This window comes from Candidatus Poriferisocius sp. (genome assembly GCF_965204015.1).
Taxonomy (GTDB): Bacteria; Actinomycetota; Acidimicrobiia; order Acidimicrobiales; family Bin134; genus Poriferisocius.
Map to the genome: position 1 here is coordinate 1,773,584 of NZ_OZ241965.1, position 114,104 is coordinate 1,887,687.

The 114,104-nt window shown below is 65.2% G+C and carries 106 protein-coding genes and 1 tRNA gene (2 of these 107 running past the window's edge); 61 read left to right on the plus strand and 46 right to left on the minus strand.

Annotated elements, in window-relative coordinates; all coding sequences use genetic code 11:
- From ACOGJC_RS07890 to ACOGJC_RS07905, 4 genes are all read right to left on the minus strand, one after another.
- Positions 1-1,187, minus strand: partial view of a GMC family oxidoreductase gene (locus ACOGJC_RS07890; RefSeq protein ID WP_419847951.1) — the 5' portion only. 853 nt of this gene lie to the left of the window's left edge; the window shows 1,187 of its 2,040 coding nt (coding positions 1-1,187); its start codon is at positions 1,185-1,187; its stop codon lies beyond the left edge, outside the window.
- 103 nt (positions 1,188-1,290) lie between these two features.
- Positions 1,291-2,205 carry an SDR family oxidoreductase gene (locus tag ACOGJC_RS07895; protein ID WP_419847952.1) on the minus strand — a complete coding sequence of 305 codons (915 nt, stop codon included), beginning with the start codon at positions 2,203-2,205 and terminating at the stop codon, positions 1,291-1,293.
- Positions 2,206-2,207: 2 nt separating this feature from the next.
- Positions 2,208-4,664 carry a glycoside hydrolase family 2 TIM barrel-domain containing protein gene (locus tag ACOGJC_RS07900; protein WP_419847953.1) on the minus strand — a complete coding sequence of 819 codons (2,457 nt, stop codon included), beginning with the start codon at positions 4,662-4,664 and terminating at the stop codon, positions 2,208-2,210.
- A 92-nt stretch (positions 4,665-4,756) separates the two neighbouring features.
- Entirely contained in the window at positions 4,757-5,617 is an 861-nt protein-coding gene (locus ACOGJC_RS07905; RefSeq protein ID WP_419847954.1) for an SMP-30/gluconolactonase/LRE family protein, read from the minus strand.
- Positions 5,618-5,710: 93 nt separating this feature from the next.
- On the opposite strand from ACOGJC_RS07905, the gene ACOGJC_RS07910 reads away from it, so the two are divergent.
- Entirely contained in the window at positions 5,711-7,450 is a 1,740-nt protein-coding gene (locus tag ACOGJC_RS07910) for an IlvD/Edd family dehydratase (protein WP_419847955.1), read from the plus strand.
- A 20-nt stretch (positions 7,451-7,470) separates the two neighbouring features.
- The gene (locus ACOGJC_RS07915) at positions 7,471-8,148 is read left to right on the plus strand and encodes an SDR family NAD(P)-dependent oxidoreductase (RefSeq protein ID WP_419847956.1); all 678 of its coding nucleotides are present in this window, start codon (positions 7,471-7,473) and stop codon (positions 8,146-8,148) included.
- A 15-nt stretch (positions 8,149-8,163) separates the two neighbouring features.
- Here ACOGJC_RS07915 and ACOGJC_RS07920 read toward each other — a convergent pair whose 3' ends face one another.
- Together ACOGJC_RS07920 and ACOGJC_RS07925 are read right to left on the minus strand one after the other, a co-directional pair.
- On the minus strand, positions 8,164-8,901 hold the full coding sequence (locus tag ACOGJC_RS07920; RefSeq protein WP_419847957.1) for an SDR family NAD(P)-dependent oxidoreductase: 738 nt from the start codon (positions 8,899-8,901) through the stop codon (positions 8,164-8,166).
- A gap of 58 nt (positions 8,902-8,959) precedes the next feature.
- Complete coding sequence (locus ACOGJC_RS07925) at positions 8,960-10,435, minus strand: ABC transporter substrate-binding protein (RefSeq protein ID WP_419847958.1); 1,476 nt, start codon at positions 10,433-10,435, stop codon at positions 8,960-8,962.
- Between the two features lie 289 nt (positions 10,436-10,724).
- Here ACOGJC_RS07925 and ACOGJC_RS07930 point away from each other — a divergent pair, with 289 nt between their 5' ends.
- The 6 genes from ACOGJC_RS07930 to ACOGJC_RS07955 all read left to right on the plus strand — a co-directional run bounded on the left by ACOGJC_RS07930 (position 10,725) and on the right by ACOGJC_RS07955 (position 18,009).
- On the plus strand, positions 10,725-12,926 hold the full coding sequence (locus ACOGJC_RS07930) for an MFS transporter (protein WP_419847959.1): 2,202 nt from the start codon (positions 10,725-10,727) through the stop codon (positions 12,924-12,926).
- The gene (locus tag ACOGJC_RS07935) at positions 12,926-15,817 is read left to right on the plus strand and encodes an ABC transporter permease subunit (RefSeq protein ID WP_419847960.1); all 2,892 of its coding nucleotides are present in this window, start codon (positions 12,926-12,928) and stop codon (positions 15,815-15,817) included. Before ACOGJC_RS07930 ends, ACOGJC_RS07935 begins: the two co-directional genes overlap by 1 nt.
- A 164-nt stretch (positions 15,818-15,981) precedes the next feature.
- Positions 15,982-16,794: an alpha/beta hydrolase gene (locus ACOGJC_RS07940; protein WP_419847961.1), complete on the plus strand. Its 813-nt coding sequence runs from the start codon at positions 15,982-15,984 to the stop codon at positions 16,792-16,794.
- A gap of 341 nt (positions 16,795-17,135) precedes the next feature.
- A complete protein-coding gene (locus ACOGJC_RS07945; protein ID WP_419847962.1) occupies positions 17,136-17,315 on the plus strand; it encodes a hypothetical protein in 180 nt (59 codons plus the stop codon).
- A complete protein-coding gene (locus ACOGJC_RS07950; RefSeq protein WP_419847963.1) occupies positions 17,312-17,572 on the plus strand; it encodes a hypothetical protein in 261 nt (86 codons plus the stop codon). The genes ACOGJC_RS07945 and ACOGJC_RS07950 overlap by 4 nt, the downstream gene beginning before the upstream one ends.
- An 11-nt stretch (positions 17,573-17,583) precedes the next feature.
- Positions 17,584-18,009, plus strand: coding sequence for a nuclear transport factor 2 family protein (locus ACOGJC_RS07955; protein ID WP_419847964.1), 426 nt, complete (start codon positions 17,584-17,586; stop codon positions 18,007-18,009).
- Positions 18,010-18,026: 17 nt separating this feature from the next.
- Here the strand turns inward: ACOGJC_RS07955 and ACOGJC_RS07960 are convergent, their stop codons facing one another.
- Positions 18,027-19,250 (minus strand): cytochrome P450, encoded by a 1,224-nt coding sequence (locus tag ACOGJC_RS07960; RefSeq protein ID WP_419847965.1) that lies wholly within the window; start codon positions 19,248-19,250, stop codon positions 18,027-18,029.
- A complete protein-coding gene (locus tag ACOGJC_RS07965; protein WP_419847966.1) occupies positions 19,247-20,038 on the minus strand; it encodes a phytanoyl-CoA dioxygenase family protein in 792 nt (263 codons plus the stop codon). Before ACOGJC_RS07965 ends, ACOGJC_RS07960 begins: the two co-directional genes overlap by 4 nt.
- Before the next feature lie 130 nt (positions 20,039-20,168).
- Here ACOGJC_RS07965 and ACOGJC_RS07970 point away from each other — a divergent pair, with 130 nt between their 5' ends.
- Positions 20,169-20,744, plus strand: coding sequence for a TetR/AcrR family transcriptional regulator (locus tag ACOGJC_RS07970; protein ID WP_419847967.1), 576 nt, complete (start codon positions 20,169-20,171; stop codon positions 20,742-20,744).
- A gap of 154 nt (positions 20,745-20,898) precedes the next feature.
- On the plus strand, positions 20,899-21,924 hold the full coding sequence (locus ACOGJC_RS07975) for a sterol methyltransferase (protein WP_419847968.1): 1,026 nt from the start codon (positions 20,899-20,901) through the stop codon (positions 21,922-21,924).
- Here ACOGJC_RS07975 and ACOGJC_RS07980 read toward each other — a convergent pair.
- Positions 21,921-22,628: a gamma-glutamyl-gamma-aminobutyrate hydrolase family protein gene (locus ACOGJC_RS07980; protein ID WP_419847969.1), complete on the minus strand. Its 708-nt coding sequence runs from the start codon at positions 22,626-22,628 to the stop codon at positions 21,921-21,923. The genes ACOGJC_RS07975 and ACOGJC_RS07980 overlap by 4 nt on opposite strands.
- A 51-nt stretch (positions 22,629-22,679) precedes the next feature.
- Here ACOGJC_RS07980 and ACOGJC_RS07985 point away from each other — a divergent pair, with 51 nt between their 5' ends.
- Together ACOGJC_RS07985 and ACOGJC_RS07990 are read left to right on the plus strand one after the other, a co-directional pair.
- A complete protein-coding gene (locus ACOGJC_RS07985) occupies positions 22,680-23,483 on the plus strand; it encodes an alpha/beta fold hydrolase (RefSeq protein WP_419847970.1) in 804 nt (267 codons plus the stop codon).
- A gap of 48 nt (positions 23,484-23,531) precedes the next feature.
- Entirely contained in the window at positions 23,532-24,845 is a 1,314-nt protein-coding gene (locus ACOGJC_RS07990; protein ID WP_419847971.1) for a glutamine synthetase family protein, read from the plus strand.
- Between the two features lie 9 nt (positions 24,846-24,854).
- Here the strand turns inward: ACOGJC_RS07990 and ACOGJC_RS07995 are convergent, their stop codons facing one another.
- From ACOGJC_RS07995 to ACOGJC_RS08010, 4 genes are read right to left on the minus strand one after another with little or no spacing between them, the layout of a single operon-like run.
- The gene (locus ACOGJC_RS07995) at positions 24,855-25,562 is read right to left on the minus strand and encodes a type 1 glutamine amidotransferase (RefSeq protein ID WP_419847972.1); all 708 of its coding nucleotides are present in this window, start codon (positions 25,560-25,562) and stop codon (positions 24,855-24,857) included.
- On the minus strand, positions 25,559-26,419 hold the full coding sequence (locus ACOGJC_RS08000; RefSeq protein WP_419847973.1) for a catechol 1,2-dioxygenase: 861 nt from the start codon (positions 26,417-26,419) through the stop codon (positions 25,559-25,561). Before ACOGJC_RS08000 ends, ACOGJC_RS07995 begins: the two co-directional genes overlap by 4 nt.
- Positions 26,419-27,690 (minus strand): cytochrome P450, encoded by a 1,272-nt coding sequence (locus ACOGJC_RS08005; protein WP_419847974.1) that lies wholly within the window; start codon positions 27,688-27,690, stop codon positions 26,419-26,421. The genes ACOGJC_RS08000 and ACOGJC_RS08005 overlap by 1 nt, the downstream gene beginning before the upstream one ends.
- Positions 27,690-28,505, minus strand: coding sequence for an acetoacetate decarboxylase family protein (locus ACOGJC_RS08010; RefSeq protein WP_419847975.1), 816 nt, complete (start codon positions 28,503-28,505; stop codon positions 27,690-27,692). The genes ACOGJC_RS08005 and ACOGJC_RS08010 overlap by 1 nt, the downstream gene beginning before the upstream one ends.
- 120 nt (positions 28,506-28,625) lie before the next feature.
- Here ACOGJC_RS08010 and ACOGJC_RS08015 point away from each other — a divergent pair, with 120 nt between their 5' ends.
- From ACOGJC_RS08015 to ACOGJC_RS08075, 13 genes are all read left to right on the plus strand, one after another.
- A complete protein-coding gene (locus ACOGJC_RS08015; protein ID WP_419847976.1) occupies positions 28,626-29,837 on the plus strand; it encodes an acyl-CoA dehydrogenase family protein in 1,212 nt (403 codons plus the stop codon).
- Between the two features lie 17 nt (positions 29,838-29,854).
- Positions 29,855-30,895, plus strand: coding sequence for a peptidase M29 (locus tag ACOGJC_RS08020; protein ID WP_419847977.1), 1,041 nt, complete (start codon positions 29,855-29,857; stop codon positions 30,893-30,895).
- 132 nt (positions 30,896-31,027) lie between these two features.
- Complete coding sequence (locus ACOGJC_RS08025) at positions 31,028-32,347, plus strand: ABC transporter substrate-binding protein (protein ID WP_419847978.1); 1,320 nt, start codon at positions 31,028-31,030, stop codon at positions 32,345-32,347.
- A 65-nt stretch (positions 32,348-32,412) separates the two neighbouring features.
- Positions 32,413-33,105 carry an ABC transporter ATP-binding protein gene (locus ACOGJC_RS08030; protein WP_419847979.1) on the plus strand — a complete coding sequence of 231 codons (693 nt, stop codon included), beginning with the start codon at positions 32,413-32,415 and terminating at the stop codon, positions 33,103-33,105.
- On the plus strand, positions 33,102-33,989 hold the full coding sequence (locus tag ACOGJC_RS08035; RefSeq protein WP_419847980.1) for a branched-chain amino acid ABC transporter permease: 888 nt from the start codon (positions 33,102-33,104) through the stop codon (positions 33,987-33,989). The genes ACOGJC_RS08030 and ACOGJC_RS08035 overlap by 4 nt, the downstream gene beginning before the upstream one ends.
- Entirely contained in the window at positions 33,989-35,881 is a 1,893-nt protein-coding gene (locus ACOGJC_RS08040; protein WP_419847981.1) for an ATP-binding cassette domain-containing protein, read from the plus strand. The genes ACOGJC_RS08035 and ACOGJC_RS08040 overlap by 1 nt, the downstream gene beginning before the upstream one ends.
- Complete coding sequence (locus tag ACOGJC_RS08045; protein WP_419847982.1) at positions 35,878-36,570, plus strand: GntR family transcriptional regulator; 693 nt, start codon at positions 35,878-35,880, stop codon at positions 36,568-36,570. The genes ACOGJC_RS08040 and ACOGJC_RS08045 overlap by 4 nt, the downstream gene beginning before the upstream one ends.
- Positions 36,571-37,737, plus strand: a complete 1,167-nt coding sequence (locus ACOGJC_RS08050) for an acyl-CoA dehydrogenase family protein (RefSeq protein ID WP_419847983.1) — start codon at positions 36,571-36,573, stop codon at positions 37,735-37,737.
- A 1-nt stretch (position 37,738) separates the two neighbouring features.
- A complete protein-coding gene (locus ACOGJC_RS08055; protein WP_419847984.1) occupies positions 37,739-38,719 on the plus strand; it encodes an alcohol dehydrogenase catalytic domain-containing protein in 981 nt (326 codons plus the stop codon).
- 23 nt (positions 38,720-38,742) lie between these two features.
- Complete coding sequence (locus ACOGJC_RS08060) at positions 38,743-40,086, plus strand: glutamine synthetase family protein (protein ID WP_419847985.1); 1,344 nt, start codon at positions 38,743-38,745, stop codon at positions 40,084-40,086.
- Between the two features lies 1 nt (position 40,087).
- The gene (locus ACOGJC_RS08065; RefSeq protein ID WP_419847986.1) at positions 40,088-41,359 is read left to right on the plus strand and encodes a cytochrome P450; all 1,272 of its coding nucleotides are present in this window, start codon (positions 40,088-40,090) and stop codon (positions 41,357-41,359) included.
- Positions 41,359-41,574, plus strand: a complete 216-nt coding sequence (locus ACOGJC_RS08070; protein ID WP_419847987.1) for a ferredoxin — start codon at positions 41,359-41,361, stop codon at positions 41,572-41,574. Before ACOGJC_RS08065 ends, ACOGJC_RS08070 begins: the two co-directional genes overlap by 1 nt.
- Positions 41,574-43,037: an aldehyde dehydrogenase gene (locus ACOGJC_RS08075; RefSeq protein WP_419847988.1), complete on the plus strand. Its 1,464-nt coding sequence runs from the start codon at positions 41,574-41,576 to the stop codon at positions 43,035-43,037. The genes ACOGJC_RS08070 and ACOGJC_RS08075 overlap by 1 nt, the downstream gene beginning before the upstream one ends.
- Before the next feature lie 2 nt (positions 43,038-43,039).
- Here ACOGJC_RS08075 and ACOGJC_RS08080 read toward each other — a convergent pair whose 3' ends face one another.
- Positions 43,040-43,546, minus strand: coding sequence for a MarR family winged helix-turn-helix transcriptional regulator (locus ACOGJC_RS08080; protein WP_419847989.1), 507 nt, complete (start codon positions 43,544-43,546; stop codon positions 43,040-43,042).
- 184 nt (positions 43,547-43,730) lie between these two features.
- Here ACOGJC_RS08080 and ACOGJC_RS08085 point away from each other — a divergent pair, with 184 nt between their 5' ends.
- Positions 43,731-44,366, plus strand: a complete 636-nt coding sequence (locus tag ACOGJC_RS08085; RefSeq protein ID WP_419847990.1) for a response regulator transcription factor — start codon at positions 43,731-43,733, stop codon at positions 44,364-44,366.
- A 60-nt stretch (positions 44,367-44,426) separates the two neighbouring features.
- Here ACOGJC_RS08085 and ACOGJC_RS08090 read toward each other — a convergent pair whose 3' ends face one another.
- Genes ACOGJC_RS08090 through ACOGJC_RS08110 form a run of 5 tightly spaced genes read right to left on the minus strand, consistent with a single transcriptional unit; the run spans position 44,427 to position 50,685 of the window.
- Entirely contained in the window at positions 44,427-45,137 is a 711-nt protein-coding gene (locus ACOGJC_RS08090) for an ABC transporter ATP-binding protein (protein ID WP_419847991.1), read from the minus strand.
- Positions 45,134-46,828, minus strand: coding sequence for an ABC transporter permease subunit (locus ACOGJC_RS08095; protein WP_419847992.1), 1,695 nt, complete (start codon positions 46,826-46,828; stop codon positions 45,134-45,136). The genes ACOGJC_RS08090 and ACOGJC_RS08095 overlap by 4 nt, the downstream gene beginning before the upstream one ends.
- A complete protein-coding gene (locus tag ACOGJC_RS08100; protein ID WP_419847993.1) occupies positions 46,815-47,672 on the minus strand; it encodes a branched-chain amino acid ABC transporter permease in 858 nt (285 codons plus the stop codon). Before ACOGJC_RS08100 ends, ACOGJC_RS08095 begins: the two co-directional genes overlap by 14 nt.
- A gap of 18 nt (positions 47,673-47,690) precedes the next feature.
- Positions 47,691-49,019 (minus strand): ABC transporter substrate-binding protein, encoded by a 1,329-nt coding sequence (locus ACOGJC_RS08105; protein ID WP_419847994.1) that lies wholly within the window; start codon positions 49,017-49,019, stop codon positions 47,691-47,693.
- Between the two features lie 52 nt (positions 49,020-49,071).
- The gene (locus tag ACOGJC_RS08110) at positions 49,072-50,685 is read right to left on the minus strand and encodes an amidohydrolase (RefSeq protein ID WP_419847995.1); all 1,614 of its coding nucleotides are present in this window, start codon (positions 50,683-50,685) and stop codon (positions 49,072-49,074) included.
- Positions 50,686-50,877: 192 nt separating this feature from the next.
- Between ACOGJC_RS08110 and ACOGJC_RS08115 the strand changes: the two genes are divergently transcribed.
- Positions 50,878-51,762, plus strand: a complete 885-nt coding sequence (locus ACOGJC_RS08115; protein WP_419847996.1) for a fumarylacetoacetate hydrolase family protein — start codon at positions 50,878-50,880, stop codon at positions 51,760-51,762.
- A 4-nt stretch (positions 51,763-51,766) separates the two neighbouring features.
- Entirely contained in the window at positions 51,767-53,218 is a 1,452-nt protein-coding gene (locus ACOGJC_RS08120; RefSeq protein WP_419847997.1) for an aldehyde dehydrogenase family protein, read from the plus strand.
- Positions 53,219-53,235: 17 nt separating this feature from the next.
- Here ACOGJC_RS08120 and ACOGJC_RS08125 read toward each other — a convergent pair whose 3' ends face one another.
- Positions 53,236-54,075 carry an acyl-CoA thioesterase gene (locus tag ACOGJC_RS08125; protein ID WP_419847998.1) on the minus strand — a complete coding sequence of 280 codons (840 nt, stop codon included), beginning with the start codon at positions 54,073-54,075 and terminating at the stop codon, positions 53,236-53,238.
- Positions 54,076-54,088: 13 nt separating this feature from the next.
- Positions 54,089-54,940: an SDR family oxidoreductase gene (locus ACOGJC_RS08130; RefSeq protein ID WP_419847999.1), complete on the minus strand. Its 852-nt coding sequence runs from the start codon at positions 54,938-54,940 to the stop codon at positions 54,089-54,091.
- A 62-nt stretch (positions 54,941-55,002) separates the two neighbouring features.
- Here ACOGJC_RS08130 and ACOGJC_RS08135 point away from each other — a divergent pair, with 62 nt between their 5' ends.
- The gene (locus ACOGJC_RS08135) at positions 55,003-56,001 is read left to right on the plus strand and encodes a hydroxyacid dehydrogenase (RefSeq protein WP_419848000.1); all 999 of its coding nucleotides are present in this window, start codon (positions 55,003-55,005) and stop codon (positions 55,999-56,001) included.
- A complete protein-coding gene (locus ACOGJC_RS08140) occupies positions 55,998-58,658 on the plus strand; it encodes a hypothetical protein (RefSeq protein ID WP_419848001.1) in 2,661 nt (886 codons plus the stop codon). Before ACOGJC_RS08135 ends, ACOGJC_RS08140 begins: the two co-directional genes overlap by 4 nt.
- Before the next feature lie 12 nt (positions 58,659-58,670).
- On the opposite strand, the gene ACOGJC_RS08145 is transcribed toward ACOGJC_RS08140, so the two are convergent.
- Positions 58,671-58,958, minus strand: a complete 288-nt coding sequence (locus tag ACOGJC_RS08145) for a hypothetical protein (RefSeq protein ID WP_419848002.1) — start codon at positions 58,956-58,958, stop codon at positions 58,671-58,673.
- A gap of 140 nt (positions 58,959-59,098) precedes the next feature.
- Between ACOGJC_RS08145 and ACOGJC_RS08150 the strand changes: the two genes are divergently transcribed.
- Both ACOGJC_RS08150 and manB read left to right on the plus strand, forming a co-directional pair.
- Positions 59,099-59,926, plus strand: a complete 828-nt coding sequence (locus ACOGJC_RS08150) for an enoyl-CoA hydratase (RefSeq protein WP_419848003.1) — start codon at positions 59,099-59,101, stop codon at positions 59,924-59,926.
- A 44-nt stretch (positions 59,927-59,970) separates the two neighbouring features.
- On the plus strand, positions 59,971-61,314 hold the full coding sequence (gene manB, locus ACOGJC_RS08155) for a phosphomannomutase/phosphoglucomutase (protein WP_419848004.1): 1,344 nt from the start codon (positions 59,971-59,973) through the stop codon (positions 61,312-61,314).
- A gap of 159 nt (positions 61,315-61,473) precedes the next feature.
- Here manB and ACOGJC_RS08160 read toward each other — a convergent pair whose 3' ends face one another.
- From ACOGJC_RS08160 to ACOGJC_RS08170, 3 genes are all read right to left on the minus strand, one after another.
- Positions 61,474-62,301, minus strand: coding sequence for an EamA family transporter (locus ACOGJC_RS08160; protein ID WP_419848005.1), 828 nt, complete (start codon positions 62,299-62,301; stop codon positions 61,474-61,476).
- A 41-nt stretch (positions 62,302-62,342) separates the two neighbouring features.
- A complete protein-coding gene (locus ACOGJC_RS08165) occupies positions 62,343-63,149 on the minus strand; it encodes a sugar phosphate isomerase/epimerase family protein (RefSeq protein ID WP_419848006.1) in 807 nt (268 codons plus the stop codon).
- 2 nt (positions 63,150-63,151) lie between these two features.
- A tRNA-Gly gene (locus tag ACOGJC_RS08170) sits at positions 63,152-63,225 on the minus strand.
- Positions 63,226-63,350: 125 nt separating this feature from the next.
- Between ACOGJC_RS08170 and ACOGJC_RS08175 the strand changes: the two genes are divergently transcribed.
- Together ACOGJC_RS08175 and ACOGJC_RS08180 are read left to right on the plus strand one after the other, a co-directional pair.
- A complete protein-coding gene (locus ACOGJC_RS08175; protein WP_419848007.1) occupies positions 63,351-64,097 on the plus strand; it encodes an arylmalonate decarboxylase in 747 nt (248 codons plus the stop codon).
- Between the two features lie 6 nt (positions 64,098-64,103).
- Positions 64,104-65,318 carry an FAD-dependent oxidoreductase gene (locus ACOGJC_RS08180; RefSeq protein ID WP_419848008.1) on the plus strand — a complete coding sequence of 405 codons (1,215 nt, stop codon included), beginning with the start codon at positions 64,104-64,106 and terminating at the stop codon, positions 65,316-65,318.
- On the opposite strand, the gene ACOGJC_RS08185 is transcribed toward ACOGJC_RS08180, so the two are convergent.
- Positions 65,305-66,600 carry an FG-GAP repeat domain-containing protein gene (locus ACOGJC_RS08185; RefSeq protein ID WP_419848009.1) on the minus strand — a complete coding sequence of 432 codons (1,296 nt, stop codon included), beginning with the start codon at positions 66,598-66,600 and terminating at the stop codon, positions 65,305-65,307. The two genes, ACOGJC_RS08180 and ACOGJC_RS08185, sit on opposite strands and share 14 nt — an antisense overlap.
- A gap of 373 nt (positions 66,601-66,973) precedes the next feature.
- Between ACOGJC_RS08185 and ACOGJC_RS08190 the strand changes: the two genes are divergently transcribed.
- The 8 genes from ACOGJC_RS08190 to ACOGJC_RS08225 all read left to right on the plus strand — a co-directional run bounded on the left by ACOGJC_RS08190 (position 66,974) and on the right by ACOGJC_RS08225 (position 78,225).
- On the plus strand, positions 66,974-67,741 hold the full coding sequence (locus tag ACOGJC_RS08190) for a hypothetical protein (RefSeq protein WP_419848010.1): 768 nt from the start codon (positions 66,974-66,976) through the stop codon (positions 67,739-67,741).
- A gap of 1 nt (position 67,742) precedes the next feature.
- Positions 67,743-69,017, plus strand: a complete 1,275-nt coding sequence (locus ACOGJC_RS08195; RefSeq protein ID WP_419848011.1) for a hypothetical protein — start codon at positions 67,743-67,745, stop codon at positions 69,015-69,017.
- Between the two features lie 9 nt (positions 69,018-69,026).
- Positions 69,027-70,322: an acyl-CoA dehydrogenase family protein gene (locus tag ACOGJC_RS08200; protein ID WP_419848012.1), complete on the plus strand. Its 1,296-nt coding sequence runs from the start codon at positions 69,027-69,029 to the stop codon at positions 70,320-70,322.
- The gene (locus ACOGJC_RS08205) at positions 70,319-70,573 is read left to right on the plus strand and encodes a hypothetical protein (RefSeq protein ID WP_419848013.1); all 255 of its coding nucleotides are present in this window, start codon (positions 70,319-70,321) and stop codon (positions 70,571-70,573) included. Before ACOGJC_RS08200 ends, ACOGJC_RS08205 begins: the two co-directional genes overlap by 4 nt.
- A gap of 28 nt (positions 70,574-70,601) precedes the next feature.
- Positions 70,602-72,026: a hypothetical protein gene (locus ACOGJC_RS08210; RefSeq protein WP_419848014.1), complete on the plus strand. Its 1,425-nt coding sequence runs from the start codon at positions 70,602-70,604 to the stop codon at positions 72,024-72,026.
- A 9-nt stretch (positions 72,027-72,035) separates the two neighbouring features.
- Complete coding sequence (locus ACOGJC_RS08215) at positions 72,036-74,030, plus strand: ATP-binding cassette domain-containing protein (RefSeq protein ID WP_419848015.1); 1,995 nt, start codon at positions 72,036-72,038, stop codon at positions 74,028-74,030.
- A complete protein-coding gene (locus ACOGJC_RS08220; RefSeq protein WP_419848016.1) occupies positions 74,030-76,798 on the plus strand; it encodes an ABC transporter permease subunit in 2,769 nt (922 codons plus the stop codon). Before ACOGJC_RS08215 ends, ACOGJC_RS08220 begins: the two co-directional genes overlap by 1 nt.
- A gap of 227 nt (positions 76,799-77,025) precedes the next feature.
- On the plus strand, positions 77,026-78,225 hold the full coding sequence (locus ACOGJC_RS08225) for an ATP-binding protein (RefSeq protein WP_419848017.1): 1,200 nt from the start codon (positions 77,026-77,028) through the stop codon (positions 78,223-78,225).
- 21 nt (positions 78,226-78,246) lie between these two features.
- Here the strand turns inward: ACOGJC_RS08225 and ACOGJC_RS08230 are convergent, their stop codons facing one another.
- The 6 genes from ACOGJC_RS08230 to ACOGJC_RS08255 form a co-directional block, all read right to left on the minus strand.
- Positions 78,247-78,414: a hypothetical protein gene (locus tag ACOGJC_RS08230; RefSeq protein ID WP_419848018.1), complete on the minus strand. Its 168-nt coding sequence runs from the start codon at positions 78,412-78,414 to the stop codon at positions 78,247-78,249.
- Positions 78,415-78,886: 472 nt separating this feature from the next.
- Positions 78,887-79,021, minus strand: coding sequence for a hypothetical protein (locus tag ACOGJC_RS08235; RefSeq protein WP_419848019.1), 135 nt, complete (start codon positions 79,019-79,021; stop codon positions 78,887-78,889).
- A gap of 160 nt (positions 79,022-79,181) precedes the next feature.
- Positions 79,182-80,129, minus strand: coding sequence for a nucleotidyl transferase AbiEii/AbiGii toxin family protein (locus tag ACOGJC_RS08240; RefSeq protein WP_419848020.1), 948 nt, complete (start codon positions 80,127-80,129; stop codon positions 79,182-79,184).
- Complete coding sequence (locus tag ACOGJC_RS08245) at positions 80,129-80,758, minus strand: type IV toxin-antitoxin system AbiEi family antitoxin domain-containing protein (protein WP_419848021.1); 630 nt, start codon at positions 80,756-80,758, stop codon at positions 80,129-80,131. The genes ACOGJC_RS08240 and ACOGJC_RS08245 overlap by 1 nt, the downstream gene beginning before the upstream one ends.
- 76 nt (positions 80,759-80,834) lie before the next feature.
- Positions 80,835-81,641 (minus strand): SDR family NAD(P)-dependent oxidoreductase, encoded by an 807-nt coding sequence (locus ACOGJC_RS08250; RefSeq protein WP_419848022.1) that lies wholly within the window; start codon positions 81,639-81,641, stop codon positions 80,835-80,837.
- Between the two features lie 19 nt (positions 81,642-81,660).
- Positions 81,661-82,620, minus strand: coding sequence for an alpha/beta hydrolase (locus ACOGJC_RS08255; RefSeq protein ID WP_419848023.1), 960 nt, complete (start codon positions 82,618-82,620; stop codon positions 81,661-81,663).
- A gap of 80 nt (positions 82,621-82,700) precedes the next feature.
- Here ACOGJC_RS08255 and ACOGJC_RS08260 point away from each other — a divergent pair, with 80 nt between their 5' ends.
- Genes ACOGJC_RS08260 through ACOGJC_RS08275 form a run of 4 tightly spaced genes read left to right on the plus strand, consistent with a single transcriptional unit; the run spans position 82,701 to position 85,526 of the window.
- Positions 82,701-83,156 carry a hypothetical protein gene (locus ACOGJC_RS08260; RefSeq protein ID WP_419848024.1) on the plus strand — a complete coding sequence of 152 codons (456 nt, stop codon included), beginning with the start codon at positions 82,701-82,703 and terminating at the stop codon, positions 83,154-83,156.
- Positions 83,153-83,971: a DUF3891 family protein gene (locus ACOGJC_RS08265; RefSeq protein ID WP_419848025.1), complete on the plus strand. Its 819-nt coding sequence runs from the start codon at positions 83,153-83,155 to the stop codon at positions 83,969-83,971. The genes ACOGJC_RS08260 and ACOGJC_RS08265 overlap by 4 nt, the downstream gene beginning before the upstream one ends.
- Positions 83,968-84,870, plus strand: a complete 903-nt coding sequence (locus ACOGJC_RS08270; protein ID WP_419848026.1) for a hypothetical protein — start codon at positions 83,968-83,970, stop codon at positions 84,868-84,870. Before ACOGJC_RS08265 ends, ACOGJC_RS08270 begins: the two co-directional genes overlap by 4 nt.
- Complete coding sequence (locus tag ACOGJC_RS08275; RefSeq protein ID WP_419848027.1) at positions 84,867-85,526, plus strand: hypothetical protein; 660 nt, start codon at positions 84,867-84,869, stop codon at positions 85,524-85,526. The genes ACOGJC_RS08270 and ACOGJC_RS08275 overlap by 4 nt, the downstream gene beginning before the upstream one ends.
- A gap of 13 nt (positions 85,527-85,539) precedes the next feature.
- Here ACOGJC_RS08275 and ACOGJC_RS08280 read toward each other — a convergent pair whose 3' ends face one another.
- From ACOGJC_RS08280 to ACOGJC_RS08295, 4 genes are read right to left on the minus strand one after another with little or no spacing between them, the layout of a single operon-like run.
- On the minus strand, positions 85,540-86,481 hold the full coding sequence (locus tag ACOGJC_RS08280; protein ID WP_419848028.1) for a hypothetical protein: 942 nt from the start codon (positions 86,479-86,481) through the stop codon (positions 85,540-85,542).
- Positions 86,482-86,491: 10 nt separating this feature from the next.
- Positions 86,492-87,226 (minus strand): hypothetical protein, encoded by a 735-nt coding sequence (locus tag ACOGJC_RS08285; protein WP_419848029.1) that lies wholly within the window; start codon positions 87,224-87,226, stop codon positions 86,492-86,494.
- Entirely contained in the window at positions 87,223-88,362 is a 1,140-nt protein-coding gene (locus tag ACOGJC_RS08290; protein WP_419848030.1) for a Rieske 2Fe-2S domain-containing protein, read from the minus strand. Before ACOGJC_RS08290 ends, ACOGJC_RS08285 begins: the two co-directional genes overlap by 4 nt.
- A gap of 53 nt (positions 88,363-88,415) precedes the next feature.
- Positions 88,416-89,228, minus strand: a complete 813-nt coding sequence (locus ACOGJC_RS08295) for an oxidoreductase (protein WP_419848031.1) — start codon at positions 89,226-89,228, stop codon at positions 88,416-88,418.
- Between the two features lie 117 nt (positions 89,229-89,345).
- On the opposite strand from ACOGJC_RS08295, the gene ACOGJC_RS08300 reads away from it, so the two are divergent.
- Positions 89,346-90,179: an HpcH/HpaI aldolase/citrate lyase family protein gene (locus tag ACOGJC_RS08300; RefSeq protein WP_419848032.1), complete on the plus strand. Its 834-nt coding sequence runs from the start codon at positions 89,346-89,348 to the stop codon at positions 90,177-90,179.
- On the opposite strand, the gene ACOGJC_RS08305 is transcribed toward ACOGJC_RS08300, so the two are convergent.
- Together ACOGJC_RS08305 and ACOGJC_RS08310 are read right to left on the minus strand one after the other, a co-directional pair.
- Positions 90,169-91,776 carry a nitrilase-related carbon-nitrogen hydrolase gene (locus ACOGJC_RS08305; RefSeq protein ID WP_419848033.1) on the minus strand — a complete coding sequence of 536 codons (1,608 nt, stop codon included), beginning with the start codon at positions 91,774-91,776 and terminating at the stop codon, positions 90,169-90,171. The genes ACOGJC_RS08300 and ACOGJC_RS08305 overlap by 11 nt on opposite strands.
- Before the next feature lie 10 nt (positions 91,777-91,786).
- Positions 91,787-92,539, minus strand: coding sequence for an IclR family transcriptional regulator (locus ACOGJC_RS08310; RefSeq protein WP_419848034.1), 753 nt, complete (start codon positions 92,537-92,539; stop codon positions 91,787-91,789).
- Between the two features lie 171 nt (positions 92,540-92,710).
- On the opposite strand from ACOGJC_RS08310, the gene ACOGJC_RS08315 reads away from it, so the two are divergent.
- Genes ACOGJC_RS08315 through ACOGJC_RS08330 form a run of 4 tightly spaced genes read left to right on the plus strand, consistent with a single transcriptional unit; the run spans position 92,711 to position 97,584 of the window.
- Positions 92,711-93,901 (plus strand): CaiB/BaiF CoA transferase family protein, encoded by a 1,191-nt coding sequence (locus ACOGJC_RS08315; RefSeq protein ID WP_419848035.1) that lies wholly within the window; start codon positions 92,711-92,713, stop codon positions 93,899-93,901.
- Positions 93,898-94,725, plus strand: coding sequence for a cyclase family protein (locus ACOGJC_RS08320; protein WP_419848036.1), 828 nt, complete (start codon positions 93,898-93,900; stop codon positions 94,723-94,725). The genes ACOGJC_RS08315 and ACOGJC_RS08320 overlap by 4 nt, the downstream gene beginning before the upstream one ends.
- Positions 94,722-96,131, plus strand: a complete 1,410-nt coding sequence (locus ACOGJC_RS08325; protein WP_419848037.1) for an MmgE/PrpD family protein — start codon at positions 94,722-94,724, stop codon at positions 96,129-96,131. The genes ACOGJC_RS08320 and ACOGJC_RS08325 overlap by 4 nt, the downstream gene beginning before the upstream one ends.
- On the plus strand, positions 96,124-97,584 hold the full coding sequence (locus ACOGJC_RS08330; protein ID WP_419848038.1) for a dihydroorotase: 1,461 nt from the start codon (positions 96,124-96,126) through the stop codon (positions 97,582-97,584). The genes ACOGJC_RS08325 and ACOGJC_RS08330 overlap by 8 nt, the downstream gene beginning before the upstream one ends.
- A 26-nt stretch (positions 97,585-97,610) precedes the next feature.
- On the opposite strand, the gene ACOGJC_RS08335 is transcribed toward ACOGJC_RS08330, so the two are convergent.
- Positions 97,611-98,513 carry a hydroxymethylglutaryl-CoA lyase gene (locus tag ACOGJC_RS08335; RefSeq protein WP_419848039.1) on the minus strand — a complete coding sequence of 301 codons (903 nt, stop codon included), beginning with the start codon at positions 98,511-98,513 and terminating at the stop codon, positions 97,611-97,613.
- Positions 98,514-98,545: 32 nt separating this feature from the next.
- Between ACOGJC_RS08335 and ACOGJC_RS08340 the strand changes: the two genes are divergently transcribed.
- Both ACOGJC_RS08340 and ACOGJC_RS08345 read left to right on the plus strand, forming a co-directional pair.
- Complete coding sequence (locus tag ACOGJC_RS08340) at positions 98,546-99,742, plus strand: CaiB/BaiF CoA transferase family protein (RefSeq protein ID WP_419848040.1); 1,197 nt, start codon at positions 98,546-98,548, stop codon at positions 99,740-99,742.
- Positions 99,743-99,755: 13 nt separating this feature from the next.
- On the plus strand, positions 99,756-100,388 hold the full coding sequence (locus tag ACOGJC_RS08345; RefSeq protein ID WP_419848041.1) for an N-carbamoylsarcosine amidohydrolase: 633 nt from the start codon (positions 99,756-99,758) through the stop codon (positions 100,386-100,388).
- Between the two features lie 52 nt (positions 100,389-100,440).
- Here ACOGJC_RS08345 and ACOGJC_RS08350 read toward each other — a convergent pair whose 3' ends face one another.
- The 3 genes from ACOGJC_RS08350 to ACOGJC_RS08360 form a co-directional block, all read right to left on the minus strand.
- On the minus strand, positions 100,441-101,472 hold the full coding sequence (locus tag ACOGJC_RS08350) for a serpin family protein (RefSeq protein WP_419848042.1): 1,032 nt from the start codon (positions 101,470-101,472) through the stop codon (positions 100,441-100,443).
- Positions 101,381-101,953: a hypothetical protein gene (locus ACOGJC_RS08355; protein ID WP_419848043.1), complete on the minus strand. Its 573-nt coding sequence runs from the start codon at positions 101,951-101,953 to the stop codon at positions 101,381-101,383. The genes ACOGJC_RS08350 and ACOGJC_RS08355 overlap by 92 nt, the downstream gene beginning before the upstream one ends.
- Positions 101,954-102,046: 93 nt before the next feature.
- The gene (locus ACOGJC_RS08360; RefSeq protein ID WP_419848044.1) at positions 102,047-102,982 is read right to left on the minus strand and encodes a zinc-binding dehydrogenase; all 936 of its coding nucleotides are present in this window, start codon (positions 102,980-102,982) and stop codon (positions 102,047-102,049) included.
- Positions 102,983-103,057: 75 nt separating this feature from the next.
- Here ACOGJC_RS08360 and ACOGJC_RS08365 point away from each other — a divergent pair, with 75 nt between their 5' ends.
- The 4 genes from ACOGJC_RS08365 (at position 103,058) to ACOGJC_RS08380 (ending at position 107,261) form a co-directional block, all read left to right on the plus strand.
- A complete protein-coding gene (locus ACOGJC_RS08365) occupies positions 103,058-103,612 on the plus strand; it encodes an HD domain-containing protein (RefSeq protein WP_419848045.1) in 555 nt (184 codons plus the stop codon).
- A 39-nt stretch (positions 103,613-103,651) separates the two neighbouring features.
- A complete protein-coding gene (gene dcd / locus ACOGJC_RS08370; protein WP_419848046.1) occupies positions 103,652-104,212 on the plus strand; it encodes a dCTP deaminase in 561 nt (186 codons plus the stop codon).
- A gap of 80 nt (positions 104,213-104,292) precedes the next feature.
- A complete protein-coding gene (locus ACOGJC_RS08375) occupies positions 104,293-105,873 on the plus strand; it encodes a glycerol-3-phosphate dehydrogenase/oxidase (RefSeq protein ID WP_419848047.1) in 1,581 nt (526 codons plus the stop codon).
- Positions 105,870-107,261 carry an FAD-binding oxidoreductase gene (locus tag ACOGJC_RS08380; protein WP_419848048.1) on the plus strand — a complete coding sequence of 464 codons (1,392 nt, stop codon included), beginning with the start codon at positions 105,870-105,872 and terminating at the stop codon, positions 107,259-107,261. Before ACOGJC_RS08375 ends, ACOGJC_RS08380 begins: the two co-directional genes overlap by 4 nt.
- Positions 107,262-107,272: 11 nt before the next feature.
- Here the strand turns inward: ACOGJC_RS08380 and ACOGJC_RS08385 are convergent, their stop codons facing one another.
- Positions 107,273-108,052, minus strand: a complete 780-nt coding sequence (locus ACOGJC_RS08385) for a polyphenol oxidase family protein (protein WP_419848049.1) — start codon at positions 108,050-108,052, stop codon at positions 107,273-107,275.
- Positions 108,053-108,116: 64 nt separating this feature from the next.
- Here ACOGJC_RS08385 and ACOGJC_RS08390 point away from each other — a divergent pair, with 64 nt between their 5' ends.
- Positions 108,117-109,118: a queuosine salvage family protein gene (locus tag ACOGJC_RS08390; RefSeq protein ID WP_419848050.1), complete on the plus strand. Its 1,002-nt coding sequence runs from the start codon at positions 108,117-108,119 to the stop codon at positions 109,116-109,118.
- A gap of 72 nt (positions 109,119-109,190) precedes the next feature.
- On the opposite strand, the gene ACOGJC_RS08395 is transcribed toward ACOGJC_RS08390, so the two are convergent.
- Complete coding sequence (locus tag ACOGJC_RS08395; RefSeq protein WP_419848051.1) at positions 109,191-109,931, minus strand: PaaX family transcriptional regulator C-terminal domain-containing protein; 741 nt, start codon at positions 109,929-109,931, stop codon at positions 109,191-109,193.
- Positions 109,932-110,221: 290 nt separating this feature from the next.
- Between ACOGJC_RS08395 and ACOGJC_RS08400 the strand changes: the two genes are divergently transcribed.
- Both ACOGJC_RS08400 and ACOGJC_RS08405 read left to right on the plus strand, forming a co-directional pair.
- Positions 110,222-111,319 (plus strand): aromatic ring-hydroxylating oxygenase subunit alpha, encoded by a 1,098-nt coding sequence (locus ACOGJC_RS08400; RefSeq protein ID WP_419848052.1) that lies wholly within the window; start codon positions 110,222-110,224, stop codon positions 111,317-111,319.
- A 62-nt stretch (positions 111,320-111,381) separates the two neighbouring features.
- Positions 111,382-111,585 (plus strand): hypothetical protein, encoded by a 204-nt coding sequence (locus ACOGJC_RS08405; RefSeq protein ID WP_419848053.1) that lies wholly within the window; start codon positions 111,382-111,384, stop codon positions 111,583-111,585.
- 1 nt (position 111,586) lies between these two features.
- Here the strand turns inward: ACOGJC_RS08405 and ACOGJC_RS08410 are convergent, their stop codons facing one another.
- Positions 111,587-112,768, minus strand: coding sequence for an aminotransferase class V-fold PLP-dependent enzyme (locus ACOGJC_RS08410; protein ID WP_419848054.1), 1,182 nt, complete (start codon positions 112,766-112,768; stop codon positions 111,587-111,589).
- A gap of 93 nt (positions 112,769-112,861) precedes the next feature.
- Here ACOGJC_RS08410 and ACOGJC_RS08415 point away from each other — a divergent pair, with 93 nt between their 5' ends.
- Entirely contained in the window at positions 112,862-113,659 is a 798-nt protein-coding gene (locus ACOGJC_RS08415; RefSeq protein ID WP_419848055.1) for a hypothetical protein, read from the plus strand.
- Between the two features lie 392 nt (positions 113,660-114,051).
- Here the strand turns inward: ACOGJC_RS08415 and ACOGJC_RS08420 are convergent, their stop codons facing one another.
- Positions 114,052-114,104: the final stretch of a hypothetical protein gene (locus tag ACOGJC_RS08420; protein ID WP_419848056.1), read on the minus strand. Its footprint extends 466 nt past the window's final position; the window shows 53 of its 519 coding nt (coding positions 467-519); its start codon lies beyond the right edge, outside the window; it ends in the stop codon at positions 114,052-114,054.

Sequence of the window (114,104 nt, forward strand, 5' to 3'; positions counted from 1 at the left end):
GTGAGCCGGAGAGCGCGCGCTCTGGGCAGGAGGTCGATCGTGTTCGACGGTCGCGCCATGGCGCGCCGAAGCACTGTGTTGTGGCTGCCGGCCTTGGCATCCACCGGGCAGGAGTGCCCGCAGCACTGCGAGCATCTCACACAGGCCAGGCGTCCGTGGCGAGCTCGGGTATTTATGGCGAACGACAAAGGACCACTGCGCCACCCGAGCTCGTCGGCTGCGCTTTTGAGGGCGTGGGAGCGCGGGTCTTTGGGAAACGGCGGCATCGGGAAGTCGCTGGCCTGGGGCCGATAGTGCCGAAGAAAGGCCGCGTCGCCGCACACCCCGATCTGGTGCTCGGCGACCTCGTACCACGGTTCCATGTCGTCGTAGCCAATCGGCCAGTCGACAAGGGTCGACCCTTCGGGCACTCCGTAGACACTCGCCATTCGGAAGTCCTCAGGCAAGAAACGCCAGGCCTGGCCCTGCCAGAGACGGGTGCCGCCCCCCACCGTCATGGCGTTCAGGCCCCAGCCCAGATTGTCGGCATACAGCGTTGTTTCCTGGCCGTCTATGTCGACTTGCACCCGGGGCTCGTCGGCCGGGTTCTCGGGGCCGGCCGTGGGTGCATACACAGCAGCCCGTTTTCCTCGGAGGTGATCATTTCGCAGCTCGTCGCCCCGATGCTGACGGGACCGCTCCACGAGCAGCACCCGCTCTCCGGCATCGGCCAGCACCCCGGCCACGACGCCACCACCAGTGCCCGCCCCGATCACGATGGTGTCGTAGTGCTCCGCGGCCGCACCCAGAGAGATTGCGGGCAGCGGATCGGGCTCGACGGGAACCACGCCGTCGGGCAAGGGCGAGTACCCGACTGTCCGCCAGCCCGGCGGGTTGGCGAGGTGGGGTGCGCCGTAGAAGCCCTCATGGGCGACGCGGATCAACGAGAAGCGAAGCTCATCGGCCAGCTCGCCAACAGACCCCGATGCGTCCGGGTCGAGGTCGAGCGCAGCGCGCACCGGCGCCTGAGCCCAGGTGAGGAGACCATCCCACTCAGTGTCGAGAAAGGCCTCCACACCGTCCAGCCAGCCCCCCCGGTGATCGACCTCGGGCGGGACGATCTCCTCGACCCATAGTTGGAGCGTCGCCCGGTCAGCCGCGGTCAGCGGAGCACTCTGAGAAGCCGCTCCTTCTTTCCCGAGACCCATGCTCACAGGCTCGGACCGTACAGTGCCACGCGGTACCGAACTGCCGCCATGGCCGGGCACTCCTCGCAGGCTTTTTGGCGCGAGCCGCCCGAATCGAGGGTGGTCATGCCGTCAGGTCCTCGGAGATTTTCCAGAGCTTGGCGGCTGCGCCGTCGTCGCATGCCTTCTTGCTGGGGGACGCGATCTTGGACTTTGCGAAATACTGCCCGCTAACCAGGGTCAGCTCTGGGCTCGTCGCGGCCCACACCGTGGTCTGCGCCCCCTTCTCAGGGGTCGTGAAGAACGTTCCGATGACAGTCCAGAAGACTTCGCTGAATCGCGTGGCCTCGGTATCGCGGCCCAGGCGGGTGCGAACCGCGCCCGGGTGGAGGCAATTCACCGTAACCTTGGCCGGGTCGAGGCGCTTGGCCAACTCCCTGGTGAACAGCATGTTCGCAAGCTTCGATTCGGCGTAGGCCTGTCGGCCCCGTCGGCCTCCGTAGCGGCCATTCGTTGCGCTGAGGTCGTCGAAATCGATTCCCCTCACCCACTTGTGGGCGTCGGAGGCCACGTTCAGAATCCGGGCCGGGGCTGACGCTTGGATCAGCGGTAGCAGCGAGCAGACGAGTTGGAAATGGCCGAGATGATTGACGCCGAACGTGAGTTCGTGGCCATCGACGGTGCTCCGTCTTTCTCGGAGCATCACTGCGGCATTGTTGACGAGGACGTGCAGGGCCGGATGGTCGGCGGCGAAATCGGATGCGAAGTCTCGAACCGCGCCGAGGTCGTCAAGATTGAGCTGACGCTGCTCGATTGACGGGTTGCCGGTTGCCGCCGTGACCTCGTCGATGACGGTTTGGCCGAGAGCGGCATCGCGTGCTGTGAACACGACGTGAGCGCCCCGGGCCGCAAGGGCCTCAACGGTGGCGCGCCCGATGCCGGTCGTGCCGCCAGTAATGAGAACGACTTTGTCGGCTATGTCCCAGGCCAGGGCGCCTGGTGCATCCGACGCCCCCGGGTGAGCCTCGGCCGGCGACATCGCTATTCCTCGGAGCTGACCGCTTCCACGGTCACAGATGTTTGCTCGCAGTCGTCGGCTTGGGCGGTAATGACGATCTGGCCCGGTCCCGTTGGCCGGATGATGGCAAGCGCTCTCCCGTCAAAGGTGCTGCGCTGATCTCCGGTAAACGACTCCTGCGAGGTCGGATCGGCGCTGCCAACACCCTGAAGCATGCCGGGACCGTCGACGGTCACCGAGACTTGCCGGTCAACTCCAGTGAAAACGGTGCCGGCGCTGTCGGCCAGTTCGATTTCGACGTACGCCAGGTCGGTGTCGTCGGCCCTGATCGCCGGGCGATCGGCGCACAGCCGGAGATGAACATCCCCGCTCGGCGACCACAGTGCGCTGCGGGCGACTTCGGTGCCATCGGCATAGCTGATAGCGACCAGCTCACCGGGCGAGAATTCGGCGTCGAACTTGGCCGTGAACCCGTTTGACCAACCACAAGGCTGCCGGCCCAGCGACTCGCCGTTGACCAGCAGTTCAACTTCGTCGGCAGCCGAGTACACCTCGACGGTCACCGTCTGGCCTTCGAACCCCGGCCAGTGCCAGCTGGGCAGCACGTCGTTGAACGACCATGAGCCCTGGTAGGCGATGGTGGCGTCGCGCTTGTCGGCCCGCAAAACGGCGATAAAGGGTTCGGAGCGGAGCCCGAAGACGATCTCGCGGAAGTAGGAGGCCGGTCGCCGGTGGCCGGTGATGTCGATGTCTCCGGCGTGGGCGAGCACCCAGGGGTACGGGCCGGTGATGCCGAGCGGGTCGCCAAAGTCGTCGTCGCCGGTCGCGTACTGCACCCTTCCGACGCCGGACTCCCCCAGATAGTCCCATCCGGTCCAGCAGAAGTCACCGATCAGGTGGGGAAGCCGCTCCACCGTGGCCCAGTTCGTCGCGGTTCCGTCGTGGGAGGTCTCGGATCCGACGATAACTCGGTGCGGGTACTTCTCCCCGTCGAGCTCGTAGCGGGATTCGGTGTAGTTGTACCCCGCCACGTCAAGAACGGCCAGCGACTCCTCGAGGACGTTCCCCACGTGTTCTGAAGTCAGGACTGGCTCGAGCATTTCCCGCCACGAGGAGATCAGGTCGTTCACGCTGCCGTCCTGGGCTGCCTCTTGTTGTGGGTTGGTCACCATGTCCTTGAGAATGTCCGCGAGCCTGGGGATGGCCAGCATGGGTTGGGTGCAATTCACCACATAGCGCGTGGGGTCCATCGACCGCACTACCTCTGCCATCTCCCGAGAGCGGATCGATCCGGCCGGGCTGCCGACATCGGGGATCTCGTTGCCGATGCTGTACATGACGACGCTGGGATGGTTGCGGTCCTTGCGGACCATCGATTCGAGGTCGGTGCGCCACCAGTCGGGGAAGTGCAGCGCGTAGTCGTAGCTCGACTTTGCCCACGTCCAGCTGTCGAAGGCCTCGTCCATCACCAGCATGCCGATTCGATCGCAGGCGTCGAGCATGGCTCGGCTCATCGGCTGATGAGCACTGCGAATGGCGTTGAACCCCGCCTGCTTGAGCAGCTCGACTCGGCGCTCGTCGGCCCGGTCGATGGTGGCAGCCCCAAGGGGCCCGTTGTCGTGGTGAACACACGCGCCGCGGAGATTGACCGTGTTGCCGTTCAGTCTCAGCCCATGGGTGGAGTCGAGTGAGAGCGTCCGAATGCCGAAGCGGACTGTGGCATCAGGGTCGGCTTCCTCTTCGGTCTCGAGGGAGAGGCGTGTCCGGCACTCGTAGAGATTGGGGGCATCGAGATCCCACCGTTGGGGGTCAGTGATCAGGATCCGCTGGCGGCACTTTCCAGTCTCTCCGGGCCGAAGCGAGACCGGCGCAGAACTGGCAGCTGCCACCTGGCCATCGGGGCCGATGATCTCATGGCTCACTCGGGGCGTCTGAAGGCTGTGCGTTGCGTTCCGCACCTCCGTCTCCACAGTGGCCATCACCGTGTCGGCTTCGAACTCCGAGATGGCGACCGACACGCCGTCGAAAGGGATGTCGACCAGGTCGGCCACGTGGAGCCATACGTGCCGGTAGATCCCCGCACCCGAGTACCACCGGGAGTCGTCATGGGAGCGGGCTTCGACGCGGATGCTGTTCTCGGCGCCGTAATTCAAAAAGGGATCGAGCTCCGCGGCGAACTCGGAGTAGCCGTACGGACGGCCCGTCACGAAGTCGCCGTTCACGAACACCGTGGCGCTGCGGTAAACGCCCTCGAAGAACGCCGAGACCCTCTTGTCCCTCCACTCTTCGGGCGCCTCGAACGTCTTCTCGTATTGCCAGGTGCCACCCGGAAAGTAACCAGTCGACGGTGAACCGTTGGGATCGCGCTCAAGGGAGATGACGGGATCATGGGGGAGCCGAACCTCCGCCGCGTCAGGGCTCTTGCCCGCGAAAGTCCATCGTGTGCTGGCCGTCCAGTCGTGGTTCCAACGTGTCAACATCTCACTTCAGCAGCTTTATATTATATTATCGAGCGTAGGTCAAGTGGTTCGCACCGCCTAGCGGGTTGGAGCTGCTGGGGAGAGTGCTCGCTCTAGCCATCGAACGGCACCCCAGGTTGGCCTCGGCAATCGGGGCTGACTTCGAAGAGCGCTCCTGAGAGGGGCTGATCGGCGAGCTCCGCGTCGCTGAGTTCAACAGAGGCTGAGGTGATGAAGAGTCGGTCGAGATCCGGTCCCCCGAACGCGCAACTGGTGGGCTTGGACACGGGAAGCGAGATCTGCTGCATCAGCCCGCCCTCAGGGTCGAACCGATGAACGGCCCATCCTGTCCAGAGCGCTACCCATATGCAGCCCTCGGCGTCGACGGTCAGCCCATCTGGGTAACCGGCCCTTTGGGAAAAGTCGATCAGGGGCCTGCGGTTCTCGCATCGTCCTCGCTGTGGGTCGTAGTCGAATACGTCCAAGCGTTGTGTCGGGGTGTCGATGTAGTACATGCGGGTTCCGTCAGGGCTCCAGCCGAGCCCGTTGGAAATGCCCACCCCGTCAACCACGGTGGAAACGCCAAGGTCATGGTCCACTCGGTACAGAGCCGAGCTTGCGCCACCCTGCGTCATGGTGCCGGTGTAGAGACGTCCGAGGGGATCGCACTTCGCGTCGTTCATGCGAGAATGTGCATCGCTTTCCTCGATGAGCAGTCGGGTCTCGTGGCGGCCGTCTGCGCCGTGGAACCCGACTCCGTCGGGATAGCCGGCGACGAACCCGCCGCCGCGTCGCGGGATCACCGAGCTGACCTTCTCGCCAACGTCGATGACTTCGTCGGAGCGATCGCCCACATCGGTGCGATGGATCAGGTGGCCCTCGATATCGACCCACCAGAGCCGTTCACCGTCCCAATGCGGACCCTCCCCGAGAACAGCGCCTGCATCAACTACGACTTCCCACTCTGAACTCATGCAGTTTGCACCCTAGGGCACGTCGGACTCCTGAGCACGGCCCAAATCTGGCCTGATATCTTTACCCGGCTGCCCCGCTTTGGAGGAACAAGAGTGCCGTCACCTGAAGCTGAGACGCCGGTCGAGCTGCGGAGCGATCAGTGGTACGGCGGCCGCAACCGGAACGCCTACCTCCACCGAGCCTGGATGCGCCGCGGCATACCTGACGACGCTCTGCGGGGACGGCCGCAGATCGCCATCGCGAACACGGCGTCGGATCTCACCCCTTGCAATGTGCATCTGGATGAGGTTGCCGATTCTGTCCGGGCCGGGATCCTGGAATCGGGTGGGGTGCCCCTGAACCTTCCGGTGCTGTCGCTGGGCGAGACCCAGGTGAAGCCCACTGCGATGTTGTGGCGAAATCTGGCTGCGATGGCCGCCGAGGAGATGCTGCGAGCCAACCCGATCGACGGCGTGGTCCTCCTCGGAGGCTGCGACAAGACCATCCCCGCGCTGCTCATGGCCGCCGCTTCGGTGGATCTCCCGGCAGTGCTCGTACCTGGAGGGCCGATGCTGTCCGGCACCTTCCGCGGGGAGCCGCTGGGCTGTGGCACCGACACTTGGCGCCTAGCCGAGGAGGTCCGGGCCGGCACGCTCAGCCAGGAGATGTTCGACGCGTCGGAGTCATCCATGATCCGAAGCAAGGGACACTGCAACACCATGGGGACCGCGTCCACGATGGCGCTGGTTGCAGAAGCTCTCGGCATGACCATCCCGGGTGTTGCCGGCACGCCAGCAGCCGACAGCCGGCTGTTGGAGGCGGCGCAGCACAGCGGCCGTGTGGCGGTCGAGTTGGTCAACCAAGACCGGCGGCCGAGCGGCATCCTGACGGAGGGCGCCTTCCACAATGCGCTCGTTGCGCTCGCCGCCATCGGCGGATCGACCAACGCGGTCATCCACCTTCTCGCCATTGCCGGCCGTGTTGGAGTCGACCTCAGCCTCGACGACTTCGATCGAGTCGGCTCAAACGTGCCGGTCCTAGTGGACCTGTTGCCGGCGGGTCGTTTCCTGATGGAGGACTTTCACCGGGCGGGCGGGCTCTTACCCGTTTTGAGAGAGGTGGGCGACGAGCTCCGCCGCGACGCTGCCACCGTGACCGGCCAGCCGCTCGCCGACTATCTCAGCGACGCCCAGAGCTGGGATGCAGAGGTCATTCGCCCGCGACAGAACCCTGTTGCCACCGAGGGTGGGCTCGCCGTGCTCAGGGGCAATCTCGCCCCCGAGGGCGCCATTTGCAAGCCCTCTGCCGCGTCGCCGCATCTTTTGCGACACCGGGGCCGCGCCGTGGTGTTCGACAGCATCGAGGACTTTCATGCCCGCATCGACGACCCAAACCTCGACGTTGACGAAGACTCGGTGCTCGTCCTTCGCGGGTGTGGCCCGAAGGGGTATCCCGGCATGCCGGAAGTGTCCAACATGCCCCTTCCTCAGAAGCTGCTGGAGCGCGGCATACGCGACATGGTGCGCGTGTGCGACGGTCGCATGAGCGGCACCGCCTACGGGACGGTCGTGCTCCATGTGTCACCGGAGGCCGCCGACGGAGGGCCTCTGGGGAAAGTGTGCGATGGCGACATCATCGCCTTGGATGTGCCGGCGAGATCATTGACTCTGGAAGTGTCCAGCGAAGAGCTGGCAGACCGCAGCCCGCCGCCTGCATTCACCAAATCCCTGGCGGCACCAGCACGGGGCTGGAGTCGCCTCTACGTTGATTCTGTCCAGCAGGCCCATCTCGGCGCCGACCTTGACTTCCTAATCGGGGCAAGCGGTTCCGAGGTGAGCCGCGACTCACACTGACAAACAAGGATAGGTGCAGCATGGCACGCAAGGCCCTCATCACCGGCGGATCCAGCGGCATCGGCGCCGCAGCCGCCGCCAAGCTTCGAGGGGACGGACTTGAGGTCATAACCCTTGATCTCTCGGGCTCTCCCGACGTCACCGCCGACGTCGTGGACCGCGAGGAGCTCAGCCAGGTAGCCCAGGAGATCGGGCCGGTCGATGTGGTGGTGAACTCGGCGGGGATCGTCGGCCCCGGCAAACCCCTGCTGGACACCTCGCCCGAGGAATGGCGCCGGGTGTTCGATGTCAACGTCATTGGCGTGGTCAACACCGTGGGAGTGTTCGCCCCCGCCATGTGCGAGGCGGGATGGGGACGAATAGTCAACTTAGCCAGCATGGCGGGCAAAGATGGGAACCCGAACCTCTCGATCTATTCGGCGTCGAAGGCAGCAGTGATCGGGTTGACGAAGTCGTTGGGCAAGGAACTCGCCACGTCAGGCGTCATCGTCAACGCGATCGCGCCAGCGGTCATCGCCACCCCGATGAACGCGGACACCGACCCCGACGTGCTGGCTCACATCACTGGGCTTATTCCCATGCAGCGAGTCGGTCGGCCCGAAGAGGTGGCCGAGCTCATCGCATTTTTGGCTTCAGATGCGGTGTCGTTCTCGACCGGGGCGGTCTACGACATCAGCGGCGGACGGGCCACCTATTGACCGCGCCACCGACCGCTAGGCGAACGTGATCGAGTGACCGCAATCCACCGGAATATCGGCGCCGGTAATCGCCGCTGAATCGTCCGACAGCAAGAAAGCAACGACCGCGGCGACTTCGTCGGGCTGGGCAATCCTCCCCAATGCATGGCGGGAAGCGACAGCTTCGATGTCGACGCCGGTCGCGGCCGCCCCCTCGAGAGCCAATCGGGTGGCGGTCCAGCCGGGCGAGACCGCGTTGACTCGTATCCCCATGGGCCCGTAGTCGAGCGCCAAGCTCCTGGTCAGGCCGAGCAACCCCGCCTTGGCGGCCGCATAGGGGAACATTCCCGGCTGGGTGAGCCGGGCGTGGATCGACGAAATGTTCACAATCGAGCCGCCCTTGCGCTCGATCATCGACGGCAAAACCTCGCGGGCACAGAGCCAGGCCCCTTCCAGGTCAACGGCGAAGGTTGCGGCCCATTCAGCGCGCGTCATCGTGATCGCGGTCCCATACGCATTGACGCCCGCGTTGTTCACCAACCCGTCAAGGGGACCCAGGGCGTCCACCGCCTGTCCGAACGCAGTTTTCACGGACGCTTCGTCGGCAACGTCGCATTCCACTCCGACCGCGGCAGAACCGAGCTGGGCTGCGGTCTCGTTGGCCTCCTCAGCATCGATGTCAAGGATTGCAGCCCTCCAGCCGTCGGCAACGCAGCGCTGCGCGATGGCACGCCCAATCCCGCGGGCTGCACCGGTGATGGCAACGGCGCCCACGGCTATAAAGACTGACCGGGTCTCGCCTGTGGACCTGCCAGGGGCTCCTCCTGCTCGGTCATTCGCCGGGCACGAACTGGATGGGGTCGCCGACCCGCAGCCAGGTTTTCGCTTCGGGTGAGTACTCGTAGCGGTTTATCTGCGAGCCGGCCGAGTGCTTGTCGGGCGAGAGGGTCGCTCCGGGCAAGCCGGGGAGGTCGATCGTTCCGAGGCCCTCGGCCGCGGCCACGAAAGTCTCCGGTGTGATGTTGCCTCCGGCCGCCTCCAAGAGCTTCACCGTGAACGCGAAGGCCGAGCAGTGGCCCGCGGCATGGCCGACTGCCTCGACATCGGCCAGATCGAGCGGCTCGTCTGCGTGTCGCTCCTGGTAGGCGGCTATGCACTGCTGCACGCCAGGATCGGCCCGTAACTCCTCTGTGGTGGGCCGGTGGACCGTCACTGCGAAAGTACGGGCCAGGGTTTCGTCGCTGAGCGCCAGGTCTTCGGCAAGCCCAAAGACGTCGGCCGCCTGACCGCTGGTCAGAGCGATGGGAACATCCCATCCGAGGCGCTCTACCGTTGCGATGACGGCGAACACACCGGTGGCGACGTTGAGGATCAGGTCCACGCCGTCGGCCCTCATGCGCTCGACTACGTTGTCGGTCGCCTGTTGGTCGGCCACCGCGTCGTTGAGGATGGGTCCTGTTGTGTAAATTCCGGCAACACTTATGCCCGCATCCGCGAGCAGCGGTTCCACCGCTAACGCGTACTCCTCTTCATAAGAGGGCCCGTGGAATATGCCGACGGTGAAGCCTTCGAGGTCTCCGGCCCGGATCATCTCGTTAACCGCCGCGACCCGGATGTGGTTTTGGTTCATCTCGGTGGCGAAGAACAGGCCGTTGGACCGGGCCTGACGCTCGGTATTCTCTCCGAAGTGGCCCACATAGGGATGGCCGTGCAGTTCGGTGATGCACAGGGGGGCGTCTTCGATGAGCTGGCCGGTAACCACGAACACCTCCTTGTCCTCCATGAGCTCTGTGCACACCCGCTCGCTTTCGGCCTCTCCAAAGGGAAGGAAAAAACTGACGTGAACGACGACGTTGCGGCCGTTGATACCGCCCCGCTCGTTCAAGTCGTCGGCTAGGGCCTGGTAATAGTCCTCAAACGGGAACGGGCTGATTTCGAGGCCGAACGAAGCGAGCTGTTCAAGATCAATGACGGCCACGCCGATGGCGATCTCGGTCTCTGTCACCCCCTGGTAGCTGGCTGTCAACACCATCGGTGTGGGTGCGGGCGTCGGCTCGGCAGGCTCTTCCGCTGGTTCGTGTGTGGGTTCGTCTGCGGGTTGGTCTGCGGGTTCGCTGGCGGGTTGGTCTGCGGGTTGGTCTGCGGGTTCGTCGACGGCTGCTTCCTCGGTCTCTTCGGCTGGCGCGGCCGTCTGCTCTTCGGCAATCACCGGATCAGCGGCGTCAGCACTGCCGTCATCGTCGTTGCCGCCGCATGCCGCGGCCACGAGAGACAGGGCGATCAGCAGCCACCACCATCTCCTCCTCACGGCCCTAGAACTTCCCTTTGTGGGTGCCATGCTGTTCCTCCGATTCTGTGTGCTGAGCGGTCGGCTACCTGAGCCCCGTACAGCAGTATGGGCCATCGGGCGCGTCCGCATCGTTGAGCGCGGCTCGAAGATAATATAGTATAGCGTAGACCGTCGAATAGGTGCCGCGGTTCTTCAGGTGGTTTGGGCATGCGCCGAGCACGCTCGGCTTTTGAACGAACCCCGGCGCCGAACGCAACTGTCGTGTGCTGGTGCAGGCTTGCCGTGCCAGGACCTGTCGGGGGGGAAGTTGGACAACGAGCCATCTGAAATCGAGTCCTTCGACGAGTTGGCGTCGACGGTGCTCGAGGGCGAGGCCGCTAGGCGCGACGCCCAAGCGGCCGAGGTGCTGTTCCCCGATGACCTGCTGCCCGGGGTGGGCGGCGAGGAGATGACCCTGAAGGAGGGCCTGCTCAAGGGCGGCTATAGGACATTTTTCGTGCTGTTGGCGCTGAACAGCCTCGACGAGCTGGAGAGCAGCTCGCTGGGCATATTGGCCCCTGACATCGGTGAGAGCTTCGGGGTGAGCGACGGCGCCATGACCGCCATCACCACGGCATCGCTCTTTTTCCTGGTGCTGGGGGCCGGGCCCATGGGGTGGATGGCCGACCGATTCCGACGCGGCCCCATCGTGGGCATCGCCAGCGGGGCCTTCGCCGCGTTCACCGCCCTGTCGGGGGCGGCGGTGAACGCGCTGATGTTCTTTTTCATGCGGTTCTTGTCCGGGGTTTCGAAGTCCAACACCATCACCGTGCATCCCAGCATGCTGGCCGACGCTTACCCGATTCAGACCCGGGGGCGCATGTTCGCCGCCACCGCCGGGGCGGGACTCGTCTTCGGCTCGGTCAGCCCGATCCTCGCCGGGGGCATCGCGGTGTGGATGGGCGGCGACGACGGGTGGCGCTGGGCGTTCTATCTTCTCGGCCTGCCCACCGCCGCGTTTGCGTTCTTAGCCTTCTTTTTGAAGGAGCCGCCCCGGGGCCAGTGGGAGCAGAAACACGTGCTGGGAGCCGGCCTCCAACAAGACGACAAGATGCCCATCTCGGTAGAGGCTGCCTTTGCCCGCATCTGGAATATCGACACCATCCGCAACCTGACCATCGCGTTCGCGGCAATCGGCTTCGCCCTATTCCCGGCGGGTTCGATCGGTTCGTTCTTTCTAGAAGAAAGGTTCGGCCTCAATGCACTGGAGCGCGGCCTGGCGGTGGCCCCCGCGGGAATCGGGCTGTTGGTGGTCTTGCCGATCGTGGGGCGCCGGTTCGACTCCACCTTCCGCAAAGACCCCGACCGTGCGCTGCGAATTCTCGGCACCTTGCTGGTGCCCATCGGGTTGCTGGTGCCAATCCAATACCACATGCCCAACCTCGCCCTTTTCATCTTGCTCGCCGCCATTGGCTCGACTCTGTTGGGCGGGGCCTTCGCCATGGTGCAGCCCGCCATCCAGTCGGTGTTCCCCTACCGACTGCGGGGCATGGGCGCCACCTTCTTGACGTTCTTCATGGTGATGGGGGGCGGCGTGGGAGGAAGCATCATCGCCGGGTTCCTCCAAAATGAGTTCGGCGAGCGGACCGCCATCACCATCATCACCGCAACGGCCATGCCCGTCGGTGCCTATTTCGTGCTGCAAGGGGCCAACCGGCTGCGCCGCGACCTCTCGCTCGTCGTCGGCGAGCTCCAGGAGGAACAGGCTGAAGAGCGGCGCCGGGCCGAATCCGATCCTGAAGACATCCCAGCCATCCAAATGGCCCACGTGGACTTCAGCTACGGGCAGGTGCAGGTGCTGTTCGACCTCGGCTTCGAAGTGCGCAAACAGGAGACGCTGGCCTTGCTGGGCACCAACGGCGCAGGGAAGTCCACCGCTCTCAAGGTGATCACCGGGCTCGTCACCCCCGAACGGGGAGTAGTGCGCCTGCACGGACAGACCATTACCTTCGCCACCCCCGAACAGCGGGCAATCATGGGATTGCACTTGTTACCCGGCGGAGAAGGGGTGTGGATCGACATGTCGATTCGCGACAACCTGCTCATGGGGGCATACGCCTATCGCAAGGATCCCGACGACCGGGACCGCCGCATCGAAAAAGTCTTCGACATGTTCCCCGACCTGGCCACACGCCCCAAGGAATTGGCCGGAAACCTCTCGGGCGGGCAGCAACAGATGCTGGCACTGGCTCGGGTGATGTTGCACGAGCCCGAAGTGCTGATGATCGACGAGCTGTCATTGGGTTTGGCACCGGTGGTGGTGCAGTCGCTGCTGGAGAGCATCGAAGAGCTCAAGGCGCAGGGCCAGACCATGATCATCGTCGAGCAATCGCTGAACGTGGCACTGGCCATCGCCGACCGGGCCGTCTTCTTAGAAAAGGGACAAGTGCGCTTTGAAGGTCCGGCCCAAGAGCTGGCCGAGCGCGACGACCTGGCCCGGGCGGTGTTCTTGGGCACCGAGGGCGGCTGATGGGCCTCGCCACTCACCCAGTCTTGGGGACGTGGATCACCCAGCAGCTGGTGTTCGACGGGGTGGTCAACGGCTTGGTGACCGGTCTGGTGGCCATGGGCATCGTCCTCGTCTACCGCTCCACGCGGGTCATCAACTTCGCAGTGGGCAACATGGGCATCATCTCCGCCTCGACCATGGCGCTGCTGGTGCTCAATTACGGGTGGCCGTTCTGGCTGGCCCTGGGGCTCTCGCTGCTGCTGGGCGTCGCCTTTGCCGCCGCAGTGGAGCTGACCGTGATACGCCGCCTGTTCAAATCGCCCAGAGTGATCGTGCTGGTCGCCACGGTGGGCATCGCGCAGTTGGCCCAACTTGTCATATCGCTGTTCCCCAACATCAGAGCGGTCGGCAACAGTTACCCGGTGGTAGCCGGTTCAAACTGGGAAAACGTGTGGTTCACCGATATTCGGGTGCGCGGCCCGCAGCTTGCCATCCTTGTCGCGGTGCCGGTAATGGCCCTGTTGCTGGGTTGGCTGATGAACCGCACCACGTTTGGCAAATCGGTAACCGCGTCGGCCTCCAACCCCAACCTGTCCCGCCTGTCGGCCATCAACCCCAAAACGGTGTCCACATTCGTGTGGGCCATGGCCGGGCTGTTGGCCTCGGTGTCGATGTTCATGCTCTCCGGGTCCACCGGACAGATCGCCGGCTTGGCCGATCTCGGGCCGCAAACACTGGGCAAGGCGATGGTCGCTGCGGTGCTGGCCGCCATGGTCTCGTTTCCCCGGGCGATTCTGGCCGGAATACTGATCGGCCTCCTCGAAGCCCTGCTCCGGTTCAACTTCCATCTGGAGACCGGACTCTCCGAATTCGTCATCTTCTTGGGCGTGCTGGTGGCCGTCTACTTTCAGAGCCGCAGCCGGGGGGAAACCGGGGTCTTCTCATTCGCCCCCAAGGTGCGACCCATCCCCGAGCGGCTGCGCCAAGTGTGGTGGCTTCGCCATCTGTCCCGAATCGCGCTGGGCGCGCTGTTGGTGCTCGGGATCGTGCTGGTGCAGCTCCCGGGCATCACCGACCTGCCGTCCCGCCAGCTTCTTTATGCCACGGTGTTGTGCTACGCAGTCTGCGGGCTGTCGGTCACCATCATCACCGGTTGGGCCGGCCAGCTCTCGTTGGCCCAGATGGCTTTTGCCGGCATGGGCGCCCTGTTCGCCGCCGCCCTCAAACGGGGATTGTCGATGGACTTCACGGTGGGCACCGGGTTCCTGCCCGGCGACGCCCTGTCCTATGACTTCTTCGACATCCAATTCGAGACCGCCGGGATCCCCTTCATGGCAGCCATACCTCTGGCCGCTCTGTTCTCCGCGCTGGTGGCCGCAGCAATCGGCGTCGGATCGCTGCGGGTACGCGGCCTCCATTTGGCCGTTACCACGTTTGTGTTCGCGCTGGCCGCCCAGCAGTACCTCAACCGGCGGCCCTTCTTCACTGGGGGAAGCTCGTCGTCGGTGTCCTTCCGCCGGGGCGAGCTGTTCGGGCTAGAGCTCAATTCGCAGAAGACCTACTACTACGTCTGCCTGGCCTTCTTGTTGATCTTGGTGATCATCGTCAGCCGGCTGCGCCGCTCGGGAGTGGGCCGCACCATCATCGCGGTGCGCGACAACGCCGACTCCGCGGCGAGCTACACGGTGGGGCCGGCGCGCACGAAGATGTCGTCGTTCGCCCTGGCCGGGGGCATCGCCGGGCTGGGCGGGGCCTTGCTGGCCGGGGTGGTGCAAACCGTCCCGCTAAGCGAGCGGTTCTTCCAAGTGGAGAACTCGTTGGAGATCATCGGGATGGTGGTGATCGGAGGACTCGGCTCGTCGGTTGGCGCGCTGGTGGGGGCGATCTGGCTATACGGGCTGCCCAGTCTGTTCAGCAACTCACAAATAGTGGTCCTTTTCTCGTCCAGCGTCGGGCTCCTGCTAGTGCTCATGTACTTCCCCAGCGGGCTGGTTCAGATCGGCTACAGCGCCCGAAACGCCCTCATCGGCTTGGCCGAACGGCAATTGGGTCCCGACCCAGGCGGCAAGACCGTGCAGACCGCACCTACCAGCCTGACCCGGCCTGAAGACCTCCCGCCCCCCACCGATCCCATGCTGGCCGGGCATGAGATCAGTGTGAGATTTGGCGGCGTGGAAGCGGTCTCGGAAGCCACCGTATTGGTCCACCCCGATGAGGTTGTCGGCCTCATCGGCACCAACGGGGCCGGTAAGTCCACTTTTATGAACGCATTGGGCGGGTATCTCCCCTCTACTGGGAAGGTGGAGTTGCTCGGTACCGACGTCACCCGATTTTCCGCGCCCCGCAGGGCTCGAGCCGGGATGGGCCGCACTTTTCAAACCGGTGCTCTATTCCCCGAGCTGACAGTACGAGAAACGGTCCAGGTGGCCCTGGAGGCCCGCGGCCGCACGCCGCTTCTGAGCACTGCCCTGCATCTGCCCCATACCTTCGCCCTGGAACGACGGAGGCAATCGGAGGCCGATGAACTGATCGACTTCCTAGGGCTGGGCCGGTACGCCGATTCCTATATCAGCGACCTGTCCACCGGCACCCGCCGCATCGTGGAGATCACCGGGCTCTTGGCCTTGGGCGCCCGGGTGCTGTGCCTCGACGAGCCCACCGCCGGGGTGGCCCAGCGCGAGACCGAGGCGTTCGGCCCGCTCATTACCAAGCTCCGCCGGGAATTGGGTGCGGCAATGCTCATCATCGAGCATGACATGCCCCTCATCATGAGCATCAGCGACCGGGTGTACTGCCTCGAAGCCGGCAGAGTCATCGCCGAGGGAACTCCTGCCGAGGTCCGAAACGACCCCTTGGTGATCACCAGCTACCTCGGCACCGACGAGCGAGCCATCGCCATCAGCGACAGCTGACCCGCACCCGAGGCCAAGACATGCGACCTGCCCCCAAGAAAGAAAGAACGATGGCAATAAGCGACATCGACCCTGAGCTGAAGAGCAGGTATCGCAAAATGCCCAGAGTGGTACTGGGGCCGAGAAGCACGCGTCTATTGCGAAGGCTGGTTCAGTTCTCTTCGGTGAAGTCCGTCAAGGCGGGGTTGAAAGTTGAAGAGCTCCCGACTCCGGGGGCCTCGACGACCATGGTCATCTATCGACGCCCCGATTCGAAGGCGCCCGCCCCTGTGGTGTTCTGGATACACGGCGGCGGCTACATCATGGGATCGAACAAGACTGAGGATACGTGGGGAGAAGCCTTTTGCCGGACCATCGACTGCGCCGTCGTCGCTGCGGGATACCGCCTGGCCCCGGAACACCCATTTCCTTCAGCTCTGGATGACTTGAGGGCCGCAATGGGATGGGTGCTCAACCACGGTGCCAACCATGGTCTCGACCCCGAGACGATCCTCGTGGGAGGAGAAAGCGCCGGTGGCGGTCTCGCGGCCGCGCTCGTGCAGCGTCTCCACGATGAAGGCGTACCCATCAAGGGGCAGCTTCTCGCCTGTCCCATGCTCGACGACCGGACCGCGGTCAGAACCGACATCGGACGCAGAGAACCCCGGGGGTGGAATAACGGCTCCAACCACTATGGGTGGTCCGCCTACCTTGGAACTGAACCAGGCGGCGAAACTACCCCGGAATACGCAGTTCCCGCTCGGCGAGATCAACTCGGCGGTCTACCTCCGGCCTGGGTCGGCGTCGGAGACATCGACCTGTTCTACGACGAGGACCTCGACTACGCCCGTCGCCTCCAAGAAGCCGGCGTTCCCGTTACCCTCGAAATCGGAAAAGGCGGACCGCACGGATACCACAGCCTCGTTCCGAAAGCCTCCATTTCCCAACGGTTCATCGCCTCAGCCGTCGATTTCGCAGCAAAGTCACTCGCTCGCTGACCGAACACACTGAGCGCATCTGGAAGAGAATCCGAGAACCGGGAGAACGCCGGCTCAGCAATGTCTGAGGGCTTCCACCGACCGTTGGAGGGCTGAGGTACTGCCCTCGAAAGCCATCCCACCACCGACCACGATTGCTTGGTCGCGTGCCGCAGGGTGCGTGAAGTCCGGGAAGGTTCGATGCCGTGGCTCCCGATCTATTTCTGCCAACCCTCGTGCCCAGGCGGGGCGGTGCCAACGAAGACGCCAACGGCCTATTCAACACCTCGTCATCTACTACGGCCCACCCGACGTGACCGGAGACTTCACCGGCTTCAAATTTGGTCCGAATAGGACCACCAGTGGCTATGATTGGACCAGTGGTTCACCTTGAGCTTGAGCGAATCGAAGCCTTGGAGCTGATGGGGATGATCCTCGCCCACCTCAACAATGCCGAGGCAGCTGGCGATTTGTCACCGCGCATTCCGATGTTGATGTCGATTCGAGACAAGCTGGCCGACGGACTACGGGAGCAACCATGAGCTATCGCGATGTAGATGTGTCCGCAGCTGATGCCTTGATGGACAAGTACCGAGGCGGCCTTGATGACGAAATAGGTGCCGCTCTAGCTGTGGTTGGCCTTAGCGCTGATCGGGCTCACAGGGAGATGGCGATCCGAGACGACATGATTCGGGTGGCGCATCGCGTTGGGGCCTCGCTCCGACAACTCGCCGAGGCTTCGGGACTCGGCCGCAAGACGGTGACCGCCATCGTCGAATCCGATCAGGCACGAAATTAGGGGAAGGCGTTATGTCTGATGAGATTCGAACCCTGTTGGCCCGCTATTCCGACGCGGTGTGCCGTTTCGACGCCGATCAGTGGGCCGCCACTTGGGCCACCGATGCGGTGTGGGAAATGGGGCCGATGACCAAATGCGGTCGGGATGAGATCGCAACGTCCTGGAAGGGGATGCTGGCCCGTCTCGACGGGGTGATCCACGCCTATCTCAACGGCTGGGCCGACCTTGATGAGGAGGCCGGCACCGGCACCGGGCGCTGGTACGTGATCGAGCACTTCAAGCGCCCCGATGAAGACCCCATGACCATGTACGGCTACTACGACGACGAATACTGCCAAGAAGACGGCCAATGGAAGTTCGCCCGCCGGGCCCTCCACCGCATCTACTACGGCCCACCCGACATGTCCGGCGACTTCACCGGCTTCGGCCTCTCATAGGAGGGCGCGCCCGTCGCCTACCAGGCGACGGGCATGGACTTGATGCCGGCCACGAGATTGCTGCGTATCCGGCTCATCGGCCCGGTCAGGTGAATGTCGGGCAAGCGGTGGGCGACTTCCTTGAGAATGCAGTCGAGCTGCATGCGGGCCAAGTTGGCGCCGAGGCAGAAATGCTCTCCAATACCGAACGTGAGATGCGCCGATGAGTCGCGGGTGATGTCGAATTCGTCGGGGTTATCCCATACCGCGTCATCACGGTTGGCTGAGGGATACCACATCACCACTTTTTCGCCCCGCCGCACTGTGACCCCGCCGAGTTCGGTGTCTTCGGTCGCGGTACGGCGGAAGTGGTACACCGGAGGCTCAAACCTCAGCACCTCGTCTATGGCCCCCGGCAAGTAACCGTCGATGTCGCTGAGCAGCAGATCCCACTGCTCCCGGTGGGTGTCCATGAGGCACACCGTGTGGCTGGTGGCGTTGCGGGTGGTCTCGTTGCCAGCGATAGCCAACAAGACAAAGAAGTTGTTGAGCTGGATTTCGGTGGTGGCTTCACCGTCCACCTCACCGTTGGCGTAGCGGCTCATGAGAGTATCGTCGGGCTCGGCCCGTTTCCTGGCGGCAAGCTTGGAGCTGTACAGCCATACCCTTGCCGCGAGCTCCTCCCGAGAGGTGGAGTGATCCTGGTAATCGGGGTCGTCGAGGGCAACCATGCGGTTCGACCAGTCGAAGATCATCTGTTGGTCCTCGGCGGGCACGCCCATCAACTCGCAGATCAGCAGCATCGGCAGATGCATGGCGACGCCGCCGACGAACTCGACCTCGCGGCGATCGATCACTCGGTCTATCACTTCGGTGGCCGCGGCACGGATACGGGGCTCCAGTTGCCGAACCATCTTGGGGGTAAATCCCCGATTCACGAGGCGGCGGTATTCCATGTGGTCCGGGGGGTCCATGGACAACAACATCGACCGCACGCTCTCCAGCGTGGACTCCGCCACGTCATGCATCTGGACTCCGCCCATGGCCGAGGAGAACAACTCGGGATGACGTGACACATAGATCAGATCGGCATGGCGAGTGACCGACCAGAATCCTCGCTGGGGGACCTCGTGGCGCTCGGCGACGAAACGGGATTCGTTCCAGGAGACCGGATCTTCGTTTCGCAACATCGCGAAGTATTGATGGGGAAATCCGTCTGAGAACACATCGGGATCGCTGAGGTCGATGTCGCCCGGCTTCATGATTCACCCTCACGGTGGTTGGGGGGAATGAGCTTGATGGGATCGCGGCCGTTCACGTGGCCGAAGAAGGTGCCGTCGACCACGCTGTAGCCCAATAGGCGCTGCACGGTCTCACTGAACGAGGCCGCTCGCTCTGGGCTGATGACCAGAGTCATGTTCTCCACTTGGCGCAGCCAGGGCTGGAAATAGATGACGTTGATGCCGTCGCGGAGTTCGTCAGACACGTTCGGTCCAGCACCGTGGTAGACCCCGCCGAGCCAGACCAACGCAGAGCCTGGCGGGATATCCAGGCTGACGATCTCATCGGCGCCAGGCTTGCGGGCTTCAGTCCAGGAATGGCTGCCAGGCACGAGGAGGGTGGAGCCATTCTCGGGGCGGTAGTGCGACAGCGTCCACATCACGCTCACGCTTCCAGGCGGCCGCGGCCGAGGGATGCCGGGGAGGTCGTCGTCGCAGTGCATCTCTTGAAGGGTCTCCCCCGGGTGCACCCGGGTGGCCTGGCACGCAGCCAGCAGCCGAGATGGGCGGAGGTGATCGTCGAGAAGGGCGAGCACAGCCTCGTGCTCTACCAGGGAGGCAACCACCGGGCACTTGTCCAACAGCGAGTAAATCCGCTCGGTTCTACTCCCCTCGAAGTCGTTGCGCCCCCAGCCCTCCACACCGAAGTGCGGCTCCAGCGCAGCACGGACCGCGGCAGTCATTTCGGGAGTGAGGATTTCGGGTAGTACCGTGTAGCCGTCTTCAAAGAGCTGTCTACGGCTGGCTGAAATGCTGAGGCGAAATATCATGTTGGCATTTTGGCATTTGACATATCTAAAAATTGTCTAACAGATTGTCCGGATGAGTTCAACAACTGATGCCGCGGGTTGGCGTGCCAATCCAGCAAGCGAGTCCTACGACTCCTTCCGAACCCGCATCGTGGAAGCCGCGGAGCGAGCTATCAATGAGCACGGCATTTCGGGTATGCGCATCTCGCAGGTCGCCGCGATCGCCGGCTGTACCCGCCAGAACATCCACCGTTACTACGCCACCAAGAAAGACCTCGTGGAGGCGGTGCTGACCCACCGCAGCAAACGTTTGAGCGAACAGGTCCATATTCGTTTGAGCGACCGGGAGGACCCGTTTGAGCGCCTGATCGACGGCGTCATGATTGCTGCTGACATTGCCGCTGCCGACCACTACATCCAGTCTTACTATTCGGGGGCGTCGGCCGATCAGATGCTGCGATTCATCACTGATTCGCCCTCGCTGCGCACCGCAATAGGTCCGGTTATCGACCAGGCCGTCGCCAGACTCAGCGACCGCCTGCGTCCAGGGGTGGAAGACGGGGAAGTCACCGACTGGATATTCCAGCTCTTCACAACTGAGCTGCTGTGGAGCCTCACCAGCAACCGCAGCCCCGATCAGCGTCGTCGCGATCTACGACTGCTCGCTGCGTCTCCCTTCAGCGACATCGATCTGGCAATTTCCCCACAATCACCGAAGAACCTTTAGCTTGACGCGGTGATGTGGAGCCTTCTGCGACCTCCGCCTCACCCAGTAGCTGCCGAGGGGCGAGCTAGTGGTGTGTCGCAGTCATGCCACTAGGCTGGCCTGTCGGTGTGGGCGGAAGCGCCCTTGCTGTCGAAGCCGAACTTGAAGGGGCTCAATGTCTGCCAAGCTCGCCAACATTTTGAAAAAGCCAAGAAGTACAGAAGCCGTCGACCCGACTATTCGCGAATACGAGCGCCGATTCAGGCAACTCAAGGACAGCAATTCAGGCAGCGGGGAAGACGACCACGAAGAGTTCAACAACCTCTATTACGACGTGGCCACGGACTTCTACGAGTACGGATGGGGCAGGTCTTTTCACTTTGCCCCCCGCGTCGCCGGGGAGAGCTTGGAGGCTTCCATCAGACGTCACGAGCACTTCTTGGCCCACAAGCTCGAGTTGCGGCCTGGGATGGTTGTGGCCGACCTCGGTTGCGGCATCGGCGGCCCGCTATTGGAGATTGCCCGCTTTTCCGGGGCCAAGATCGTCGGCGTGAACAGCAACGCCTACCAACTGGAACGCGCCCGGAAGCTGGCGGAAGAGGCGAAGCTCACCCATCTGGCCGAGTTCCTGCATTGCGACTTTCTGAACGTCGATGCCCCTGACGAGTCGTTCGACGCGGTGTACGGCATTGAGGCCACCTGTTGTGCCCCCGACAAAGAGAGCATCTATGGCGAGGCTTTCCGCTTGCTGAAGCCCGGCCAGTGCTTCGCCGCTCACGAATGGTGTCTCACTGATCGCTTCGACGCTGAGAATCCCCTCCACCTCAAGATCAAGAACAACCTCCTGTTGGGAACCGGGCTGACTGACCTGGACGACCTACGAACCGTTGACAATGCGCTCAAGTCGGTGGGTTTCGAGATATTGGAAACAAGTGACCTCGCGATTCCAGCCGGCCCGTCAATCCCCTGGTATCAACCCTTGGTAAGCCCGGGATTCTCTCTGACGGGACTGCGCGCGTCGGCCATAGGTCGCTGGATGACCACCCAGTCGCTACGGGTGCTCGAAGCGCTTCGCGTCGTGCCGCAAGGAGCAGTTCGCGTGTCGGAAACCCTGAACATCGGCGCCGAGGGCCTGGCCGAAGCAGGCAAGCTCGGCATCTTCACCCCGGCGTACTTCTTCCTCGCCCGCAAGCCGGATTAGCGAGACGCTCGGTTAACCAGCCAACCGAAAATGGGGTCGGTGGGGCGGGTGGGCATCATCTCGGGGTGCCATTGGACGGCGACCACGTGATCTCCCATCTCCACGCCCTCGATGGTGCCGTCTTCGGCCTGGGCGGTGATGGCGAGGTCGCGGCCTAGATCGGCCACCGTTTGGTGGTGGAGGCTGTTCACCTGGGCTGAGGGGCCGTACAGCTCATGCAGCGTGGAGCCCTCGGCGAAGCTCACCTGGTGGATGGTGGAATCTATGGGCAAGTCGAAGCGGCCGTGTTCGGGCACGTGCTGGTGCAGCGTGCCGCCTTGGTGGACGTTGAGCACTTGGATGCCCCGGCAGATGCCGAGCACCGGGACTTCGGCTTCGAGGGCGGCAGAAAGCAATGAGAGCTCCAGATCGTCGCGCTCGGGCTCGAGGGGCAGCAGATCGGGATCTGGCTCTGCCCCATAGAGGATCGGGTCGATGTCGGTTCCCCCGGGCAGGACGATCCCATCAAGCCGCTCCCCCACCGCGGCTGGGTCGACATCGATGGGGATGTGAACCGGTATCCCGCCGGCTTCGATGACGCCGCGGGCGTAATCGGCCATGTACAGATCGACGTCGCTTTTGGCCATCATCTCGGGAAACCCGCTGATCTCCGATGCCTGCTTGCGCCGGCCCGGCAGTCCAATCAATGGGGGTTTTGTGGTCATCAAATTGTTCGCTTCCAAACGCTCTCGCTTCGAACGTTAGTTTGGTTTGCGGTGGCTACTTCGGTTCGAGACGTGGACGGCGCAATCGCCTGGCGCGAGGCCGGAGAAGGCGATGTGGTGCTATTTCTCCACGGCCTTGGGGGTTCGCGTATTGCGTGGGAGCCCCAAATCGACACCCTGAGCGACCGATGGCGCTGTGTGGCCTGGGACATGCCCGGCTATGGCGAGTCGTCCCCGGTGAGCCCGTTCACGTTCGAGGCCATCGCCGACGCGGCAGTCAAGCTTCTCGACCGGCTCGGTGCGGAATCCGCCCATCTTTGCGGACTGTCGTTTGGAGGACACCATGCGCTGCACACCGCTTTGCGCCATCCCTACCGAGTTCGGTCGCTGGTGTTGGCCGACACCAGCGCAGCCTTCGGTGGTGACGGTACCGATCCTGCCGAATGGCGCCGACTGCGAACCGCGCCGCTGGACGCCGGACTCACACTGGCCGACATCGCTGACGACGTGATCTCCTCCATCGCAGCCCCCGGCTTCCGGGGAGTCGAGCGCCACCGGACGGTCGCGGCCATGGCTCGAATCCCCGAGGGGGGATTCCGGGCCGCGTGCGAACTGCTCCCCTGCCACGACATGCGCCATCGCCTCGGCGAGATCACCGCACCTACATTGGTAATGGTCGGCGAGCTCGACGAAGAGACACCGCCGGCCTATGCCGTCGAGATCGCGGAGGGCATCCCCAACAGCCGGCTGGAGGTGATCCCCGGGGCGGGTCATCTCAGCCCAGCAGAAGCCCCTGACATCTTCAACCAGCTCGTCGGCCAGTTCTTGGGTTCGCTCCCAGGAGTTCGACCATGATGGGCTTTGGCCCACCGGCTGCATCTTCGTCATGAGAGGAACCGCACCATGAGCGACTACGACCGGATTCGCGTGCTGTGGCCTGACCATCTCGGCCTGGCCCGTGGGAAGTACCTGCCCGTCCATCTGGCCGAGCAGGGCACCGGCCACTGCATCACCACGTTCGCCCTCGGCTACGACCGCAGCCTGATCCCGGCCCCCGGTGCCTATCTGCTGGAGGGGCTTCCCGATGTGGTGGCCTCCTTTGACCCCGTCGATGTGCGCACCAGCTGGGAGGACGACGCCACCGGCGTGGTGGTCGGCCATCTGGACTTCCGGGGACAGCCCTATGTGGTCTCGGCCCGCTGCGCCCTCCAGCAGGCCATCGCGGCGTGGGCCGACCTGGGCTATTCGCCCAAAGTGGGCATCGAGTTCGAGGCCTATGTGCTCCAGCCCGACGGCGAGGGCGGCTGGGATCGCTGGGACACTCCCCGGTCGTTCGTCTACGGCACGGGCCGCTCAGCCGACCCGACCGGGCTGATCGACGACATCACCCGCACCGCCTGGCGATGCGGGTTTCCGCTGGAGAGCATCAACGCCGAGTACGACGAGTCGCAGTTCGAGTTGACGCTGCAATACGACGACGCCCTCAAAGCGGCCGACGAGGCGTTCTTGTTCCGGGTGCTGGCCCGAGAGGTGGCCCTGAGCCACGGGCTGGACCTCACCTTTCTGGGCAAGCCGTTCGTGGGGGTGGCCGGCAGCGGGGTACACGTGAACTTTTCTCTGGTCGACGCCGACGGTCAGAACGCCTTCAACGACACCTCCGCCGACGACGGCCTGTCGGCCCTGGCCAAGGGTTGCTTGGCCGGGCTGGTGGCCCACCACCAGGGGCTCGTCGCGCTATGCGCCCCCACGGTGAACGCCTACCGGCGGCTCCAGCCGGCAGAGCTCAACGGCTACTGGGCCAACTGGGGACACGACCACCGCTGCGCGGCCAACCGGATGCCCGAGGCACGGGGGGCGGCCACCCGGATCGAGAACCGGGTGGCCGACGGCTCGGTCAACATCCATCTCGGGGTGGCCACCGTCCTCCAGGCCGCCCGGCTAGGTGTGGTCAATGACCTGGAGTGCCCCGACCCGCTCACTACCGACGGTTTCGAAGAGGTCAACACCGATGTGGGAGCAGCGCCCAGCCTGGCCGCCGCCCTAGTACACCTCATGGCCGATCCTCTGCTGATGGACGCGGTGGGCGACGACCTTTGCCAGAACTTCATCGCCAACAAGCAAGCCGAGTGGGACCGCTACATCGCCGCGGTGGGCCAGGACGTGCCCGGCGGCGAGGTAACTCAGTGGGAGCTCGACGAGTACCTCATGTACCACTGAGCGAGAGGTCTATTCGGCCAGCACCTCGTCCAAATACCAGTCGACAAAGGCGTGGCATTGCTTGATGTTGGCCATCTCGTGCTGGCGGGTCTCCTCCATGAGCTGGTCGAAGTCCACCCCGCACTCGTCCAAGTAGTCCTGGGGGGCCAGCCGTAGGAACGACTCCACGTGGGCCACGTCGACCTCGGGGTGGAACTGGGTTCCCACTGTGTTGCCGATCCTGATGAGCTGCACGGAGCTGTCGTTGCGGGCCAGCACCTCGGCCCCGGGGGGCGGGGTGAATCGGTCGTGGTGCCACTGCATCCACGGCCCCGGCCCGGCCGGGTTGGGGCCGTCCTCCCCGTCGTCAAGCTCGAACCAGCCGATCTCGGTCACCGGGGACACCTCCACTTCGCCGCCCAGCGCCTCAGAGATGAGCTGCCCGCCGAAGCAGATCCCCAGCACGGACTTGCCCTCCTGGTGTGCCTGTCTGATCATGTCGAGCTCTTCGTAGATCCAGGTGTCGATCTCGTCCTTGTCGGTGAGCGTGCGCACCGAGCCCATGGGCAGTAGCAGGTCGTAGTCGTCCATCGACGGGAAGGGCACCGCGATGTTGGGGTGGTCGTAGTCGTGGGTCACCACGTGGATGTGGACCTCGTAGCCCCGCTGGCGCAAACGGGTGGCTATCTGGCCGGGAAGACCGTCCAACTCGTGGGCGATGGCCAGGGCGCGCTTCACGGGCTGAACCATAGATGCACCTGGCCGGTTCCGGCGACCGCCTCGTATTGGCCGAATTGCTCGCCAGGGGCAGTGCAGGCTGACCCGCCCAGGGCGCCGACCATGGTCAAGTAGTGGCCGAAGAACCCCTCGGGGGCGTGGATGGAGAACTCCGGCAGATACTCAAGCACTCCGGCGTGGTCGCCCTTGATCAGGCAATCGATGACGTGCTCATCAGCGACTCTGGCCTCGGGCGTGCGGAGATGGAGGGCAGGATCGGCGCCCTCGTGGTCGCGGAACTGGCGCAGAGGCCAGAACCGATGGCTCAGTCCTCCGCTGGCCAGCACCACCACCCGGCGGTCAATTCCGGCCACCGCCTGGCCCAACAGCTCGCCGAACAGCAGGAAGTCGGCCGGCTCGGCGGTCTGGCAGATGCTGGCCGACACCCAGGCCTCGTCACCCTGAAGGAACGGCAGCAGGTTGATGGTGGGATAGTGCACCGGCAGATGGGGGTCGTCGATGGCTGTGATCCAGGTGTCGTCTCGCCCGGCGGCCTGGGCCGACCACGCCTCGGCCAGCTCCCGGTCGCCGGGCATGTCATAGGGCATCTGGCACATGCCCCGGGGCAGTTCCTCAGAGGTGAACAGTCCGCAGCGGCGGTCGTGGGAGGTCACGATGTGCTCGACGGTGGTGAACCAGTGGGTGTCCACCACCACCACGGTGTCAGCCTCCAGCGGGCGCAGCCGCTGGGCGCCCAAGTCGTGGAGGCCCTGGAACAGCGTGGTGTCTTCGCCGTTGTTTAGCTCCCGGCGAGCCGCCTCGGGCATCACCAGCGGGGGAACATGGGAGATCAGGCCAGCCCCGACAATGGCGCCCATCAGCGCACCCGAACCGGAAGCCGCTTGATCCCGGAGATGAAGTTGGAGCGCAGCCGGTCGGTCGGGCCAGCGGGCTCCAAGCGGCTCACCCGCTTCATCAGCTCTTCGAACACCAGCCTGACCTCCATGCGGGCCAGCCAGGCCCCGAGGCACAGGTGCGGCCCGTTGCGGCCGAACGCCATGTGGTCGTTGTGCTCGCGACCCAAGTCGAATCGGAACGGCCGCTCGAATCCCTCGGGGTCGTGATTGGCGGCCACAAACCAGATCACCAACTTGTCGCCCGCCCGGATCTGCGATCCTCGCATCTCAACGTCTCGGGTGGCGGTGCGGCGGAAGTGCATCGTGACCGATCCTGTGCGCAGGATCTCCTCCACCGCGGTCGTGGTCAAACCGGGATCAGCCTGCCACGCCTGCCAGAGATGGGGATGGTTCAGCAGGATCCACATGCCGTGGGTCATGGTGTAGCGGGTGGTGTCGTTGCCGGCGGCCACCAACAGGGTGAAGAAGTTGTTGAACTCCAGGTCGGTGAGCGGGTCGCCGTCGATGGTGGGGGCCAGCAGTTTGGTGATGATGTCGTCTCGGGGACAGACCCGCCGGTCGGCGGCCTGGTCTTGGGCGTACTGGAAGATCTCTATGGCCGCAGGACTGCGGAACGGAACCATCCGGAACTGCTCGGTGTCGGTGAGGTCCACCGGAAAATCGGTGAAGTCGGGGTCGGTGTTGCCCAGAAGTGCGTCGCCCCAGGCCACCAGCTTGCGGCCGTCGGTGTCGTCGGTGCCCAACAAGCGGCCGAGCATCCTCATGGGGAGTTCCTCGGCGATGTCGTGGACGAAGTCGAACTCGTCGTTGGCCAGCGCTTTGTCGAGCACCTCCCCCACCAGCTCTCGGATGGAGTCCTCGAAAGTCTCCACCGTCCGGCGGGTAAAGCCCTTGTTCACCAGGCGGCGCAGCCGGGTGTGCTCAGGGGGGTCCATCTCCATCATGGTCCGCCGGGCCTCGGTCTGCTCGGCGTCCATTTCCTCGAGACGGATGCCCAGCGACGAGGTGAACGATTCGACGTCGCGGCTCACCGCCAGGCAGTCGTCGTAGCGCAGGATCGACCAGAACCCGGCCCCGTCGGCCTCCTCGGTCCAGTGCACCGGGTCTTTCGCCCGCAACCGGGTGAACGTGGCGTGGGGGACGCCGGCCACGTAGGTGTCGTGATCGGTGATGTCGGCGTCGTCGGGACCGAGGTCGGCCAGGTAGTCGTCGACATAGGCCGGGATGGCCATCACTCGGATTCCATTGGGTTGGGGGCGGCCCACAGCGTGGTGCCCCCGGCCATGGAGTTGCCCACCTGGCGGTAGTAGCCGCCGATGACTTCGAAGGGCGCCAAGCGGGTGAGCTCCTCGGTGGGGTTGTCGGGCAGAACCAGTTCGGCATCGCCGCTGAACACCGGGCCGAGGTCGGCGTCGTAACCCCGCATGGTGACCAGTTCGTCCAGCGAGTCGCGCCCGTCCATCTCGATGGCCGGCATCTGGCGGCTGTGCAGCATGGGGTGGCTGTTGACGAATCCGGGCGACTCGGCGGTGCCCCGGATGGTGAACCGGGCCTCGGCGATCCGCCGCCCCCATGTGCTGAGGGTGGCGCCGAACTGCCCGCCGGGCTCGAGCCGGGGTCCGGCCTTGCCGTGGGCCACCGGGCGGGTCATCCAGATCTCGCTCATCTTCTTGGGGTAGCCCTGGATGTGGCCCCGGGCCATGGCGAAGTCCTTGTCCACCCAGATGTAGGCCGCCCGGCTGAAGATCTGGCCCTGATAGGTGCAGCGAACCACCAAGAACACCTCTTTGTACTGGGACCGGGCCGGGTCGAGAATCTCTTCGAAGGTGTCGCTGCAACTCTGCCAGTCGGCCCAAATGAGGGCCACGGCGCCGGGGTCGTCGTCGGCTAGCTCCAGCGGCTCGGGGAGGAGCTCGGCCACGTTGGCCGGATCGGTGCGGAACTCCACGGTGAGCATCTCCCCCGAGTAGTGCCACGGCGGACCCGGCAAGATGCTGCCAGCGCCAGTCGGCGTACGGGGATACATGAACCCTTGGAGGTCGGCCACGCCGGCAGTATATTCGTTTGGTACCAAACGACTCAACTGGGCTAACGCAAAAGAGCGCCGTGGAAATAGAGTCGAGGCTGTGTATACGGGATTTGCACCCGTCCAGGACCAGGAGACGCAGTGACGCTTACCGACCTCGCGGCACACGATGGGGTGCTCACTCCCGAGCGAGCGGCCCTCGTGGAGCGGGTTCGAGCGCTCGGCCCCGCGCTGGGCGCCCGCTCGGCCAAGTACGACCGGGACGCGGCCTTCCCGTATGAGAACTGGCGCGATCTGGCCGACGCTGGGCTGTTGGCAATCTGCGTTCCCAAATCAGCGGGCGGCCTCGGCGCCGACTTCGTGGGCTATGCCCTGGCATCCGAGGAACTCGGGCGCCACTGCGCGGCTACCGGGCTGACCTTCAACATGCACGCGGCCACCACTCTGATGGTGGGCCAGGTGGCCGACGACATGGAGCTCGACCCCGAGGAGCGGTCCACGCTGCACGCACGGCGGGCGGTGCTGTGGCAGGGCATTGTCGAGCAAGGTCACATCCACAGCCAGCCTTTTTCCGAGGGAATCGCCGCCGGGGCCACCGAAGGGTACGCCACCATCGCCGTGCCGGTAGACGGCGGCTACCGGGTGAGCGGGCGAAAGATCTTCGCCTCGCTCAGCGGGGCGGCGTATATCCACAACGTCGTGTGCGTGGTGGAAGGTGACCCCCGAGTCCGCCTGATGGGCGTGGCCGCCGACTCCGAGGGTCTGCACATTGAGGGCGACTGGGATTCGCTGGGGATGCGGGCCACCGACTCCCGCAACTTGCTGCTGGAAGATGTGTTCGTCCCCGCCGAGCGCGAGTGGATCCCGCCGGGAATGTTCGACCAAGCAGCAGCACGGTGGCCGTACTTCTTCATGACCCTGTCGTTCGCCTACCTGGGGTTGATGGGGGCCATCATGGACGCCACCTCCGAGTATCTCATCGGCGACGGCGGGCCGACGGCCCGGCGCTCCAATCACATCAAGCAGCAGGGCTGGGCCGAGATGAACCTCATTTACGACCGGGCCCAGGCCCTGTGCTACCGGGTGCTGGGCGAGTGCGGGGTCGATCCCGAGCCAGCCGCGGTGCGGCGGGCGTGGAGCTCGATGGTCACGACCATGGACGGCGCTCCCCAACTGGCGTCTTTGGCGCTGCGGGTGTGCGGCGGGCGAGCACTGCTGCGGCCGTCTCGCCTGGAGCAGTTCTACCGCGACGCCCGGTGCGGCGCGGCCATGCACCCCTGGAGCATGGATGTGTGTCTCGACCGCCTCGGCCGAGCTGGCCTCTTTGACGACGCCACCGAGACTCCGGTGTGATCAAGGGGCGCCCACCGATGATCGAGAGCACCTGGGTGAGGCGATACGCCGAGCAGTTTGAAGCGTGCAACCTGGAGCCGACCGAGACCGCGGTTGTGCTGTCGGAAACCCGGAGCCGACCTGAGATAGTGCAGACCGCCCGCCTGGCCCTGTCGCAATGCGGGGTTGCCCCCGTGGACGTGGTGGTCACCACACCCCCCAATCCGGGGCCGCTGCCGATCCGCTCCACCGGGGCGTCGGTGGCACTGGCCGCCAGCCCGGCGGCACTGGGGGCCCTTACCAATGCCGAGTTCATCGTGGACTGCACGGTGGAGGGGTTGCTCCACGCTCCCGAGCTTGGCCAGATCCTGGCCAGCGGGGCCCGGGTGTTGATGATCTCCAACGAGCACCCCGAGAACACCGAGCGGTGGCCCCACGATCCGGCCCTAGCTGATCGGGTGGCGACCGGTGTGGCCCGGCTGGAGCAAGCCGAGATGATGGAGGTGGTCTCCGACGCGGGCACCAACCTGACCGTGGATCTCACCGGCGCAGTACGGACCGGGTCGCACGGCTGGTGCCCCGATCCGGGGACCATCGCCCACTGGCCCGGCGGCCTGGTGCTGGCGTTCCCCGCCGCGGGAACTGTGAACGGCACGGTGGTGCTGGCCCCCGGCGACGTCAACCTCACCTTCAAGGAGTACATCCGCGACCCAGTGACCCTGACCGTGGTAGACGACTACATCACCGCCATCGAGGGGAGCGGGGTGGACGCCGAGCTGTTCCGCTCGTATTTAGCTGCTTTCGAGGAGTCCGACGCCTACGCCGTGAGCCACGTCGGCTGGGGCATGAACACCTCGGCCCGTTGGGAGGCCATGGCGCTGTGGGACAAGGCCGACCACAACGGCACCGAACTCCGGGCTTTCGCCGGCAATTTCTTGTACTCGACCGGGGCCAACGAGGTGGCCGGGAGATTTTGCCGAGGCCACTTCGACTTGCCCATGCGGGCCTGCACCGTGACCTTGGACGGTGCTCCGGTAGTGGTGGCGGGCAAGTTGATTGCCGAGCTGCTTCCTGAATGACGGCATCTGCTCCGATTGACCATTGACAGTTCTAAGCAGAAAATGTATTTTGAATTTTGTATACAAAGGTCGTTTGCTCCCAAACGATTTGTCCCGTAAGGTTCGCGCAACCTGACCGAGGAGGGGGAGTTCATGAAACTCAAGTTCAAGTTCTTGATCGCTTTGCTGGCGGTTTTTGCCCTAGTGGTGTCCGCCTGCGGCAACGACGACGATGACGGCGACGATGCCGCACCGGCACCCGCCCCAACCGAAGCTCCAACGGAGGCCCCGGCGCCTGCCGCAACCGAGGCGCCCACTGAGGCGCCCGCACCAGAGCCGGAACCTGAACCGATGGCCACCAGCATCGACATCGACGGCATCCTGGCCGCCGATCTGAACAACTGCGCCGCGCCGCCCACTGGCGATCCCATCCGAGTGGGCATGGCCATGGACTTCAGCGACGTGGTTGGGTTCGTGGACATCCCCGGCTCGAAGCTGGTGCCGTTCATCGCCGAGAAGGTCAACTGCACCGGCGGCATCAACGGCTCGCCGGTTGAGGTCCGAGTTGCCGAGGTCGGCGACGACGCGGTGCTGGCCACCCAGGAGCTCCTGGATTGGGGGGCTCACTTCCTTATTGGCCCGCCGTTTGCCGATTTCGCCCTGCCGATCCTCCAGACCACCGAGGGCCAGGTCCCACTGTTCGTAGCGGCCTCGACCGAGCCGACGCTGGCCGACGCCTCAGTCAACTCGTTCCTGGTGACCTTCGACGACCACGGCATGTCTGGGGCCGCGGCCCAGTGGGCCTACGACCAGGGCATCACCCGGGCCATTGTGTTCACCGAAGGTGAGGGAATCCCCTACACCGGCGTGAACCCCGACGCCTTCATCGCCAAATTCGAGGAGCTCGGCGGCGAGGTGGTCAGTGTCCAGACCTACGTGTGGGCTGTTGACACCGACTTCTCGGCCCAGGTCAACGAGATCGTTGGTGTGTCCCAGAACAACGAGGTGGTGTTCTCCGCCGCCCTCGGTTTCCAGGTCACCGCGCTGCGGGGCCAGCTTGAGGGCCAGGGTCTCGACGGCTTGACCTACATCGGCACCGACGCCTTGGACGCCACCGGCATCCAGTTCGAGGCCAACAACGAGGGCATCGCCCACACCCCGCATACCAGCATCTCCCCTGGTGATCGCATCGACACCATGTTGGCCGACTATGAAGCGGCCAAGGGCGAAGCGCTGGAAAGCCGGGGCTTCATGGCGCTGTACGTGGACTCCATGTTCCTGGGCATCCAGGGCATGTTGAACTGCGGTTGCGACAACCCAGCCGACATCGGCGCCGCGGTGGCCCAGATCCAGGGCTTCCAAGGCTTGACGGGGGAGATCACCTTCGCCGGCACCAACGGCATCCCGCCCAAGGCCGTGCCGATCAACCGGATCGTCGACGGCGTGGACACCCTGGTCGCCACCATCGGGTAAACGCAGGCCGGAAAACTCAGGCCTGTTGCTCACATACCATTAGCACCATGCTCGAAGTTTCGAGATTGACAACCAGATACGGTGCGATCTCAGCGCTTCGAGACGCCGATCTGCGGGTTGGGTCCGGTGAGGTGGTCGGCCTCATCGGGCCCAACGGCGCCGGAAAGACCACGCTTCTGGGGTCGATCGCCGGCCTGCTCTCCCCCGCAGCTGGATCGGTCACCTTCGAGGAGGCCGAAATCACCGGCCACTCGCCGGAAAAGCTGCTGCGCCTGGGCGTGGCGCTGGTGCCCGAGCACCGGCGAATCTTCGGCGATCTCACCGTTGAGGAGAACCTGAAGATCGGCGGAATCACCCAGTCCCGCGAGGAACGGGCCGAATTGCTCGACGAGATGGGCGAGCGGTTCCCGGTGTTGCGAGAGAAGCGGACGGTGGCCGCGGGCTACCTCTCGGGGGGAGAGTCCCAGCAGCTGGCCATCGCCCGAGCGCTCATGTCCAAGCCCCGACTGCTGATGATGGACGAACCCTCGCTCGGGCTGGCACCCGTGCTGGTGGATGTGGTGTTCGAGTTGATCGAGACCCTCCGAAACCAAGGACGAACCCTGCTGGTGGTGGAGCAGAACGCCACCCGCATGCTGGAGGTGGCCGACCGGGCTTACGTCTTGCGATCGGGAGAGATCGTGGCCGAAGGGACGGGAGCTGAGCTGCGCGAGCGCCCCGACCTGTTCGACACCTTCGTCGGAGGCAACGGGCAATGACTGAGTTGCTTCAGAATCTCATCGACGGCCTTGGTCGGGGCAGCATCTACGCACTGCTGGCCCTGGGCGTGGCGGTGATCTTCGGCGTCATGCATCTGCTCAACTTTGCCCATGGCGAATTGATCACCGTCTCGGGCTACGTGGCGTTTTGGACTATCAGCGAGGGCTGGTCGTGGTACTTGGTCACCCCGGTCATCATCGGCACCGCCATCGTCACCTCGCTCGTCATCGAGAGGGTTGCATTCAGCCGGGTCCGAGGCAGTTCCGATTTCACGTTGTTGTTGACGTCTTTCGGCGTCCATTTCGTGGTGTCGGCCATCTTCTTGCTCTACGTGTCCGCGTCGGTCAAGACGTTTTCCGAACCGGGATGGGTGGCCAACACATTCCCAGTCGGCTCGCTGAATATTGAGGTGTACGACGCAGTGGTGATCGGGGTGACGCTGGTAACCCTGTTGGCCACATCCTGGCTCATCCAGCGCACCATGTTCGGCCTGGCCCTGCGGGCGGCGGCGGCCGACTTCGATACCGCCCGGCTCATGGGCGTGCGCTCCGACACGGTGATCCGGGGGGCATTTGCCCTCTCCGGCCTGCTGGCCGGCATTGCCGGCGTGTTTTGGCTCATGCGCTCCGGGCACACCACTCCCACTGTGGGGATCACCCCCATGCTCAAGGGGGTGTTGGCCGCGCTGATCGGAGGCTTGGGAAGCCTGCGGGGCGCAGTATTGGGTGGCATCGTGCTCGGCCTGGCTGAGGTTCTCTTGCGGTCGCGGCTGCCCGATTCGGTGGCCAGCCTCACAGAGGGATTCGTGTTCTTGATGATTGCCCTCTTGTTCATCTTCCGGCCTCAGGGCCTCATCCGAGTAGCCCACGCGGAGCGGGTGTGATGGCCGAACAGCGCGGCCCCAACGCCGCCCACGCGGGAATGTTCCCCAACTTGCGCCGCGACGTGGCCTTCCCCATTGTCGGGGTGGGGCTGCTGTTCGGCGTCTTCGTTGCCGTCGGGCTGTTGTATCAGAGCTCTTTCGGCGGAGCGGGCGAGCGCCTGGTCACCACCGCCATGATCAACGCAATCATCGTGCTGGGCATCCAGATCTATGTCGGGAACACGGGGGTGCTGTCGTTTGGCCATATTGGGTTCGGGGCCATCGCCGGCTATACGTTCGCCATCTTCGCCATCGCGCCAGCCGAAAAGGTCAAGCGCATTCCCGATGCGCCGTTGGGGCTGACCGATGTGGACATGGGTTCTTGGGGCGCAGTGGGCGTCGCCATCGCCGTCACGGTGGTGGTCGCCATCTTCGTAGGCATTGGCCTGGCTCGCTCCGGGGCTGAGTCGGGGGCGGTAGCCGCCACCGTCATCACACTGGCGCTGCTGTTTGTAACCCACGAGGTGGCCCGTCATTGGCCGGAGTTGACCGGTGGAGAGCGCGCCGGTCTGTCGTTCCGCATCGGGGGCAAACTCGACACCCGAGTACCCATCTATTTGGCGCTGGCCGGTTCCCTGGTGCTGGCCCGTCTCTTCGCCCAGAGCCGGCGGGGCCGATTGGCCAAGGCGGGGAGGGAGGACGACTTGGCGGCCCGGGCCATGGGCGTGAACCCCATGGTCCAGCAGATGATTGCGCTGTTGACTTCAGTGGCCGTGGTGTCGGTAGGGGCCAGCTTGAAGGTATATGAGACTGGCTCGCTCCTCCCCGAAGACTTTTTCTTCTTCTTCACGCTGTTGACGCTCACGATGCTCATCGTTGGAGGTCGCAACAGCGTCACCGGCGCGCTGTTCGGCGTGGCGGTGATCACGGTGGGACGGGAGTTGGCCCGCCGAATGGGTCAAGACGGATTCGAAGTGTTCGGGCTCGGGCTCGACAGCGAGCCACTGGACTGGATCTTCCGAGAGAATCTTCAAACCGTGTTCCTTGGCGTCGCCATGCTCGGCTTCATGATCTGGAGGCCAAAGGGCCTGCTCAGCGACTGGGAGTTCGACGACTGGCTCTATCGACGGTTCACTCGGACCCAGAGCGCCCCCCCAGTCCCGCAGGCCACCATGAGCGACGAAAGCGAAGCCCGGCTCGAGGTGAGCGACGTCAGTGTGGTTTTCGGCGGATTCCAAGCGCTCTCCCAGTCAGGCTTTGAAGTGAGCAGCGGTGAGGTGGTGGGCATCATCGGCCCGAATGGGGCGGGCAAGACCACGATGCTCAATGTCATCACCGGGCTCGTTCCCGCCACATCAGGGCAAGTTCGGCTGAACGGCACCGACCTCATCGGCACCCCGTCGCACGAGGTAGCCCGAGCCGGCCTGGTCCGCACCTTCCAGAACCTGCGGCTGTTCGGGTCGCTCACCGTGCGGGAGAACGTGGAGGTGACCCGCCTGGTGGCCATAGCGGAGCATGATGACCGCTCAGCCCCCGAAACCGATGTGCTCGTAGCCGCCGCCGGGTTGTGGGACCACCGGGACCGGCGGGCCAGCGAACTCGACTACGGCAACTCCCGCCGACTGGAGCTGGCCCGGGCCGCGGCCGCCCGGCCCCTGTTCTTGCTGCTCGACGAGCCCACCTCGGGTATGAGCGACACCGAGTCGCTAGCCATGGTCGAGCAGGTGCAGACAATGGCCGCGTTGGTAAGTGCAGGCGTGGTGGTGATCGACCACGACTTGGACTTCATCATCGGGATCTGCGATCGCATCTACTGCCTCGACCGCGGCTCGGTCATCGCCTCAGGCACCCCCGAGGAGATCCAAGCCGACCCCTCGGTGCAGGCCGCCTACCTCGGATCGTCGGCGACATGACCGAGCTGGCCGTCTTCCCCGATCCCTACCAGGGCACCCGCCCGCCAAACCGTCGGCGAGGCGGACTGGCCGACGACGTGGTGCTCTATGTGAGGGAGCAAATCCTCACCGGAGCCCTGAAACCAGGGACAAAGATCGACCAAGAAGCTCTGGCCGCCGCGCTCGACGTCAGCCGGAGCCCGATCCGAGAGGCCCTGGTCATCCTGGGCCAAGAGGGGCTGCTGGACCTGATCCCCCGGCGCGGGGCCGTGGTAGCTGATCTGACTCCTGAAGACATCGTCGACCACTATGAGCTGTTCGGAGTAGTGGCCGGACGAGCGGCAGCCATTGCCGCCGACACCTTGAGCGAAGAAGAGATCGAGCAGCTACGAGCCATCCACGATCGGTTCGTCGACGGCACCAACGACGACCTCTCCGCGCTCAACTGGGCCTTCCACCGGATCATCAACCGCAGCGCCCCCCGTCGGACCCGCTGGCTGCTGCGGCTGCTGGAACGCTCGGTTCCGGCCGACTACTACGAGTTCACCGACGGCTGGGACGCCCAGGCCGTTCAGCACCACGCCGCCATCCTTGAGGCCATCGTCGAACGCAACGCAGAAGAGGCCCGCCGCCGGATGGAGCACCACCTCCACGAATCGGGCATGGCCGCGGTGGACCATCTGGAGCGCCAGGGATTCTGGGAGGACTAGGTGACTGCAAGCCCCGCCGACTTCGAACTGATCCGAACTGAGGTCCGCCGACTCTGCGACAAGTTTGGCAACGAGTACTGGCGCGAGCTGGAGCCCACTGGCTATCCGGAAGAGTTTGTGGCCGAGCTGACCGCTCACGGATGGCTCGGATCGCTGATCCCCGAGCAGTACGGCGGGGGCGGGCTGAGCCTGGCGGGGGCGTCGGTGATCGTGGAGGAGATCTCGGCCAGCGGCGGCAACCCCAGCGCGTGCCACGCCCAGATGTACGTGATGGGCACGCTGCTGCGCCACGGCTCGGAAGAGCAAAAGCAGCGGTACCTCCCTCAAGTGGCCGACGGGCGTAAGCGATTACAGGCCTTCGGGGTCACCGAGCCCACCGCCGGCTCGGAGACCACCGCCATCCGCACCCGGGCCGAGCGCGATGGCGATACCTGGCGCATCAACGGCCAGAAGATCTGGACGTCGCGGGCGCTCTATTCCGATCTGATGATCTTGCTAGCCCGCACCGCCCCGGCCGACGAGGTGGGGAACCGTATGGACGGCCTGTCGGTATTCCTCATCGAGCTGCGAGGCGACGACGGCGAGCTGAAGCCGGGGCTGACCATCAACCCCATCCCCACGATGATGAACCACAACACCACCGAGGTGTTCTTCGACAACGTAGTGGTGCCGGGCGACGCCCTGGTGGGCACCGAGGGGAAGGGCTTCCGGCACATCCTCGACGGCATGAATGCCGAGCGGATTCTCATCGCCGCCGAGTGCATCGGCGACGGTCGCTTCTTCTTGGAACAGGCCAGCGAGTACGCCAAGGGGCGCGAGGTATTCGGGCGGCCCATCGGCATGAACCAGGGGGTGGCCTTTCCGCTGGCCCGGGCCTACACCAACCTCCAAGCCGCCGACCTCATGCGGTGGAAGGCGGCCAACATGTTCGATGCCGGCGAACCGTGCGGGGCCGAGGCCAACATGGCCAAGCTGCTGGCGTCGGAGGCCTCTTGGGAGGCGGGCAATGCCGCGCTCAATACCCATGGCGGGTTCGGGTTCGCAGTGGAGTACGACATCGAGCGCAAGTTCCGCGAGACCCGGCTGTACCAAGTGGCCCCGATCAACAACAACCTGGTGCTGGCCTTCGTAGCCCAGAAGTGCCTCGGGCTGCCCAAGAGCTACTGACATGCGCGCCGTCGTCCTAGAAGCTCGGAAGTCTCCTCTGGTGGTGGTTGACGACTACCCCGAGCCCGCTGCGACCAGCGGTGAGACCATAGAGGTCATCGCCTGCGGGCTGTGCCACTCCGACCTGCACGTGGTGGACGGAGAGTTCCCGAGCCCGCTGCCCATCGTTTTGGGCCACGAGGTCACCGGATTCCATTCCGATCTGGGGCCGGTGATGGTGTACGCCCCCTGGGGATGCGGAAAGTGCCGGGAGTGCGCCGACGGCAACGAGATGATCTGCGCCGACGCGACCGAGGCCGGCCTGGTGGTCGACGGCGGCTACGCCGAGCGCATGGCCATCGCCGACCGGGCGTACCTGTACCCGCTGGGCGACCTCGACCCGGTGGCCAGCGCGCCGCTGGCTTGCGGGGGCCTCACCGGCTATCGGGCGGTGCAACAAACTCTGGACACGCTGCGCCGTCCCGGTCGGAAACGCCGGGTGCTGGTCATCGGTGCCGGCGGAATCGGCCAGTTCGCGCTGCGCTACCTCAAACTGCTGTCCGACGCCGAGGTGCTTGTCCTCGACCGGGCCGCCGATAAGCGGGCCGCGGCGCTGGCTATGGGCGCCGACGAGGCGCTTGACGCCGACGACGAACTGCCGCTCTGCGATGCGGTGATCGATTTCGTGGGCGGCGACGCCACCCTGGCCACGGCGGCCGGCGCGGTGGCCAGGCAGGGCTTGGTGGTGGCGGTCGGCCTCTATGGCGGCCGCATCCCGTTCGGCGTTGGAGCCGTCCCCCATGAAGCTCGATTCATGTCCAGCATCTGGGGCACCCGGCCGCAGCTGGGCGAGCTCCTCGACCTGGCCCGCCGGGAACCGTCGATCGTCGCCCCGGTGGAGACCATGCCCTTCACCGATGCTCAGCAGGCCCACGACCGCTTGCGCGCCGGCGACGTCGAAGGTCGCCTGGTGCTCCTGATCAACCAAGCCCATGCCAATTAGCCCGTCAGCGAGGTATTCGAATCATGGCTGAGCCCTCCAGCATCGACGACTTCCGCACTGCCTGTGAGCAGGCGGAAGTCCACACCGTCGAGGTGGCCACACCCGACACCCTGGGCCATATCCGGGGCAAGCGGGTACCGGTGGAGCGGTTCTTCTCGACCACCATCGACGGCGGCCTCAACATTGCCGATGCCATTTTCGCGTTCGACATGCAGAACGACCTGCCCGACCACCCCTACATCAACATGGAGTCGGGCTTTCTCGACTGCCATCTTGTCCCCGACGTCTCCACCGCCCGCATCTTCTCCCATCGTCCGGGTTATGCCCTGCTGTTCGCCGACACCTTCGATCCCCACGGCGAGCCCCACCCCGCCGCCCCCCGCAACGTGCTGGCCGACCAGATCGAACGATGCCGCCAAGCTGGGTTGGATCCGGTGGTGGCCACCGAACTGGAGTTCTACATCTGTGCCCCCGACTGGACGCCGGTGCAGAACCACATCCAGTACTCCTCGCTCACTGACGCCCTAGAGCTGGAGGACTGCGTGCGGGACATGCGCCACGGCTTGCTGGGGGCCGGCCTGGAGTTGGAGTCGTCCAACCCCGAGTACGGCCCAGGGCAGATGGAGATCAACATCGGCCACTCCGATGCCATGACCTGCGCCGACAACACCGTGCTGCTCAAGAGCATCGTCAAGCAGGTGGCCGTCCAGCACGGCATGCGGGCCACCTTCATGCCCAAGCTGTGGACCGAGCCGTCGGGATCGGGCATGCACATCCACACCAGCCTGTCTGGGGGCGGGGCCAATGCCTTCGCCGACTCAAACGGCCTGCCCAACCAGCTCATGGGGCACTGGATCGCCGGGCTCTTCGAGCACGCCGAGGCCATGACGCTGCTGGGCGCCCCGACCATCAACGGCCCCAAGCGCATCCGCCCCTACACGTTCGTGCCCACCCACGTGCACTGGGGTCTCGACAATCGCTCGGTGCTGTGCCGATGCATCTGCGAAGCCGGATCGCAGGCCAACCGGGTGGAGTTCCGCTCGGCGGGGGCCGACGCCAACCCCTACCTGATGATCGCCGCCATTTTGGCCGCCGGCCTCGACGGGATCGAGCGGGCGCTGCCCCTGCCGCCCATGAGCGAGGGCGACATGTACGCCGACCCCGGCGACTCGAAGCCGCTGCCCGCCGATCTGGCCGGGGCAATCGCCGCCTATCGAGACAGCCCGCTGGCCGAGATGCTGGGGAAGGTCTTCTCGGAGGGCTTCCTGACCCTGGCCGACCACGAGCTGGCGATGGCCCCAGAGAACTCGCCCCATCCCGACGAGGTGAACAACTGGGAGCGAGCCCGATATGCGGAGCACTGCTGACATGGCTCCTTCTGCTGTGGTCGACACGCCGAACGTCACCGATCCCAGCCTCTATCTCGAAGGGATCCCCCACGACCGCTTCACCCAGCTGCGGGCCATCCCCGGCCTGGCCTGGCATCCCTACGAGGACGGGGGGTTTTGGGCCGTCACCCGCCACGCAGAGGTGCGCCATGTGTCCCGGAACCCCGAGCTGTTCTCGTCGGCCATCGGCCACACCAACCTGTGGGACTTGGAGGCCGACGCACTGGAGGCCCGGCGATCGCTCATCGACACCGACGCCCCCGACCACACCCGGCTCCGGCGCCTGGTAGCCGGCGCCTTCACCCCCAAGAACATCCGCCGGTGGGAGGAGACGGTGCGCGCCATCACCGGCGAGTTGCTTGACGAATTCGTTGCCCAGGGAGGCGGCGACTGGGTGGACATGGTGGCTGCACCGCTGCCCATCCAGGTGATCTTGACCATGCTCGGCGTTCCCACCGACGACGCCGACTACTTGGTGGAGCTGTCCAATTACCTGGTGGAGGGCACCGGCGACGCCCAGTCGATCCCCCCCGATGCATTCGGAAACACCACCGAGTTGCGCTTGCTGCCGTTCAACAGCCCGGCCAGCCATGCGCTGTTCGAGTACGGCGAGGGCATGCGCCAGCAGCGCCAGAACGATCTCCGAGATGATTTGGTCTCGCACTTGGTGCAGGCCGAATCCGACGTCGAGCGGATGTCGCGAAACGAGTACCGCAACATGTTCCACCTGCTGGTATTCGCCGGGAACGAGACCACCCGCACTGCCATCAGCCATGGGGGGATGGTGCTGGCCGCCAACCCCGACGAGTGGCAGCGGGTGCTCGACGATCCGTCGATGATCGAGTCGGCCACCGAGGAGATCCTGCGATGGGCCACCCCGGTGATGCACATGAGGCGCACGGCCACCACCGATACCGAGCTGGCCGGCACCCCCATCGCCGGGGGCGAAAAGGTGGTGATGTGGTACGCCTCGGCCAACCACGACGAAGCCGTGTTCGAGGACGCATTTCGATTTGATGTTGGCCGATTCAAAGCGGGCCGGGCCAACAGCGATCATTTCGCTTTCGGGGGCGGCGGACCCCATCTGTGCCTAGGGGCATTTCTGGCTCGGTTGGAGGTGACCGTGCTGCTGGAGGAGATGGCCAAGCGTTCGATCTGCCTGGAACAGACCAGCGAGCCAGTGCGAGCCCGATCAAATTTCGTCCACGGTGTGCTCTCGGTGGGCATGAGGCCAGCCGGGGGGAGCAACTGATGGCCGACGACGAAATGGTGCGGGTGGCGGTAGACCAGGAGCTGTGCATCGGCGGCGGCATATGCGAAATGCTCGAACCCGAGGTGTTTGAACTCGACGACGACATCGTCATCTCGTCGGTCGTCGGCGATGGCCTGCTGCCTAGAGACCGAGCTGCCGTAGCGGTAGACCGCTGCCCCGGCCAGGCCATCTCCATAGTGGAAAGGAATTCTTGATGGAGATCTACGACAACTGGATCGACGGGGGGTTCGCTCCCCCGCCCAACGGCCGGCGTATGGCCACGGCCAACCCGTTCACCGGTGAGCCTTGGGCCGAGGTGGCCGACGATCCGGCCGCAGTGGACGACGCCGTCCGGGCCGCTCGGCGGGCGTTCACCGACGGGCCCTGGGCCACCATGGCCGCCTCCGAGCGAGCCCGGCTGATGCGCCGCCTGGGCGAGCTGCTGAGCCGCGACGCTGAGCTCCTGGGCACCGTTGAGACCCGGGACAACGGCAAGATCATCCGCGAGACATCGGCGCAGGCCAAAGGCTTGCAGAGCTACTACGACTTCTTCGCCGGGATGACCGACAAGATCGGCGGGGAGCAGCTGCCCAGCCCGTCGCCCAACTTCTTGGTGTACACCGAGCGCGAGCCCATCGGCGTGGTGGGCGCCATCATCCCGTGGAACTCGCCATTGGCCCTATTGACCTGGAAGCTGGCCCCCCTGTTGGCCACCGGATGCACCGCGGTCATCAAGCCTTCCGACTTGACCCCGGTCACCGCCCTGATGCTGGCCGAGCGATCCGCTGAAGCCGGGTTTCCCCCCGGCGTCATCAACGTGGTGACCGGCGGGGCCGAGGTGGGCGCGGCCATCACCTCCCATCCCGACATCGACAAGATCACCTTCACCGGCGGCGGGGCCACCGCCAAGCACGTGGCCCGGGCCGCCGCCGACAACCTGACGCCCACGGTGCTGGAGCTGGGCGGCAAGTCGCCCCAGATCATCTTCTCCGACGCCGACCCGGAGACGGTGACCAACGGGCTCTTGGCCGGGATCTTCGCCGCCAGCGGACAGACCTGCATTGCCGGATCGAGGGCCTACATTCACCGAGACATCGCCAACGAGGTGGTCGGCCGGGTAGTGGCCCGAGCCAATGAGCTGGTGCTAGGCGATCCCTCCGACCCGGCCACGGAGATGGGACCGTCCGCGTCCGACGCCCAGCGCGACCGAATTCTCGCCATGATCAACCAAGCCCGCTCAGAGGGAGCAACCATTGCCGCCGGCGGTGTGGTCGACCCCGACCTCGGCGGGCGGTTCGTGCGCCCCACCGTGATCACCGGCGTTTCCAACCAGTCCACCATCGTCCGGGAGGAGGTGTTCGGCCCCGTGCTGGCGGTGCTCGACTTCGAAGACGAGGACGAGGTGGTGAAGCTGGCCAACGACAGTGACTACGGACTGGCCGCCGGCATCTGGACCAACGACATCCGCCGAGCCCACCGAGTGTCGAGAGCGCTACGGGTGGGCACGGTGTGGATCAACACCTACCGCAACGTGAGCTACATGGCCCCCTTCGGCGGCTTCAAACAATCAGGCTACGGCCGAGACAACGGCCTCGAAGCCCTAGACGGCTTCCTCCAAACCAAAACCGTCTGGATAGAACTAACCGGCGCCACCCGCGACCCCTTCGTCATCGGTTGACCCTACCCCGAAGCGTTCGTCGTTACTACCCGCAGCAAGCGGGCCAGTTCGTGCTTCTCGGCAATGCTGAGGCCCCCGCTCATTTTGCCTTCGAATTCGTTGAACTGGGGAAACAGCTGCTCGATCGTCCGAAGTCCGGCCGGGGTGAGGGCCACGGTGACGCGGCGGCGGTCCGACTGCATACGGGTGCGCTCCACCCGGCCCTGCTTCTCCAGGGTGGTAACCATCCCGGTCAGCGTGCCCTTGGCCAGGTCGCACTCGGAGGCCAGTTGAGCGGCTTCCATCTCTCCCCACACCCACAGCACCCACAAGATGGTGAAGCCGCCCCACGACAAACCGGCCTCGGCCAGCACCTCGCGCTCCGCCCGGCGCCGCACCGCCGCCGCAGCCCGATAAATGTTCGAGATGGCCTGCATCGAGTCGAAGTCGAGGGGCTCGTCGCCCAGCCGAGCCTGAATGTCGACCTCGGCATCGAGGAGGCGTTCGGTGGGAGTGGAGTCGGCTGGCATGGGATCTCTAGGTAGATTGCCAGACGCGTCTGACCTCCTTCGCATCCACACTGCGGGTGTGGATGATTGTGCGCTGTGATACTTTCGATTTGTGAGATCGCTGGGGGAGGTCGCACAGTTCGTTAGTTCTGTGTCTACGGTCGCGGCCTCAGCAATGCGAGCGGAGGATCGCATTGACGTAATCGTGGATGAAATCCACTCTGTTCTGCCCTTTGTTGGAATGTGCATCACCGCTACTCCGAACTCTGACGGGCACAGCGAAGTTGTGTGCAGCCGGGGATACACCGACAAAATGACTCGCCGCCTCAGCAGCAAGGCCTTCTTTCAAGAGTGGAGCAGCCTTAAACCAGAAGCTCGGGGAACCCGTTTGACTGAGACCTGGGATCTCGACCCACTTCCCGACACTGTTAAGGATTACGTAGTGCCGGCAGGTTTCGGCGGCGGTGTCTCAATTCCCCTCCCCGGAGGCGCTGAAGGGTTTGGAGGTATGCATTTTTCGACTGAGTCGGCACAGGACATCACCGACATGGATCACTATGGCCTGTGCCTGATCAGCCCGACCATCAACAATCTTGTTGGAGCTATTCCGTTCGAGAGCACTCCCGGAGTGCTCAGTGCCCGAGAGTGCGAAGTTCTAGAACTCATCTCGCTGGGAAAGTCGAACGCGCAAATTGCGACCGAGCTGTATATCGCTTCGAGCACGGTGGCTACCCACGTCGAGCACATTCTCACCAAATTGGGGGCCGAGAACCGAGCGCATGCTTCTGCTCTGGGAATCCGGCTCGGTTTGATTCCCGGTCTATTTGCCAGAGCTCCTTAGAGACGAACGTTCAGAACCCCCCGTTCTGGCCATATCAGCCCCCCATATCGGCATACCTCGTCATTCAGGTAGGTCTCTGCCCAAATAGGCGTTGTGGAGAACACTCGGATCGTCCCGTAGGGCTTCTGTTCTCTCGATCAGGGCTATTTTGCCGCGCACAAGGACCACTGCTACGTCAGCGATATCCATAGCCACAGACGCGAATTGCTCCACAAGCAGGATGGCGCTTCCCGCTTCGGCCGCTTCCTTGACAACACCGATAAGTCGTTTCACCACCCGCGGGGCGAGGCCGAGGGAGATCTCGTCGATCAAGATGCACGACGGTTGGGAGATCAGCGCTTGTGCGAGCACAAGCATCTGCTGTTCTCCGCCCGACAGGTCTTTCGCCAACAAGCGTGCTCTGTCTCGCAGCTCGGGAAAGATCTCGAATGCCCTTTCGACGTCATTGGCCGTTACCCGAAGATTCTCCTCAACGGAGAGGTCGGCAAAAATCGATCGACCCTGTCGCACATGGCGGAGCCCCATGAGGCTGCGGTGCCTCCTCGATTTCTTGGTGATATCGGTGCCTTGGAGCAAGACAGAGCCCCGAGAAGGTTTGATGACCCCGGACACTGCCTCCAGCATGGTTGTCTTTCCCGAGCCGTTGGGCCCCACAATCGCGACAACTTGAGAGGGTCGAACATCAAGGCTTGCTCCCCTGACGACCGGAACCCCGTGGCGCTGGACGACGAGATCGCGAACAACGAGGATCGGGGTCTCTGCCGGGTTCATTTCAGGTCCTCTTCGACACCCAGGTAGCTGGCGATCACCACCGGATCGGCGAGCGCCTGCGCAGTCGGCCCGACAAAGATCATCTTTCCCTGGTCGAGAACGGTCACGACTTCACAGACTTGACGGACGAGAAGCAGGTCATGCGCAACCAGCAGGATGGCGATGCCCCACTCTCGGGCCACCCGGGTCAACGCCGTACCCAGCTGACTCGATTCTGCATCGGTGAGGCCCGCCGCGGGTTCGTCCACCAGTGCGACCGAGGGCGACGAGCTAAGCGCCGCAACCAGCTCCAGCCGACGACGCTCTGCGGAATCGAGATGCGCGACAGGCGTCTCGGGCCTCGGGACGGAGAAGAGGGCGAGCAGCCATTCCTGCTGCGCGGCTGAGGTTCGGTCACGGGAGGCTGTGGAAAGGTATTCCCCCACCAAGAGGTTCGCAGGCGTCCGTTCGCGCTGGAAGGTTCGCGACAGCCCGACCCGGGCGCGCCGGTGTACGGCAAGGCCGTCCAGGCTGTCGGATCCCAGCCGCATGGTTCCGCCCGCCGCTGGCACATATCCCGTGACTGCATCAATGAGTGTCGACTTCCCTGCCCCATTGGGTCCGATGACCCCGGCAACCTGGCCGGCTTCCACGACGACTGACACGTTGTCGACTGCTCGAACTGACCCATAGTCCACGGCCAGCTCTCGGACGACCAACGAAGATCGGCGGACATTAGGCGGTGGGCACTCTTCCGCCTCGACTAAGCGCCCTACCTGCTTTCGCCGCATTCGCTTGAATCTGCCTGCAAGTTTCATCCACTGACTAGCTAGGCCGTCGCCCCCTTGGCTCAATACCTGCGCAGCACCGACAGCGAAAATCATCGGGCCGAAGTCCTGCGACCACCCAAGCAGCCGGAGCAGTTCGGGAAACCATGCCGACAGCACACCGGCCACCGCCGCGCCAAGTACGTTCCCCGCGCCGGCCATGACAGCCAGCGCGAAGACGACAAGAGAGTCAACCGGTTCCAGCTGGCGGGCAGACACTCGCCCAATCTGGAGGGCGAGAAGGCCACCGGCAATGCCAGCGATAAAGGCACTGGTCGCAAAAGCGGTGAGTTTGGTGACAACGACAGAACGACCCGCGGCGGCAGTCGCTCGCTCGGACTGCCCCACCATGGCCCAAGTCGTGCCAATTGTCCTACGGCGAAGAAGGCGCAGACCAAGCTCCAGGAGAACAGCGACGCAAAGCGTGAACCACAGAAATCGAACCTCAGAGATCGCGATTCCGGGTCTATGAACGGCGAAGTTTTCACGAGCGCCCGGAAAGCCCCGGTTGAACAATGCAACCTGGATTGCGGCTGCCAGCCCAAGCGTCGCCACTGCGAGGTTTACCCCCCTCAGCCGAAGCGCTGGGACGCCTACGACAACTCCTACTGGGACCGCCGCGACCCCGCCCAATAGCAATGCTGCTTCCACCGGCACCTGCGAATGCAGTGCTATCCAACCGACTGCCCACCCCCCCACCCCCGCGAAGCTCACCTGGCAAAGCGAGACCATCCGCGTGTCCGAATACAGAAAGCCAACAGATCGGGCGATGATCGCCGTGATAATCGCGCTGGTTGTCAGAAAAACCCGGAAATCACTCAGGGTCGACACGGCAACGCCAACCGCCAGAGCGATGCCCGCGAATCGAGCGTCAGCGAGCGTCATCCCAGGTCTCCGCACGGCGCTGCCACAGAAGCAGCACCAATATGAAGATGATGGGTATGGTTCCGCGGAAGCGGCTGAAGCTGGAGAACCGCGCCGAATACGCCTCCAAGAAAGCAACGACGAAACCGGTCATCAGCGTCGGCCACACCCGCTCAAAGCGACCAGCCAGGGCGGCGGCCAGCCCAGGCATGAGCATGAACACCAGCGGGGCGAAGGCGGCTGGCCGGCCCGGTCCTACCAGGATCGCTCCGAGGGCGGACAGGCTGCCGGATGCCCCCCAGACCACCGTGGTAAGGGCGGCGACTGGCACGCCGTTCAGCTCGGCTGTGACGGAGTCCTGCGCCATTGCCCTGAGGCGGACCCCAACTCGAGTGCGGCTCAGAAGCAGGCTGGCTGCCGTTGCGACGACCAAAGTGACGACGACGGCCATCATCGTGTCGTAGGTGATCCGCACGCCAGCGACTTCTGTGTAGCGCCCCGGAAGGAACGGGCGGGATGCTCGAGGGCTGTCGCCGAAGATCCGGAAGCCTGCGGCGAGCAAGCCCAACAGGAGGGCGATGGTGACCGCGCTGCGGGTCAGCGGCTCATGGTCTCGGAACCAGATGGCAAATGCAGAGCCAATCAGCCCGCCGATAATGGCACCCATAGCCAGGCCGACGATTGCCGCCTGGGCGATGGGAACACCATCTTCTACTAACACCAGCATTGAGAACGCGCTGAGCGCACCGACCGCGGTGGTAGCGAAGTTGAGCGTGCCCGCCATCCGATAGGTGAGCACTACGCACACCCCGAACAGGGCGTAGGTTGCGCCGGAGTTGAGCGAGGTGGCCAGGGCGCGGATCATGGGGGCCTGTCGCCCGCATTACGGGACGATGATCCACTCCGGTGTCTTGACGGTCCACGAGCCATCGACGAGTTCAACGAACTTGGCGGCCCGGTTGGAACCATGGGCATCGCCTTCACCGAACGCATAGGGCGTTCCGGTGAGACCGGTGTCGACGGGCTCGAAGCCGATCAGGGCTGCTGCTACTGACTCCCGGGTGATTTCACCCTCGATCCCCTCCAGGACGCTTACCATAATTGAAGCCGCCAGATAGCCGCCTTGGGCGAATGACGTCTGCGGTACACCAGCCTCGTCCATGAGATCGCGCCAGTCGCGCAGCACTGCGCTGTCGAAGTCAGTGAACGGCTCGAACTCTGAAGCCAGGATCAGTCCGTTGCCGGTGGCCCCTAGCTGCTCGGCGACGGCTGTTGTATACCCGGAAGTGAGTCCGATTATCTGCACATCGAGACCTTGAGCCTCTTTGATCTGCATCATGGCGACGTAGTGGAAATCGTTGGCCTGAACAACTGCGGCATCGCATCCGTTGCTCTCCAACTCGAGCATGAACGGCGTCAGATCACCGTCGAATATGAGCGTCGTATCGCTATAGGCAAGCTCTTTGCCAGTGGTCGCTGTCCATTCTGCAACCGCGGCGTTGTACGCCGGCTCGAAGCCGGGAACATCGAAAGCGCCAAAGCAAACGTTCTCAGCACCGAGGCTCTCGCTCGCATAGAACAGGGCAACGGTGTCGGAGAAGAAGGGACCGGTGTTGACCGGCGAGATGTTCGAGGTGGCGAAACAGACCGGATCAATGCCCGTTCCTTGAATCGAGTACAGCCCGACTTCGGCGTAGAACTGCGCATTCACCGCGCATTCGAGGACGCTGGCCGAACCTGCCATTGCCACCACTCCAATCTCATCAGCCAATCGGCGCGCCCCTTGCGCGGCAAGGGCGGGATCAAATCCGTCATCCTCGACGGAGTACTCGATCAACCGTCCGCCGATTCCTCCAGAAGCGTTGACCCGGTCGAAAACAGCCTGAGCAGCGGAATGAGACTCGGGGAAAGAGGCCGGCCCCGAGAGCGTGGAGATCGCTCCGAGCTTGATGGGCTCAGTGTTCGCAGGCTCGCGTGCCACATCGCTCCCCGAATCCTGGGTTGGCTCTTGGGCAGGCGCTGGTTCCTCCTGTGGAGTTGACTGGGGGACCGGGGCCGAATCGTCTTGTGAAGGTGCCGCGGTTGCTGGGGCTGCCTCTTCCGGCGATTCGCTGCTGGACAACGAACTGTCGTCTCCGCACCCGAAAGCGACAATGGCAACCAAAGCCAGTGTCGCGATCACTCTCATCATGCATTTGGTTGTGATGTTCATGTGGTTCCTCCGTTGTGGTTTGTTTCCGCGTTTCTGGCACCCGTTGGATTTGTCAGGCATCGGGAAGGGCACCAAATGCGACTCGGCCGTCTATGGCTGTCGCAGCGATCGGTATCTCAGCGATCTCTCGCGGATCCGTGTCGATAATGCGCCCGTCGAGGATGCAGTAGTCAGCGACCTTTCCCGGCTGAAGCGTGCCTTTCCATTCCTCAGCCCTGTCCTGCCAAGCTCCATTCACGGTAAAAGTCCGGATGGCTTCAAGGGCTGTAATTCGCTCCTCTGGGCCGTGTACAACTCCCGTGGCCTTTGATTCGCGAAGGACCGCAGATGCCACTCCTTGGCGCCAGCTGGGATAGGTGATGGGCGCGTCCGAGCTCGATGTCACTAGCACGCCCGCATCTAGCGCGGAGCGCATCGGCCACTGGTAGTCGCCCCTCTCTTTGCCGAGCATCTGGCGCATCAAGTCAGCGATGGTCCATTTGATGGCCGGCTGCATGCTGGCGCCGAAGCTGTGCTGGGCTAGCAAGCTCAGCGCTCCGGGGCTGGCAAGATCTGCGTGGATGAGATAGTGGCGTGGGTCGGGTCGGGGATAGCTGTTCTGGGCCTTGACCAGAGAATGGATTATTGCGTCGATGGCTCGATCCCCTGTCACGTGAACGCCGATTTGGTGGCCTGCCCGGTGAGCGAGGTCGACCATGGCGTCGAGGTCCGATAGCCGCTGCTCGTCGTTCTCCCCATCAATTGTCAGACAGCCGCAGCCGCCGCCCGTGTACTGCTGGCTAAGCCAAGCAGTCTTGTTTGGAGGTACTCCATCGGCGAATAGCTTGATGCCGGCGATGCGAAACCACCCCTCTTTGTCGGGTGGCGGCACAAACGTGTGGAGGTGCTCTTCGACGTTTCGCAGACTGGAGGTCGTTACCGGACTGAACGCAAGCAGCACTGTCGTCCGAAGGGCGAAGTCCTCGGGCCCGGCTCGAGCCGCCAGCCGCTGAAGAATTCGCTCGCCAGCGGCGCCCCCCTCGAATGAATTGCCCCCTGGGCCGAGCGCCGCATCGGTCACCGAGGTGATTCCCTCAGCGTGCATGATGGCCTGAGCAGTGTCCAGTGCCTGGTCCAATTGGAAATCCGTCAAGTGCGGCATGATCTCGGCAACCAGTGAGGTCGCAGACTCCCGGAGGATTCCTGTTGGGTGCCCGCTGCTATCCCTAACGATCACACCGTCGCTTGGATCCGGGGTTTTTTCGTCGATTCCCGCCATCTTCAGCGCCAAGCTGTTCACCCACAACTGGTGCCCGGAGAAGTCGCGTAGTGCGACGGGAAAATCAGGGCTGATTGAATCGAGATCCTCTCGATTCGGTAGGTGCTGCTCGTCGGCGTCATCGAGATATCCGACATCCCATCCGATACCCCTTACCCAACCATTGGCCCGAGGCGCGGTCCGAACGGCATCCGCGATCTCTGATTTTGAACAAACCGCGGGAAATCCAACATCGACCGAAAGTGGCGGACGGACCGCGCCAAGAAAGCCCAAGTGCACGTGAGAGTCGTTTATCCCCGGGACGACAGTGCGCCCGCCCAGTTCCACGACCTGGGTCTGAGCCCCGACCAGAGAGGAGACATAGTCGTTACTGCCGACGGCACAGATACGGTTTCTGCGAACTGCCATGGCTTCGACCACGACATCACCGCAAGCGGTAACGACTTGGCCCTGCCGAAGAACTAGGTCGGGCGCCCTGCCGAGGGGGTGCACATTTCGAGTCAACCAAATTCAAAATGCTCTGCCTATCGGCAGATCTGCCGATTTTTTTGGTGAATTCGACCTTCTAGGCACTCAGCCGCTACCGGTAGATTTCCAATTGTGACTGAATATCGCCGCATCCTCCTTGAGGGTTACCCGTGCCATGTCGAACGCGTTGGTGATCGGCTGGTTTCCGCCGACGGCCGGTCGGTGGCCATCGACGAAGCCGTCCATCTGGCACCGGTGTCGCCCACCAAGATCATCTGCATCCATCTGAACTACCGCAGCCGGGTTGAGGAGTTCATGACCAAGCTGCCCCCGGCGCCCACCTACTTTCACAAGCCCATCACCGCGCTAACCGGGCATAAGAGCGACGTGGTGCGCCCTGAGGGATGCCAGTGGCTGAACTACGAGGGCGAGATCGCCATTGTGATCGGCAAGACCTGCCGCAACGTGTCGCCTACCGAGGCGAGGGACTATATCGCCGGCTACAGCGTGGCCAACGACTACGGCCTCCACGACTTCCGGGATACCGATGCGGGGTCGATGCTCCGGGTGAAGGGCAGCGACACCTTGTGCCCGGTAGGCCCTGGCCTGGTCACCGGGTGGGACTTCCGGGGCAAGCGCATCCAGACCATCGTGAACGGCGAAGTGAAGCAAGACGCCACCACCGACGAGATGGAATGGGACATGCACTACATCGTGGCCGACATCGCCCGCACCATCACGCTGGTGCCCGGCGACATCCTGCTGTCGGGAACTCCCGCCTACTCCCGGCCGGTGGTGCCCGGCGACGTGGTCACGGTGGAGGTCGAGGGCTTGGGGGCATTGACCAACACCATCGTGTCCGGCCCCACTCCCATTCGAGACGATGTGGGCGCACAACCGTCCGACTCCGAGGAAGTGCAGTCCACCGCCAAGGGCGGGGATTGGGAATTCCGGGGCATCCGCGCCCCCCGAGGTCCCGGTGCCCAGCACTACGAGTCCACCGTCGAGGAGGAATAACTCCGTGACCCGCCAGGATGTCGGCGGCGTTTCGGTACCGACCGACCATCTGATCGGGGGCTCGTGGGTCTCCTCACCTCAGCGGTTCGAGACTCGGTCGCCGATGGGCTGGGAGCACCTGGCCGATATCGCCCGAGGCGATGAGGCAACCGCCGCCGCCGCGGTGGACGCCGCCGTCGAAGGTTTCCAGGCGTGGGGTGCCTTCAGCGTCGAAGAGCGGGCCGACGTGCTGCATCGTCTAGCCGACCTGATTGAGGCCCACAACGACGACATTGCCCTGGTCGAGACCCAGGACATGGGCTTTCTCTATGAGTCGATGAAGCAGCGGCTGGTGGCCCGGGGCGCGCTCAACTTCCGCACCTATGCCGACCTGATCACCGAGCACGAGAACCGCACCTGGGATGCCAAGAGCATGCGCAACCAAGTGCAGCGCATGCCCGCTGGGGCGGCGGTGGTTATCACCCCTTGGAATGCGCCCTTCATGCTCAGCACCTGGAAGCTGGCCCCCGCATTGGCTGCGGGCAACAGCGTCATCCACAAACCAGCCGAGTGGTCGCCGCTGTCGGCCGCTCTGCTGGCCGAGCTCACCCTGGAGGCTGGCTTCCCGCCCGGCGCCTACAACCTCGTCCAGGGCATCGGCGAGGAAGTGGGCGCCGCGCTGGTAGCCGACCCCCGAGTGCGGCGCATCACGTTTACCGGATCGCCCGAGACCGCCCGCCATATCGGACGAGCAGCGGCGGCCAACATCGTCCCGTTCACCGCGGAGCTGGGTGGCAAAGGCCCGTTCATAGTGTTCGCCGACGCCGACCTAGACGCCGCCGCCCACCGGGCCGCCTGGCAGTTCGATGATTCCGGGCAGGTGTGCCTGGCCGGCACCCGGCTGCTAGTGGACGCTGAGGTCCGAGACGAGTTCCTCGAGCGATTCCATCATCACGCCGATGCACTGGTGCTGGGCGATCCCCGTGATCCGGCCACCGACATCGCGCCGCTGGCCCACCCCGATCACCGTCACCGGGTCCACGGATTTGTGGAGCGGGCCCGCGCCGCGGGTGACGCCATCGTGCGGGGCGGCCAACCGATTGAAGGCAGCCTCCACTTCGAGCCGACGCTCATCGAACCGGCATCCAACCAAAGCGAGGTAGTGCAGCAGGAGATCTTCGGCCCGGTGCTCACCCTCCAAACCTTCGCCGACGAGGCCGAGGCCATCGCCCTGGCCAACAGCACCGACTATGGCCTCTCCGCTCAGATCTGGACATCCTCCCAGGCCCGGGCCGAGCGGGTGGGCACAGCCGTGCGGGCTGGCTTGGTGTGGGTCAACACCTTCTTGGTGCGCGACCTCACCGCCCCGTTCGGCGGCTGCGGCATCTCTGGCATAGGCCGGGAAGGAGGCGACTACGCCCTCGACTTCCACAGCGATCTCAAGACCCTGATGATCCTCGACGACTCAACCGAGTGATTGCTGAGTAATCCCCGCTACATCGAGCGGGAGGGGTCCATGGGAGCGGAAGCGGCTTTGGCCATGGAGTCTTGCTGGAAGGTGGCCACTAACTGGCCTTCGGCGGTGAACACCTCGCCTTGGCCGTAGACCCGGCCGTTGGCCGCCTTGGTGGCCGACATCTGTATGAGCAGCCACTGCGACACGTCTAGGCGATCCAAGAAGTGGAGGGTGTGAGCAATCACGCCGGTGGACAGGGTGCGGTGGGCGTCCTCAATTCGAATGGTGTCTCGATGGGGGCGCATGGCCAACCCGATGATGTTGCCGCAGGTGGCCCATCCGGCGATGCCCTGGTTGGCCGCCTGCGATTCCACCCCCGGCTCGAAGCGGTGCCAGGCCCGCTCCACCGGCACGCCGTCGATCTCCGGTTCGCCGGGCACCGGCCGCCACTCGGCGCCGGGGAAGATGAAGGCGAATCCGGGATCCAACCCGTCGGGACCGGGCACATCGGGCATGGCCGGCTCGTGGCGCATCAAGTCGTCGTCCACTGTGCTCATCAAGATCAGCGCCCGGCTGAGCAGCTTGCCCCCCTGGGTGGCGGTGACCGCATCGCTGGCCCAGGTGCGCCCGGCCTGCATGGAGTCCACGTCCACCTCGATGGGCAGGGTGTAGGTGCCAGCCCTGGCGAAGATGGCGTGCACGGAGCGGATGTCCTTGGCGCTGCCCGCTTCCCGATCCGATGCCATCATCATCTGGGCCATGAGCTGGCCGCTGAACACCACATCGCGCCCCTCGGCCGACTCCGCCGGCTGGAAGACGTGGTAGCGACGCTCACCGACTTCGGTGAGCTCCAAGATGTCAGGCAATTCGCCGCCCATTAGAAGAGCGGGCTCACTCGTCCATCCCGAACATGGCCGGGTCGAAGTCCATCATGCCGGCCATGACCTTCACGAACGGGTCGTCCCAGGCGTCCACCAGCGAGGCGTTGGTGTGGCCCTGGTCCACCAGCAGGTTGATCCCGTTGATGCCGCTGGCCGCGTCGCTGCTCAAGAACAGCAGAGTGTCGCCCATCTGCTCGGGAACCAAGGTGGGCACATCGGCGGCCTCCCGATAGCTGGCCCCGAATCCGAGCCATAGGTCGGCGTTGGCCCGGGCCAAGGGGGTGTCGGTGGGTCCGGGCATGATGGAGTTGATGCGGATGCCCCTTTGCAGGAAAGGGAACGCCTGGGCGGCCACATACCCGTTGATGGCCTGCTTGGAGAACATGTAGCTGTCGGTGCCCTCGTTCTCGTCGATCCACGCCGCAGCGGTGTCCCAGTCGGGGGTGGACAGAAAGTCCTGCACCTGCTCCAGGTTGCTCATCCAGCCCAACCCGGCCGCTGAGGAGATAAAGCTCACCGAGCCGCCCCGGCCCAGCTTGCCGCCCTTGATCAGCGCTTCGATGAGATGGCGCTGGGAGGTGAAGTTGATCAGCATGAGATTGCCGGTGCCGTCGGCCACGCCCGCACAGGCCAGCACGGTATGCACCGGGGCTTCGATGGCCTCGATGGCCGCGTCCACGCTGGCCTGATCGCCCAGGTTGACGTTGATGTACTGCCCGCACTCATAGGTCACGTCGGCGATGTCCAGCACAATGGTGTGTCCACCCAGCGCAGCTGCCTTCTGAGCCGCCGCCGCCCCCATCCCGGTGGCACCGCCCACCACCAGCACCCGCTTGCCCTCGTAGCTGACCAGATCTGCCATAGCCTCTCCCCTTTTCGGTCTTACTTATGAATGGTCTAGCCGATATTGGGAGACTTCTGACAATGAGCAGAGGGCAACCCAACATCGCTATCGCCCACTGGCCGGGCATGGATCTGTTCGGCGATGCCGATCTCCAACGGCTGCGGGCATTGGGGACTCTGTTGAATGCCGAGCCGATCGGGGCCTGGGACGATGAAGCCGCCTCTGTGCTGGCCGAGGCTGAGGTGATCGTCGGCCACTGGGGGTGCCCGCCGCTGGACGCCGCCATGCTGGATCGGGCACCCCGGCTCGGCTTGTTCGCCTACGCCGCGGGAACGGTCAAGATGACCCTCACCGACGGGGTGTGGGATCGCGGCATCCGGGTGACCAGCGGGGCCAACGCCAACGCAGAGCCGGTGGCCGAGTTCACCCTGGCCGCCATCTTGTTCGCCAACAAGGGCGTTCTGTGGCGCCGGGGCCCGACGGACTTCTCGGCCATGTCGGCTATGGGCGACCGCCAGTGGGGCAATTACGGCCGCACCGTCGGCATCGTGGGGGCATCGCTGATCGGTCGCCGGGTGATCGAGCTGCTGCGGACATTCCCCCACCTTTCGGTGACGCTGTACGACCCCTTCGTGACCCACGAAGAGGCGGCCTCGATCGGAGTGCAAAAGCTTGAGCTGGATGAACTTTGCGCGGGCGCGGACGTGCTGTCCATTCACGCGCCCGCCCTGCCCGAGACCATGCACATGATTGGCGCCGCACAACTCTCGGCTCTCCCCGACGGGGCCACGGTGATCAATACCGCCCGGGGCCCGCTCATCGACCACGAGACGCTGCTGCCCCATCTGACGTCGGGGCGGCTCTATGCCATCTTGGATGTGACCGACCCTGAGCCACTGCCCGAAGACAGCCCGCTTCTGGAGTTGCCCAACGTGTGGATCAGCCCCCACTTGGCCGGCAGCCAGGGTTCCGAGCTGGCCCGCATGACCACCTACGCCATCGAGGAGATTCGCCGGTGGTCCGCTGGCGAACCGGCCCTCAACGAAGTGACCCGCGACCGATTGGCCACGATGGCATGAGCATGGACCTCCGCTTTCCCGAGCATCCTCTGGCTGAGGCAACCACCGCCGGGGCACTGGCCGACCGCTTGGTGGCGGCGACAACCCAGAAGATGACCGAGTTCGAGCAGTCGACCGCCCCTGGTCTTGAATTGCCCGGCCTATATGCCGGTCACGCGGTACTCGACGACACCACCGCCGACCTCATGTATGTGCTGGGACTGCTCATCGAATGCGGGGTCGACAAGGTCGCCGGCTGCGACCTGCAAAGCCGAATCCCGACACTGATCGCCTCGCTCAACCCCGCCGCTATCGAGGGGTTCTACAGCTATCGGGTGGGGGAGACGGTTTTGCGGCTCGGTGGCCTGGATGCGCTGCCCGCCGAACTGCATGACACCGTGCTTGACGCCGTGCAGTCCAAGGAGATCATCGCCCGGCTCAACGACACCGATGCTATCCCTCCGAATTTCGCGGTGGTGGCCACCCGGTGCCTGCGGGCTCTGGCTCGCCTCCGGGGCGACGACGAGCCTGCCGAGCTTCCCGGCTTGCTCGACCGGGTGCGTTCGATGTTCACCAGCCCCACGGGCTGGCTCAACGACGGGATGGGCGCGTGGGTCCACTACGACATCTACACCCCTGACATGTACCTGTTCGCCGAGCCGCTGGTCGACGAGCTTGGGCCGGAGTGGGCGAGCGGGCTGTCGAAGGTGCTGGTCGACTTGGACGAAGTCGCCTTGCCCGGCGGGAGCATCGTGTGGGGGCGCTCCATCGGCGCGCTGGGCATGGCCATCACCATCGAGCTGGCCGCCATCGCAACGGGACGCGATCTGAACGCCCCCCAAGACCGCTGGCTGGCTCGGGCCGACACCACGCTCGACGATCTGCTGGAGTGGTTCCCCAGCGGCGTCATCGCCGCCCACCAAAACCGGGCCACAATGTTCTACCGAGGTCCGGCCCGACGGCTTCAGATGACCTTGGACATCTACGGAAAGCTCCTGCTGTCCGCCCTTGAGCTGCGGCGCAGACCAGAGGTGGTCAGCGCTCCGTCCACCGACGCCTTCCTGCCTGCCGAGCGGTTCATCCGATTTGACGATTCCGAGCAGGCCACGGTTTGGTCGTATCGCTCAAAGGCGCTGTCGTTTGCCCTGCCCACCGTTTTCGGCTTCTCCGCCGACTATGCCCCCTCGCCGCGGGGCCCGGGACTGTTGGAGCAGCCCACCTCAGGCCATCCGGTGATGCTTCCGGTGATAACCCCGCGAGCCCGAGACGAGGCGGCTGGTACCAGCGATGCGCCGCTCATGCCGGCTGGTCTGCCCATCTCGGTGGAACACACACCGGGGGCCGTCACCATCGAACACAGTGGCTGGGCACCGGCCGGAAGCAGCGACGCGGTGATCACGGGCGCCCGGACGGCGACCTACCGGGTGGAGGGCCGTTCGCTGGTCGTGTCCGAACAACTCCGCTTCGACGATCCCGACGGCCTACCGGGCCCGCTTACCCTGTCGATTGCCGAATCCGCCTCTCAGCCGATTGACGTGGAGATGGATACCAGTCGAATTCAGGCCATCGACACCACGGGGCTCGCCGAGTGGCGCAGCTTCTGGGGTGAACTGCCTCGGGTGTATCAGGCTGAGATCCAACCAGCGGAGTCAGCGGATTACACCTGGAAGGTCACTCCCCGTCTGCGGGTGGCCAGCACCATCCACGGCCACCCCTACGACCGGTCGCTGTACGACCCGCTGGCCGATCGGGTGGTGGCCACCGGCGCGGGCATCCCCGACGACAAACTGGTGCGAAGGCTGCGAGATGTCGACGTGCTGCATATGGCCTGGCCCGAATGGTGGTCAGGCGTCAACCCCGAGCGCACCGCCGAAGTGCTCGGGCAACTGAAGGCCACCAACACCGCCATCGTGTGGACCCAGCACAATCTTCTCCCCCACTACTTCAAGACCGACGAAGCGGCGGCCAGCTACCAACTGTGGGCCGAGGCGGCCGACGCGGTCATCCACCACAGCGAAGTAGGCCGCGAGATAGCTCTGGCCACCTACGACTACGGCGACCACACCAACCACCACGTGATCCCCCACGGGCACTGGGGCCGTGAGTACGAGACGGTGGCCAACATCAACCGAGAATTCGTGGAGTTGGGTGAGGGCTGGGCGCCGTGCGGGCTGCGGATGGCGGTCATCGGTTCCCCCCGGGTGGAGAAAGACCTGCAACTGGTGGTCGACGCAGTGGCGGCATGCGCCCGGGACGACATCCAATTGGTCATCCGAGTCGACCTATCGGTAGCCGTTCCCGACGATCCCCGGATCATCGCCGAGTTCGGCCAACTCGATTTCAACCAGTACCTGCGGCGCATGAAGGCCTTCGACGCGGTGATCCTCCCGTTCGCCCCCTCCGGAATGCTCACCACCGGCACCGCCTTCGACTGCATCGGAGCTGGCGTGCCCGCCGTCACCAGCAACTGGGACTTCTTCGACGAGACCTTCGCCGGCGCCGACATCCGCTACGGAGACACCGTCGAAGACCTCACCCGCTGCCTCGACAATCTCAGCCCCGAGGACTTGGACCGCTCCCGCCAAGCCCTGATCGACCTTCGCCCGACGTTTGAATGGGGCCCTATCGCCGAGCAAACCCTGGCGGTGCTCGAAGCCGCCGCCCTCAGCAAAGCTTGAGGGTCTTGCCTGTCAAACGATGGCGGGCACCAGCAGCGTGATCCAGATGGTGAGCATGAAGCCCACCATGGTCGTCATGATGAGGCGGGTCTGCCGGGCCAGCGCCGAGTCCACATCGCCCCGCAGCTCGGCCATCTTGCCCCGCAGCTCCGCGCTGAGCACTCGGAGGTCGTCCTTGGTGGCCAGTTGGTCTCGCCCCTCGGGGATGATGCAGTTCATGAGCGTCTCGGTGGCCTCCTTGCCGATGGCCATTACCAGCCGGTTGGCCAACTCCGTGCGCTCGATTTCGGTTACTGCCATTGGGTTCCCTTCGTCGTCTCTTGGATTCAGAGGGGAACCCTTTATGCTCTGGGGCGGTGCCGGTTCCGACTGCACTGAGGACGATACAGGCAGTTACCCACTGAATCAACCACCATTCGAGCCCCGAAGAAGGACACCTTATGAGCGAGTACAGATACGTCGATTACGAGACTGCTGACGCGGTGGCAACCATCACGTTGACCCGGCCCGAGAAGGCCAACGCCCAGAACGAGCGAATGCTCGATGAGCTGCACCACCACTTCTTGGCCGCCGAATACGACGACGACGTGAAGGTGATCGTGCTGCGGGGCGAGGGCAGGCACTTCTCCGCTGGCCACGATCTGGGCGGCGGCGCCCCCGATCCCGACGCCGTGTCGCTGGCCGAGACCGACGGCAGCTGGCAGCTGAACAAGATCTACCGCTGGGAGGCCCGCAAGTATTTGGGCTACTCCTGGCACTGGCGCAACATCCCCAAGCCCACCATCGGGGCCATCCAGGGCAAGGCCATTGCCGGGGCTCTGAACCTGATCTGGCCGCTCGATCTGCTGGTGGTGGCCGACGACGTGGAGTTCTCCGACCCGGTGGTGCTGATGGCCATCGGCGGTGTGGAGTACCACGGCCACACCTGGGAGCTAGGGGCTCGCCGGGCCAAGGACCTGCTGTTCTCCCAGCGCACATTGGGGGCCGAGGAAGCTGTCCAAATCGGCTTGGCCCGAGAGATAGTCCCCCGCGACCAGCTTTGGGAGCGCACCCACGAGCTGGCCGCCCAGATCGCCACGAACAACGCCTTCGGCTTGGCCCAGGCCAAGCGGGCGGTGAACCAGACTCTCGATGTGCAGGGCTACTACACCGCCCTCCAGTCGGTGTTCGACGTCCACCACACCGGCCACGGCAACGCCATCAGCGTCAGCGGCTATCCCATCTTGATGCAGCTCGACGAGATGAAGCAGAACCTGAAGAAGCAGTAGCCGCCTGATGCCGCAGAACCGCCCCGACCACTAGCCGGCCCGGCATGGCCACCGACTACGACGCCATTTTCAAGGCCTACGACGTTCGGGGCACCGTGGGCGACCAAATCGACGTCGACGGGGTCCGGGCCATCGGCGGGGCCTTCGCCCGATTCGCCGCCTCAACCGGGGCGGGAACGGTGCTGGTCGGGCGGGACATGCGCCCCGAGAGCGAAGAATTTGCCGCCGTCTTCGGCGACGGCGCGATGGACCACGGCGTCAACGTGGTGGACGTGGGGCTGTGCGCCACCGACATGCTCTACTACGCGTCGGGAAGCCTCGACCTGCCCGGTGCGGTGTTCACCGCCTCCCACAATCCTGCCGGCTACAACGGGATCAAGATGTGCGGCCCGGGCGCCGCGCCAATCGGCGCCGACACCGGGCTACAGGCCATCAAATCCATGGCCATCGCCGGTCCCGATCCCGCCGCGGCCAGGGGAACCCACACCAGCCGCGACATGCTGAGCGACTACGTCGCCCACGTCCGTTCGTTTGTAGACACCCAAGCACTGGCTCCGCTGCTGGTAGTGGCCGACACCGCCAATGGCATGGGTGGCCTGGTGGTGCCCGCAGTGTTCGAAGGGCTGCCCTTGGTACTCGACCACCTGTATCCCGAACTGGACGGCACCTTTCCCAACCACCCGGCCGACCCCCTCCAGCCGGAGAATCTACGAGACCTCCAAGGCAGGGTGCTGGAACTGAACGCACACGTTGGGATGGCCTTCGACGGCGACGCCGACCGCATGTTCCTGGTGGACGAGAACTCCCGGCCAGTGTCGGGCTCGCTCACCACCGCCATCATCGCCCGTACGATCTTGGAGCGGGACCCCGGTGCCACCATCATCCACAATTTGATCTGCTCCAAAACGGTGCCCGAAGTGATCGCCGAAGGTGGCGGTACCGCGGTGCGAACCAAGGTGGGCCACTCCATCATCAAACAGGCCATGGCCGATACCGGCGCCATATTCGGAGGAGAGCACTCGGGCCACTACTACTTCCGAGACAACTATCGGGCCGACAGCGGGCTGATTGCCGCCCTGATGGTGCTGGAAGCACTCAGCCATCACCCGGCGGGCCTGTCTGATCTGGTGTCGGACCTCAACCGATACGCCGCATCGGGCGAGCTCAACACCGCGGTAGAAGATACGGGCAGGGTGATCGAGCGAGTGGCGGCCGCCTATCCGAGTGCCAGCCAAGACCGGCTCGACGGGCTCACTGTGGACCTGGGCGACTGGTGGTTCAACCTGCGCCCCTCCAACACCGAGCCTCTGCTACGGCTGAACCTCGAGGCCCCCACCCCCGAAGAAGTGCAGCACAGGGTGTCAGAAGTCCAAGCCTTTATCGCTTGAATCTCGCGCCGCATTGCGCCCACACCCCGGTTTAATGAAATGCACAGCCGGGGAGAGGAATGCCCCCCTCCCGTCCTCCTCTCCCCGGCTGTTGTAGCAATTTAGACGCTCAAGCCGAACCTCGCCCGACGCGGCATTTGCCGTTCTGGGAAGGCCAGCTCACCCAACGGTGATCAGGGTGGTGCCCACCAGCACGGCGGCAATGCCGACGGCCTGCCACCACCTCAGGGTGTCGTCGTCGAAAACCACCGCCAGTGCGATGGTGACCACTGGGTAGAGCGATCCCGCCACCGATACCTCACCCACCGGGCCGCGCTGCACTCCGGCGATGAACGACGCCATGCCCAAGCCGCCGGCGATGCCCCCGGCCAGGGCGGCCAGGCGCAGGGACCGGGGCACGATCTGGGGGATGCGCCGGGTCCGGGTGATCATAAGCATGAACGCCAGGGCGGCCGCCCGCTGGGTGGCGGCGGGCCACATGCCGCTATCCACGCTGGTGCGGTCTAGCAGCACGATTGTCGCCGTGAACGCCAGGCCGCCCAGCACGGCATAGGCAATGCCTGCACCGACGTTTGTCACAGTCTGGGGCACGATCACCGCCACCAGCAGGCCGGCCACGGCCACCCCGATGCCAATGTTGGCCGCCAAAGTGGGTCGCTCGCCGGTGGCCAGTCCGTAGGTCAGCGGCCCCAATGCGGTGAATGCGGCCACGATGGGCGACGCGATGGCCGACGAGGACACGGCCAAGCTGTGCCACATGCACGACAGGGCAATGGCGATGACCACCCCGGAAGCCGCCCCCAGCAGCAGGTCGGCGGCGGTGATGGCGCTGGGCACTAACGCCAACAGCACCATCGTGATGCCCAGTCCGCCCACCAGCGCGGTGCCCACCGTGGTCATGGCGTGAGCGCGTCGACTGGAATACCGCCCGAAGTAGTCGGAAACGCCGATCATGACCGACGCCAGAGCACCAAGAAGCACCGGCATGCCCCCCGCACGCTAGTGGTCCGTCTGCGAATTGGCGGGGGTTAGAGCGCGGCTCGCAGGGCTTCCAGGTCGCGGTGGGCGGATTGGAGGATGTAGGCGGGGTTGTCGAACTCGGCGTTGTCGCGGCCGAATCCCCACATGCCGTGGGAGAACTCGATGGTCCAGGTGGCTTCAGGGGAGGCGGTGCTTATGGCTTCGGCGGCTGGCCGGAGCACTTCGCTCAATTCGGCGGCGCTGGTGGGTTGGGGAACCTCCGCCACCTGGACGTGAACGTGGCGTACCCGATCTCCGAGCACACCCAACGGCTCCGACCACTCGTCTCGGGCCATGGGATGAACGTGGACAATGGCCCCCAAGCGGTCGGCGTCGGCAATGGAGTCGAACATGTCGCGGGCCACGTTTGGATCCTCGGCCACCGTTCCGAAGTGGCATTCGCACAGCAGCCGGGCACCATAAGGCACCTCGGCCTCGAAGCGCCGGAGCCGCTCGGTGTAGTCGGCGATGGATTCTGGGTCGCTGCCCACGTTGAACTTGACGCCCTGTGCCCCCACCCGCTCAATCCACGCCGCAGTCTCAGCTCGGTCGGCGTCGTCGGGCTCGTCCCAACTGGTGTAGCAACTCAGGATTCTGATGGGGATCTCCGAAGCCAGCAGCGCCTCGAATTCGTCTTCGGGCACCGACCGGGCATGGCGTTCCCATAGCTCCAGGCCGTCGAACCCGGCGTCAGCGATGGTCGGCAGCCACTCGGACACCTTGGTCAGCGGATGCCCGCCGGGTTCGGCCAAACCCCAGCGATTCGGCTCGATAGCCACTGTGCCCAGATAGATCTGTCCGAGGTCGCTGCTCATTGTGGAGCGGGTGACGAGAATCGAACTCGCGTCATCAGCTTGGGAAGCTGGGGTTCTACCACTGAACTACACCCGCGGGTGCCTGAACTATAGCCAAGTGGCCGAACAAATCAGATCGACAATTGCAGGCCGACCGGCGGCCACTAGTGTTCCTTAGAGCGGAACATCATTCCGCAATAGTGCGAGACGAGAGGGATGCCTATGCCTGATGTTGTCGGCTACCGGGCCAAGATCGGGGTCATTGTGCCGTCGACCAACACGGTTGTCGAGCACGACTTCACCCGGGTGCGGCCTCCGGGGGTCACGTTCCACAGTGGGCGCTTCTTGGTGGAGGCCCCGGACTTGAGCAGCGACGAGGCTTTTCTCCATTTCCTGGACCTGATTCGCCAGACCATTCCCACCGCGGTGCGAGACCTCATGACATGCAAGCCCGACCACCTGCTGATGGGGATGTCGGCTGAGACATTCTGGGGGGGCAAGGAGGGCAATGCCGCCTTCCAGGCCCGGGTGACAGAGATCGCTGGTGGCATCGGCATCACATCGGGTGCAGCGGCCTGCAACGCCGCCTTGGAGCGCCTCGGTGTATCGCGCATCGCCTGCCTGACGCCCTACCAGCCCGCGGCCGACGAGCAGGTGTACGGGTACTTCACGGAGTGCGGCTACGAGGTGAAGCGGGTCCACGGCCTGCGCTGCGATTCGGCCACGTCCATCGCCGACGTGACTCCTGAGACCCTGGTGGGGGTGCTCAAAGACCTCGATGGCGACGATATCGACACCATCGTCCAGTGCGGCACCAACTTGTCGATGGTCGAGGTGGCCGACCAGGCCGAGCGCTGGCTGGGCAAGCCGGTACTGGCCATCAACGCCATCTGCCTGTGGCACGCCCTGCGCACGCTGGACATCAACGACCAGTTCGTGGGCCACGGGATGATGCTGCGCGAGTTCTAGCCGCTCGTGCCGCCGCCCCACGTCATCGTCGTCGGCGCCGGACCGGTCGGGTGTGTGGCCACGGCGGTGCTGGCCTCGGGCGGCGTTGATGTGACGCTGCTGGAGGCTGCCCCCGAGCTGTCTCGGGAACTGCGGGCATCCACCTTCCACCCCGCCACCCTGGATCTGCTCGACCGCTTTGGCGTGGTCGACCAGATGATCGGCCGAGGCTTGATCGCCCCTCGATTCGCCTATCGGGACCGCCGCCAGGGGGTGGTAGCCGAGTTTGACCTCGGTGCGCTGGCCGACGTGACCGACCATCCGTTCCGGCTTCAGTGCGAGCAGTTCAAGCTGTGCGAGATCATGCTCGAACGGTTCCGCTTGATGGCCAACGTCACCGTGCGATTCGATGCCGAGGTGGTGGGTGCCGTCGATCATGGCGATACCGCTTCGGCCCAGTTGGCCTCTGGTGAGACCTTGGCCGCCGACGCGGTGGTGGCCGCCGACGGCGCGGCCAGCGCGGTGCGCAAATCGCTGGACTTGGGGTTTGACGGCATGACCTATGAAGACCGCTACTTGGTGCTGTCCACCCCCTTCGAGATGGCCGACCACCTCGACGATTTGGCCTACGTCAACTACATCTCCGATCCCGATGAGTGGCTGGTGCTGCTTCGAACCCGGGATCTCTGGCGGGCGCTGTTTCCCGTTGGCGACAACGAGACCGATGCTGAGGCGCTCAACGACGAGAGCACCCAGCGACGGCTCCAGGGGATAGTGGCTCGCGATGTGCCCTACGAAGTAGCCCATCGGACCATTTACCGGGTCCATCAGCGGGTGGCCGACCGCTTTCTCGTCGGCCGGGTGGTGCTGATGGGCGATGCCGCCCATATCAACAATCCCCTGGGGGGCATGGGCATGAACGGCGGCATCCACGATGCGGTGCTGCTGGGGGCTTCGCTGGCCTCAGTGCTGCGGGGGGACATGGAGGCTGATCGTCTTGCTCACCACGCGGAACTGCGGCAGACGCTGGCCATCGAATACGTGAGGCGGCACACTCATGAGAACGCCGAGAGCCTGGCCGCCCCCGATGGGGCCGCTCGCCAGCGGGCCCTCGACCAGATGGCCGCCCGAGCCGCCGACCCTGAGGCGGCCCGGGCCTACATGCTCCAGGCCAGCATGATCAACGCCGTGGCCGCCATGCGGGCCGAACTCGAGGAAGCCGGCGCGATCACGACAGGCTGAAGATCAGCACCTCGTGGGTCTCATAGCTGGTGAAGACCACCTCGTTGTCGCCATCGCCGTCCAAGTCGGCCACCGTTCCTCCAGCCGCCTGAGCGAACGATTCGGCCAGCACATGCTGCACAAACTGGCCCGGAGTTGTCTGCTCGAACCAGAACACCCGGTCGTCGCCGTCCCCGGAGACAGTGAGGTCGATGTCGCCGTCGTTGTCCACGTCTCCCCATGAGAAGACCCCGGGAGCGGCCTGGAATGCGGCCCCGACGGTGGGGCGCGACTCGATGCCGTGGCTGATCATCCTCTGACCCCAGGGCAGCCGGGGGTCGGTCGGCGGCTCCATGATGTAGATCCCGGCCTCGTGGTCATCGGGGGATTCGGGAGTGGGCACGTGGTTGGAACCCACCCAGCCCTCGGTCCCCTCGCCGAACAGGTTGGGAATCACCGAGAGTTGGATGGTGCGACCCTGCGAGTCGGTGATGTCGTGGCGCTCCCAGACTCCTTCCGGGCGGGCGTCTGACGGCGGCTCGATGTTCTCGAACCACACGTAGGACTGGCCCTCTAGGAAGTACTGGCCGCTGGCCAAGTCCAGATCGCCATCGCCGTCCACGTCGTGGGCCACCGGGAGGCTTCCACCGCCGCGGCCGATGACCATCGGTGTCGGGTCGAAGCGGATGGACTCCTCGGTGCCCTTGAACCACTGCGCTTCGGCGTCGTCGAGCAGCTCAGCCACGGTGATGAGATCGTCAATGCCGTCATGGTCGATGTCGACAAACTCGGCCCTGTGGTAGAAGTGCGGCGACCCACTGGGGACGATGTCCCGGCGAACCCAATCGCCCTCGGAGTTCTCCAGCCAGAACAGCGCACCGCAGGGGCCCACCGCCGGGTTGAACTCGCACACGAAGAAGCCGCCGCTCACCAACAGATCGAGGTCGCCATCGCCGTCGATGTCATGGGGCAGGGCCTCGTTGGGGAAGTAGATACCGTGCTCCCGAGTGATCAGGGGCTGCGGAGTCCAGTCGCCCAATCCGCGGCCCCCGTTCCAGTAAATGGTGAGGGAACCGGGCGGGAATTGCACCGGGGTGGGGTTGATGCCCCGCCAGCCGAAGGAGTTGACCACCAGGTCGAGGTCGCCATCGCCGTCCATGTCGGCCGCCTCGGCGCCCGCGGGACCGTCGGCGAAGTCTTCGACCACCGTGATTGAGAACCGCTGGTCTGCGGCCGTGGTTGGTTCTATGTCGGGGGGGATGATGTTGCCCTCGGCATCCCGGGGCACCGGGTCGTCATCCATGGGGGCAGGTTCGGCCGGGGCGGGCTCGGCCGGGCTTTCGTCGTCTGCCGAGACAGCCTCTTCGGAAATGGGTTCGGCCGGTGCCGTGGGCGGTGTCGAGGCCGTTGGGACAGGCGAGGCCGCTGCCGTTGGAGCAGTTGGCGGCGGACTTACAGGGGCCGCTTGTTGCGGACTACCGCCGCCGCAGCCCGAAATGAGCAGGACAAATGCGATTGCCGATGCGACCACTGCGTGTTTCGTTGACCGGAACACTGTTTCGTTCTAGCCTAAGTCCGTCGTTGCGGGCAATGACACACTTGCCCGCAAGACCGTTTCGCAATTCGAAATGCCAAGAAATCCACTGCCGCTCAAGGGGCACTAGGAGGGGGAACACATGTTGGATCGCACTATTCGGCGCCTGCTGATTGCTGGTGTCGCCATCACTCTTGTCGGTCTGTTGGTTGCCCCGGCGGCAGTTGCCGACCACGGTTTGGGGCACAACGGAGAGACCATGGAGCTCTCCAAGAGCGAGGACATCGAAGACGGCGAGGTCGTCACCGTAACGCTCACCAGTTGGCTTCCGGGCAATACCGCCACCATTGTCACCTGCTTCAACTTCCCAGCAGTTGGACCGGCCGATTGCGAGCTGAGCAACTACGGCATGCACATAGTGACCATCGGCGACGACGGCACCGCAACCTACGACTATCCGGTGGCAGTGGTGCCGGGACGGTGCGACGAGAACAACTCGTGCTTCATTGTGGCCGGCGACGGAATCGGGGGCAATGCCAACTATGCCGGCGTGCCAATCACCTTTGCCGCCGCCAGTGCCGCCGAGCCGGAGCCAGAGCCCACCGAGGCCCCCGAACCCGAACCGACCGAGGCTCCTGAGCCCGAGCCGACACCGGAGCCGACCGAGGCTCCTGAGCCGGAGCCGACACCCGAACCCGAGCCGGAGCCGACCGAGGCAGCCGCTGCCCCGGAGCCCGAGCCGGAGCCAGAGCCCACCGAGGCCCCCGCGGTCGCGGCACCGGCCGCTGATGACGACGACGGGGGAAGCTCAGTGTGGGTGTGGCTGCTTCCAGTGATCATCGTGGTCGTGGTGCTCGCCCTGTTGGCGCTGTGGATGCGCCAGCGCAGGAGCGGTCGCGCCGCGGCCTGATGTGATCAGCCTCAGGGCGGCTCTCGCCGTTGCCGGGATCGCGGCCGTTGCCGCGGTGGCCTGCGGTGGCGACTCCGAACCGGAATCCGCCGCCCTGAGCGATTGGAGCATCCAAGTCGGCACTGAGCAGGCCGATACCTCTTACGGGGTGTCGGCGGCGCCAAACGGTGATGTCGTGCTGGCCGCCATCACCGAGGGGGGCCTGGACGGCCAAAACCAGGGCCATCGGGACGTGTATCTGGCCCGGTATTCGCCCGACGGCCAGTTGCGCTGGTCGCGCCAGACCGGCGGGCCCAAGAACGATTCCCCGCTGGGGGTGTCGGTGGCCCCCGACGGCACCATCTACGTCGGCGGCTTCACCGAGGGCGACTTCGCCTCGCCCAATCAGGGATCGGCCGATGTCTGGCTGGCCCGATACGACGCCGACGGCAACGAGCTGTGGCGCAGGCAGTTCGGCGGTCCGGCCTGGGATCGGGGATTCGACGTAACCGCTTTCGACGGCGGTGCCTACATAACCGGCTACTCCGCCGGGACCCTCGACCCCGCCACCGACCTTGGGGGATTTGATGGCTATGCCGCCAAGTTCGACTCCGACGGCAACCAGCAGTGGATCCGCCATGTAGGAACCGACGCCACCGACTGGGGCCAAGGCTCGGCGCTGGCCCCCGATGGCGGGCTCTATTTCACCGGTTACACCGAGGGTGATCTCGGCGGAGCCAACGCCGGGGACAAGGACGCGTTTGTGGTGCATCTCCGGCCCGACGGCAACGTGACCTGGGCCGCCCAGCTCGGCACCTCGGCCCTCGACTGGACCCAGGGAGTGGGCTTGGGCCCTGACGGAGGGGTGCTGTTGGCCGGCTCGACCGAGGGGTCGTTCGCCGCCGACAACGCCGGTGAGCGGGACATGATCGTGGTGTCGCTGGATGCCGACGGGAACGAGAAATGGCGCTGGCAGGGAGGCACCGCAGGAACCGATTCGGCATTCGAAGTCCGCCAAGCCGGAGACCACATCGTGGTCACCGGGAGCGTTATCGGTGACCTCGCGGGCGATAGCAGCTCGCGGGGCGAGCGGGACGCGGTGCTGGTGTGGCTGGACCTCGATGGCAATCTGGTCGAGGTGCAGCAATTCGGCACTGATGGCGTGGATGACGCCACCGGTCTGGACGTGGCCACCGACGGGTGGGTTGTGTGGAGCGGGCACACGTTCGGCTCGTTCGAAGGAACCAACGCCGGAGAGGCCGACCTGATGTTCGGCCTGCTGGCCGCCCGAGAATGAGAGCAGGCAGTGGCAGCTGAGGCCACCGGCCGGGCAACCGGCGAGTTGCTGGTGGAGGACATGACCGACGACGAGCGCGAGCGGGCCTCTCGGGTCGACCAGGTACTGCCCGCGCTGGCGGAGCAGGCGGTGGAGGCCGACCGCACGGGCGAGTTCCCCCTCGAGCACGTCCGCACCATCTCCGAGGCGGGCCTGTTGGGACTCACCGTTCCCACCGCCTTTGGAGGGTTGGGCGGCGGGCTGCGCGATCTGGCCGCGGCCACCTTCGCCATGGCCACCGCCTGCCCATCGACTTCGCTGGCCTACTTCTTCCAGTGCAGCGGCTCGTCTCGGGGCCTGCTGCCTTTGGCCGCCATTGAGGCCGGGTTGTTCGCCGACGACGAGGTGCCCATCGTGCGGGCGTTCGGCGAGAAGGTGCTGCGCCGCATGGGGGAAGAGGGCCGATGGGTGGCCAATTTCGCCAGCGAGTCGGTGCGGTCCAAGAACGCCGCAGTAACCATCGCCACCGAGGCGTCGCGCACCGATGGCGGATGGCTGTTGAACGGGGTCAAGTCGTTCGGCTGCGCCACCGGAGTGGCCGACGACTACCTGGTGACGGCCAAGCTCGACACCGGCGACACCGCCGAGTTCTTGGCGGTGTTCCTGATTCCCCGGGACACACCAGGGGTGAGCGAGCGGGCCAAGTGGGACGCCATCGGCATGCGGGCCACCGCCACCCATGGCATCGTGCTGGAAAACGCCTTCGTGCCCGATGAGAATGCGCTCACCGTGCCGGGAACATTTGTCAAGATGACCCAGGTGAGCCGGGGCAGCTTCGTCGGCAATCAGGTGGCCCTGTCGTCGGTGTACATCGGCGCGGCGCAGGCGGTGTACGACTTCGCGCTGCGCTTTTTGACCACCACCACTTACCACGGCACCGACGAGCCCATCGGCGGCAGCGACCTGCACCGGCAGCTCATCGGCAAAATGCGGGCCCACCTCGACACGGCCTACCTGTGGGCCCGCCGCCAGATCCTGCTGGAAACGGCCGATCCCGAGATCATCCCCAAAGACGATGTGGTGGCCAACTGGCGGATCGCCAAGGGGGAGATCGCCGACAACTGCTTCCAGGCCGCAGTGCAGGCCCTCAAGGCGTGCGGCACCGGCAACACCGGGATGACGGGCGCAGTCTCCCGGGGCTTGCGCGACCTCTCGATGGGGCTAGTGCAGGGATTCCCCGCCGAGCGGGGCCGCCTGGAGGCAGCCTCGTATCTGGTGTTCGGCAAAGAAGGCGACCAGTTCGGCACCACCAGGGGCGCCTCATGAATCCGTTGCGGAAGCTCCCCTGGTTCTTCCCCGGGATGGGGGCGTTCTTGTATCTGACGGGGATGAACGACGAGTTCCTGCACATTGTGGGGGATCTGTGGCTGGACGTCGGTCGCTGGGGGCAGACCGGCTTGGTGATCGCCCTGCTCGCTCTGGTGGCCTACTTCACGCTGGACGCATTCAACCGCCGGCGCTCGGCCTACCGCTCGGCGGTCCGGGCCGCCGACACGACCCGTTCTGCCCGACTATGAACTTCAGCCCTATGAAAAGGTGTGTCCGATGATCTCTTTCACCAATCGCCGCTCTTCATCGCTCCCTTCTCGGGCGCTGGGACTGCTGATGGTGACCGTACTGGTGGCCGCGGCCTGCTCACAGGAAGCCGACGAGGCCCCCGCGGCCCCGACCGCGGCCCCGACCACAGCCGCCGCTCCCGATACACCCGACGAACCAGAAGCGCCGGCCCCCGAGCCCGAGGACACCACCGGCGGCCTGGTCCCCGCCGGACCGGACACCCCCGGCGTCTCCGATGACACGATCACCATCTCGTTCATCATCACCGACACCTCGGCGGTGGCCGCTGCCTTCGGCTGGGAGACCCCGGATGAGGGCGACCGCGAGGCCCAAGTGGCAGCGCTCATCGATCATTTCAATGCCACCGGCGGCATCGCTGGCCGCCAAGTCGAGGCCAAGGTCACCGTGTTCAACGCCATCACCGACAGCCCGATATCAGAGGAAGCCCTGTGCAACGCCATCACCCAGGACGACAAGGCCTTCGCAGTGGTGATGACCGGCCAGTTCCAGGAGAACGCCCGACCCTGCTATCGCAACGCCAACACCCTCATGTTCGATGCCACGCTGTATCCGGTGGACAACGCGGGGTTCGAGGAATTGGCCCCCTACTACTGGTCACCGATGCTCCCTTCCTATGACGACCTGGTGGGCGGCCTGGCCACGGGGCTCATCGAGGACGGCTGGTTCGAAGGGGGCACGCTGGGGATCATCGCCATCGACTCCGAGTTGAGCCAGCGGGTGTACGACGAGCAGTTCGCCCCCCGGCTGGCCGCCGCCGGGGTGGAGGTGGCCTCGTACAACACCATCGACCCCACCGACGGCACGTCGTTCAATAACGATCAGCTCCAGGCCATCATCAACTTCAAGGAAGCGGGGGTGGACAAGGTGGTGGCCATCGGCGGATCTCGGCTGGTGTCGTGGTTCATCGACACCAGCATCACCCAGAATTACGCCCCCGCCTACGCCGTGACCAGCCACGATGCCCCCGAGTTCAACGTGTTCAACTACCCGGAGATGATGCCGGGGGCCAGCGGCATCAGCGTGCTGCCCGGCTACGACGTGAACGACGACCAGTACCCGTTCCCGGCCAGCGAGGCCGAACAGGAGTGCGCCGACATCTTTGCCGGGGCCGGTTTGGAGTTCACCGAGCGGGCCAACATCCGCACCGGGCTCATGTACTGCGACGTGCTGCGCCTGCTGAAGGCCGCCACCCCGCACATGGCCGAGGTGAGCGCGCAGGGGGTCACCGACGCTCTGTGGGCCCTGGGCGACTCGTTTGAGGCTGCGTCGGTCTACGGGGTGGAGTTCACCGAGGGAAGCTACGCAGGAGGCGATCTCTACCGGCGCTTCCGGTTCGACTCCGACTGCGAGTGCATGGCGCTTACCGGCGACCCGGTGGACTTCGACGGGTAATCGGCCGCCATGGTCAAAGAGCCTGAGGGGCGACCGGGCAACCCCCGCCTCTTAGCCGCGGTTTCCTGGCAGGGGGCGGCCTTGGCCTCGCCGCTGCCGATTCTGCTCTTCCGGCGAGCAGAGATCGCTGAGCGCCTCGACCGGCTGGGGGCGCTAACCGGAGAAGCTGCGCTGTTGGGCGCAGTGGCGGTGGTGACCGCGCTGCTCGTTCCCCGGTTGCGCGACAAGCTCCCCGCCGGAATGCTGCTAATGCTCGGCGGGCTGGTGGCCGCGGTGGGGCTGGGGCTGATGGCTTGGACGATCGAGCTGACCCTGTTCACCGTCGGTGGGGTGCTGCTGGCGGTGGGCGCGGCCGCCGGTCTTGTGACCCACCGGGTTCTCTTGGCCACCGATGTCCGCCCCGCCGATCGGTTCCGCACCATGTCGTGGTATTGGGCTGCGGTGGCCACCGGCGCGTCGTGGCCGCTGCTGGTTCGCATTTTCAGCCCGGTTGGCTACGACACAATGCTGTGGATCAGCGCCGCGCTGGCGCTGGTGAGCGCGCTGTTGGTGGGCCGTCACGCCTTGGCCCACGACGAGGACCAAGAAGTCGAGGTGACCGTTGCCCGCCTGGATGTGCCCTGGGCTCGGCGGTCCTACGGGGCGGCCTTCGCGGTGGGAGCGGTGGTGATCGGCGGCGCCGACGCCGCCCAATCGCTCCTGCTGGGGGAATGGCAGCGCAGCGCGGCGCAAAATGCCGCGGTGCTGGCCGTCGGGTCGGGGGCGGCCGCACTCATCAGCCTGTTCGGCCCGTGGTATCACCGGCTGCACCGACTCGGGGGCAGCCGCCGATCAGATGCCATCGGCACCCAATTGCTGATCGCCGGCGCGCTGATATTCCTGGGCGGCCTGTCGTTCACCTACATCGGTCTGGTGGTGTGCTGGTTGTTCGCGGGCGGGGCAATCGCCATGGCCGCCGCCGGGCTGGACGCCGCGGTGTTCCCTTCTCTGGCCCCCGCGGTTCGACGAGCAGTGTCCGCCCGCCAGGTGTTCTGGGTCGGCGCGGGCGGGTTGGCTGGCGCGCTGGTCAACGCCCATGTGATCGGGGGGTGGTCGGATCAGTGGAAGATCGGATGGCTGGGCTTGCCCTTGTTGGTGGCGGGCTGGGCCATTCGTCGGTTTGCCGCCCCAGCGCGCGATTCAGAGACCGCGGTGGCGAGAGCCCAGGCCACCACCGTGCCCCGGAGGGTCTATGACGCCGACTCCCATTCGCCGCTGCTATCGGTCGAACAGGTGTCGGTGGCCTACGGATCGGTTCAGGTGCTCTTCAAAGTGGACCTCCAAGTGGAAGAGGGCGCGGTGGTCGCCTTGTTGGGCACCAACGGCGCCGGGAAGACCACGCTGTTGCGGGCCATCTCCGGCCTTGAGCCCACCATCGGCGGTCGCATCGTGTACGCCGGGCTGGATATCACCAAGACCCGTCCCACCTGGCGGGTCGGCATGGGGTTGCACCAGATCGTCGGAGGCGAGGCCGTGGTCGGCCCCCTCACCGTGGCCGACAACCTCAGCCTCTTCGGCCACGGGGTCGGCCGAACTCAGCGCGACCAGGGAATTGCTGAGGCCTACGGCCTCTTTCCCCGCTTGGCCGAGCGGTCGAGCCAGCGGGCGGCCACCCTGTCGGGCGGCGAGAAGCAGATGCTCTCGTTGGCCAAGGCCATCATCGCTCCACCCCGCCTACTGCTGATCGACGAGTTCTCGCTGGGCTTGGCCCCGACGGTGATCGCCGACCTGCTGCCGGTAGTGCGCCGCATCGCCGAGCAGGGCGCCGCGGTGCTTCTGGTGGAGCAGTCGGTGAACATCGCGCTGTCGGTTGCCGACCACGCCTATGTGATGGAGAAGGGCGAGATCGGCTATTCGGGCCCCGCGGAGGAGCTCCGTTCCCGACCCGACCTGTTGCAGGCCGCTTACCTCGAAGGCCTGGCCCAGGCTCTCCGCCACGAGGGCGGCGAAATCGGAGCGCAGTGATGGGCTCGTTCGACGTCTCCGGTCCGCTGTTGCTGCTGGGAACCATCTTCGGCTTGGGCTACGCCCTGCTGGGTATCGGGCTGGTACTGGCCTATCGATCCAGCGGCTTCATCAACTTCGCCCATGGCTCCATCGGCTTGGTGGCCGCTTCGATGATGTCAGTGGTGGTCAAGGACTACGGGGTGCCCTACTGGTTGGGCTTTGTCGGCGCGCTGATCGTGGCGGCGCTGATCGCGGCCGGGATCGAGTCGTTTGTGGTTCGAAAGCTGGCCGCCGCACCCAAGGTGCTGTCAATGGTCGCCACCCTGGGGGCGGCCGAGGCCCTGCTGCTGCTGTCGCTGTCGTTCTCCAAGGGGGGCCTGGGCGGGGGCAACTTCCCCCAGCCACCGGGATTCCCCCAATTCGACCTCACCGTCTTCGTGTCGCCGTCGGCCACCGCGCTGTTGTGCCTGTCGCCGGTGGTGGTCGGGGGGCTCTACCTGTTCCTTCAGCGGAGCCGATTCGGCCTCGCCATCCGGGGGGCGGCGGCCAACCCCGACTCGGCCACATTGGCCGGAGTGGATCCCCGGCACATGGCCATGCTGTCGTGGGCGCTGGCCGGAGGCATCGCTGCCTTCGCGGCCATGCTCATCATCCCCAACCAATCGACGGTCACTGCCGACGCCCTCGGCCCCGACTTCATCATCCGCGGCCTCGCGGTGGCGGCCCTGGCCCGATTCGCCAACCTTCCCGTCGCGCTCCTCGCCGGGCTGGGAATCGGACTGGTCGAGCAGATCCTGGCCTCTAATCCCGAGGCAACCGGCTGGTTCGAGGTGGCCCTGTTCCTGCTCATCCTGGTGGGGGTGGCCATGCAAGTGCGCGTGGGCCGAGAGCTTTCGGAGCGCTGGTCGAGCCTGTCGCCCAGCCGCCGCCTGCCCGACTCGTACCGCGACATCTGGTTGATCCGGAACCTGGGCTGGGTTGTGGGGGGCGTCGCCGCCGTGGCCGCCGCGCTGATACCCCTAGGAATCAGCAACCGCTCGGCGTTCGTGCTGTCCACCATCGTTGCCTTCGCCACCATCGGCATCTCGGTGAGCTTCCTGACCGGCCTGGCCGGCCAACTGTCGCTGGGCCAGGTTGCCTTCGCCGCCATCGGCGCGGTGGCCGGTGTTCGGGTGGCCGTCGACACCGGCAGCCTGCTGCTGGGCCTGCTGTGCGGCGGAGCGGTCGGTGCGGCGGCGTCGGCCGCAGTGGGGCTGCCCGCCCTGCGGGTGCGGGGCCTGCTGCTGGCCATCGCCACGCTGGCCTTTGCCCTGGCCACCTTCAGCTGGCTGCTCCGCCAAGACTGGGCGTTCGGCGCCGGCCTGTCGTCGCGTCCGGCCAGCGTGCTCGGAATCGAACTCACCACCTCACGGGCCTTCTACTTTGTGGCGCTGGCGGTGTTCGCCGGCGTACTGGCCGTCGCCCACGTATTGCGCCGATCCTCGTTCGGGCGCTCGCTGGTGGCGGTGCGCGACAACGAGGCCGCCGCCCGGGTGTTGCAGATCGCCCCTCGGCGCCTGCTGTTGCAGGCCTACGCCTTCGCCGGGTTCGTCGCCGGAGTGGGCGGCGTGATTCTGGCCATGAGCAACACCTTCGTCACCCGTAGCATCTTCACCCCCAGCGACAGCATCAACGTGGTCTCGCTGGCCGTCATCGGCGGCCTCTCGGAATTGACCGGTCCCCTGCTTGGGGCGGCCTATCTGATCGGCATCCGGGAGTTCTTCGACCTGGAGCTCTCGGCCTTGGCCGGGTTGAATGCCGCCTGGCTGATCTTGATCCTGGAACAGCCTCGGGGCTTCCACGGGCTGCTGGAAACCACTCGGCGCAATTTGATCGATCAGATTGCTCGACTGCGAGGTGTCGACCCGGTCGCAGCCCGAGAAGAGGAGGCCGAGCACGAGGCTGACGCAGCTTCGGTAGTGCCCGCAGAATCAGCCCCGCCCACAAGATCCGGCGGGACGGTGCTGGAAGTAAAGGGCCTCACCCGCAGCTTCGGCGACTTGGTGGCGGTGGACGACGTGTCGTTCACCGTCGCCGAAGGCGAGACGCTTGGGCTCATCGGGCCCAACGGTGCCGGCAAGACGACAGTGTTCGAGCTGGTCAGCGGATATCTGCGCCCCCACGCGGGCACGGTGTTGTTCGAGGGCGCCGATGTCACCGGACTGACCCCGGAAGCCCGCAGCCGCCGGGGTTTGGTGCGCTCCTTCCAGAACGCCCCGCTGTTTCCCACCATGACCCCCCGCGACATCGTCTTCCTGGCCAACCAGCGAGCTCACCAGCACGGCTTCGTGGTCGGCGGCTCGCGCACTGAGCGGGAACTCGAAGACCACACCTCGGACACGCTGGCCATGTTCGGCCTGAACCGGTTGGCCGATCAGCCGGTCAGCCTGCTGTCCACCGGCACCCGGCGTCTGGTGGAGTTGGCCGCCAATGTGGCCCTGCGCCCCCGCCTGCTGCTCATGGACGAGCCGTCAGCCGGCATCGCCCAGGCGGAGACCGAGGCGTTGGGGACGGTGATCGCCCAAATCCGCCAGGCCTACGGCATCACCCTGGTGGTGATCGAACACGACATGCCGCTGCTGACCTCGGTGTGCGACCGCCTCATCGCCCTAGAGGTGGGGGCGGTGATCGCCGAGGGAACCCCCGCCGAGGTGCAGGCCGATCCCGCGGTGGTGCAGAGCTATCTGGGAGGCGACCCCACTGCCATTGCCAGGAGCGGATCGATCACGCCCCCTCCACGTCAGTAAACAGATCGCGAAGGCCCGCGCCCTTCCATCCCTCGGAATTCCCAAGATTTTATGCTCCGATTCCCCGAGAAAATACCCTCGGATTTCCCAAGATTTTATGCTCCGATTCCCCGAGAAAATACCCTCGGATTTCCCAGGAACATTTCTTGCCTGGTATTATGCAATGAATTTGGAGGTGTTTGTTGCCGTTTATTCGCCGCCGAATCGAGGAGATCGCAGCCCAAAGAATGGGGGAGATACCAGTGGTGGCACTGCTGGGGCCCCGATCAGTGGGAAAATCCACCCTCCTGCGTTCGCTCGCAGCCGCTGCTGGGGCCGACATCATCGATCTCGACGATCCCGCCACCCGGACCGCCGTGGCCGATGACCCGTCCCTGTTCGCGCAGGGACCCCGGCCGGTGTTCATCGACGAGTACCAGCACGTTCCCGATCTGTTGAGCGCGATCAAAGCAGAGCTGAACCGCGACGGATCATCGGGGCAGTTCGTCATCACCGGCTCCACCCGCCATGAGGCCCTACCCGAGATGGCAGAGGCTCTCACCGGCCGGCTGTACCGCCTCTCTGTGTACCCATTCTCTCAGGGGGAGATCGAGGGCTATCGCGAAGGCCTGCTGGAGACCCTGTTCAAAGACCCCGAAAGCGCGGTCGCCACCACCTGGTCTACGACCACTCGGGAGGAATACATCCGGCGAATCGTCAGCGGCGGCCTCCCCTTGGCGCGACAGCAGACCGGCGCGGCGCGCGGCCGCTGGTTCGACAACTATGTGGAGCTCACCCTCGAGCGCGACGTTCGAGCGTTGGCCAACATCCGCCAGCGCGAGGCGCTGCCGAGGCTCTTCGGCCACCTGATGGCCCAGACCGGCCAAGTGCTCAACGTGGCCAAAGTCGCACAGGCCGCCAACATGAGCCCCAGCACCGCTGAGGGCTACACCAAACTCCTCGAAGCGGTATACCTCGTACATCGACTGCCCGCCTGGGGAACCACGCTGAGAGCGCGAGCCACGGCGCGGCCCAAACTGCATGCGGTCGACCCCGGATTGGCCGCCCACACGATGGGACTATCCGACACCAAGCTGTCGTCGCACAACCCCACTCATCGAGAGCAGTTCGGCCATCTGCTGGAGACCTTCGTAGCAGGCGAGATCATCAAGCAGGCATCGTGGATGGACGACATCGCCGCCATAGGCCACTGGCGCACCCATGACGGGGTGGACGTGGACGTGGTGGTCGAGCGACGAGACGGAACAGTGGTCGCCATCGAGGTCAAGGCCGGTGCCGTCAACAACAAGCACCTCAGCGGCTTGCGAACCCTCCGCGACGCCTTGGGGGACCGCTTCGCCGCCGGCGCCATGCTCCATATGGGCAAATACCCGTCACGGCCAACCGACCGCATCGTGACCCTGCCTGTAGACCGCCTGTGGACCTGACGGCACCCGCCGCAGGTTGGTTCAGGTGGCTTCTACGCTGGTGAAGAGGTCGCGCCGGCGGAACGAAGCGGTCATGAACCGGGCGAAGGCCTTGCGCCGGGTGAGCCACACCACCCGGGCGCCCGACTTGTCGGCGGCCAGGATGTGGTCGGCCAGCCAGGGGGTGACGGTGTGGACGTGGTCGCCCAAGATGTTGAAGATCTTCTTCGACTTCTCCCACTGCTCAGACGTGAGGTCGTAGTTCTCTGTCTGTTGGGTCAGAATGCCGAGTCCCCGGCCCTAAGCCAGGGGCTTCTGCGTCAATCGGTTTTCAGGAGGTTGGTGTAGCTGACTCGCTTCGTTGTGCAGGGCAAACCTAGCGACTCCTAGGCGGCGGGAAGTCCCTCCGCGGCTTGTTGCCGGCAATCACATCAGGATCGACACCGGGCAACGCACTGACGAATCTCATGTAAGCGGGGCCTGTTGTCACCTCCAGCATTTGTCTGTTCGTATCAAGCCCCGGTCGCAGCATGAGTGCCGCATCTTGTCGGTTGCGGGACTTTTTGAGATGCTCCAGAAGCAGCCCATGGCGAGCTGCTGAATAAGAACTGCCTGCAATGACAGCGAAATCGCTGAGCAGTCTCATGGATGTGAGCAGCATGTCGTTGTAGGCATCGTGCTCTTAGGTGTCACCCAGTTCTTCTTCAAAGTAGTGGATAGCCCACATCAACTCGACTGAGAATTTGAAAAGGACTTCGGAAGTGGCCAGCGCAAGATTGGCGACATGCTCTGATTCGGCCTGGTTGGGGGTGCTCATGGGTTGCGGTACTCCTGACAAGTCCTGGCAACTCTAACCGAGGACTTCCAAGTGGCCCCTTCGATGGAAGGACCTGCTTTGGCTACAAACGCTGACTACCGATCCGAAGGAGTCGACGTTGACGCATGGACTCCCGGGCACCAGACCGCGTCTGCTGTATTTAGACCCACTCAAGAGTTCGGGGATTCCATTCGCCTGATGTGCGGCCAGCGAGGATGGGATCGAGCATGGCTTTGACTATTTTGAGACCAGCCTGAGCCGTGGGGTAGGCGAAGTTGGGTGCTTGGCGGGCAGCGGCAGCATAGCCATCGACCCAATCAGGGGAGGGCAGCGTCACTTCGGCCGGCGGACAGAGGTTGCGATGTTGGTATTCGCTCATCAGTGCGTTGTGAAGCGCCTTGGCATTGATGCTCTGGGTTGCGGCAATGAGCACGAGGTCTACTAGATCGCGGTAGCGGGTGCTGGGAACACCATCTCCATACGTGGCAATCATGGCGGCGTGCTTGTCAGCTATGTGATCGACCACCGGATATGTGCGGTAGACGCTGGTGCGCAGCCCATCGACGTTTATGGGGCAAAGGGCGGGAACCGATTCAGGCGTGCCGGTCATGTTCGTGGCGATGACCGTGTCGACGCGAAAGCCCACGAACATGACATCACCGATGTAGGCAGTGATTTTGACTTGGATGCCGGAATTGTGTCCGGCGATCTTGTGAGCTAGCTCAATGTCGAATGTGAAGTAATCGCCCAAGTCGACCTCAGCAGCCTCGACTAGACCCTCGACGATGGCTTCAACCGATCCTTGGAAATAGAGATCGACATCCATACTGTGGCGGGCTCGGGTCGGGATCCGGGCAAGTAGTCCAGCGGCACCTTTGAGCACCCAGCTTTCCGGGTCGCTAATGAATACCCGAGCGAGAAGTCGATCGTAGGCAAATTGCCGCCTGAGTTCGGCGATCGAGTGAGGAGAACTAGCTGCGGCGTTGGCTATTTTGGCCTTGATGGCATTCTGGAATGCTGTGGCCGTCTTGTAGCGAAAGACGAGTTTAGGCTTTGAAGTTGCCGCGCCTGCTTCTGCTTGATTTGAGGAATGAGACTCCCGAGGCATTATGGCTCTCCTGACTTGTCCGCCAGTTCGAGGAGTACCCCAAGATCGTGGTGCCTGCCTAGCACGATTTGGAGTTCGTCCCGAGTAGCCAATCCGGTGGCGATGGCATCGGCAGCGAAACGCCCGAGATGGCCGCCATCATGGTTGGCTTGGGCTAAATCGGCGAGGGTTCGTGCTGGAGAGGTCACTGCGAAGCCATCCCGTACAAGCCATTCGTGATGATTGAGACCCCTGCGTCGCACTCGCACACGGACCTTGACTCGGGTCTGGATGCGCCGTGTCGAGATAAACTCTGGCAGCTCAGCGGAGAACACACCGAGACCGAGCACAGAGGCTGCTGATTCATGGGACACCCAGAGTGAGGGCTTGCGAGTGCGCTGGCGGGGTGTGAGGGCCGGGGCAAGACGCAACCAGGCAACGCGAAGTTCCTGGTGCGGGTCCACACCAGCGCCAGCTACTCGATACACCCCGTAGTCGAGCCGGTGAATGTGCCCGTAGGACACGGCTCTGGCCAGCTCATAGTTTTTGATCCCCTTCTTGGCTGCTTGGGCACTGGTGAAGTAGCCATGTTGCGCCATTGGAATCTCATCCAGGTGACGAAGAACGTTGAGATGGCTGTTGATTCGCATTTGTGCTGACAATATAGCAGCTAGGTGCTACAAATACAGCACGTTTTTCAAGAGATGCCTCCTACGTTGGGCTGGTTCAAGCCCCTTCGATGTCAGCGAAGAGGTCGCGCCGGCGGAACGAAGCCGTCATGAACCGGGCGAAGGCCTTGCGTCGGGTTAGCCACACCACCCGAGCGCCCGACTTGTCGGCGGCCAGGATGTGGTCGGCCAGCCAGGGGGTGACGGTGTGGACGTGGTCGCCCAGAATGTTGAAGATCTTCTTCGACTTCTCCCACTGCTCCGAGGTGAGGTCGTAGTCGCCGGTCAACAGGTCGGTCACCACGATGCCCGGCGACACGGTGCATATCTGCACCGGAGTGTCGGCGGTGTCCTTGCGCAGGGCCTTTTGCAGATAGCGCACCGCTCGCTTGGTGGCCCCGTAGGCCGCCATACCCGACTGGGTGGCGCCGTCGGAACCGAATCCCTCGGTGTTCCACACCTGGCCGTGGCCCTGGCCCACCATGTTGGCGATGGCCGTCTTGCTGGCCAGCAGCGCGCCGGTGAGGTTGGTGTTGACCAGGGCAGCCAGGTCGCTGTCGGGCTGCTCCCACAGCGGCTGGCGGGCGATGCTGACGCCCGCGTTGTTGATCCACACGTCAACCCCGCCGAAGGCATTGACGGTGCGGTCCCACAGCCCCTGGAGCTGTTGGGGATCGGTGATGTCACAGGCCGCGCCGCACACCTTGGATTCCCCGTAGTACTGGCCCAACTCGGCCATGACTTCCTCCACCTGGCCTGCCGACCGACCGCTAACCGCCACTTGGCATTGGCGCTTGAGGAACTCGCGGGCCAACCCGTTGCCGATCCCCCTGGTGCTCCCGGTGATGACGATGCGCTTGGTCACTTTGTGCTCCTCCTATTGCTCAACGTCGATCCCAGTGACTGACCGATGGCTGTTCGACCAACTGCTCCATATTGGCCCGACTGGGGCGACCCAGGCTGGCGGCAATGAACGCGGCGATGAGGTTGCCGAGCAGTTCTTGGACGGCTGGGTCGGCGGTCGCGGATTCGGGCTCCAGGAAGGAGCGGCCGCTAGTGGTGTCCACTGGATCGCAGATAGCGAAATGTCCGGCGCCGGACAGCTCCACCAGCCAGGAATCTCCCTGCTGCCTATGAATGGCCTCGGCAAAGGTCCGCCGGACGGGGTCGTGGGTGCCGTCGTCGGTGCGGTAGCGGTCGCGGCTGGCGGCGATGACCCCGTCGTCGGCGCCGCCCAGCAGCAGCATCGACACTTTGGCCGGAATGGGCGCGACGGCGGCCTCGCCATGCCCCAGGGCCGTGGCCACCATGGTGTGGGCGGCGTAGGCGAACACCGCCTGCAAGCCCGGCACCCAGGACGGATCGCTATTGTGCAGCGCCGTCGTGCCCCCGGCCGAATGGCCCCCCACGACGACTCGGACCAAGTCCAGGTGCCCGGCCACCGGACATTGCTCGTCGGCGGCCAATTCAGCCAGGCAGGCGAGCAGCGGTCCAAGTGCGGTGGAGGAGGGCCGGGTGCCGATGGTGTCAGGGGCCAAAGCGGCCAGGTCGAGACCGGGGGTGATGCCTCGCCCCGCCGGTCCCAGCGAACCGATGGCCGCATAGGTCACCACGCACAGTCCGTCGGCCACCAGACGATGGGCCAGCCACCGGTAGCTGTCGGGGGCCACGTTGATGCCCGGCAGCACGACGACGATCGGCCACGGGGCATCGGCGGCGTCGGCCGGGACTTGCCCGGTCAGGCGGGCCTCGTCGAGACGGCGGTCGTCACCGGGGTAGAACAGCGTTCCCAGCGCGGCATCTCCGTCGGCGCCAAAGGAGAAGTGCAGCCCTCGGACGATCATGCGGCGCTCTTTGCCGCAGCATTGTTTCGCTCAGAGGAACACGGTTTCATCAACTTCCAGCACACTCTACGATTCCCAAGGTGAGCGACACCAGAAACTACGGCCCGGCCTCGCCTCGGCCGTATCAGTGCTTTATGGGCCACTGGGAGGGGTTGTGCAAGAGCTTCACCCCCCACGGCGATTTCCTCGAATCCAGCGCCGTACACATGGACGTGTACTGGCTGGACGACAACACCTGGCACCTCCACGAGCATTTCGAGAACCTCTACGGCGTGGGCGAGACCATCTTCGACACCCCGATCCAAGTCGACGGCAAGCGGTGCTTTGCCGACAGCGACCAGCTCAGCCTCGAGGGGGCCGAGCTCACCCCGTACAACTACGTCTTCACCATCGACAGCCGGGTGAGCAACAACATCGTCTACAACAACCACTACTTCCTAGACCCCGACACCCGTCGCATCATCACCCACAAGGTGCGCGACGGCGCCACCAACCTGTTCCAGATTCAGGACTTCACCCGGGTGCAGCGGCCATGATCGTCCAGAGCGCCCCCGGAGGCGACGCCAGCGCCCCCCATTTCGTGATCGCCATGCACCAGCACACCGCCTTCGCCGGGTCGCTGGCCGCAAATTTCGGCAACGACGACTTCGCCGGGCTCGAACCGGCCGAGCCGATGCAGTTCATCGTCGACCACCACGACCAGGGCTGGGCCGACCTCGACGCCCAGGCCCCCCAGAACCCCGACACCGGCCTTCCCTACAATCTGACGGCCACGCCGCTGCCCCAGATTGTGAACACATCAGCGGGATCGCCAACGTTCAACGAGGCTCATCACCCGTTCAGCGGCATCATCTCGTCGATGCACACCTACGGCCTGTACCGGGGACGGTACGGGTTGAGCGACAAGATCTTCTTGGACATGATCCCCAACGAGCTGCGCCCCGAGGTCGACGCCATGCTGGGCAATGAGGAGAGCCGCCAGCGCCGCCTGAAGGAGCAGTTGGCCGCCGACGATCCCGACCACGCCAGCGACGACTATCTGTTCCACGCCTACAAGCAGCTCCAGTTCTTCGACACCTTCTCCCTGTACTTTCACCTGGCTCCTGAAGGAGAGCGGGGCCCCTCAGACTTCCTCAACGTGCCCCGGGCAGTGGGCGACGACGTGACCATCTCGGTAGTCGAGCGTCCTGGCGGGGAATACGGGTTGGATCCCTACCCGTTTGGCGAAGACGGGCTTGAGCTGGCCACCGAAGGCCGGTATCTCGCTCCCCAGCCTCCCGGTACCGACCTCGGCGCGGTGCTGGCCGCCACGCCAGTGGCGACACAGACGGTTCGCCTGGTCCGAATGTGAGCAAGGGGTCGTTTTCCCAAGGAGTCGGCGAGTGGATCGGCGCGGCTGAGGTCTACGACGCCGAAGGCCGCTTTGCCGGGATGGGGCGCGACACCCGATCAGTGAAGGCCGACGACCAAGCTGGTCGGGTGACGGTAGAGGTCGAGTTCGACGGGCCGTTCTCCCTGTCGGGGGTCTACACCATCGCCGACCACGGCTCGCACCGCACCTACGAAGGGCCCCTCAACATCGGCTATGCCGAGGCGATGGGCGACGGCCTGGTGGCCGCCCACAACTACTGGCCCGACCTGGGGCTGTCGCAGCGCATCTTCCTTATGGTGCTGCCCGACGGTACCCACCAGCTCTCTCTGGCCCTGCTCAGTCGGGGCGACCAGCTCCGCTGGACCGTGGTGGGGGAATACCAGCGGCAGGTGGACCCTTCCGACCCCGAGCCGCCCCCGGTGGTGCCGATGGACCCGCAGGCTTTGCGTGATGACCCCACCGCCGGCCGAGGCGAGCTGCTGTTGCTGCGTCCTGGCCGATGGTCGGGCCGACTGCACCGCCTCGACGCCGACGGCACGCCCACCGGACCGGCTGACTACACCGAAACGGTCGTTGCCCAGGACGACTCGTGGGAAGTGGAGCTTTCGGGGGCGGACTACTCCCCCGGCCTGTCGTTTACCCTGTTGTCTGACGGCTGGACGGCGTGGACCCCAAAAGGCGATCTGATGGGCAGCGGCAGCCTCAGCGGCGGCCGGGGCTTCAGCGGACATCTCCACCTCCACAGCCGAGGGCTCCGGGTGTGGCGACGCGAGGTGGTATCGCGCGATGGCTCCACCAAGGCGGTTCTCCACATCTGGTATCGGGGCGAGCAGCGCCTCGGAGCAGCCTACGGGGCATTGGCCTTCGAACCGGCATGACTGAGAAGGACCGCTTCAGCGGCGACTGGTTGATCAACGAGTACGTCTACGACCCCGACGGCACCTTCCGGGGCGAAGTGGCCCAGCGCCGGATAGTCGAGCCAGCCGCAGAGAACCGGCTGCGGGTGACCCAGCAGTGCCACCCCTCCCCCGAACTAGCCGACCACCCCATGGCCGCCTTCGCCGGCGAGTGGGTGTTCGACCTGGAGGTGGCCGGCGACCAGCGCCGATATCTCGGCCCCGATGTAGTGGGCGTCGGCACCGTGTGGCAGCCCGGCGCCCTCACCGGCCGAGGACTCTGGCCCCGCTTCGGCTACGAGTTCGAGTCCTACAGCGTCCTGGTCGCCCCCGACCGCCAGCTCACCGGCGGCTTCTTCTCCCTAGCCGGACGCTCAGTAGCCGACATCGTCGGCGTAGCCGTCCCCGAAGCCTCCGGCGTAGAACCCCGCCTCGACTTGTCAGCCCCCGCCCCCAAGCCCAACGACCACTGGCCCCTCCAGCGAACCGCCGGCCCCATGCTGGTAGCTGCCGACCGCCCCTCGCCCACACGCCGCCGCCGCCTCTGGGCCATGCGCGACCCCATCGGAGTCACCGGCATCCAGATCACCGAAGACGTGGACGATAAAGGCCGCTCGGTGTCGGTGACCGTGGGCTAAGGGTCGGCGGCGCTTAGGCGTCGGAGGTGTAGGTGAGGGGGCCGAAGACTATGTCGGTCATGCGGTCGCCGTCGTAGAGCTTCCAGGCGACGGCCAGGGTGTAGTCGCGGTCGATGATGAACTCTCGGCCTTTGACTTTGAAGGGCTCGCTGACGTGGTGCTGGGAGGTGTAGAGGGCTCGGCCGTAGGCGATGGCGTTGCCCCACAGGTCGGGGCCGTCGTAGGTGTAGCGGTTGCCGTGGGAGCGGGTGCGGATGAAGGTGTGGGAGTAGTCGAGATCCCCGGAGAGCTCCAGGGTGTGGGTGGCGCGCACCAGGTCGATGGGATCGTGGCGCCAGCGCACGTTCACGGTGCCCCGGCGCTGCTGGTCGGCCCCGAACACCTCGCACTCCCCCGTCCATTCGCCTCCGATGCGGTCGGGCACGGTGTGGGGCCAGGCGGCCATCTCCCGCTCGGCCTCGATGTGGGCGTCGATCCACGCCTTGGTATCGGGATTGGTGTCGTAGTCGTGGGCGTTCAGGTAGACACCGTTGAAGACCGAGAAGATGGTGGGACCCTCGTAGAGCAGCGACGAGTACACCTGGGTCACCCCGTCGGGGAGGATCTGGTTCATGGTGTTGAGGTCGGCCCGCCAACCCGGGGCGTAATAGTGCGAGTCAACCAATGAGCCGTAGGGGTGGCCGGCCCCGTAGAAGTCGGGGCCCTGGTAGATGCGGTCGTTGCCCCGATCATCCACGCCGAACTCGAAGTCCCTGATCTCGAACCGGTTGCGCAGCGGGCCGGTGTTCATGAAGTTGCACTGCATCCAGTAGGTGACCTTGCCGTCGGCGAACACGCTGGCCCGGCTGACCTTGTTGAATCCGGTGTGGTTGCCCTCGGCGTCGAACACCGACGGCAGGCCGTACCACTCGCCGGTGATGCGCTGCTGCCACTCGGAGGCTTGGGATTCGCTCATGGGGATCCGTTCATTGCAGGGTGGATGGGGTGCGGGCCGCGGTCTTCAGGCTGGCCTGGATGTCGGCGCTCGTCTCGGGGCCGAGCAGTTGGTCGACTCGGGCCCACACCGGGTCGACCTCTGGGTTGAAGATGGCGGCCCTGTTGCGGGCGTCGCGATCGGCCAACTGCTCGGCGGTGGCGCCGCCGGTGGCCTCGTCTGGCACACCGGCTTCCACCAATCCCAGCCAGTGGTCGCGGTAGGCCGCCACTGCGCCGAACACGGCCCGGAACCCGTCCTCGTCGGCCCGATGGGCCAGCATCCACGCCGACATGAGCTGCCATTGGCGAGGGGACAAGTGGGCGGGGGTGAGCCCTTCGATCTGCATGGTCTCGTCGTGGACTTCGGTGAGGGGGCCATAGCAATGGTCGATGTAGGCCAGGTTGGCGCCCGGGTCTAGCCGGGGGATCAGATCCAAGTGGAAGGCGTAATGGGGTCCGGCCAGCACCGAGTCCACCGTGAAGTGGGGCACCGGGCTGGCCGCCGAGGTGAAGGCGAAGCACATGTGGCTGTCGAGCCCGAAGGCCTCCACGGTCATTCCCACGTACACCAGTTCCGCTACCCCGTTACGGGCCAGCACCCGATGGGCGCCCACCGGCGATCCGTCCATGGCCGAGGCCAGCGAGGTATGAACGGTCTCCTCCAGCTCCAGTCGGTTAGCGATGGCCTCCACTGTGCCGAGGCAGAGATCTGCCGACAGGCTCATGATCGGTCCTCCCCGACAACCGGGAACACCCAGGCGTTGGCCAGCTCGGGGTCGCCGGTGCGCCCCGGCGAGGGAATCACCGCCGCGGCCCGCATGGCTTCCTCATCCGACGGAGTCTCCAGTCCCCAGCCCTTGTCGATCTGCTCTTGGCGCCAGCGGCGGTAGGCCAGTTGGATGGAGTCGGACTTCACGTGGAGCTCGGCGGACAGGTCGAACGGCAGCAGCTCCGGTCGCTGGCCCTCAACGGTGGGCTGGTCTTCCAAGAAGATCTTGATGGTGCGGTCGTAGGAGTTCTTGTCGGCCCAGCCCCCGGTGAAGAACGTGCGCAGCATGCAGAACTTGGAGACGGTGACGTGCTCGTCGCGAGGCACCGCGGCGGTGAAGATGCGGATCTCGCCCATGGGCAGCCGCACGATGAGCATCGACACGTTGGGCGGGTAGAACCCGGTGGAGGTGCTCACCGGCGGGCGGTCCTTCTTGGAGATGAACCGCCACATACCCGACGGACGGGGCGGTTCGAGCTCCACGGTGGCGGTGACCGACGCCAGGTGGCCGTTGACACGGGTTTCGTCGAGGTCGAAGTCTTGGATCTCGGGCTGTTCTTTGTTGCCGAACGAACCGGAATGCACGAAGGGGGTGTGGGCAATGTCCACCGCGTTCTCCAGCACCCGGTCGTAGTTGGCCTGCCAGGTGAACTCGCCGATGATCGCCCGGTATCCCTCGGCCCTGGCTTCGGTGTGCTCCTCAAGCCCATCCAACTCGGGCACCGGAGGCCGATCCTCGGGGGCCAGATCGCCCAGGAACACCCACACGAAGCCGTAGCGCTCGATACAGGGGTAGGTGTCGATCCGGGCCTTGCGGGGGATGGGCAGGTCCGCCCGGTTAGCTGGTATCTCCACACAGGCCCCGTCGGCTCCGTAGCGCCAGCCGTGATAGGGGCACTGCACGCAATCGCCCACCACCGTGCCGCCGGCCAGAGAGCCGCCCCGGTGCACGCACAGGTCGGACTGGGCGTTGACCGTGCCATTGGGGCTGCGCCACAGCACCAGATCGTGGCCGTGGACCCGGGCCAGCGCCGGCTGGTCGGTCACCCACTGCCCGAATTCCACGGCGTACCACTGGTTCTTGATCAACATGACGTTGTCCTCTCCAGTCGGTGTGAGTTGCCGATCAACATGCCAGCTCCCCTTCAGCCGGGTCGGGGCAAAACCCGGTCGCCGCCCCACAGGGCCCGCACCAGACGGTCGGTCATCTCCTCCCCGAAGAAGCGCACACCCATGACGTTGGCCGGGTCTCTCTCGGCGATGTTACGCCGCCGGGTCAGGTCGTCGGCAGCCAGCTGCTCCCGGCGCTCCAGCGGCACGGCGTCGGCCTCGTCCACCCACGCCAGCCACTGGTCGACCCGCCGGTGAGCCAGCTCGCTCACCTGGTTGAGCCGACCCTCGTCGTAGGTTTGTCCCGGAGTGGTGAAGCAGACGGCCACCTCGCTCAGCGCTTGGCGCACGTACAGGGCCCGGGAGGTGAACGGGGCCAGCCCCTCGTCGGCCCGCAGCTCCAAGAACTCCTCGTTGAGCGGACCCCAGTACTTGTCGAGCGAATCGGTGTCGAGCATGAGATCGGATCGGGGGTTGTAGTCGATGTAGAACCAGAGGTCGGGAAGCGTTCCCCAGGCGATGCCCAGGTGGGGCACATCGATGTGAGGACCGAGCCAGGCGGTGACGTGCATGTTGGTGAACCCCAGCGGCGGGTTGCCGATCCACGAGTGGATCAGCCAGTCCATCTCCGGGCCGGTGTAGCCGGCCAGCCGCCCGGCGGGGAACTCGGCTTCGCCCCGGTACGACTCCAAGTCCTCGGTGCTGGGATCGCGGGTCAGCTCGAAGCGGGCTTCAATCTTGGCCATGAGCTCTTCGGTGATCGACCACAGTCGGTTGAACGTGGGCGTTGCGTTCGTCGGGCCCCGTTCGTCGAAGATGTCTTGGACGCCCTTCAGCGTCTCGCGCATTGGTGCTCCGGTCTCGTCAGCGGCACACTGTTCCGGTAAGCGGAACAACGTTTCGTTAGTCTGACAGTAGGGCCAGGCCAAACCAGTGTCAACCAACCGCGAGGAGCCGAGAATTCGATGAGCCGCACCACGCTTTATGTCCCCGGAGATCGCCCCGACCGCTTTGACAAGGCGCTGGCCTCGGGGGCTGACGCCATCATCTGCGATCTCGAGGACGCGGTGGCCGAAACGGCAAAGTCCACCGCTCGGGAGGCGGTGGGCCAGTGGCTCCGGGCCAGTCCCGGGGTGCCGGCCTGGGTGCGGATCAACAATCGCCCCGACTTGGTGGACGAGGACGCCGAGTTGGTGCGGTCGCTGGTTTCCGACGGCGTGGGGTTTGCCGGGGTGGTCGTGCCCAAAGCCGATGCCGCGGCCTGCTCGGTGGACTTCGGCGGCTGCCCGGTGACCGCGCTCATCGAGTCGGCAGTGGGGGTGGCTGAGATCTACGAGATCGCCGCGGTGCCCGAAGTGGTGCGCCTGGCTTTGGGCGAGGCCGACCTGGCCGCCGACATGGGCATGCAGCCGTCGCCCGACGCCCTGGAGATGTGGCCGATCCGCACTCGGGTGGTGGTGGCGTCGGTGGGCAAGGGGCTGGAAGCGCCCTGCGGGCCGGTGTTCACCAACCTCGACGATGACGCGGGGCTGGCCGCTACCAGCGAGTCGCTTCGCCGCCACGGTTTCGGCGGCCGATCGGTGATCCACCCCAAGCAGGTGGCCGCGGTGAACGCGGCCTTCACCCCCTCCGATGACGAAATCGCCCGGGCTGAGGCGGTAGTGGCCGCCTTCGAGGAGGCAGCGGCCGAGGGTCGGGGAGTGGCGGTGCTCGACGGAGAGTTCATCGACGCGGCGGTAATGCGCTGGGCCCGGGCGGTACTCGCCCGGGTGCCGTCGGATAGCCCGGTCAACCCGTAGCCGTAGCCTGGGCCAGCGGTGCGGTAAGTGCCGCGGAGGCTCTCCACGGGCGGCCGCCCACTAGGTCGGTGTCCTTGGACACTTCTCGGTTCACTGCCCGGCCGGGGTGCAGCTTGCCGATCAGCAACTCGTCGTCGGGTTCGGCCCGCTGGCTGACTGGGGTGTTGATGGTGCCGTTGTAGGGGCTTGATCGGTTGGGGTTCCACAGCGAATCGGCTGGGGGGTCGAGAAGCGTGGTGGGCGCAAGTGGCCCTGGGGGTCCGCACGCAGCCACGCTGATCCGGTTCTCGGCGGCTCGCTCTACCAGCGCCAGATCGCATTCCCAACGGTGCTCGGGCTGCCAGCACACCGCGACCAAATGGGCTCCGGCGATGGCGGCCAGTCGGAAGGTCTCGGGGTAGCGGTGATCGTCCCCCACGATCACGGCCAAGTCGCCTAACGGCGTCGGGTACAAGCTCATCTCGGTGCCCGACCGGGTGGCGCCGGGGTGGCGGTCGCAGTGGTGGATCTGCGCTTGTTCGTGGACAACGCCATCGGCCGACAACACCTGGCCGAGATGCTGGTTGTCCCGCAGGGCAGTAGTCACCACCAGCACGCCGGGAGGGATGCTCGGTGGCGGCGGCGTCAGCTCGGGCAGCACCACCAGGGAGGCTCCGGCGCTGATCGCCTCGGCGACCAGCTCGGGAGATGACTGGGCGCTGGGAATGCATCCAGCGACCACCTCGGATTCCAGGTCGCTGACGGGATGGGAGGTTTGGGATTGGGCTAGCGGGCCGTACACCTCTGGTCGGCGCCCTCGCAGCCGATCCGGCTCAACCCGGGACAGATCCAAATCGGCCACGACCACTGCTTCTCCGGTACGGGGGGCCATAGCCAACACCGTGCCGTCGGGGGCCACGATCTGGCTCTCCCCCGCGCCATTCAATGCTTCAGGGGGCACGCCCAGTGCTTGACTGAACACCGGCACCTGTTCGGCGGGCAGCAGCGGACCGACCTTGTTGGCGGCCACCACGAACACCCCGTTCTCCACTGCCCGCACTGGGATGTGGAGCCTGGCCTCGTCGAGGGCAAACGAGTTGAGGCTATTCAACAACAGGCGGGCGCCCCGCACGGCGAACGTGCGCGGCACCTCGAAGGTCACCCCGTCCATGCACGAGTACACGCCCACCGGGCCGAATGCGGTGTTCGCCACTGGACTTACCTCTGCGCCCGCGCTCAAGTGGGCCCGTTCGTTGCCCATCAGCATCTGCTTGTCGGCCGTAGCGGCCAGCTCCCCTCGGGGATCGATCAGCACATTGGTGGCGGTTACCCGGTCGCCCTCCCGGGGCACGGTCACTGTCAACGAGGTGTAGACGCTGTGCTCGGCGGATCGCCGGGCCAGCGCTCCTAGCCAGGGGCCGTCGAGCGACACCGTCACCGAGCGGCAGTGGTCCTGGTCGTCGTACACGGAAAGGTGGTTGCAGAACTCGGGCATTACTACCAGCTCGGCCCCTTCGGCGGCGGCCGCGTCGAGCATCCGCAGACAGGTGGCCAGGTTCTCGTCGAGGTCGGTGCCGGTGGCGAACTGCACCGCAGCCACTCGAACCTGGTCCGTCACTGGCCAGTCCTTAGTTGGTGGGGCGGGCCCCGAGCTTGGTCGAGAGCCCTCGGGTGGCCTCAACCACCGCGGCGGCCGAACGGGCGATCTTGTCGCGGAACCGCTCCAGCGGGCCGCTGATGCTGATCACCGCCACCGGTTGGTGGTTGTGGTCGAGGATGGGCGCGGCCACCGAGCCAGCGTCATGCTGGCGCTCTCCCAGCGACACCGCGAAGCCCTGCTGGCGAATGCGGTCCAGCTCGGCGCGCAGCTCGTCTACCGACACGATGGTGGCCTCGGTCAAAGAGTCCAGCGGGTTCTCGGCCAGGTAGTGGTCAATCTCGCCATCGCTGAGCCAGGCCAGGAACGCTTTCGACGATGCACCGGCATGCAGCGGGAACGATCCACCGATGGGTACGGTCATCTTCACCTCGCGGGGAGGAGTGATCTGAGCCACGTAAACCCGGCGGTTGCCGTGGCGCACCGACAGGGTGGCGGTCTCGTCGGTCTCGGCGCTGAGCCGGCGCATCTCTTCCAGCGCCAAGTCTCTGATGTCGAGCTGATCGCGGTAGGCCGCGGCCAACTCCAGCACCGCGGGCCCCAGCGCGTAGCGCCGGCTCTCGGGGTCGACGATGAGCAGGCCGCGTTCGCACAGGGAGGTGAGAATCCGGTGGACCACCGCCTTAGACACCCCCAGCTCGCGGGATATCTCGGTGACGCCCAGCGTGCTCGACGACCGCGAGAACAGGAACAGCACATCCACGGCTCTCTCGATTGCCGCCACTCCCCGACCCGAACCAGACACCGAGTCCGAATTTTCTGCTGTTCCGCTCAGAGGAATGACCATACCGCGAAGCTGGTGTCTTCACCCATAATTCCCTGTTGATGGTTGCCTGAACCGGCCAAATTGGGGAACACTACAAGCAATGTTCCACTGGGAGAAACGTCGTTCCGCATGATTGGCCCTATCGCCGATCTACGGGTCATCGACGCCTCCACCGTTCTGGCCGGACCGCTGATCGGCCAGATCATGGCTGATTTCGGTGCCGACGTGATCAAGGTAGAGCACCCCCTCACTGGTGACAGCCTGCGGGGCCACGGTGCGCAGAAGGACGGCCGCGGGCTGTGGTGGAAGATGGTGGCCCGCAACAAGCGCTGCTTGGGCTTGGATTTGAGCCATCCCGAGGGCGCTGAGGTGTTCTTGGACCTTGCTTCCACCGCCGACGTGGTGATCGAGAACTTCCGGCCCGGCACCTTGGAACGCTGGGGTCTGGACTGGGATGTGCTGTCCGGCCGCAATCCGGGCCTGATCTTGTGCCGGGTCACCGGGTACGGGCAGACCGGCCCCTACGCCGATCGGCCCGCGTTCGGCACGCTGATCGAGGCGATGAGCGGTTTCGCCCACATGACCGGCGAGGCCGACCAACCCCCTACCCTGCCGCCCTTCGGCTTGGCCGACAGCGTGGCCGGTTTCAGCGGAGTGGCTGCGGTGATGATGGCAGTCCACCACCGCCAGGTCACCGGCAAGGGCCAGGTGGTGGATTTGTCGATCTTGGAAACCCTGGCCGCCGCGCTCGGCCCCCATGTGGTCACCTGGGATCAGACCGGTCACATCGCCCAGCGGTCGGGCAACCGCTCGTCCAACAACGCGCCGCGTAACACCTATCTCACCGCCGACGGCCGCTGGGTGGCGGTGTCGAGCAGCGCCGACGCCGTGGCCCGCCGAACTATGGAACTGGTGGGCCGAGGAGATCTGGTGTCCGAACCCTGGTTCGCCACCGGAGCCGGTCGAGCCGAGCACGCTGAAGAGATCGACGAGGCCCTGTCCTCATGGATCGGCGAACGGACGCTGGCCGACGTTGTAGAGGCGTTCGCCGCCGCAGAAGTTGCCGTGGCGCCGGTCTACGACGTGGCCCAATATGCCAGCGACCCCCAAGTGCAGGCTCGGGAGGCGATCACCGCGGTAGACGACCCCGACCTGGGTCCGGTTCGCATGCAGAACGTGCTCTTCGGACTTTCAGCCACGCCGGGGACCATCCGGCACACCGGTCGTGATCTGGGGGCGGATACCGACGAGGTGCTGAAAGAGGTTGGACTGAGCGTTGAGCAAATCGAGGATTTGCGAGCCAAGCAGGTGGTGGCATGAGCAGCTCGAGCCAAAGCGTGAGCACGGCGGGGCTGATCGACTTGGTGGCCCAAGCTGTGGTGTACGACTTGGGCCGAACGCTGCGAAATGGCGTGGCCCAATCACCCAACCATCCCCAGTTTCACCACTGCCTGGATCGAGCCCACGGCGACCGGGTGCGGGCCGACGGTGGTTCGGCCGCCGCCGATCTGCTCACCACCGGCTGCCATGTCGGCACCCACGTTGATGCCCTGGCCCACGTCAGCCACCAAGGCCAGCTCTACGGAGGAGTCGACGCCGCCGAGGCCCAAGCGGGCGGCAGTTTCGCCGTGCTGGGAATCCACGAGCTTCCGCCGTTTGTGGGCCGAGGTGTGCTGTTGGACGTTCCCGGGCTGCTGGGAGTGGAGATATGCGAGGGTGGCCACGAAATCACCGTCGCCGAATTGGAGAGCGCCGTCGCCCGCCAAGGAACGCCGATCCAACCTGGCGATGCCGTGCTGGTGCGCAGCGGATGGGGGGCGCACTTCGACGATCCCGAGCGCTATCTGGGCACTGACACCGGCGTGCCCGGGGTAGGGGAAGCCGGAGCTCGGTGGCTGGCCGACCAGGGCGCTGCGCTGGCTGGCGCCGACACACTGGCCTTCGAGTGCCTGCCCGCCGGACAGGGCCACGCTCTGCTGCCCGCCCACCGGGTGCTGCTGGTAGAAGAGGGCATCAACATCATCGAGGCGCTGGACCTTGACCGCTTGGCTGCCGACGAGGTGTACGAGTTCGTGTTCGTGCTGTCCCACCTGAACATCTACGGCGCAACTGGCGCTCCGGTCCGACCGCTGGCCCTAGCATGACCCCGGTCCTTTCGCAGCTCAGCACCATGGCCAGCGGTCCGGTGCCCGAGGCGGTGCGAGCTGGCATCCCCTCTCGCATCATCGACATCGTGGGGATCGCGGTGCGGGCCAGCGTGCTGGACACTTCCCGCGCTGTCGTGGGTTTCGCCGCCGACCAGGGTTCCGCCCCTAAAGCCACTCCCATTGGCGGCGGTCGGGCCACCTCCGCGGCCGAAGCGGCGTTTGTGAACGGCGTGCTGGCCCACTCGCTGGACTACGACGACACCCATCTGCCTTCGATCCTGCACCCCAGCGCATCGGTGGTGCCCGCCTCACTGGCTGTGGCTGAATGGCAGGGAGTTTCCGGCGCGGCGCTTATCGATGCAGTAGCGGCGGGCTTGGAAGTCACGGTGCGGTTGGGCATGGGCGGATACGACGGCCAGGCCCGCCAGTCGGTGTATTTCGAGCGGGGCCAGCACGCCACCTCGATCTGCGGCGCGGTGGGGTCGGCGGCGGCGGCCGCCCGTCTGCTCGGGGCCGACGCCCAGGGAATCGCCCATGCCATGGGCATCGCGTGCAGCATGGCCAGCGGGATCATCGAGGCCAACCGAGCCGGGGGAACCGTCAAGCGGCTGCATTGCGGCTGGGCCGCCCGAGCCGGGATCACTGCGGCTCAGCTCGCGGCCCGAGGCATCACCGGCCCTCCGACGGCGGTGGAGGGCCGATTCGGGCTGTTCCAGGCTTTTCTCGGCGACCAGGCCGACTGCGGTGCGGTCACCGCCGATTTGGGAGAGCGCTGGGAGGCCGACCGCATCTTCTACAAGCCCTATCCCGCCAACCACTTCACCCACACCGGCATCGACGCCGCCATCGTCTTGCGGTGCAAGGGTTTAGACCCCGACGACATTGCCACCGCCACCCTGGAGGTGGCCCCGCCCACTGTTCGCACCATCGGAGAGCCCATCGAGACCAAGCGGGAACCGGAAACCGGGTACCAAGCCCAGTTCAGCGGTCCCTACACCGTTGCCGCCGGGTTCTTGGGCGGAGGTGGCCTGGGCGTCGGTTTGGCCGACTTCACCGATGAGCTGGCCTGCGACCCGGACCGGCGAAAGCTGATGGCCCGCATTGAAGTAGTGGGCGACCCCCGAATGATGGCCATCTACCCCGACCAGCTTCCCGCCCGGCTGACCGTGACCACTATCTCAGGCCACACCCTGACCGAAGAGGTGCTGGCCAACCGGGGCGGTCCCGACCGGCCCCTGTCGGCCACCGAGTTGGCGGCCAAGTACGCCGACAACACTGCGGGTTTGGTGGCCGACGATGTCGCCAGCCGAATCTACGATGCCTTATCCGGCTTGGCCGCGGCACCGTCGGTCACCGGATTGCTGGCACCACTTCTCGACCCCATAGGAAGCAGCCATGACTGACACCGTGATCACCGGTGCCAAAGTGGTTCGGCCCGACACGGGCACGGTTGACGAGGTGGACATCGCCATCACCGACGGAAAGATCAGCGATTTGGCCGTCGGCCTGGCCGCTTCCGCTGAACCCACCACGGTATTCGACGCCACCGGCCTCATCGCCTTCCCCGGATCGGTGGACGCCCACACCCACATGGGCATCTACAACCCGTTGGACCAAGATGCCACCAGCGAGAGCCGGGCCGCCGCCCAAGGCGGCACCACCACGGTGCTCAACTACATGCGAACCGGCCAGTACTACCTCAACCGAGGCGGCCCCTACGCCGAGTTCTTCCCCGAGGTACTGCGCCTCATCGACGGTCGCAGCTATGTGGACTACGCCTTCCATCTCGCCCCCATGCAGGCCTCTCACATCGACGAGATACCCATGCTGGCCACCGAATTCGGGGTCACCTCGTTCAAGATCTTCATGTTCTACGGCGGCCACGGCTTGCACGGCGCGAGCGACGACCAGGCCAGCTTCTTGATGACCCCGCCCGACGAGCGCTACGACTACGCCCACTTCGAGTTCATCATGCGGGGCATCGCCGAGGCCCGCCAGGCCCATCCCGAACTGGCCGATGTGCTCTCACTCTCCATGCACTGCGAGTCGGCGGAGATCATGACCGCCTACACCAAGCTGGTCGAGGCCGAGGGCAGCTTGGCTGGTTTGGCCGCCTATTCGGCGTCCCGTCCTCCCCACTCCGAGGGGCTGGCTGTGACCGTGGCGTCGTATCTGGCCCACGAGACCGAGGTGGCCAACATCAACCTGCTGCACCTGTCGTCGGCCAAGGCCATGGACGCCGCGCTGCGCATGAGCCGGTGCTTCGAGAACGTGGACTTTCGCCGGGAGGTCACCATCGGGCATCTGCTGGTGGACATCGAGACCTCAGGCGACCCGTGGGGCAAGGTCAACCCGCCCATCCGACCCCGGTCCGACGTGGAGGCGCTGTGGGAGCACGTGCTGGCCGGCGAAGTCGACTGGGTGGTGAGCGACCACGCCTGCTGCCGGGCCGAGGCCAAGGTCTCCGCCGAGAATCCCGATGACATCTGGCTGGCCAAGAGCGGTTTCGGGGGCACCGAGTATCTGCTGAACGGGCTGTATTCCGAAGGCACCAAGCGGGGCTTGGGACTGCCCGACATGGCCCGGCTGCTGTCGTGGAACCCGGCGCGGCGCTACGGCCTGGGCACCAAGGGCACCATCGGAGTCGGCTACGACGCCGACATCGCCTTGCTCGATCCGGGGGTCAGCCATGTGGTGCGAGCCGCCGAGTCGGAGTCCAGCCAGGGCTACACCCCGTTCGAGGGCCAAGAGCTCACCGGCAGGGTCAGTCACGTCTGGATGAGGGGCCAGCGCATCCTGTCCGACGGGCAAGTGGTGGGCAGCCCTCTCGGGCAATACCAGAAGAGGCCGACATGATCGCCCCCCGCGCTGGCCTCAGGAGATCACTTCGGAGTGGGAAATCCCCCGGCCTTGGCCACCAGGCTGGGCACCCCATGGCCGAGCTGGGTTTCCAGCCAAGTGCTGGTTTCAATGAGCGCATCCAGGTCGAGCCCGGTGTCGTAGCCCATCTCATGCACCAGGTACACCACGTCCTCGGTGGCCACATTGCCGGTGGCCTTGGGAGCGAAGGGGCAGCCACCGACCCCTCCGACACTGGAGTCGAACACCCGCACGCCGGTGTCGATTGCCGCCGCGATGTTGGCCAGCGCGGTGTTGCGGGTGTTGTGGAAGTGCCCTCGCAGCGCAATGCCGGGCGCCCGCTCTCGGGCCCCGGCAAACAATTCGGCCACCCGAGTGGGAACCCCGGCTCCGATGGTGTCGGCCAGGGCCAGTTCGTCGGGCTGGGTCTCGGCCAGCTCACCCACGATGTCGAACACGCTCTCGGCGTCCACCCGCCCTTCATAGGGGCATCCGCACACGGCCGAGACGGTTACCGCGGTCTTGACGCCGGAGGCCCGGGCGGCATCGCTGATGTCGCGCCACCGCTGCACCGACTCGGCCACCGTGGCCCGCTGGTTGGCCTGGGAGAACGCCTCTGTGGCCACCACCACCCCGCACACCTCGTCGACCCCAGCCTCTATGGCTCGCTCAACCCCTCTTTGGTTGAGAGCGAGCGCGCTGTAGCTCACTTCGGCCGACCGGGGAACGCCAGCCATGACCGCGTCCCCATCGGCCATCTTGGGCACCGCTTTGGGGCTGACGAAGCTGGTGGCCTCGATGCGGGTATGGCCCGCGGCCACCAGCCGCTCGATGAGCTCGACTTTTTGGGCGGTGCTGAGGTCGGCGGGGTCGGCCTGCAAGCCGTCCCGGGGGGCCACTTCGACGATTTGAATGCGCTCGCTCACAGCAAGTCTGAGCATAACCAGGGAGGACGAACATGACCGGGGCTCTCACCGATATCCGGGTCATCGAAATGGGCACGCTGCTGGCCGGGCCGTTCTGCGGCCAGCAGCTAGCTGACCACGGTGCTGAGGTGATCAAGGTAGAGCCGCCTGGCACCGGCGACCCCATGCGGGTGTGGGGCCAGGAGAAGGCCGACGGCAAGTCGCTGTGGTGGCCGGTGGTGGGTCGGGGGAAGAAGTCGGTCACCATCAATCTGCGGGAGGCCGCCGGCCAGGATCTTGTGCGCCAACTGGCGGCCAATGCCGATGTGCTGGTGGAGAACTTCCGCCCCGGCACGCTGGAGAAGTGGGGCCTGTCGCCTGCGGAGCTCCACGCCGTCAACCCCCGGCTGATCATCACCCGGGTTTCGGGGTACGGCCAGAGTGGGCCGTATACGTCCCAGCCCGGCTTCGGCGCCATTGGCGAGGCCATAGGCGGCATCCGCTACACCACCGGAGATCCGGAGAAGATGCCCAGCCGCACCGGCATCAGCATCGGCGACACCCTCACCGCCATGTTCGCCACCATTGGAACCCTCAACGCCCTCCACGCCCGCCACAGCACCGGCAAAGGGCAGGTGGTCGATGCCGCGCTGTACGAGTCGGTGCTCGCGGTGATGGAGTCGCTGCTCACCGAGTACCACGTGGCCGGGTTCATTCGCGAGCGCACCGGTTCGATGATTCCCAACATCGCGCCGGCCAACGTCTACCCCACCCGCGACGGCAAGATGCACCTGATCTCCGGCAACCAGGACACTGTGTGGCGGCGGCTGGCCGAGGCGATGGGCCGCCCCGAGCTGGGCGAGGATCCCCGCTACGCCACCCACCTCGCCCGGGGTGACAACCAGATTGAGCTCGATGAGCTAATCGCCGAGTGGACAGCCACCGTCGACGCCGAGGATCTGCACCGGCTGCTGAACGAGCACAGCGTGCCCAACGGCCAGATGTACCGTGCCCCCGAGATGCTGGCCGATGAGCACTTCGCCGCCCGCCAGGCCATTGCCTGGGTCAACAGCCCCGACTTCGGCTCGATCCCCATGCAAAACGTGGTGCCCAAGCTGTCGGACACCCCCGGAGAGATCGAGTGGTCGGGCCCGACGCTGGGCGAGCACAACGAAGAGGTGTTCGGCGGCATCCTCGGACTAGACGACGATGCGGTCGACCAGCTCCGGGCCGACGGTGTCATCGGATGAAGGGTGAGCGCCAATGACCGATGACGGATTGGCCGAGGACTACCGCCAGGCCGGGTTCAGCAACCGATTGGGTTTCGGCGATCACCCCGCGCTGGTGGTGGTGGACTTCTGCCAGGCCTATCTAGACCCCGATTCGCCGCTCTATGCCGGAGTGGAAGACGCCCGCGAGTCGTGCATTCGACTACTGGCCGCGGCCCGCAGTGCCCAGATTCCCGTGCTGCACACCAGGGTGGAGTTCCAGCCCGGCGGTGCTGACGGCGGGATCTTCTTCCGCAAAGTCACCGCGCTGGAGTGCTTCGTTCGGGGCAACCCACTAGCCGAGTACGGCGACGGGTTGGAACCAGCCGACGACGAAGTGGTGGTGGTCAAGCAGTACGCCTCGGGATTCTTCGGCACGTCGCTGGCCTCCACGCTCACCTCCCTGGGCGTCGACACGCTGATCATCACCGGCGTGTCTACCAGCGGCTGCGTCCGAGCCACCGCCCTCGACGCCTGCCAGCACGGGTTCGTCCCCATCGTGGTGCGCGACGCCTGCGGCGACCGAGACCAGCGCGTCCACGAGGCCAACCTGTTCGACCTCGACGCCAAATACGCCGACGTTGTGTCCGAACAGGAGGTGCTCGACTTCCTGGCTGCTCGGAAATGAGTGCTGTAGCGGAGATCTTGGAGAGCGGTGTCGGAGCGAACGGTGCTGATCGCTAAGCGGGGTTGACCAGGCGGCCCACGAACAGGATTGCGCCGGTTGGTTGGTGGACGATGGCCCATAGGAAGGGGCGGTCGGCGACGACAGTGAGGTCGGGTTCGGGGGGCAGCGATGTCGGGAAGGCGGTGGCGGTAGCGGCGGCCGCTTCGGTGCCCTTCTCGTCGACGATCACCTTGGCGCCGTGCAGCGCGGCGGACATGAAGATGCCGGGGGCAATCCCCTCGAAGCCTGCGCCGGGACAGAACCCCAGCGGGCAAAGCCACTCGAACAGGTCGGCGGGCGGCAGGGTCTGCTCCCACTTGGGCATTGTGATGCTCACCGAGCCCACTAGAGCGGCGCGGCCCAGCCCGATCAAAGTCCCCGGGTCAAGCGACTCTTCGACCGCGGCCAAGCCGTCGATCTCGTGGGGGACGATGAGCCACATGGCCAGTTCTTGGCCCATGTAGGGCAACTCCACGGCGTCGGCGCCTTCCATCTGGACGAATCGACGGGGAAGAGGCACCCGGTCGTGCATGAAGGGCACCGTCACCGTTTGGCCGCCACTGGTGGTAAACGGGCGCTCGCTGGTGAACTCGGTGAGGAACGGCATAAGCCAGTCGGCCTTCAGGTACACCGTATTCACCATCACCAGCTCTTGATTCTGGACAACGCCCGGATCAACGATCATGGGGATGAGACCGCGGGTGCGGTCTGATACCCAGCCGTTGATGATGTCGGCCGCTTCGGCGCCGTTGGCGGTGTCGACAGGCTGGAGGTCGGCGCCGTAGTGGGCGGTGGCGATGTTCAGGAATTCGCGCCGAGGTGAAAACTGGTGGTCGGGAAAGAGTCGGTTGGCCACTTCCAAGATGGTGGGCTCCGCCGAGGCTTTGGCCAGACTGAGATCGACGGCGTTGGCTGCTCGGTGCGTGCCCTCCTCAGGGAATCCGAAGATACTGTCAAGCGCCGCGGCGGAGTCCGGTGATGCTCCCGCCCGGCTCAGGCTGAAGGCCACCCCGATGCTGATCGGGCTGGAAACCGAATTCCCCACCAAGTGCCGGTGGAAACCCCACCCGGCGGCGTTGACTCCCCCAACCCAGCTGGCGGCTGGGGCATCGGGATCGGCGGGCAGCCGATCGGACACCAATTCCACCTCTGGAGTAGCTGTGGGTACCGGGGTCGGCACCGGCGTGGGTGTCGGCGTCGGAACCGGGGTCGGCACTGGCGTGGGTGTCGGCGTCGGAACCGGGGTCGGTGCCGGAGTGGGTGCCGGGGTCGGCACTGGCGTCGGAACCGAAGTCGGTGCCGGGGTCGGCACCGGCGTGGGAACCGAAGTCGGTGCCGGGGTCGGCACCGGCGTGGGAACCGAAGTCGGTGCCGGGGTCGATACCGGCGTGGGAACCGATGTCGGCGATGGCGTCGGCACTGGAGTACGAGTGGAATCGGGTGTTGGCGAGGGCGTCGATAGCGAGGTCGACGCCGCGGTTGGAACGGTCGTGGCCACAGGAGTCGGCGAATCCTCGGAGCCGCACGCCACAGCAATGCAGCACAGCAACACCAGTAGCCCGATCACCTTCGTCATGCCATTTGGACGTCCCACTCCAACCCCCCGGTTCCCGCTTCTTCTAGGGAATCAGCACAACCTTGCCGAGCTTTCCGGGGACGGCGAAGTACTCGTAGGCCGCAGTGGCTTCGGTCAGCGGGAAGGCCCGGGCAATGGGCACCTTGACCCGACCCGATTCGACGAGAGGGAGCACGTGGTGCTCCACCCGCCGGGCAACGGCGGCGCGCTGCTCCAGGGAGCGGGGCCGGAGTGTAGAGGCGAACATCCGGATCCGCTTGACCATGAGCAGCGCCAGGTTCAGCGTGACCTCCGACCCTGCGCCCACGCCGATCACCACAATGCGCCCTTCGGTGGCCATGGCTTTCAGGTTGGCGGGCCAGTTGGGAGCGCCTACCAACTCGAGAATCACGTCGAACGGACCGGCATCAATGAAGTCCGCCGGATCGATGGCGTGTGCCCCCAGTCCGGCCACCGCGCCGCGAGAGTCGGGGTTGCGCACGGTCGCGGTCACCTGAGCGCCTGCGGCCGCGGCCAGCTGCACCGCGGCCACTCCCACCCCTCCGGCCGCACCATGGATGCACACCCGCTCGCCCATGGCCAGATCGGCCTGGGTGAACAGGGCATCGTGGGCGGTGGCGAACACCTCGGGGAATCCCCCGGCGCTCTCCCAGCCCAGCGCCTTGGGCACCGGAATGGCCAACGGTTCGTCTACCACGCACCGCTCGGCCTGCCCGCCCCCCTGGACAACCGCCATGACCGGGTCACCCACCGAAAACCGAAGGCAGCCCACACCGGCGGCCACCACCTCGCCGGCCATCTCCAACCCGCCGGTGGCCGGCACACCCGGCGGCGGCGAGTAACCCCCCTTGGCCTGGGCTAGGTCGGCCCCGTTCAGTCCTGCGGCCCGCACCGCCACCAGAAGCTGACGATGGCCCGGCTCCGGGTCGTCCACCTCACCGATCGTCGCCTGGCCATCTTCGAATACCACCGCTCTCATCAGCCCTGCAATGTAGTGGTCAAAACGGCCCATGGCGGGGGTGTCGTTGCGACATCCATGTCGTAGGCTTCGGGCATGGCCACGCTGACTCAAGCCACGTTCACCCGCATGGACGAGTCCACCGCTGAGGACTGGGCGGCAACCGCCTCGGCCCACCACTTCCTGGAGCAGGGATTGGCCGACCGGATACTGCGGGAGCTTCAAGATCTGGCCTCCGGGCCCCAGGGATTCGCCGTCGACCGGTTGACCCACAGCATCCAGACCGCTCATCGGGCCGAACGGGCCGGCCGCGATGACGAGTATCTGGTATGCGCGCTAGTCCACGACATCGGCGACCTGCTCAATCCCTACAACCATCCCGATCTGGCCGCCGCCATCCTCAAGCCGTTCGTGTCGGAGGCCAATCACTGGATGGTTCAGATGCACGGCGTCTTCCAGGGCTACTACTTCTGGCACCACGTGGGCCTCGATCGCAACAGCCGCGATGCCTACGCCGACCACCCTCACTACGACCGCTGCGCCGAGTTCTGCGCCGAGTACGACATGCCTGCCTTCGATCCGTCTTACCCCACGCCGCCCCTGGAGCACTACGAGCCGTTGGTGCGCAGCTTCTTCGCCCCCCGAGCATGACGAAGGCGGGCGAAGCCGTTTCCGAGTGGCCTCGCTGACGTGATCCTCTCCGACGTATCTATCCGCAAGGAGTTGGAGGCGGGCCGCATCGAGATCGAGCCGCTGGCCGACGGCGCCATCCAGCCTTCTTCGGTCGACCTGCGCATCGACCGGCATTTCCGGGTGTTCCGCAACCACACCGAGGGTCTGATCGACGTCAAGCGCAACATGGACGCCCTCACCGAGCCGGTGGAGATCGAGTCCGACGGGGTGTTCATCCTCCATCCCGGCGAGTTCGTGCTGGGTTCCACCCTGGAGCGAGTGCGGATTCCCGACGACCTGGTGGCCCGGCTGGAGGGCAAGTCGTCGCTGGGCCGCCTTGGGCTGTTGATCCACTCCACCGCCGGATTCGTGGATGCCGGGTGGAATGGCCGCCTCACCTTAGAACTGTCCAACGTGGCCACCCTGCCTATCACCCTGTACGCCGGAATGAAGATCGGCCAGATCTCCTTCATCCGCATGACCACCCCCGCCGAGAACCCCTACGGCTCCACCGAGGCCGGCTCCAAGTACCAAGACCAAGCCGGCCCCATCCCCTCCCGCTACTGGAAGAACTGGTAGTGGGGAGCGACAGACATAGCTAAGCAGTGTCTGAAACCGCTCTTTCGACGTCGCTGACGCCGAACTCACGTTCTGGGCTATTGGCCGAGCTGGGGGGCGAGCGGTTTGATCTGGTGATAATTGGTGGGGGGATCACCGGGGCGGGGGTGGCGCGGGATGCGGCCCGACGTGGGCTGCGGGTGGCGCTGGTGGAGGCCAGCGATTTTGCCGCGGGAACCTCGTCCCGCTCCTCCAAGCTGATCCACGGCGGATTGCGCTATCTGGCCATGGGGGAGGTCGGGCTGGTGCGGGAGACGGCGCGGGAGCGCCAGGCCGTACATCAGATGGCACCGCATCTGGCCGAGCCGTGCTGGATGGTGGTGCCGGCTCGCAGCCGGGCCAGCCTGATGAAGATCCGGGCCGGAATCGGCGCCTACGAGAAGCTCGGCGCCGTGACCGACGCCGACCGGCACCTCAGCTGGGATCGGGACGCTCTTGGCGAGCGAGAGCCCTGCCTCCGGCGGGACGAGTATCCGTGGGTATGCGCCTACCGGGAGTACATGACCGATGACGCCCGCCTCGTTCTGGCCGTGCTGCGCGATGCGGTGGGCGCTGGTGCCCAGGTGGCGAGCAGGCTGCCGGTAGTGGACGTGATCTGGGAAGGGGATCGGATCGACGGGGTGGTGACCGAATGCGGGGTGAGCGGCAACCGGGTGGAGATCCGCTCTGATGCGGTGGTCAACGCCACCGGACCTTGGGTGGAGCGCCTAGCCAACCTGGAGGAGAAGAGCGCTGCCGACCGCCTCCACCCCTCCAAGGGAATACACATCGTGGTGGACGCCGTCCGGCTCCCTGTGCGGAACCTCGTGATCATGGAAACCCATGACAAGCGCAGCATCTTCGTGCTGCCCCGAGGCGACTCTGTGGCCATCGGCACCACCGACACCAGCTATCACGGGAGCCAGCTTCTTTGGCCCGAGATCAAGCAAACCGACGTGGAGTACCTGCTTCACCCGCTCAAGCGCTACTTCGATGTCGAGCCTCTAGGCCTCGACGACGTGGTGGCGGCCTGGTCGGGGGTACGCCCGCTGGTAGCCCAAGAGGGCAAGGAGGCCACCGAGATCTCCCGCAAGGAGGAGGTGTGGGTGGGAACTGGGGGGATGATCACCGTCGCGGGCGGCAAGCTCACCGGCTTTCGCACCATGGCGATGACGGTGCTCGATTTCGTGGCTGAGCGGTTGGGCCGATCACTGGCACCGGGGCCGGGCCCCGACCCGATCCCCGGCGGTAATTTCTCGTCGAGCCTCGACCACCACGCGGCATCGGTGGCCGCCACCGGAGTCGATCGCCCGCTGGCCGACCGCTTGGTGCGGCTCTACGGCGACGAAACCGGCCCAGTGCTGGCCCGGGGCGACGAACCGCTGGTTCCCGGCGGCCGGGTGGTGGCCGGCGAAGTGAGCTGGGCTGTGGAGGTGGACGGTGCTCTGACCCTCGAAGACTTCATCTATCGCCGCACTCGGGCCGCCTGGTACACGCCCGCCGAGCGTGTGGCCCTGCTCGCCCCGGCGGCAACTCGGATGGCCGATCTGCTGGGATGGGACGAGGCCCGCACCGCCGCTGAGATCGAATCGGTTCAAGCCCGCTACGCCAGCGAGCTCCAATTTCAGGACAACACCGGATGACGCTTCTCGACGAACTCGCCGGCCTGCTGGGCGACGAGCTCCTTCTCGACGACGACGCCCGTCGACGCCGGGCCCGCGATACCTGGCCCCGCTCCGAGTTAGACCAGTGGCAAGGCCGGCTGGCGCTGCCTGCGGCGGTGGCGATGCCCTCGACAGCCCAACTGGTGGCCGAGACAGTGCGGATATGCCGGGCCTACGGGGTGCCGATGATTCCCCGGGGCGCCGGGTCGGGCTGCGTCGGCGGTGTCTTGGCGTCTTCCGACTCGGTGGTGATTAGCACCGAGCGCTTGAGCGGGCTGCGGTGGCTCGACTCGGTGGACGGTTTGGCGGCGTTCGGGGCGGGCACCATGGGCATCGACGCCGAGAACCGGGTGCGAGGAGACGGCTTCACCATCGGGCATTGGCCTCAATCGATCGAGGTGTCCTCAGTGGGCGGATGGGTGGCCACCCGTGCCTCAGGCCAGTACTCCACCGCCTACGGAAATATCGAGGACATCGTGTATTCGGTGGAGGCCGTGCTGCCCGACGGGTCGCTCTTTCGATCGCGGCCCACTCCCCGGGCATCGGCCGGGCCCGATCTGCGCCAGCTGCTGCTGGGCAGCGAGGGCACGCTCGGAGTCATCACCGAAGTGACATTCTCGTTGCGCCCGCTTCCCGAGCCGGGGGTGCGCCAGGCGTTCCACTTCAAGGACATGAGCGCGGGAATCGACGCGGTGCGAAGCGTGATCGTGCCCGGCTGGCGGCCCCCGGTGGTGCGCTTGTACGACGCTGGTGAGACGCGCCGCCACTTCCGCGACCATGTGCCCAAAGGCCGCTGCGTGGCAATCTTTCTGCACGAGGGACCGCCCGGTCACGCGGAGTTGGAGGCCGCCGCGGTAGCCGAGCTATGCCGGACGGGGGGAGGCGAGCCAGCCGACCCCGGTGCGGTGGACCACTGGTTCGAGCACCGCAACACCGTGCCCACCTGGACCGAGCTCTTCGAGCAGGGCCTGGTGGCCGACACCATCGAGGTGGCCACAGGCTGGCACCACCTGGCCCGGCTCTACACCGCGGTCATCGAGGCCATCAGCGCGGTGCCCACCGTGATCGCGGCCACGGCCCACACCTCGCACGCCTACCAGTCCGGGGCCAACCTCTACTTCACCTTCGCCGCCCAGCCGTCTGATCCCGACGAGTACCAGTCGGTCTACGACGCCTGCTGGACCGCGGCCATGGGCGCGGCCACAGACAGCGGCGCCGGCATCGCCCACCACCACGGCATCGGCCGAGTCCGCCGCCCCTGGATGGCCGACGAGCACGGCAACGCCGGCATCGGCATCCTGCGAGCCGTCAAAGCCGCTATCGACCCCCAGAACCTAATGAACCCCGGCGTCTTGATCCCCGACTGACCGCCGGCCGCCTATGGGGCCCGCAGCATGGCAACCCCCATGCACCGCCCCGCTCGACCGGATTGGCCGCGGTGGGAGAAGAAGCGCCGGGCGTCCAGCGTGTCCATTCGACAGTCTTCAATATTCTTGAGCCACACACCGGCATCCAGCAGCTGTTGTTTGACCATGAACGGGATGTCCAGATGCGGCTTGTCTCCCACGTCGTAGAGAACCGCCGGTTGCTGATGGAACTCCCCCTCGGCCTGCATGGCCTCGTTCATTGAGACCTCTAGGGAAAGCGGCTGAAGGCAGGGCCCGATGCCAGCCTGGATATCCCGTGGTCGACTGCCGAACTCCCGAGCCATGGTCTCCACTGCCTTCTGGGCGATGCGTCCAATTGCCCCGCGCCATCCCACGTGCACGACGCCGATGGCCGGCTGTGCCGGGTCGTAGAGCATCACCGGCGCGCAGTCGGCCACCAGGACGGCCATCGGGAGATTCGGCGTGCTGGTTACCAGCGCATCGCAGGCGGCTATCCCTAAATCGGCCGAATCGGCCCCCCTACCCCTGTCCTGCTCGCCGACGACTTTGACCCGAACCCCGTGCACCTGACGGGGCACCACCAGGTGCCGGAAATCGAAGCCGAGGCCGTCGCCCGCGACCTTGCGGTTGGCGACAACGCGCGCCGGATCATCCCCCACCTCATAGCTAAGGTTGAGGCTGCCCAACTCCCCCCTGCTCACGCCACCCTCACGGCCCGTGACCGCAGCTAGCGCCTGATCACTGTCGAAGCTAAACCGGATTGCATCCATTCGCGTTCCTCACGACGAACCAGTCAAAATCGTACGGGAAGTGGTGTTCCAACAGGAGTAGATCATGTACGAATCTCCAGTGTGGTCCTCGCCGGTTCTGCGGTCGGTACGCGGGGTGGTCGAGCGCTCCCGGCACGTTCGCACATCGGTTGAGGCCATCGAGCAAGTGGCTTCGTGGATGGCCTACGAGGAGTTCGCTTTTCCGTCTGGCGCGGTCGATGAGGCAGTCAGCGACCGGACCGACCCGGCAGAGATCATCGACGTCTCGTTCTTCTATGCGGTCATGAACTTCGCCTTCACCGACTTCGACTCCGGGATGAAGTTCGCCGCCGACTATGGGGGTCGCACTTGGTCGGATAGCGAGGGCATGTTCGCCTGCGTTGCCCGGGCGTTGGACGATGGCGTGCCGCTGACCGACGGCGCCTACCTGGCCGAGATCAGCCGAGCCGAACTGGGCCGAGTGTTCACCGGGAACATCGAGCTCCCCATGCTCGATGAGCGGGTCGAAATCCTCAACGCGGCGGGCCAAGTTCTGGCCGAGCGCTATGGCGGCAGCGCCCACCGGTTCGTGGCCGACTGCGCGCCCGCCATGTACGCCGCGGGCAACGGTCTGATGGAGCGGCTCGTGGCCGAGTTCCCCCGGTTCAACGATGTCAGCACTCACGATGGCCATGAGGTGCAGTTGCACAAGCTGGCCCAGCTCTGGCTGTGGCAACTGCACATGGCACTGGCCAGTGAAGGTGCCTTCGCAGTCGCTGACCTGGATCGGATGACCGCGTTCGCGGACTACATCGTCCCCGTCGCCCTGCGGCTCATGGACATCTTGTCCTATGCCCCAGATCTGGAAGCTGCCATCAACAGAGGCGAACTGATCGCCGCGGACAGCCCTGAAGAAGTGGAGATCCGGGCTCACACCCTCTATGCCACCGCTCTGCTCACCGACGCCATCAACCAGATCCGCCCACCGTCGGCGGCACTCGTAGTCCCCCAGGTGGACTTCCGGCTCTGGAAGGCCTACCACGCCACCTTCTGGCCCCACCACCTAACCCGCACCATCATGTACTGACCACTTGAGTGCAGGTTCTTGGGGCTTGAACAGCCCGAACACGCCCGGCGGATGTCATCAGCGCGGAGAGAGCTAGGAGCGGGTCGCTGCTGGAGGCAGTCTGGCCTGGTAGGCGTTGGTGAGGCGGGGCCACCACCGATTCCAAAACGAGCCCGAGGTCAAGGCGAGGGCGCGATCAATCTCTTGGGTGTAGGACTGCATCAGCTGGGAATTGCGGAATAGCTCGCTTTGGGTGCTTGCTGCGGAGTGCGCGGCCAAGAAGGCCTGACGCGCCTCAGTGCCGGGCCATCGGTCGGGAAGGAGCTCGGTCGGCAAGAGCGGATCGTCGCGCATGACCGCTTCGGTGGCGACGATGGCCGAAACCATGGCAGCGGCCACCTGGTCGCCGTCCATCGTTCGGGCCTGCTCGGCTATGGACTCCAATTGCCGGCCAACCACCTCGTACCGCCCGGCGAGGTCGGCCAACGGCCAAAGCCGCTCGACCAGATGCTCGTCGGACAGTTCCTCCCCGACTCGGATCGTTCGGGTGGCGAAAGTCGTCACAGCGTCGGACACCTCGAGGTGGTCGGCAAGCTGGAAGACGAAGTCAGTCAGGTCGTAGGCGTGGACGTAGAGCCCCGACTGGACAGGGGCAGCCCCAAACTCAACTAGGAGGTTGCGAATGGCATCACGGGCGCCCCGACGCCTCTCTGGAATCCCGAACCCGACCAGCCGCCAATACCGATCCCAGGGTTCGAGCCCGGCATCGACTCGATGGGCAAAGGCCGACCAGCCAATATCCGCATCGAGCTCGGCCCGCCCCGCATCGGTCACCCAATATTCCGCTAAGCGGCCCCGACCCCCGGATTGAGTCAACAACCCCTCCCTGACAACCCGGCCGAGACAGTCGCGCATTGCCTTGTCGGAATGCCCGAGGAGGGAGGCCATCGCAAACAGAGGGCCGGCTGACACCCGTCCGTCTTGGCCTATCCCCGACAGGACAAGAGCACGAGTTGGAACAGAACTCATAGGGCCACTGTGCTCCTCTCCCTGGGACCTGCCATGTTGTCGTATTTTATCAACGACCGTTGTAATTTTGCGACAATACCGCTACATTGCCCCCTGTGAGTTCCGCTGCGCTGACGTTCGCCCCCGACCGTGCCCTGCCCAACGTCGCCTATCGGGATCCTTCGTTCTTTGAGGCCGAAAAGGGCGGCATCTGGCACGGAGATTGGGTGTTCGTCACCACCGAGGATCATGTTGGCGCTGAAGGCGATCAGCTTCCGGTCATCATCGGCAACCAACCAGTCCTGTTGTGGCGCAATCAGCAGGGCGAGCTGGCGGCAATGTCGAACCTTTGCGCTCATCGGGGAACCCAGCTGGTTGATCGGCCCTCAAATGCCAAGCGAATCCAGTGTCCGTACCATGCTTGGACATACAACGACGACGGTCGGCTGCTGTCGGTGCCGTTTGCGCCGAACGACGCCATCGACAAGGCAGCGCATTGCCTGCCGAAGTACCGAGTCGAGTCTTGGCACGGCTTGGTGTTCGTGAGCCTCAATCCCGACGTGGAGCCGCTCACCGAGCGTTTCGCGGCCATCGAGCCCCACGTGGTCGCCCACGGGATCGACCAAATGGTCCACCGCTCAGACCAGCAAGACACACAGGAGTGGGGCTGCAACTGGAAGCTGGCAATTGTGAACGCAATGGAGAGCTACCACTTGTTCCAGGTCCACCCCAAGACGCTCGAGCCCTTCACGCCGACCAGGGACGCCTACTACATCACTGGCTCGGCCAGGGCGACAGCCACCGGTGGCAAGGCGGAAAACCAGGACGACTACCTCCTGATCAGCCTGCCGCCCAACTTCGTGGGCGTGTTCAACTCCGGCGGCTTCTACTGGCAGACGGCCCACCCGATCGGCGCTGAACGCTGCACCATCCGCACTGGCGGGGCTGCTGCCTCATCTCCCGGTGGTCGCACCAATGATCGATTCAGGCGCTGGACCAGCCGATTGGCCAGTACCGCGGCGGCCTACTCCCTGCCGGACTTCCTGCCCGAGGACAAAGCCATCTGCGAGAGAGGACAGCGTGGTGCCATCGGGGATTTTGAGCCCGGACGTCTCGTTCCCATTGAGCGGGTAGTGGCCGACTTCGGCCACTACCTCAATTGGCGGATCAACGGCATTGAGCCGCCCGCCGTCCACGCCGAGGAGATCCGGTGATCCCAAATCCTGCACGACCAACCCAATCCCGATCCTTGCGGTTGTGGCCGACATGGACTGCGGTGGCCGCGGTGTGGGCCTTTTCGCTATCCAACCAGATTTGGCTCTTTGCCCTGCTGTTCTTGGCCTGGGCCGCATTCGACATCGTCACCGGCGAGAGCAGCTTCGTCCAGCGCGTCACCCGCCGCGAGCAACCGGGTACTTATTGGCTGGTGGTCTGTACCTGGGTCGTGTTGTCAGTTTTGTGGCTCATCTATCCGGGATAGGTCAGGCGCTGAGCTCGGCGAGGAGGGCGGTGGCCAGGGTTCGGTAGTGGGATTCCTCGTTGTAGAGGTGGGCGGAGATTCGCAGCAGGCGCTCGGGCGGGTCGGGCCAGGCAAATACTGGTACCAGGATGTTGTGCTTGTCGGCCAGCGCGTCCATGAGGGGGTCGAATATCTCTGATCCTGAATGGTCGGCGGGAGGGACCGGTACCGAGGCGATGGACCCGATCATGTCCTCTGGGGCTGGGGGATCGATCCCCAGGGCGTCGAGCAGGATTTCCCGACCGGTCAGGCACAGCTCCCGAATGGCCTTTCGGACCCCGGACCAGCCGTCGGGGTGCATGGCGGCCACTGCGTCCAGGGCGTCGGGCACCGTGAGCCAAGGGCTGGGGTCCTGGGTTCCCGTCCAGTCGAATTGGGCATGGAAGTGGCTGCTGCTCGATGGCCAGCCGCCGTTGTAGCCGTGGCTGATGACCGGGGGGTACACCCCCTCCCGGCGGTCCTCCCGAACCCAGAGCAACGCCGCTCCCTTGGCCGCGCACATCCACTTGTGGCAGTTGGCGGTCACATAGGAGACGCCTAAAGCAGAAACGTCGAAGTCGATCATGCCGGGGCCGTGGGCTGCGTCCACCAACACCGCCACATCGGGCTCTAAGGCGGAGGCAAGCTCGGCCACCGGCATCACCAGCCCCGTGGCCGAGGTCACCGCGTCGATCAGCAGGACGCGGGTGCGATCGGTGACCGCCCCGAGCACGGCATCGACAATCTCCTGGGAGGACTCCAGCGGGAACGGCGCCCGGGCGGTGACCACCTGGGCACCAGTCCGCTCCGCCGAGACCACCGCCGCGTTCACGCAGGCGTTGTATTCGTGGTCGGTAATGAGAATCTCATCGCCGGGAGCCAGGCTCGGCTCCAGCGACCGCATCACCGCGTTCACACCGGTGGTGGCGTTATTCACGAACACCAGTCCCGCCTCATCGGCCCCCACGAAGTCGGCCACCACCCGGCGGGCGGTATCCAGTTCATGCTGGTACTCGTCGCCCACGAAATACCTGGTGGGATTGGCCTCCATACGCCGGCGCACCCGCTCCTGCGCTTCCAGCACAGAGGCCGGCGTCGCCCCGAACGACCCGTGGTTGAGGTGCAGCACCCCGTCTTCAAGCAGCCACGGACTCACAGAAACCACCGCCGAACCCTACAACGGCGCCCGACGCGGCTATCCGGCATTTGCGCAGCCCACACTCGCCCGTATCATGCGGCATCGACAGGAGGCGACGACATGTCTGAAACGAACCTGGCCGTCGGCAGCCAGATCCAGCTTGGCCACTCGATGATCACCTTCATCGAGCCGCACCGCGGCGAGGGGCTGCACGAGTACAACCGCTGGTACGAGCACGACCATGCTTATGCCGCCATGTTGGCCGCGCCGGGCTGCTTCGCCTACCGGCGCTACGTGGCCCCGAGGCGGCTCAAGGATCTGCGCTTCCCTGCCGACGGCTCGGTGGCCGACCCGGTAGACAACGGCTCGTTCATCGCCCTCTACTGGATGGAGGAGGGGCGAGACACCGACACCTTCGGCTATTCGTTCTCGGTCGGCCCCGACCTGTTCGCCGCGGGCCGGATGAACCCCAACCGCGACCACGTCAGCACCGCCGGCTACGACATCGCCGGAGCGGTCGGCAGAGGCCCGGAACCAGTCCCGCCCGAGATAGCCCTCGACCACCCCTACGAAGGCCTAGTCGTGGCCTGGATCAGAGGCGACGACACCGATTCAGTGCTGGCGGCCGCGGCCGGATTGCGAGCGGGGAGCGACCTTGAGCTGCTGGCTGAGGACAGCCCCATCGGCCAGATCATCGACTTCGTCCAAGTCAACCGAGAAGGCGGCATGCCGCCCCTCACCGGCGAGTGCCCCGAGGTGATCCGCCTCTACTTCTGCGATCAAGACCCCGAACACTGCTGGGACACCTTCGCCACCCTCGCCAACGACGTCACCGCCCAAGGCGCCCGCCTAGAGCTCCTCGCCCCCTTCATCCCCACCATCCCCGGCACCACCCAATACCTAGACGAACTCTGGTAGGTGCGGCCGACCAACAGGCCATTGACGCCCTAGAGCGCTTCCTTCGCAAGCACCCCAACGCCTCGGCCTCGACTACTGAACTGATCCGCACGACAATGTCGCAATCTGCCTCTATGATGAGGTCATAGCACCCTGAGTGCTTCGCCGCTCAGGACCCGGGGCCCTTCCTTTTGAGGGGCCCCTGTCACTTTGATGAGTGTCTCCGAAGTCCTCGACCGCCTCGCCCGATCCGGCCTCCCCCGCTCGGTAGCAGCGCTGAAGGACAATTAAGGTTCCACTCGCAGCGACGCTTGCTGACTGGCATCGATACATCGATCCAATGCAGTTCTGATTTCAGACCAAGCGATCGGTGTCCCGAACCGCCCACCCAGAGTCGTAAGGCCGACAGTCTTCTACGCTCCGAACTCATCGTCGAGGGCATGTTTTGATACCACCCAGAACTTCC

What these genes read in the sequence shown, in the direction of transcription:
- ACOGJC_RS08320 (WP_419848036.1), top strand. Translation starts at nt 93,898, where the DNA reads ATGAGCAGCTCGAGCCAAAGCGTGAGCACGGCGGGGCTGATCGACTTG.
- ACOGJC_RS08105 (WP_419847994.1), bottom strand. Translation starts at nt 49,019, where the DNA reads ATGAACATCACAACCAAATGCATGATGAGAGTGATCGCGACACTGGCT.
- ACOGJC_RS08275 (WP_419848027.1), top strand. Translation starts at nt 84,867, where the DNA reads ATGACTGAGAAGGACCGCTTCAGCGGCGACTGGTTGATCAACGAGTAC.
- ACOGJC_RS08255 (WP_419848023.1), bottom strand. Translation starts at nt 82,620, where the DNA reads ATGATCGTCCGAGGGCTGCACTTCTCCTTTGGCGCCGACGGAGATGCC.
- ACOGJC_RS08340 (WP_419848040.1), top strand. Translation starts at nt 98,546, where the DNA reads ATGACCGGGGCTCTCACCGATATCCGGGTCATCGAAATGGGCACGCTG.
- ACOGJC_RS08265 (WP_419848025.1), top strand. Translation starts at nt 83,153, where the DNA reads ATGATCGTCCAGAGCGCCCCCGGAGGCGACGCCAGCGCCCCCCATTTC.
- ACOGJC_RS08110 (WP_419847995.1), bottom strand. Translation starts at nt 50,685, where the DNA reads ATGGCAGTTCGCAGAAACCGTATCTGTGCCGTCGGCAGTAACGACTAT.
- ACOGJC_RS08140 (WP_419848001.1), top strand. Translation starts at nt 55,998, where the DNA reads ATGAGCATGGACCTCCGCTTTCCCGAGCATCCTCTGGCTGAGGCAACC.
- ACOGJC_RS08045 (WP_419847982.1), top strand. Translation starts at nt 35,878, where the DNA reads ATGACCGAGCTGGCCGTCTTCCCCGATCCCTACCAGGGCACCCGCCCG.
- ACOGJC_RS08130 (WP_419847999.1), bottom strand. Translation starts at nt 54,940, where the DNA reads ATGGCAGATCTGGTCAGCTACGAGGGCAAGCGGGTGCTGGTGGTGGGC.
- ACOGJC_RS08380 (WP_419848048.1), top strand. Translation starts at nt 105,870, where the DNA reads ATGACGCTTCTCGACGAACTCGCCGGCCTGCTGGGCGACGAGCTCCTT.
- ACOGJC_RS08150 (WP_419848003.1), top strand. Translation starts at nt 59,099, where the DNA reads ATGAGCGAGTACAGATACGTCGATTACGAGACTGCTGACGCGGTGGCA.
- ACOGJC_RS08125 (WP_419847998.1), bottom strand. Translation starts at nt 54,075, where the DNA reads ATGGGCGGCGAATTGCCTGACATCTTGGAGCTCACCGAAGTCGGTGAG.
- ACOGJC_RS07990 (WP_419847971.1), top strand. Translation starts at nt 23,532, where the DNA reads ATGAGCGACTACGACCGGATTCGCGTGCTGTGGCCTGACCATCTCGGC.
- ACOGJC_RS08055 (WP_419847984.1), top strand. Translation starts at nt 37,739, where the DNA reads ATGCGCGCCGTCGTCCTAGAAGCTCGGAAGTCTCCTCTGGTGGTGGTT.
- ACOGJC_RS08175 (WP_419848007.1), top strand. Translation starts at nt 63,351, where the DNA reads ATGCCTGATGTTGTCGGCTACCGGGCCAAGATCGGGGTCATTGTGCCG.
- ACOGJC_RS08040 (WP_419847981.1), top strand. Translation starts at nt 33,989, where the DNA reads ATGGCCGAACAGCGCGGCCCCAACGCCGCCCACGCGGGAATGTTCCCC.
- ACOGJC_RS08285 (WP_419848029.1), bottom strand. Translation starts at nt 87,226, where the DNA reads ATGAGCCTGTCGGCAGATCTCTGCCTCGGCACAGTGGAGGCCATCGCT.
- ACOGJC_RS08100 (WP_419847993.1), bottom strand. Translation starts at nt 47,672, where the DNA reads ATGATCCGCGCCCTGGCCACCTCGCTCAACTCCGGCGCAACCTACGCC.
- ACOGJC_RS08020 (WP_419847977.1), top strand. Translation starts at nt 29,855, where the DNA reads ATGATCGAGAGCACCTGGGTGAGGCGATACGCCGAGCAGTTTGAAGCG.
- ACOGJC_RS08060 (WP_419847985.1), top strand. Translation starts at nt 38,743, where the DNA reads ATGGCTGAGCCCTCCAGCATCGACGACTTCCGCACTGCCTGTGAGCAG.
- manB (WP_419848004.1), top strand. Translation starts at nt 59,971, where the DNA reads ATGGCCACCGACTACGACGCCATTTTCAAGGCCTACGACGTTCGGGGC.
- ACOGJC_RS08415 (WP_419848055.1), top strand. Translation starts at nt 112,862, where the DNA reads ATGTCTGAAACGAACCTGGCCGTCGGCAGCCAGATCCAGCTTGGCCAC.
- ACOGJC_RS07895 (WP_419847952.1), bottom strand. Translation starts at nt 2,205, where the DNA reads ATGTCGCCGGCCGAGGCTCACCCGGGGGCGTCGGATGCACCAGGCGCC.
- ACOGJC_RS08000 (WP_419847973.1), bottom strand. Translation starts at nt 26,419, where the DNA reads ATGGGCGCCATTGTCGGGGCTGGCCTGATCTCCCATGTTCCCCCGCTG.
- ACOGJC_RS08035 (WP_419847980.1), top strand. Translation starts at nt 33,102, where the DNA reads ATGACTGAGTTGCTTCAGAATCTCATCGACGGCCTTGGTCGGGGCAGC.
- ACOGJC_RS07950 (WP_419847963.1), top strand. Translation starts at nt 17,312, where the DNA reads ATGAGCTATCGCGATGTAGATGTGTCCGCAGCTGATGCCTTGATGGAC.
- ACOGJC_RS08065 (WP_419847986.1), top strand. Translation starts at nt 40,088, where the DNA reads ATGGCTCCTTCTGCTGTGGTCGACACGCCGAACGTCACCGATCCCAGC.
- ACOGJC_RS08325 (WP_419848037.1), top strand. Translation starts at nt 94,722, where the DNA reads ATGACCCCGGTCCTTTCGCAGCTCAGCACCATGGCCAGCGGTCCGGTG.
- ACOGJC_RS07900 (WP_419847953.1), bottom strand. Translation starts at nt 4,664, where the DNA reads ATGTTGACACGTTGGAACCACGACTGGACGGCCAGCACACGATGGACT.
- ACOGJC_RS08315 (WP_419848035.1), top strand. Translation starts at nt 92,711, where the DNA reads ATGATTGGCCCTATCGCCGATCTACGGGTCATCGACGCCTCCACCGTT.
- ACOGJC_RS08360 (WP_419848044.1), bottom strand. Translation starts at nt 102,982, where the DNA reads ATGAGAGCGGTGGTATTCGAAGATGGCCAGGCGACGATCGGTGAGGTG.
- ACOGJC_RS08075 (WP_419847988.1), top strand. Translation starts at nt 41,574, where the DNA reads ATGGAGATCTACGACAACTGGATCGACGGGGGGTTCGCTCCCCCGCCC.
- ACOGJC_RS08365 (WP_419848045.1), top strand. Translation starts at nt 103,058, where the DNA reads ATGGCCACGCTGACTCAAGCCACGTTCACCCGCATGGACGAGTCCACC.
- ACOGJC_RS08330 (WP_419848038.1), top strand. Translation starts at nt 96,124, where the DNA reads ATGACTGACACCGTGATCACCGGTGCCAAAGTGGTTCGGCCCGACACG.
- ACOGJC_RS08080 (WP_419847989.1), bottom strand. Translation starts at nt 43,546, where the DNA reads ATGCCAGCCGACTCCACTCCCACCGAACGCCTCCTCGATGCCGAGGTC.
- ACOGJC_RS08005 (WP_419847974.1), bottom strand. Translation starts at nt 27,690, where the DNA reads ATGGCCATCCCGGCCTATGTCGACGACTACCTGGCCGACCTCGGTCCC.
- ACOGJC_RS08390 (WP_419848050.1), top strand. Translation starts at nt 108,117, where the DNA reads ATGTACGAATCTCCAGTGTGGTCCTCGCCGGTTCTGCGGTCGGTACGC.
- ACOGJC_RS08025 (WP_419847978.1), top strand. Translation starts at nt 31,028, where the DNA reads ATGAAACTCAAGTTCAAGTTCTTGATCGCTTTGCTGGCGGTTTTTGCC.
- ACOGJC_RS07960 (WP_419847965.1), bottom strand. Translation starts at nt 19,250, where the DNA reads ATGAAGCCGGGCGACATCGACCTCAGCGATCCCGATGTGTTCTCAGAC.
- ACOGJC_RS08165 (WP_419848006.1), bottom strand. Translation starts at nt 63,149, where the DNA reads ATGAGCAGCGACCTCGGACAGATCTATCTGGGCACAGTGGCTATCGAG.
- ACOGJC_RS07975 (WP_419847968.1), top strand. Translation starts at nt 20,899, where the DNA reads ATGTCTGCCAAGCTCGCCAACATTTTGAAAAAGCCAAGAAGTACAGAA.
- ACOGJC_RS07905 (WP_419847954.1), bottom strand. Translation starts at nt 5,617, where the DNA reads ATGAGTTCAGAGTGGGAAGTCGTAGTTGATGCAGGCGCTGTTCTCGGG.
- ACOGJC_RS07965 (WP_419847966.1), bottom strand. Translation starts at nt 20,038, where the DNA reads ATGATATTTCGCCTCAGCATTTCAGCCAGCCGTAGACAGCTCTTTGAA.
- ACOGJC_RS08235 (WP_419848019.1), bottom strand. Translation starts at nt 79,021, where the DNA reads ATGAGCACCCCCAACCAGGCCGAATCAGAGCATGTCGCCAATCTTGCG.
- ACOGJC_RS08300 (WP_419848032.1), top strand. Translation starts at nt 89,346, where the DNA reads ATGAGCCGCACCACGCTTTATGTCCCCGGAGATCGCCCCGACCGCTTT.
- ACOGJC_RS08280 (WP_419848028.1), bottom strand. Translation starts at nt 86,481, where the DNA reads ATGAGCGAATCCCAAGCCTCCGAGTGGCAGCAGCGCATCACCGGCGAG.
- ACOGJC_RS08135 (WP_419848000.1), top strand. Translation starts at nt 55,003, where the DNA reads ATGAGCAGAGGGCAACCCAACATCGCTATCGCCCACTGGCCGGGCATG.
- ACOGJC_RS08220 (WP_419848016.1), top strand. Translation starts at nt 74,030, where the DNA reads ATGGGCTCGTTCGACGTCTCCGGTCCGCTGTTGCTGCTGGGAACCATC.
- ACOGJC_RS08225 (WP_419848017.1), top strand. Translation starts at nt 77,026, where the DNA reads ATGGGGGAGATACCAGTGGTGGCACTGCTGGGGCCCCGATCAGTGGGA.
- ACOGJC_RS08090 (WP_419847991.1), bottom strand. Translation starts at nt 45,137, where the DNA reads ATGAACCCGGCAGAGACCCCGATCCTCGTTGTTCGCGATCTCGTCGTC.
- ACOGJC_RS08145 (WP_419848002.1), bottom strand. Translation starts at nt 58,958, where the DNA reads ATGGCAGTAACCGAAATCGAGCGCACGGAGTTGGCCAACCGGCTGGTA.
- ACOGJC_RS08385 (WP_419848049.1), bottom strand. Translation starts at nt 108,052, where the DNA reads ATGGATGCAATCCGGTTTAGCTTCGACAGTGATCAGGCGCTAGCTGCG.
- ACOGJC_RS08240 (WP_419848020.1), bottom strand. Translation starts at nt 80,129, where the DNA reads ATGCCTCGGGAGTCTCATTCCTCAAATCAAGCAGAAGCAGGCGCGGCA.
- ACOGJC_RS08345 (WP_419848041.1), top strand. Translation starts at nt 99,756, where the DNA reads ATGACCGATGACGGATTGGCCGAGGACTACCGCCAGGCCGGGTTCAGC.
- ACOGJC_RS08070 (WP_419847987.1), top strand. Translation starts at nt 41,359, where the DNA reads ATGGCCGACGACGAAATGGTGCGGGTGGCGGTAGACCAGGAGCTGTGC.
- ACOGJC_RS08190 (WP_419848010.1), top strand. Translation starts at nt 66,974, where the DNA reads ATGTTGGATCGCACTATTCGGCGCCTGCTGATTGCTGGTGTCGCCATC.
- ACOGJC_RS08210 (WP_419848014.1), top strand. Translation starts at nt 70,602, where the DNA reads ATGATCTCTTTCACCAATCGCCGCTCTTCATCGCTCCCTTCTCGGGCG.
- ACOGJC_RS07955 (WP_419847964.1), top strand. Translation starts at nt 17,584, where the DNA reads ATGTCTGATGAGATTCGAACCCTGTTGGCCCGCTATTCCGACGCGGTG.
- ACOGJC_RS08295 (WP_419848031.1), bottom strand. Translation starts at nt 89,228, where the DNA reads ATGCGCGAGACGCTGAAGGGCGTCCAAGACATCTTCGACGAACGGGGC.
- ACOGJC_RS08095 (WP_419847992.1), bottom strand. Translation starts at nt 46,828, where the DNA reads ATGACGCTCGCTGACGCTCGATTCGCGGGCATCGCTCTGGCGGTTGGC.
- ACOGJC_RS08215 (WP_419848015.1), top strand. Translation starts at nt 72,036, where the DNA reads ATGGTCAAAGAGCCTGAGGGGCGACCGGGCAACCCCCGCCTCTTAGCC.
- ACOGJC_RS08185 (WP_419848009.1), bottom strand. Translation starts at nt 66,600, where the DNA reads ATGGATGACGACCCGGTGCCCCGGGATGCCGAGGGCAACATCATCCCC.
- ACOGJC_RS07980 (WP_419847969.1), bottom strand. Translation starts at nt 22,628, where the DNA reads ATGACCACAAAACCCCCATTGATTGGACTGCCGGGCCGGCGCAAGCAG.
- ACOGJC_RS08245 (WP_419848021.1), bottom strand. Translation starts at nt 80,758, where the DNA reads ATGCGAATCAACAGCCATCTCAACGTTCTTCGTCACCTGGATGAGATT.
- ACOGJC_RS07935 (WP_419847960.1), top strand. Translation starts at nt 12,926, where the DNA reads ATGGGCCTCGCCACTCACCCAGTCTTGGGGACGTGGATCACCCAGCAG.
- ACOGJC_RS08160 (WP_419848005.1), bottom strand. Translation starts at nt 62,301, where the DNA reads ATGCCGGTGCTTCTTGGTGCTCTGGCGTCGGTCATGATCGGCGTTTCC.
- ACOGJC_RS08290 (WP_419848030.1), bottom strand. Translation starts at nt 88,362, where the DNA reads ATGTTGATCAAGAACCAGTGGTACGCCGTGGAATTCGGGCAGTGGGTG.
- ACOGJC_RS08205 (WP_419848013.1), top strand. Translation starts at nt 70,319, where the DNA reads ATGAATCCGTTGCGGAAGCTCCCCTGGTTCTTCCCCGGGATGGGGGCG.
- ACOGJC_RS07915 (WP_419847956.1), top strand. Translation starts at nt 7,471, where the DNA reads ATGGCACGCAAGGCCCTCATCACCGGCGGATCCAGCGGCATCGGCGCC.